Source organism: Shewanella sp. GD04112, from assembly GCF_029835735.1.
Lineage (GTDB): Bacteria > Pseudomonadota > Gammaproteobacteria > Enterobacterales > Shewanellaceae > Shewanella.
This window is the reverse complement of record NZ_JAOEAL010000001.1, coordinates 4,552,973-4,668,315: the sequence shown is the minus strand read 5'-3', so window position 1 is coordinate 4,668,315 and position 115,343 is coordinate 4,552,973. Positions and strand designations below refer to the sequence as shown.

General features: G+C 49.0%; 95 protein-coding genes, 3 rRNA genes, 1 other RNA gene and 1 pseudogene (2 of these 100 running past the window's edge). 50 read left to right on the top strand and 50 right to left on the bottom strand.

Annotated elements, in window-relative coordinates; translation table 11 throughout:
• The 5 genes from menE to N7386_RS20465 all read right to left on the bottom strand — a co-directional run.
• Nucleotides 1–1,027 carry the 5' portion of an o-succinylbenzoate--CoA ligase gene (menE, locus tag N7386_RS20485; RefSeq protein WP_279770715.1) on the bottom strand. 437 nt of this gene lie to the left of the window's left edge, so only the first 1,027 of its 1,464 coding nucleotides appear in the window; the start codon lies at nucleotides 1,025–1,027; its stop codon lies off the left edge, out of view.
• A gap of 6 nt (nucleotides 1,028–1,033) precedes the next feature.
• A complete protein-coding gene (gene menC, locus N7386_RS20480) occupies nucleotides 1,034–2,083 on the bottom strand; it encodes an o-succinylbenzoate synthase (protein ID WP_279770713.1) in 1,050 nt (349 codons plus the stop codon).
• Nucleotides 2,084–2,105: 22 nt separating this feature from the next.
• Nucleotides 2,106–2,909: a 2-succinyl-6-hydroxy-2,4-cyclohexadiene-1-carboxylate synthase gene (menH, locus tag N7386_RS20475; RefSeq protein ID WP_279770711.1), complete on the bottom strand. Its 804-nt coding sequence runs from the start codon at nucleotides 2,907–2,909 to the stop codon at nucleotides 2,106–2,108.
• Nucleotides 2,909–4,630: a 2-succinyl-5-enolpyruvyl-6-hydroxy-3-cyclohexene-1-carboxylic-acid synthase gene (gene menD, locus N7386_RS20470; RefSeq protein ID WP_279770709.1), complete on the bottom strand. Its 1,722-nt coding sequence runs from the start codon at nucleotides 4,628–4,630 to the stop codon at nucleotides 2,909–2,911. The genes menH and menD overlap by 1 nt, the downstream gene beginning before the upstream one ends.
• Nucleotides 4,631–4,804: 174 nt before the next feature.
• The gene (locus N7386_RS20465; protein WP_011718683.1) at nucleotides 4,805–5,773 is read right to left on the bottom strand and encodes a LysR family transcriptional regulator; all 969 of its coding nucleotides are present in this window, start codon (nucleotides 5,771–5,773) and stop codon (nucleotides 4,805–4,807) included.
• Between the two features lie 414 nt (nucleotides 5,774–6,187).
• Between N7386_RS20465 and N7386_RS20460 the strand changes: the two genes are divergently transcribed.
• The 4 genes from N7386_RS20460 to nrfD all read left to right on the top strand — a co-directional run bounded on the left by N7386_RS20460 (nucleotide 6,188) and on the right by nrfD (nucleotide 8,832).
• Entirely contained in the window at nucleotides 6,188–6,661 is a 474-nt protein-coding gene (locus N7386_RS20460) for a DUF2726 domain-containing protein (protein WP_011624486.1), read from the top strand.
• A gap of 77 nt (nucleotides 6,662–6,738) precedes the next feature.
• A complete protein-coding gene (locus N7386_RS20455) occupies nucleotides 6,739–7,203 on the top strand; it encodes a nitrite reductase (protein WP_011624485.1) in 465 nt (154 codons plus the stop codon).
• Nucleotides 7,204–7,207: 4 nt separating this feature from the next.
• On the top strand, nucleotides 7,208–7,894 hold the full coding sequence (locus tag N7386_RS20450; protein ID WP_011624484.1) for a 4Fe-4S dicluster domain-containing protein: 687 nt from the start codon (nucleotides 7,208–7,210) through the stop codon (nucleotides 7,892–7,894).
• Complete coding sequence (gene nrfD, locus N7386_RS20445; RefSeq protein WP_109286742.1) at nucleotides 7,891–8,832, top strand: cytochrome c nitrite reductase subunit NrfD; 942 nt, start codon at nucleotides 7,891–7,893, stop codon at nucleotides 8,830–8,832. Before N7386_RS20450 ends, nrfD begins: the two co-directional genes overlap by 4 nt.
• A 265-nt stretch (nucleotides 8,833–9,097) precedes the next feature.
• Here the strand turns inward: nrfD and N7386_RS20440 are convergent, their stop codons facing one another.
• Complete coding sequence (locus N7386_RS20440) at nucleotides 9,098–9,529, bottom strand: Lrp/AsnC family transcriptional regulator (RefSeq protein WP_011624482.1); 432 nt, start codon at nucleotides 9,527–9,529, stop codon at nucleotides 9,098–9,100.
• A gap of 227 nt (nucleotides 9,530–9,756) precedes the next feature.
• Between N7386_RS20440 and yjeH the strand changes: the two genes are divergently transcribed.
• Nucleotides 9,757–11,025 carry an L-methionine/branched-chain amino acid transporter gene (gene yjeH / locus N7386_RS20435; RefSeq protein ID WP_279770703.1) on the top strand — a complete coding sequence of 423 codons (1,269 nt, stop codon included), beginning with the start codon at nucleotides 9,757–9,759 and terminating at the stop codon, nucleotides 11,023–11,025.
• 72 nt (nucleotides 11,026–11,097) lie between these two features.
• Here the strand turns inward: yjeH and N7386_RS20430 are convergent, their stop codons facing one another.
• On the bottom strand, nucleotides 11,098–11,709 hold the full coding sequence (locus tag N7386_RS20430) for an energy transducer TonB (RefSeq protein ID WP_279770701.1): 612 nt from the start codon (nucleotides 11,707–11,709) through the stop codon (nucleotides 11,098–11,100).
• Between the two features lie 295 nt (nucleotides 11,710–12,004).
• Between N7386_RS20430 and N7386_RS20425 the strand changes: the two are divergent.
• Nucleotides 12,005–12,828, top strand: a pseudogene (locus N7386_RS20425) (HDOD domain-containing protein).
• Between the two features lie 88 nt (nucleotides 12,829–12,916).
• Here the strand turns inward: N7386_RS20425 and N7386_RS20420 are convergent.
• Entirely contained in the window at nucleotides 12,917–13,378 is a 462-nt protein-coding gene (locus N7386_RS20420) for a TerB family tellurite resistance protein (RefSeq protein WP_279770700.1), read from the bottom strand.
• Between the two features lie 96 nt (nucleotides 13,379–13,474).
• Nucleotides 13,475–14,002, bottom strand: coding sequence for a DUF2780 domain-containing protein (locus N7386_RS20415; protein WP_011624477.1), 528 nt, complete (start codon nucleotides 14,000–14,002; stop codon nucleotides 13,475–13,477).
• A gap of 190 nt (nucleotides 14,003–14,192) precedes the next feature.
• Here N7386_RS20415 and N7386_RS20410 point away from each other — a divergent pair, with 190 nt between their 5' ends.
• Both N7386_RS20410 and N7386_RS20405 read left to right on the top strand, forming a co-directional pair.
• A complete protein-coding gene (locus N7386_RS20410; RefSeq protein WP_011624476.1) occupies nucleotides 14,193–14,900 on the top strand; it encodes a hypothetical protein in 708 nt (235 codons plus the stop codon).
• 36 nt (nucleotides 14,901–14,936) lie between these two features.
• Nucleotides 14,937–16,394 (top strand): DUF4145 domain-containing protein, encoded by a 1,458-nt coding sequence (locus N7386_RS20405; protein WP_279770697.1) that lies wholly within the window; start codon nucleotides 14,937–14,939, stop codon nucleotides 16,392–16,394.
• 259 nt (nucleotides 16,395–16,653) lie between these two features.
• On the opposite strand, the gene N7386_RS20400 is transcribed toward N7386_RS20405, so the two are convergent.
• Nucleotides 16,654–16,989, bottom strand: coding sequence for a hypothetical protein (locus N7386_RS20400; RefSeq protein WP_279770695.1), 336 nt, complete (start codon nucleotides 16,987–16,989; stop codon nucleotides 16,654–16,656).
• 444 nt (nucleotides 16,990–17,433) lie between these two features.
• On the opposite strand from N7386_RS20400, the gene N7386_RS20395 reads away from it, so the two are divergent.
• On the top strand, nucleotides 17,434–19,305 hold the full coding sequence (locus tag N7386_RS20395) for a methyl-accepting chemotaxis protein (protein WP_279770692.1): 1,872 nt from the start codon (nucleotides 17,434–17,436) through the stop codon (nucleotides 19,303–19,305).
• Nucleotides 19,306–19,368: 63 nt separating this feature from the next.
• On the opposite strand, the gene N7386_RS20390 is transcribed toward N7386_RS20395, so the two are convergent.
• Entirely contained in the window at nucleotides 19,369–20,328 is a 960-nt protein-coding gene (locus tag N7386_RS20390) for a LysR family transcriptional regulator (protein WP_279770690.1), read from the bottom strand.
• A gap of 115 nt (nucleotides 20,329–20,443) precedes the next feature.
• Between N7386_RS20390 and N7386_RS20385 the strand changes: the two genes are divergently transcribed.
• A complete protein-coding gene (locus N7386_RS20385; protein WP_279770687.1) occupies nucleotides 20,444–21,652 on the top strand; it encodes a multidrug effflux MFS transporter in 1,209 nt (402 codons plus the stop codon).
• Between the two features lie 125 nt (nucleotides 21,653–21,777).
• Nucleotides 21,778–22,380, top strand: coding sequence for a DTW domain-containing protein (locus N7386_RS20380; protein WP_279770686.1), 603 nt, complete (start codon nucleotides 21,778–21,780; stop codon nucleotides 22,378–22,380).
• A gap of 267 nt (nucleotides 22,381–22,647) precedes the next feature.
• On the opposite strand, the gene N7386_RS20375 is transcribed toward N7386_RS20380, so the two are convergent.
• Nucleotides 22,648–24,768, bottom strand: coding sequence for an EAL domain-containing protein (locus N7386_RS20375; protein WP_279770684.1), 2,121 nt, complete (start codon nucleotides 24,766–24,768; stop codon nucleotides 22,648–22,650).
• Nucleotides 24,769–25,061: 293 nt separating this feature from the next.
• Here N7386_RS20375 and N7386_RS20370 point away from each other — a divergent pair, with 293 nt between their 5' ends.
• The gene (locus N7386_RS20370; protein WP_279770682.1) at nucleotides 25,062–25,415 is read left to right on the top strand and encodes a hypothetical protein; all 354 of its coding nucleotides are present in this window, start codon (nucleotides 25,062–25,064) and stop codon (nucleotides 25,413–25,415) included.
• Nucleotides 25,416–25,473: 58 nt separating this feature from the next.
• Nucleotides 25,474–26,112: a class I SAM-dependent methyltransferase gene (locus N7386_RS20365; protein WP_279770680.1), complete on the top strand. Its 639-nt coding sequence runs from the start codon at nucleotides 25,474–25,476 to the stop codon at nucleotides 26,110–26,112.
• On the opposite strand, the gene ftsZ is transcribed toward N7386_RS20365, so the two are convergent.
• The gene (gene ftsZ / locus N7386_RS20360) at nucleotides 26,109–27,245 is read right to left on the bottom strand and encodes a cell division protein FtsZ (RefSeq protein WP_279770678.1); all 1,137 of its coding nucleotides are present in this window, start codon (nucleotides 27,243–27,245) and stop codon (nucleotides 26,109–26,111) included. The genes N7386_RS20365 and ftsZ overlap by 4 nt on opposite strands.
• Before the next feature lie 82 nt (nucleotides 27,246–27,327).
• A complete protein-coding gene (locus N7386_RS20355; protein ID WP_279770677.1) occupies nucleotides 27,328–28,323 on the bottom strand; it encodes a WYL domain-containing protein in 996 nt (331 codons plus the stop codon).
• Between the two features lie 319 nt (nucleotides 28,324–28,642).
• Here N7386_RS20355 and N7386_RS20350 point away from each other — a divergent pair, with 319 nt between their 5' ends.
• From N7386_RS20350 to N7386_RS20340, 3 genes are all read left to right on the top strand, one after another.
• Nucleotides 28,643–30,055: an amidohydrolase gene (locus N7386_RS20350; RefSeq protein ID WP_279770673.1), complete on the top strand. Its 1,413-nt coding sequence runs from the start codon at nucleotides 28,643–28,645 to the stop codon at nucleotides 30,053–30,055.
• A 136-nt stretch (nucleotides 30,056–30,191) separates the two neighbouring features.
• Entirely contained in the window at nucleotides 30,192–31,523 is a 1,332-nt protein-coding gene (locus N7386_RS20345; RefSeq protein WP_037423533.1) for a pitrilysin family protein, read from the top strand.
• Nucleotides 31,520–32,998, top strand: a complete 1,479-nt coding sequence (locus N7386_RS20340; RefSeq protein WP_055647311.1) for a pitrilysin family protein — start codon at nucleotides 31,520–31,522, stop codon at nucleotides 32,996–32,998. Before N7386_RS20345 ends, N7386_RS20340 begins: the two co-directional genes overlap by 4 nt.
• A gap of 164 nt (nucleotides 32,999–33,162) precedes the next feature.
• Here the strand turns inward: N7386_RS20340 and N7386_RS20335 are convergent, their stop codons facing one another.
• Nucleotides 33,163–35,190 carry a S9 family peptidase gene (locus N7386_RS20335; RefSeq protein ID WP_099457268.1) on the bottom strand — a complete coding sequence of 676 codons (2,028 nt, stop codon included), beginning with the start codon at nucleotides 35,188–35,190 and terminating at the stop codon, nucleotides 33,163–33,165.
• Between the two features lie 244 nt (nucleotides 35,191–35,434).
• Here N7386_RS20335 and N7386_RS20330 point away from each other — a divergent pair, with 244 nt between their 5' ends.
• Nucleotides 35,435–35,989, top strand: a complete 555-nt coding sequence (locus N7386_RS20330; RefSeq protein WP_099457269.1) for a hypothetical protein — start codon at nucleotides 35,435–35,437, stop codon at nucleotides 35,987–35,989.
• A 987-nt stretch (nucleotides 35,990–36,976) separates the two neighbouring features.
• Here N7386_RS20330 and trmL read toward each other — a convergent pair.
• Entirely contained in the window at nucleotides 36,977–37,441 is a 465-nt protein-coding gene (gene trmL, locus N7386_RS20325; protein WP_099457270.1) for a tRNA (uridine(34)/cytosine(34)/5-carboxymethylaminomethyluridine(34)-2'-O)-methyltransferase TrmL, read from the bottom strand.
• Between the two features lie 196 nt (nucleotides 37,442–37,637).
• On the opposite strand from trmL, the gene N7386_RS20320 reads away from it, so the two are divergent.
• Together N7386_RS20320 and N7386_RS20315 are read left to right on the top strand one after the other, a co-directional pair.
• Nucleotides 37,638–38,492, top strand: coding sequence for an EamA family transporter (locus N7386_RS20320; protein ID WP_279770671.1), 855 nt, complete (start codon nucleotides 37,638–37,640; stop codon nucleotides 38,490–38,492).
• A complete protein-coding gene (locus N7386_RS20315; RefSeq protein WP_279770670.1) occupies nucleotides 38,493–39,428 on the top strand; it encodes a LysR family transcriptional regulator in 936 nt (311 codons plus the stop codon).
• On the opposite strand, the gene N7386_RS20310 is transcribed toward N7386_RS20315, so the two are convergent.
• The gene (locus N7386_RS20310; protein WP_279770669.1) at nucleotides 39,421–40,293 is read right to left on the bottom strand and encodes a patatin family protein; all 873 of its coding nucleotides are present in this window, start codon (nucleotides 40,291–40,293) and stop codon (nucleotides 39,421–39,423) included. The two genes, N7386_RS20315 and N7386_RS20310, sit on opposite strands and share 8 nt — an antisense overlap.
• Before the next feature lie 79 nt (nucleotides 40,294–40,372).
• On the bottom strand, nucleotides 40,373–41,335 hold the full coding sequence (locus N7386_RS20305) for a LysR family transcriptional regulator (protein ID WP_279770668.1): 963 nt from the start codon (nucleotides 41,333–41,335) through the stop codon (nucleotides 40,373–40,375).
• 121 nt (nucleotides 41,336–41,456) lie between these two features.
• Here N7386_RS20305 and N7386_RS20300 point away from each other — a divergent pair, with 121 nt between their 5' ends.
• Complete coding sequence (locus N7386_RS20300) at nucleotides 41,457–43,448, top strand: ligand-gated channel protein (protein WP_278892527.1); 1,992 nt, start codon at nucleotides 41,457–41,459, stop codon at nucleotides 43,446–43,448.
• Nucleotides 43,449–43,505: 57 nt separating this feature from the next.
• On the opposite strand, the gene N7386_RS20295 is transcribed toward N7386_RS20300, so the two are convergent.
• The 3 genes from N7386_RS20295 to N7386_RS20285 form a co-directional block, all read right to left on the bottom strand.
• The gene (locus N7386_RS20295) at nucleotides 43,506–44,444 is read right to left on the bottom strand and encodes a DUF4424 domain-containing protein (RefSeq protein ID WP_279770665.1); all 939 of its coding nucleotides are present in this window, start codon (nucleotides 44,442–44,444) and stop codon (nucleotides 43,506–43,508) included.
• A 28-nt stretch (nucleotides 44,445–44,472) separates the two neighbouring features.
• On the bottom strand, nucleotides 44,473–44,706 hold the full coding sequence (locus N7386_RS20290) for a hypothetical protein (RefSeq protein ID WP_086903564.1): 234 nt from the start codon (nucleotides 44,704–44,706) through the stop codon (nucleotides 44,473–44,475).
• Between the two features lie 115 nt (nucleotides 44,707–44,821).
• On the bottom strand, nucleotides 44,822–46,159 hold the full coding sequence (locus N7386_RS20285; RefSeq protein WP_011718647.1) for a coproporphyrinogen III oxidase family protein: 1,338 nt from the start codon (nucleotides 46,157–46,159) through the stop codon (nucleotides 44,822–44,824).
• Between the two features lie 386 nt (nucleotides 46,160–46,545).
• On the opposite strand from N7386_RS20285, the gene N7386_RS20280 reads away from it, so the two are divergent.
• Nucleotides 46,546–47,475: a bile acid:sodium symporter family protein gene (locus N7386_RS20280; RefSeq protein WP_011718646.1), complete on the top strand. Its 930-nt coding sequence runs from the start codon at nucleotides 46,546–46,548 to the stop codon at nucleotides 47,473–47,475.
• 99 nt (nucleotides 47,476–47,574) lie between these two features.
• Here N7386_RS20280 and N7386_RS20275 read toward each other — a convergent pair whose 3' ends face one another.
• Nucleotides 47,575–49,158 (bottom strand): methyl-accepting chemotaxis protein, encoded by a 1,584-nt coding sequence (locus tag N7386_RS20275; protein ID WP_011718645.1) that lies wholly within the window; start codon nucleotides 49,156–49,158, stop codon nucleotides 47,575–47,577.
• A 335-nt stretch (nucleotides 49,159–49,493) separates the two neighbouring features.
• Nucleotides 49,494–49,742, bottom strand: a complete 249-nt coding sequence (locus tag N7386_RS20270) for a hypothetical protein (RefSeq protein ID WP_041412850.1) — start codon at nucleotides 49,740–49,742, stop codon at nucleotides 49,494–49,496.
• 43 nt (nucleotides 49,743–49,785) lie between these two features.
• Here N7386_RS20270 and N7386_RS20265 point away from each other — a divergent pair, with 43 nt between their 5' ends.
• Nucleotides 49,786–51,843: a TonB-dependent receptor gene (locus N7386_RS20265; RefSeq protein WP_011718644.1), complete on the top strand. Its 2,058-nt coding sequence runs from the start codon at nucleotides 49,786–49,788 to the stop codon at nucleotides 51,841–51,843.
• Between the two features lie 80 nt (nucleotides 51,844–51,923).
• Here N7386_RS20265 and N7386_RS20260 read toward each other — a convergent pair whose 3' ends face one another.
• The 12 genes from N7386_RS20260 to N7386_RS20205 form a co-directional block, all read right to left on the bottom strand.
• A complete protein-coding gene (locus N7386_RS20260; RefSeq protein ID WP_011624447.1) occupies nucleotides 51,924–52,907 on the bottom strand; it encodes a formate dehydrogenase subunit gamma in 984 nt (327 codons plus the stop codon).
• A 76-nt stretch (nucleotides 52,908–52,983) separates the two neighbouring features.
• Nucleotides 52,984–53,553 carry a formate dehydrogenase FDH3 subunit beta gene (fdh3B, locus tag N7386_RS20255; protein WP_011627524.1) on the bottom strand — a complete coding sequence of 190 codons (570 nt, stop codon included), beginning with the start codon at nucleotides 53,551–53,553 and terminating at the stop codon, nucleotides 52,984–52,986.
• A 29-nt stretch (nucleotides 53,554–53,582) separates the two neighbouring features.
• Complete coding sequence (locus N7386_RS20250; RefSeq protein ID WP_011718643.1) at nucleotides 53,583–56,435, bottom strand: molybdopterin-dependent oxidoreductase; 2,853 nt, start codon at nucleotides 56,433–56,435, stop codon at nucleotides 53,583–53,585.
• 17 nt (nucleotides 56,436–56,452) lie between these two features.
• A complete protein-coding gene (locus N7386_RS20245) occupies nucleotides 56,453–56,653 on the bottom strand; it encodes a twin-arginine translocation signal domain-containing protein (protein WP_011624444.1) in 201 nt (66 codons plus the stop codon).
• Nucleotides 56,654–57,033: 380 nt separating this feature from the next.
• Nucleotides 57,034–58,062 carry a formate dehydrogenase subunit gamma gene (locus N7386_RS20240; RefSeq protein ID WP_011624443.1) on the bottom strand — a complete coding sequence of 343 codons (1,029 nt, stop codon included), beginning with the start codon at nucleotides 58,060–58,062 and terminating at the stop codon, nucleotides 57,034–57,036.
• Nucleotides 58,063–58,111: 49 nt separating this feature from the next.
• Nucleotides 58,112–58,708, bottom strand: coding sequence for a formate dehydrogenase FDH3 subunit beta (gene fdh3B, locus N7386_RS20235; RefSeq protein ID WP_007651894.1), 597 nt, complete (start codon nucleotides 58,706–58,708; stop codon nucleotides 58,112–58,114).
• A 26-nt stretch (nucleotides 58,709–58,734) separates the two neighbouring features.
• Complete coding sequence (locus N7386_RS20230) at nucleotides 58,735–61,587, bottom strand: molybdopterin-dependent oxidoreductase (protein WP_279771085.1); 2,853 nt, start codon at nucleotides 61,585–61,587, stop codon at nucleotides 58,735–58,737.
• Nucleotides 61,588–61,604: 17 nt separating this feature from the next.
• Nucleotides 61,605–61,802, bottom strand: coding sequence for a twin-arginine translocation signal domain-containing protein (locus N7386_RS20225; protein WP_011074127.1), 198 nt, complete (start codon nucleotides 61,800–61,802; stop codon nucleotides 61,605–61,607).
• Nucleotides 61,803–61,969: 167 nt separating this feature from the next.
• On the bottom strand, nucleotides 61,970–62,647 hold the full coding sequence (locus N7386_RS20220) for a molecular chaperone TorD family protein (protein WP_011718641.1): 678 nt from the start codon (nucleotides 62,645–62,647) through the stop codon (nucleotides 61,970–61,972).
• Nucleotides 62,648–62,657: 10 nt separating this feature from the next.
• The gene (locus N7386_RS20215; RefSeq protein WP_279771083.1) at nucleotides 62,658–64,319 is read right to left on the bottom strand and encodes a 4Fe-4S binding protein; all 1,662 of its coding nucleotides are present in this window, start codon (nucleotides 64,317–64,319) and stop codon (nucleotides 62,658–62,660) included.
• A gap of 186 nt (nucleotides 64,320–64,505) precedes the next feature.
• The gene (locus N7386_RS20210; protein ID WP_279770653.1) at nucleotides 64,506–65,174 is read right to left on the bottom strand and encodes a DUF3306 domain-containing protein; all 669 of its coding nucleotides are present in this window, start codon (nucleotides 65,172–65,174) and stop codon (nucleotides 64,506–64,508) included.
• Entirely contained in the window at nucleotides 65,174–65,638 is a 465-nt protein-coding gene (locus tag N7386_RS20205; protein ID WP_011718638.1) for a DUF3305 domain-containing protein, read from the bottom strand. Before N7386_RS20205 ends, N7386_RS20210 begins: the two co-directional genes overlap by 1 nt.
• 296 nt (nucleotides 65,639–65,934) lie before the next feature.
• On the opposite strand from N7386_RS20205, the gene N7386_RS20200 reads away from it, so the two are divergent.
• The 6 genes from N7386_RS20200 to N7386_RS20175 all read left to right on the top strand — a co-directional run bounded on the left by N7386_RS20200 (nucleotide 65,935) and on the right by N7386_RS20175 (nucleotide 75,026).
• Entirely contained in the window at nucleotides 65,935–66,831 is an 897-nt protein-coding gene (locus N7386_RS20200; RefSeq protein WP_279770650.1) for a formate dehydrogenase accessory sulfurtransferase FdhD, read from the top strand.
• A 56-nt stretch (nucleotides 66,832–66,887) separates the two neighbouring features.
• Nucleotides 66,888–67,793, top strand: a complete 906-nt coding sequence (locus tag N7386_RS20195) for a helix-turn-helix transcriptional regulator (RefSeq protein WP_279770648.1) — start codon at nucleotides 66,888–66,890, stop codon at nucleotides 67,791–67,793.
• 711 nt (nucleotides 67,794–68,504) lie between these two features.
• Nucleotides 68,505–70,047, top strand: a 16S ribosomal RNA gene (locus tag N7386_RS20190).
• A 306-nt stretch (nucleotides 70,048–70,353) separates the two neighbouring features.
• Nucleotides 70,354–73,246: ribosomal RNA gene (locus N7386_RS20185) — 23S ribosomal RNA — on the top strand.
• 129 nt (nucleotides 73,247–73,375) lie between these two features.
• Nucleotides 73,376–73,491, top strand: a 5S ribosomal RNA gene (gene rrf / locus N7386_RS20180).
• The 16S, 23S and 5S rRNA genes sit together here, the layout of an rRNA operon.
• A 260-nt stretch (nucleotides 73,492–73,751) precedes the next feature.
• Nucleotides 73,752–75,026, top strand: a complete 1,275-nt coding sequence (locus N7386_RS20175; protein WP_041416675.1) for a CinA family nicotinamide mononucleotide deamidase-related protein — start codon at nucleotides 73,752–73,754, stop codon at nucleotides 75,024–75,026.
• Nucleotides 75,027–75,124: 98 nt separating this feature from the next.
• Here N7386_RS20175 and N7386_RS20170 read toward each other — a convergent pair whose 3' ends face one another.
• Entirely contained in the window at nucleotides 75,125–75,670 is a 546-nt protein-coding gene (locus tag N7386_RS20170; protein WP_279770644.1) for a DUF1439 domain-containing protein, read from the bottom strand.
• Nucleotides 75,670–78,339, bottom strand: a complete 2,670-nt coding sequence (gene ppc / locus N7386_RS20165) for a phosphoenolpyruvate carboxylase (protein ID WP_086904084.1) — start codon at nucleotides 78,337–78,339, stop codon at nucleotides 75,670–75,672. Before ppc ends, N7386_RS20170 begins: the two co-directional genes overlap by 1 nt.
• Nucleotides 78,340–79,004: 665 nt before the next feature.
• On the opposite strand from ppc, the gene argC reads away from it, so the two are divergent.
• From argC to argH, 5 genes are all read left to right on the top strand, one after another.
• Nucleotides 79,005–79,985, top strand: a complete 981-nt coding sequence (gene argC / locus N7386_RS20160; protein ID WP_011624431.1) for an N-acetyl-gamma-glutamyl-phosphate reductase — start codon at nucleotides 79,005–79,007, stop codon at nucleotides 79,983–79,985.
• A gap of 31 nt (nucleotides 79,986–80,016) precedes the next feature.
• Nucleotides 80,017–80,799, top strand: a complete 783-nt coding sequence (gene argB / locus N7386_RS20155) for an acetylglutamate kinase (RefSeq protein WP_037424139.1) — start codon at nucleotides 80,017–80,019, stop codon at nucleotides 80,797–80,799.
• 12 nt (nucleotides 80,800–80,811) lie between these two features.
• Entirely contained in the window at nucleotides 80,812–81,717 is a 906-nt protein-coding gene (locus tag N7386_RS20150) for an ornithine carbamoyltransferase (protein WP_011624429.1), read from the top strand.
• A gap of 60 nt (nucleotides 81,718–81,777) precedes the next feature.
• The gene (locus N7386_RS20145) at nucleotides 81,778–83,001 is read left to right on the top strand and encodes an argininosuccinate synthase (RefSeq protein ID WP_086904085.1); all 1,224 of its coding nucleotides are present in this window, start codon (nucleotides 81,778–81,780) and stop codon (nucleotides 82,999–83,001) included.
• 83 nt (nucleotides 83,002–83,084) lie between these two features.
• On the top strand, nucleotides 83,085–84,452 hold the full coding sequence (gene argH, locus N7386_RS20140) for an argininosuccinate lyase (protein ID WP_086904086.1): 1,368 nt from the start codon (nucleotides 83,085–83,087) through the stop codon (nucleotides 84,450–84,452).
• Nucleotides 84,453–84,513: 61 nt separating this feature from the next.
• Here the strand turns inward: argH and N7386_RS20135 are convergent, their stop codons facing one another.
• Nucleotides 84,514–87,033 (bottom strand): PBP1A family penicillin-binding protein, encoded by a 2,520-nt coding sequence (locus N7386_RS20135; protein ID WP_086904087.1) that lies wholly within the window; start codon nucleotides 87,031–87,033, stop codon nucleotides 84,514–84,516.
• 191 nt (nucleotides 87,034–87,224) lie between these two features.
• Between N7386_RS20135 and N7386_RS20130 the strand changes: the two genes are divergently transcribed.
• The 9 genes from N7386_RS20130 to N7386_RS20090 all read left to right on the top strand — a co-directional run bounded on the left by N7386_RS20130 (nucleotide 87,225) and on the right by N7386_RS20090 (nucleotide 96,232).
• Entirely contained in the window at nucleotides 87,225–88,304 is a 1,080-nt protein-coding gene (locus tag N7386_RS20130) for a pilus assembly protein PilM (RefSeq protein WP_086904088.1), read from the top strand.
• On the top strand, nucleotides 88,292–88,876 hold the full coding sequence (locus N7386_RS20125; RefSeq protein ID WP_086904089.1) for a PilN domain-containing protein: 585 nt from the start codon (nucleotides 88,292–88,294) through the stop codon (nucleotides 88,874–88,876). Before N7386_RS20130 ends, N7386_RS20125 begins: the two co-directional genes overlap by 13 nt.
• Complete coding sequence (locus N7386_RS20120) at nucleotides 88,873–89,499, top strand: type 4a pilus biogenesis protein PilO (RefSeq protein WP_086904090.1); 627 nt, start codon at nucleotides 88,873–88,875, stop codon at nucleotides 89,497–89,499. Before N7386_RS20125 ends, N7386_RS20120 begins: the two co-directional genes overlap by 4 nt.
• Nucleotides 89,499–90,014, top strand: coding sequence for a pilus assembly protein PilP (locus tag N7386_RS20115; protein WP_011718625.1), 516 nt, complete (start codon nucleotides 89,499–89,501; stop codon nucleotides 90,012–90,014). The genes N7386_RS20120 and N7386_RS20115 overlap by 1 nt, the downstream gene beginning before the upstream one ends.
• Nucleotides 90,015–90,035: 21 nt before the next feature.
• Nucleotides 90,036–92,090 (top strand): type IV pilus secretin PilQ family protein, encoded by a 2,055-nt coding sequence (locus N7386_RS20110; RefSeq protein WP_086904091.1) that lies wholly within the window; start codon nucleotides 90,036–90,038, stop codon nucleotides 92,088–92,090.
• A 219-nt stretch (nucleotides 92,091–92,309) separates the two neighbouring features.
• Entirely contained in the window at nucleotides 92,310–92,825 is a 516-nt protein-coding gene (gene aroK / locus N7386_RS20105) for a shikimate kinase AroK (protein WP_011718623.1), read from the top strand.
• A gap of 5 nt (nucleotides 92,826–92,830) precedes the next feature.
• Nucleotides 92,831–93,910 (top strand): 3-dehydroquinate synthase, encoded by a 1,080-nt coding sequence (gene aroB / locus N7386_RS20100; RefSeq protein ID WP_086904092.1) that lies wholly within the window; start codon nucleotides 92,831–92,833, stop codon nucleotides 93,908–93,910.
• An 18-nt stretch (nucleotides 93,911–93,928) separates the two neighbouring features.
• On the top strand, nucleotides 93,929–95,344 hold the full coding sequence (locus N7386_RS20095) for an AAA family ATPase (protein WP_279770632.1): 1,416 nt from the start codon (nucleotides 93,929–93,931) through the stop codon (nucleotides 95,342–95,344).
• Nucleotides 95,345–95,392: 48 nt separating this feature from the next.
• A complete protein-coding gene (locus tag N7386_RS20090) occupies nucleotides 95,393–96,232 on the top strand; it encodes a Dam family site-specific DNA-(adenine-N6)-methyltransferase (protein WP_279770631.1) in 840 nt (279 codons plus the stop codon).
• 26 nt (nucleotides 96,233–96,258) lie between these two features.
• On the opposite strand, the gene N7386_RS20085 is transcribed toward N7386_RS20090, so the two are convergent.
• Entirely contained in the window at nucleotides 96,259–96,444 is a 186-nt protein-coding gene (locus N7386_RS20085; protein WP_011624416.1) for a DUF2970 domain-containing protein, read from the bottom strand.
• Entirely contained in the window at nucleotides 96,444–96,809 is a 366-nt protein-coding gene (locus N7386_RS20080) for a hypothetical protein (RefSeq protein ID WP_011624415.1), read from the bottom strand. The genes N7386_RS20085 and N7386_RS20080 overlap by 1 nt, the downstream gene beginning before the upstream one ends.
• 262 nt (nucleotides 96,810–97,071) lie before the next feature.
• On the opposite strand from N7386_RS20080, the gene rpe reads away from it, so the two are divergent.
• The 3 genes from rpe to trpS are packed head-to-tail and all read left to right on the top strand — an operon-like array spanning nucleotide 97,072 to nucleotide 99,467.
• Nucleotides 97,072–97,749 (top strand): ribulose-phosphate 3-epimerase, encoded by a 678-nt coding sequence (rpe, locus tag N7386_RS20075; RefSeq protein WP_279770630.1) that lies wholly within the window; start codon nucleotides 97,072–97,074, stop codon nucleotides 97,747–97,749.
• Entirely contained in the window at nucleotides 97,749–98,432 is a 684-nt protein-coding gene (locus N7386_RS20070) for a phosphoglycolate phosphatase (protein ID WP_279770628.1), read from the top strand. Before rpe ends, N7386_RS20070 begins: the two co-directional genes overlap by 1 nt.
• A gap of 36 nt (nucleotides 98,433–98,468) precedes the next feature.
• Nucleotides 98,469–99,467: a tryptophan--tRNA ligase gene (trpS, locus tag N7386_RS20065; RefSeq protein WP_011718615.1), complete on the top strand. Its 999-nt coding sequence runs from the start codon at nucleotides 98,469–98,471 to the stop codon at nucleotides 99,465–99,467.
• 97 nt (nucleotides 99,468–99,564) lie between these two features.
• Here the strand turns inward: trpS and N7386_RS20060 are convergent, their stop codons facing one another.
• On the bottom strand, nucleotides 99,565–100,437 hold the full coding sequence (locus N7386_RS20060) for a LysR substrate-binding domain-containing protein (protein ID WP_279770626.1): 873 nt from the start codon (nucleotides 100,435–100,437) through the stop codon (nucleotides 99,565–99,567).
• 120 nt (nucleotides 100,438–100,557) lie between these two features.
• On the opposite strand from N7386_RS20060, the gene N7386_RS20055 reads away from it, so the two are divergent.
• On the top strand, nucleotides 100,558–101,478 hold the full coding sequence (locus N7386_RS20055) for a DMT family transporter (RefSeq protein WP_279770624.1): 921 nt from the start codon (nucleotides 100,558–100,560) through the stop codon (nucleotides 101,476–101,478).
• Nucleotides 101,479–101,496: 18 nt separating this feature from the next.
• Here the strand turns inward: N7386_RS20055 and dolP are convergent, their stop codons facing one another.
• The 4 genes from dolP to N7386_RS20035 form a co-directional block, all read right to left on the bottom strand.
• Complete coding sequence (gene dolP, locus N7386_RS20050) at nucleotides 101,497–102,063, bottom strand: division/outer membrane stress-associated lipid-binding lipoprotein (RefSeq protein WP_011624409.1); 567 nt, start codon at nucleotides 102,061–102,063, stop codon at nucleotides 101,497–101,499.
• A complete protein-coding gene (locus N7386_RS20045; RefSeq protein WP_011070670.1) occupies nucleotides 102,060–102,653 on the bottom strand; it encodes a phosphoheptose isomerase in 594 nt (197 codons plus the stop codon). The genes dolP and N7386_RS20045 overlap by 4 nt, the downstream gene beginning before the upstream one ends.
• 106 nt (nucleotides 102,654–102,759) lie before the next feature.
• The gene (locus N7386_RS20040) at nucleotides 102,760–103,086 is read right to left on the bottom strand and encodes a YraN family protein (RefSeq protein WP_279770622.1); all 327 of its coding nucleotides are present in this window, start codon (nucleotides 103,084–103,086) and stop codon (nucleotides 102,760–102,762) included.
• On the bottom strand, nucleotides 103,083–104,969 hold the full coding sequence (locus tag N7386_RS20035) for a penicillin-binding protein activator (RefSeq protein WP_279770620.1): 1,887 nt from the start codon (nucleotides 104,967–104,969) through the stop codon (nucleotides 103,083–103,085). The genes N7386_RS20040 and N7386_RS20035 overlap by 4 nt, the downstream gene beginning before the upstream one ends.
• Nucleotides 104,970–105,057: 88 nt before the next feature.
• Here N7386_RS20035 and rsmI point away from each other — a divergent pair, with 88 nt between their 5' ends.
• Together rsmI and rnpB are read left to right on the top strand one after the other, a co-directional pair.
• The gene (rsmI, locus tag N7386_RS20030; RefSeq protein WP_126512126.1) at nucleotides 105,058–105,903 is read left to right on the top strand and encodes a 16S rRNA (cytidine(1402)-2'-O)-methyltransferase; all 846 of its coding nucleotides are present in this window, start codon (nucleotides 105,058–105,060) and stop codon (nucleotides 105,901–105,903) included.
• A gap of 64 nt (nucleotides 105,904–105,967) precedes the next feature.
• Nucleotides 105,968–106,321: RNase P RNA component class A (gene rnpB, locus N7386_RS20025), an RNA gene on the top strand.
• A 138-nt stretch (nucleotides 106,322–106,459) separates the two neighbouring features.
• Here the strand turns inward: rnpB and N7386_RS20020 are convergent.
• The 3 genes from N7386_RS20020 to N7386_RS20010 form a co-directional block, all read right to left on the bottom strand.
• Nucleotides 106,460–106,945 (bottom strand): hypothetical protein, encoded by a 486-nt coding sequence (locus N7386_RS20020; RefSeq protein WP_279770619.1) that lies wholly within the window; start codon nucleotides 106,943–106,945, stop codon nucleotides 106,460–106,462.
• 132 nt (nucleotides 106,946–107,077) lie between these two features.
• Nucleotides 107,078–108,718 carry a hypothetical protein gene (locus tag N7386_RS20015; protein ID WP_279770617.1) on the bottom strand — a complete coding sequence of 547 codons (1,641 nt, stop codon included), beginning with the start codon at nucleotides 108,716–108,718 and terminating at the stop codon, nucleotides 107,078–107,080.
• Between the two features lie 173 nt (nucleotides 108,719–108,891).
• Entirely contained in the window at nucleotides 108,892–110,112 is a 1,221-nt protein-coding gene (locus tag N7386_RS20010) for a threonine/serine exporter family protein (RefSeq protein WP_011624395.1), read from the bottom strand.
• Nucleotides 110,113–110,267: 155 nt separating this feature from the next.
• Here N7386_RS20010 and N7386_RS20005 point away from each other — a divergent pair, with 155 nt between their 5' ends.
• Nucleotides 110,268–110,666: an MAPEG family protein gene (locus tag N7386_RS20005; RefSeq protein WP_011624394.1), complete on the top strand. Its 399-nt coding sequence runs from the start codon at nucleotides 110,268–110,270 to the stop codon at nucleotides 110,664–110,666.
• Nucleotides 110,667–110,878: 212 nt separating this feature from the next.
• Complete coding sequence (locus N7386_RS20000; protein WP_279770613.1) at nucleotides 110,879–113,224, top strand: YgiQ family radical SAM protein; 2,346 nt, start codon at nucleotides 110,879–110,881, stop codon at nucleotides 113,222–113,224.
• 203 nt (nucleotides 113,225–113,427) lie between these two features.
• Here N7386_RS20000 and N7386_RS19995 read toward each other — a convergent pair whose 3' ends face one another.
• Both N7386_RS19995 and potE read right to left on the bottom strand, forming a co-directional pair.
• A complete protein-coding gene (locus N7386_RS19995) occupies nucleotides 113,428–114,582 on the bottom strand; it encodes a porin (protein ID WP_099457124.1) in 1,155 nt (384 codons plus the stop codon).
• Between the two features lie 124 nt (nucleotides 114,583–114,706).
• Nucleotides 114,707–115,343: the end of a putrescine-ornithine antiporter gene (gene potE / locus N7386_RS19990; protein WP_023265992.1), read on the bottom strand. 683 nt of this gene lie beyond the right edge of the window; 637 of the gene's 1,320 nt are visible here — the last part of the coding sequence; its start codon lies off the right edge, out of view; the stop codon is at nucleotides 114,707–114,709.

The following is a 115,343-nucleotide window of genomic DNA, read 5'->3' as shown; positions in this document are numbered from 1 at the left end:
TATCCGTGAGATAGCCCATAAATAAGCAATCTCCCCGCACCCAAATCACCCCATCGACAATTTTGAGCTCACGCCCTGGGAGTAATTTGCCACTGGTGCCATCGCTTAGCGCTGGGCCTGTGGTAATTTGCGAGCCCATTTCCGTCATGCCGTAACTGGTAAAGCTGGCAATATGCCGCTGTTCGAGCTGTTTAAGCAAATCGACAGAAATTGCGCCGCCGCCGAGTAGCAGGGCTTTAATGCTCTTGAGTGAAGCCTGTTTGTCGGCGAGTAGATTGAGTAACTGTGTCGGCACTAGGGAAGCATGGGTTAAGCCGTCGCGCTCGATTTGCGCCTGCAGTGGGAGAGTGGTATCCGGCAGCACTACCGTCGCCGCCACTAAGGCGCAGCGGTTGAGAATGGCGAGGCCACCAATATGAAATAGTGGTAAGGATAGTAACCAAGCATCACCTGTGACCAGCGGGATCAGGCTGCGAGCGCCCTCGGCATTGGCAATGTGATTCGCAAGATGGTGCACGGCCGCCTTAGGAAAACCGCTGGAGCCAGAGGTTAAAATCACATTGCTCGGGCGATAAATATCAAAGGCTGTCGCGGCTAGGTCGGCGCTAGGAGCCGCATCGAGACTAAAATCCAGCGTGAGTTGATGACTGCCTAATAAGGCCGGCGCCGCTTCGCTCCAATAGAAAGGAATGTGGTGGCTATCGATAAGCTCTTGAACTTGCGCCAGCGGAAAACGTGGCGAGATAGGAAAGAAGATTGCGCCAATATCCACGCAGGCCCAATACAGGCAAATCATCTCTAGATTATTGCGGCTGATACATGCCAGTGGTTGCCCTTGGCCTACGCCAATACGGGTGAGCTGTTCACCCAAGGCCTGCACCATATGGCTTAAGCGGGCGTAGCTGATGTCTTGCCCATTACACTTAACTGCCGTTTGTGTGGGTGAGGTGAGCGCCGCGCGATGTAATGGCGAGATACCTTGTTGTGCAATGGATTGGGATGGTGCCAATGTTTGAGATTCGGACATTGGCGATTAATCCTGCTGCGTACTGGCGACAAGTTTAAGTTGATGAAGCTTTAAGCATTGGGGCTTACCGCTTGGTACGCTTAAGTCTTGGCTGAAGGCGCTCAAAGTATCGAGCCCTGGGATTTCATCGGGCGTCAGTATGGCGGCTAAATGGGCCAAGTCATTGATGCCTAAGCTGGTCTCAAGGCTTGAGCTTATGATACAGCGCACGCCATGGCTGTGGGCCTCGTCGATAAGGCGCTGAAGTTTTTCAATACTGCCAAGTAGCATGGGTTTGATGATGAGTGCCGTGAGTCCCTCGTGCATCACAAATTGATAATCCGGCTCATTGAGGGATTCATCTAAGGCGTAGGGCAGAGGAATAGCGCGATACAGGGTTTGATTATCCTGCGGATGCTGGCAAGGTTCCTCAATATATTCAATGCTCTCTAGCGGTAAACAGGCAGCAAAATCGAGAGCCTGTTCTAAGCTAAAGCCGCGATTAGCATCTAAGCGCAGCTTGAGATCGGGCCTCTGGCCTAAGATGCCATAAATCAAGCTTAATTCATCTTCCACTGAGGTTTGCGCAACCTTCACTTTGACTGAGCGGGCGCCGCTATCAAGACTCGCAATGTTAGCAATCAATTCAGTTTTAGGCGCATCCACTGGCTGATAAATCAACGGCACAGTGGCGGTAACTGGGCGCACCGACTCGAGTTTTCCGCTGAGTTTGGCGTGCAATAGGCTTAAGCCAAAGGCCATGGACGGATAGGGGCTCGCTTCGGCCTGCTCGAGCAAGTAATCGATAGGCTGATTTTGCAGCTCGGGCAATAGCGCCACTAAGGCCTGTTGTACTTCGTCTAGGCTCTCGCGGCTAAAACCGGACAATGGCTGCTGGTCGATATCAACCCCTGAGAGCGGCGCGATTTCAACCTGTTGCTCGCTTTCTTCGCCCTCTGCTTGTGCCTTTGCCTGCAACACTAAGCCTACTCTGTGGTCGATGCGTTGTTTCCCCACGGGTAAAAAGCGGTCTAAGGGTAGGCGATATAAGTACAAGCTGAGCGAAGTTAAGATCATATTTTCCCTAAATTTATCTGTTTCAAGTCATCGATTTTTTAAGCTTTAGTGCGCTTAAGCAGGCGACTAATGCCGTGGGATTGGCCTGATGTATGTTATGCCCAGCCTGTTCAATCTGATGCAAGATGATGGGTTGTTGTGCTTGCCAATCCTTTGCTATGGCAGTGAATTTAGCATCTTGGCTGCCAGCAAAAAAATGGCATTCATAGCCAAGGCTTTCAGGTACATCCCAGAGAGAGGCTTGGCGAGCCAGCGATGTGGCCAAAAAGATCTGTTTTAGTGTCTGCTTGGGATGTTGGTCGAGCAGCGACGCACGTTTTGCTACCAAGGCATGCCGTGCCTTGTCGGACATATCGGCAAACACCGCTTGCTGGTACCAAAGCTGTAAAAAATCCCTACTGCTTAAGCTGAGTAAGCGTTTGGCCCACAAGTTGTCGTTTTTACTGCGTGCGGCTTGCTCTGCGGTATCGGTTAGCCCGGGATGACAGGACTCTAGCCATAAGCTCAAAACGCGCTGCGGATACGCCTTTGCAAGGTGCAGAGCGATGCGGCCGCCGAGGGAATAACCGTAGAGATAAAAGGATTCAATACCAAGGCGATCGAGGCGGCTGATAATGTCTTGAACACAATGCTCAAAACCATTGGCGAGCGTCGATGGCAGCTCATGCTGATTATCGCCGTGTCCGGGTAAATCGAGGCAGATACAGTGAAAATGCTGGCTCAGTGCGGGGATAAGCGGCAGCCAATCGGCCTTAGTCCCTAAAAAGCCGTGAAGCAGGACTAAGTTTGGCTGCGAGACTTCCCCGTAACGGGCCACGGTTGGCATTAGCTTTGTTTCACCCATAAATTCAGCGCGGCGATCTGCTCGCTGGCTTGGTGTTGGCTTACACTGACTTCGATCACTGAGGCGCCCTGATAATCCAGCGCTTCGTGATAACAGCTTTGGAAGTCGGCTAAATTATCCACTTGATTATATGGCAGATTAAACATGGCAGCGGCGTAACCAAACTCTAGGCCATGGCTTAAGCGGTAGTAATCACTGCGCAGCTCCTCGTTAGGAACGGGCAAGAGATTAAAGATATTGCCGCCGTCGTTGTTGAGAATAATGATCACCAGAGGGCTGGTTAAGCTGCGGGCAATGGCAAAAGAGTTGAGATCATGCAACTGGGATAAGTCCCCAATAATCAAGCTCGTGGGTTTACCTTGATGCGCGGCAATGCCGCAGGCGGTGGCCAGTAAGCCGTCGATCCCCGATGCACCACGGTTGGTGTAAGTGGTGGCCGTGCAGCAACTCACTGGGGCGTACATATCGTATAACCGCACGGGCAGACTATTGCCAATAAACAATTGCTGCTCTAACGGCCGCGTATTGGCAATGGCGCGGATAATCTGCGCCTCACCAAACTCACCTTGATCGATATTACGTACAAATAAACTATGTAATTCATCGTTGTAGGTGACTAAGGTGTTGGCCCAATTGGCCGAAGAGGAACGATACCAATTAAGTTGAGCAAATTGCGCTGCGTTGGCGTGCCAAATGTGTTTGGCATTATGGCTTGGGTCGAGCCTGTCCTGTTGTGGCAGCACTTGCCAGTAACTGTGCCAGTTTTGCTCGGCAAGGTAAGCAATCAAACGCTTAGACAATAAGCGCCCACCAAACACCAGCACGCGGTCCGCCTCTTGCAACAGATTGCGCGCCTTAGGGTGTTGCAGTAGTTGGTCAATATTGCCTATCGCCGCAGGATGTTGCCGAAGTTGTGACTGTGCATCAGTCAGCAATGGCCAACCAATCTTTTGTGAGAGGGCGATGAGTTGCTGTGGATCTTGCTCCGGCGTGAGTGTACCCGCGATGATGACGCCCTTACCGTGGACGAAACGCATAATGGCATCATCGCTCGGGCTGCTGAGTTGTTCACTCTTACCGTATTGAGTGTAGGGTTTGGCGTGTTGCAGCCAAGTTTGCAGTGGCCTCAGATAAGGCGATTCGCTATCGAGAATGGTGCCACTCATCTCACTCGGATATAGAGGTTCCCGGTACATACAGTTGATATGCACAGGGCGTGTTTGGTTTGCCACCGCCTCATCGAGGGTTGTGAGTAACATCTGCGGCGCAATGTGCGCATCTGGCGTGGGCAGGTTTACCTGCTGGGCATAATTGGCAAAAATCGCCGGCTGCACTATGGCTTGGTTGGCGCCGCAACCGAGTAACTCTGGCGGCCTGTCACCGCTTAAGACAATCAAGGGCACATGGGTCAACCAAGCTTCGACTATCGCAGGATAAAGGTTGGCGACGGCCGTGCCTGAGGTGGTGATAATCGCCACGGGGGCGCAGCTGGCTTTGGCTAATCCGAGTGCCATAAAACCTAAGCCACGCTCATCGAAATGCAAGTGACGTTTAAGCTTGGTTTGCTGAGCCGCGGCTAAGGTTAGCGGTGTCGAGCGTGAGCCCGGCGCCATGCAGACATGCTGCACACCAAGACGTGCTAATTCTTCCAGAATAAGTGCGCCCCACATCAGGTTCAGTGTGGCTGTGTTTTCGGTTCGCATAGCAAGATCTATCAGGATAAAGATGGGCTTAGTGTAACGTGTTTGGCGGGCAAGATGTATGCCTGGCTTAACAAAACTTGGGTCGACATTGTGGGGGATGAGGTGGAGCCTAAGCTAAGGCAGAGTATGCCTATCACCTCGTATTACAAGATGAAAATTCTGGTTCAGGAGCCGCTAAATAATATGGTCGACAATTTTCTTTATCTGTCCGCTTAGCCAGAGCAAGTCCTCATTCACCTTATTCGGTTGGTTTTTTTGCACGAGGAAAATCGTTGGCGCTTCGGTGTGGGCGTACAAACGTTCGGCCTCCAGTTGCGACAGCTGACAAGTGTGTAACTCGGGAATATCGCTCACCATCTCGTAGACCACTCGATAGGGCAGTAATGAAATTGTCTGGCTCTCGCCGAGATATTCAAACAGGCTAGAAATACTGGTAATGGTAATTTCAGTATTGAGTTTTATGCCATTTTTAATACAGAACTCCTGATATGGGCTGAGGCGAGTGCTGGGGTTGCCAAGATCTGTATTGACATAGGGATACTCGGCGATGCTCTCAAGCGTGATTTCGCGTTTAAAAATCGGATGGTTACGGCTGGCGATGAGGTAAACCTTGTCCATGCGTTGCAGCGTCGTGGTTTGCAACTTATCACCAAAGGCCGCCACATCGGCGGTGCTCTTATTACAGCAAATGCCTAAGGCCACATCGCCATTGATGATGTCCTGTGTCGTGTGCAGCGACCAAGGGGTGATATTAATCTGCATCGGCTTTTGTTCTTCCTTAATGGCCTGCATTAAGGCTTTAGGAAACGCATAGGCAATGAGGCCCGGCGCTGCAATTTCAACATGGGTTTTGACTTGGCTTGCATTTGCCGCGCGCACCTTTTGAAATTTATCCGAGCATTCTATGGTTTGTTTCGCAATAGGATATAAATGAGTTACAAACTCATTTGGAAATAAACCGTATTTTTTACGAATGAAAAGTTCATCGCCAAATGTTTCCCGCAGATTTTTTAGGCTGCGACTTATTTTGGGGGCTGGGATATCTAACGCCTTTGATACATAGGTTGCGGATTTGTTCTCATATAATGAAACCAATATTTTTAAACTCAAAATATCGAGGTTGTCCATGTTATTAATATGCATTTTTTATATTCCTTAATATTGGGCAAGCACTAGATAAGCAAGGAATTATTATGATGTTGGTAATTAAAATTAATGTGAAACTAGTCTCAAGTCTAGCACCTTTTTTCTATCTATGTGTAACAGGAAGTTTAGATTTGAATTTTTTATTTTTCAAAAAACATCTTTAATTTAATTTGAAATTTTAGTTTGTGATATTTGACTATTTGAATTTCAATTTATTAATTAACCATTATCAATATGTGCATTTTAGATTTATGTTAAACGGTAATGTGTTCTGTATCTTAACTTGTTGTTTATGTGTAATTTTGTATTTTTAAATGTGATCTATGTCAAAAAAATAAATGGGATTAACAATAATACTGAAGCTGCTTTAAAGGAGAAAACAAAAATATAATTGTGTTATTGGAGGCGTATATGAACACTTCAGTCATTCTCAGCTATGCGTTTATGTACTTTGTACTATTCGTCGCAGTTCCATTCGTGTTTGTAATGTTTGTCATGACTTGCATTAAGTTTTTTAGAGCAGATCCTGATGACGCTCATCATGAAATGAAACTCAAACCAGTGTTATTTGATGAAGAAAGCTTCAGCTTTTTTAAATCACTCAAAACTGTCGTAGAAGGTAAATATGATGTCTGCTGCAATGTGCCGTTAGACACTGTATTTGATATGGACCAGCATGATGCTGATTTAAATCACGAATGCCGTCTCGACTATGTGTTGATTGACCATGACTCTTCTGAAGTCAAAATGGTGATCAGCGACGCTGGTAAGCAAATTAACTCACCCATGAAAAAGCTGTTCAGTAAATTCAATATTGGCTTTATTGAAATGAACCAGCATAAACAGTGGGATACCCAAAGCCTTAAGCAAGCTTTAGCCGTCTGACCACGACTGTCGGGTTCGGAGCCTTCCGAACCCTGACTTCCTCTGTATTTCCCCATCTATCAATATGAGGACTCGCTATGTCTACACGACAATGGCTGTGGTCATTACGCTTGGGTGTCGTTGCTGTATTGCTCAGTTTTTCTGCTACGAGTGCTGAGCCTGCTAGGCAAATCAACAGTGATGCTTGCATGAAGTGTCATAAGCGTAATGGTCAAATGTTAGGGCATCACGGCCAGGATGCCATGAAAATGACCTGTTCCAGTTGTCACGGTGAAAAGGGTGATCACCCTAAAAAACCAAATGATTTAGTGGTTTTTGGATTAAATGAGGCATCCGAAACCACAGTGCAATTACAAGCATGCCAAAAATGCCACAGGCCCGCCAAACTCAGTTCCCAAGAGTGGACGCATAATGTGCATGCGCAAAAAGTGGCGTGTGCCGCTTGCCATAAATTACATAGCCCAACTGAACCTATGGCCGACATGACGCCTAAGGTTCGCAGTGAGCTGTGCCGTAACTGTCATACAGGCCAGCAGGAGTAAGGTTATGGAAAATTCAAAAAGAAGATTTCTCAAAGGGACATGCGCCCTGTTGGCCGGCGCTTCGGGAGCGACCCTACTCGCGACTGTTAGTGCTTCGAATGAGGCAAAGGCCGAACCCAGCGTGAAGTATGCGCTGATCCACGATGAGACTAAGTGCATAGGTTGCAAAGCCTGTGAGGTTGCATGCCGTGAAACCAACCAGGTGCCCGAGGGCGTGGCACGGCTGAAGATAGAACAAACCGGACCTTACGGAGAATATCCAAACCAGTTTTATCACTTTAGCCGTAAGTCTTGCCAGCACTGTGAAGATGCACCCTGTGTCAATGTCTGCCCGACCGGTGCCGCTTTTATCGATAAAGAGACGGGAATCGTGTCGGTGGATGCGTGGAAGTGTGTGGGCTGTCAGTATTGTATTGCGGCTTGTCCCTACAAAATTCGCTTTATCAATCCCGTTACCCATGCCGCGGACAAGTGTGATTTTTGCCGTGAGACTAATCTGGCCCAAGGTAAACAGCCCGCCTGCGTCGCGGCTTGTCCAACTAAGGCCTTAGTGTTTGGCAACTTAAAGGATCCGAGTTCACAGGTGGTACAAGTGCTGAAGGCTAACCCAACCCAAAGGGCTAAGGTTGACCTAGGAACGCGGCCAAAACTGTTCCGCATTGTGGCCAAATCAGGGGAGGTAGCAATATGAGCGCCCTACATTTTGATACGCTAGTGTGGCATTGGCCGATCGCGATTTACCTGTTTTTAGCCGGCGCATCGGCCGGCGCTATGTTCTTTGCGGTGTTACTCAAACATTTTGTGTTAAAGCATAACGCCTACCAGTCTGGCTTTGTACAAGCGGCCTGTATTGTGGCGCCCGTGGCGGTGATGGCGGGTTTGGGCATTTTAGTCTTGGACTTAACTAAGCCCTTCGATTTTTGGAAGATCTTAGTCTTCTATAATCCCAAGTCAGTGATGTCGATGGGGGTGTTGATTCTGCTGATTTACCAAGTCTTTATGTTTATGTGGATTGGCTTGTTATTCCGTAAACCTATCGATGCTTGGTGTGAGAGTCGCTTCCCCATAGTGCTGAAGTTCACCGCCTGGCTGAGTCGCTTCGAGGCAACTATTACTGGTTTGTTGGTGATCTTCTCCCTCGCACTTGGGGCTTATACCGGCTTTTTGCTGTCGGCCTTACCCGGCTATCCGATGTTGAAAAACCCCGTGTTGCCGCTGCTGTTTTTGGCTTCGGGGCTTTCATCGGGCGCCGCATCTTCCCTCTTGGGTGGCGTGTTGCTTAACGCCAACCCCAATGCCAAGGAAGTACACTTTATCCATAAAGTTGAGATTCCATTGATTTTGGTGGAGATAGTGTTGATCTTCACCTTCTTTATGGGGCTTGTCTTGTCGGGAGGTCAGAGTAAGTTTGCCGCCTTCAATGCGATAGGTTATGGCTTCTGGGGATGGGTCTTCTGGATTGGCATAGTTGGGCTGGGATTATCGGGACCACTGGCAATGAACCTGTTTATGACGGCCACTTCCAAACGTAAGTGGGCCTATGTTGCTGGAACCGCGTGCTTAAGTCTCATTGGTGTACTACTGCTGCGTAACTTTATTCTCTACACGGGGCAAATGACGGTCGTTTAATGGGGCATGGTTCGCCCAAGGTTATAGATAATAAGGAATTACAGTGAATGGCGAAGCGGTGTCTAAGGAATGCACTGTGAGTTAACCCCCTTTAATTACACTGGCTGAAGTAGTTAAAGGTGGGTTGCCTTGTCGCGATTTGCTGTCACAGGGAGGTTATTGGGAAGGGAAGCCATATTTTTGATATTGTTTGCCCTGCCTCCACAAGGGCCTCGCCACCTTTATTCCTTAGGGGTGGCGTTTCTTGTTTGAGGACAAAGCACGCCTATTCACCCGCGTTATTTATCCACTCGCTCATCACCACATGGGTTTTGATTTTAATGATGTCTGTGTGGGTATCGATATATTCACGAATTTCATGCAAGCGGCGCATCGACGGGGCGTGCACATACACCAACAAATCCATATCGCCAGAGATACCGCGGCAAGTGATCACCTCGGGGATGGCGTGGAACACATGCACCACATCGGCGCAGCGCGGGCATTTATGCTGGATTTCGAAATAGGCCGACACGCCTTCCTTTTGCGATTCGCTCAGCAAAACCTGATAGCCGCGGATCACCCCAGTTTGCTCGAGTTTTTTAATCCGCTCGGCAACCGCACTACGGGAAAGGTTAACCTGCTCAGCGATACTGGAGACACTCTGGCGTGCATCTTGTCGCAGGCTGTGGATGATGGCGGTATCAAACTTATCCAACTTGAGCTCCGATAAAAACGGGTTGTAAAAAAGCGCGAGGCAAATCGCCAAGGCAGGCTAATATCAGTTAAGCACCCTGCGCTGGGGCTGCGCCGTCATTTTGCCGGAAATATGCATTTTTGCCGTCATTTTGCCGGTATTTGCCATGAAGAACACTGAGATTGACGGCAGATTGCGGCGTAAAATCTCACTATACTGACGGCTTCAAAACCACTGAATTTTAACAGATGAACTCACATAGCGGAACTATAGGACGTTGGCAAGGCGCAGGCTTGATGGCCACCACTTTGCTGGGCACAGGGGTGTTTATTCTCCCGCAAATGACAATCGACAAAGCCCAAGCTGGCGCGCTTATCGCGTGGTCACTCCTGACCTTAGCCATTATTCCGGTGGCACTGATTTTTGGTCGATTGGCGAGTGTCTTTCCCCATGCTGCGGGTCCCGCTTATTTTGTCGAAAAGGCCTTTGGCCGCACCGCTGGCCGTACTATTGGGCTGATTTTTTTGCTGGTAGTGCCCATGGGCGCGCCGGCCGCGATTTTGATGACCTTCCAATTTGTTAATGCACTCATCCCCTTAGATGGTTGGTCTAAGGTTGGCGCTGAGGTATTAGTGATTTTTGGCTTGTTCCTACTTAATCTGCGTGGCATTCAAGTCTCGGCCAAACTGCAATTTGGCTTAACCCTTTGTATTGTGTCGATTGTGGTGCTGTTATTCGGGGCGAGTAGTGTGCAACCTGGGCACTTAACCTCATTAGCGAGCTATGGCACGCCAGAAATCCCCACCATTATGATTGCCGCAGGTATCGCCTTTTGGAGTTTCCTTGGGATTGAGGCCATGACTCACCTCGCCGATGATTTTCGTCGCCCGCAGCAGGATATGATCCCAGCGATGATGATGGGTACTGTGCTGGTGGGCATAATTTATGTGGCCTGCACCTTGATTTTGCTGTTAGTACCGACCGATAACAGCGTGGCCATGATTGGCGTGTTCGATGCGCTTTTGGGTGGCTATGGCGCACAAGTGATAGGTGTATTGGGGATTGCCAGTGGTCTTGCTACGGTTAACGTGTATGCCGCCAGTGCCGCACGCCTTATCTGGAGCTTTAGTAATGAAGGCATTTTGCCGCGCTGCTTTGCGGTAAAAAATCGTCACGGTGTGCCAATCCGTGCCTTGGCGGCGTTACTCAGCGTGATGGCGAGTGTGATAGTGCTGACCCACACCACGGGCCAAGAACTCGAGCATTTGATTGCCTGGAGTAATGGGGTGTTCGTGGTGATCTATTTGATGGCGATGTTAGCCGCGGCGAAGTTATTGCCCCGCAGCAACTTACCCTTAGTGGTATTAGGTTGTGGTTTCTGTTTGGCTTTAGGTATCGCGCTTGGGGCAAGCATGGCCTATGTGCTGGTGTTGATTTTGTTCGTGGCACCATTCCTGTGGTGGCAGAAGACGCATATCAGTCGCAAACAGAGCTTAGCGGTAAATAAAGCGTCTTAGTGGCCAAAGTGCTGAGGTATCACTGAATGACGGACCAGAACGCCAACCATCATGCGTTCTGGTCTCTTGGTCTTAAATCTTCTGATCCAGTTTAAAGTCGAGCTGCACCTGTTGATTCAGCTGTGGCACGGCCTTGCCCGAATCAAACTTAGGTTTGTATTTCCAGTTTTGCACCGCTGACAGCGCCGCCTTATCAAACACTCGCTTCGGATTAGCATCGAGCACGCGCACATTGCTAACACTACCATCTGCCGTAATATCAAATCCCACGACCACATAACCTTCCTTGCCATTTTGCGCCGCATCAATGGGATAGCGAGGGGACACTTGCACCACAGGTAAGGCTTCGGCCGTCATTGCCGATTGGGTAAAGAGTGTGGTTTGGGTTGGCATTTCGGGGGTAAAAGTCTGAGTGTTGAAATCGACGAGCTGATTACTTTCGCCCGGAGCTGTGACGCGCTCCCTTGCCGGAATGGGTTTTGGTGGTTCGGGTTTGCGACTTTCCTTCGGCGGAATGGGTGTTCGCTCGCTCATCAAAATATTGATTTGTGGCGCATCGCTCGCTTGTCCGCTCAATGGCTGCGGATTATGGATAAGTTGCGCCATAAACACGAACAAACCTAAGGTGATCAGTGCGCTAACAAGGATAATACCTGTGCGATTAACTAGTACATGTTGGCCCATAGTGCTTCCTTACAATGGATGAACAAGATTTAATCTATATCACCTATCACTAAATTTTAGAAATATTTATTTACAAATAAGCATAATTGTTGAGCAATTTTTGACGGGCTGGAATGGCATAAAGCATGAGCCAATCGCGCTTTCCGAGCGGATTTGTGGCAATCACTGCCTGCTTTCAATATCGTTTGAAGTAAAACAAAAGTGCCGGACGCCATTGATATACGGCGATATCTTTGCAAGCGAGGCTAAATTCTGTGTTCTATATTTTGATCATTCATGTCGAAGGAGAATAAATATGGATTCTGCTGCGCTACTGAGTCGAGTCGATGACTTACCCCGTTTACCTAAAGCCATTAGTGAGCTGCTTGAAGTAGTTAACGATGATAATGCCACGGTCAAAAATATTGCGACTAAGGTGTCCCATGATCCCTTGATCAGCGCTAAGGTGCTGAGGCTGGCAAATTGCGCCCACTATGGTCACAGCCGCGAGGTGGGCAGTATTGACGAAGCCGTAGTGCGCCTTGGCATGCAGACGCTGCGGACGTTAGTCCTAGCGTCGGCGGTGATGGGCTCTGTGCCTAAATGCCAAGGGGTCGATCTCGCGCAGTTTTGGGGCAGACCTTTGAAATTGCACTCTATTGCCAAGAGATGGCTAAACGATGTTGGGTGCAGCCCGATGAGGCCTTTACCTGTGGGATCCTCCACCGGATTGGAGACTTACTGATTGCGGCGATTTCCCCCGAAGATGCCGAGAAGATTACCGAAGCCGTCGCTCAGGGCAAAGATAAGCATACGTTTGAGCGTGAACTGCTCGGCTATGATTCGCCCGATATAGGCGCCTTGTTGGCCCAAAACTGGAAATTTACCCCCGCGCTGGTGCAGGGCATTCTGTATCAGGATCACCCCAAGGATTCGAATCCGTTTTCTAAATTGGCCGCCTTGTTGTGCCTCGCCTATAAAGTGCTGGAGGAGTGGGACAGCATAGATGATGACGATAAAACCAGTTGGTTATCGCAATTAGCGACCAAGAAGGGCTTAAAGATGGAAATGGGGGGATTGCGAGTCAAGTTAACAGAACTGAGAGGCGCAGGATTCGAAATAGGTAAGGCCCTTGCTTAAGAATGTTTAACCCGCAAACGGCAATTTAAAACGTTAAACTCAAAGCATGAATGGCAGCACTGCGATTCATGCTTTTTTATGGGTGCTTTTAGTGTGCCGTTTGGGTCGCTTCGATAGCCTGATTACGCATCTGGATCAGTTCGCTGTGCTTGAGGTACAGCAAATCGGCGGTGCGGCGAATAATTTGATCTTCGTACTGGGAGAGTTGTCCATCGGCATAGGCTAATTGCCACATAGCTAACAGCAACTGTTGTTTTTGCTCCAAGCTAAATTCGGCATTGATGGTATTGGTAAACTCAAACAGCGAGGTGGCATTACCTTGGGCTTTTTTCGCTTCTTCAATCAGTTCATTGGCTTCCTGCGCTGGCATCGACAATGTTTCTGTCAGCAAGGTCGGCAGTAACGCCATTTCTTCCACAGCCAAGGTTTCATCGGCAAATACCACTTCGAGCAACATGCTCGCGGCCGCCAACTTGAGCTGGTGGGCTTTCTCCTCGGGGGAGATGGCCTGAGTGTGGGATTGAAGGAATCGTTTCAGCTTAGCAATCATAAAAGGGCACTGCTCTGGCAAGAAGGGATAACTAAATAGAGTGATTTACGGCGCTAAAGTTCACCCTAAGCCATGTGCTTAGGGTGAAAGCGAAGATTACAGCAGAGAGTTTAGGCCCTTCATCAGAAGATCTGAGCTGCCTTCTGCACCATTTGTCTCAAGGTAAGACTTGGCGATATTGATCATCGGCATAGCGAGATCTTTAGAAATACCCAATTTTTCAAAAGCATCTAACACCATTGCGCTGCCTTGAAGGGAAGATCCAATATTACCCGCCTTAGACAATAGGCCTGAAACGCCCGAGTTAGCGTCAAGCTTTGGCGCTGCGGCTAATAGGCTGTCGGCATTAGGAATGCTGGCGGCTAATTTGGTGTAATCATTCGAACCTAGGCTAGACTGGGCTAGGCCTAACAGGCTGCCTAAACCGCCTTCGGCTTGGTTTTGGCTTAAACCGAGTTGCGACATCACACTACCGACTAACTCGTTGGATTGAGTCGCGGTACCTGTGGCCACTTTTTCTGTTTTTGCTTGTGTTCCTGCGAGGTTATCTAACCAGCCTGCACTGGCGGGAGCCGCTAAAAGCGTGGCGCTGATCAGGATTGAGAGAGTGAGAGTGTGTTTCATGAGTGGCATCCTTTGAGGGTTTGCGCGCAATAAAGGCCCACAGTGTAACGGCTTTGCGACTTTTGTTGCAGTCCTTTTCTGTGATTTACGGTTCACTCAAGTGATTTGTGTTGTGCATTAGGCAGGGATTTTGGGTATCCTTAGCGGCAATTCACGGTGTTAATTTACTTCAATTATTTTGGAAAGGCGCATGTCACTGTCCGCAATTTTGACCGAAGCTTATAACTTTTTCCGTAATCATCTCACTCAGCTTGCCATGCTGACAGTGCCATTACTGTTAGTGCAGGTGGGGATCCAGCTGTGGCTAGGTACAGAGATGAGCAAAGTCGATCTGGAAAACCCACAGTTTGGCGCGCCACATATGATCGCCATGATGCTACTGTTATTGATTTTTTCGGTGCTGATCGCCGCATTAACGCTATTTTTAGAGCTGAGATCCCAGGGACATAATCCCCCGACGGGAATGGTATTGAAGGCAAGCTTACCCTTTGTACCGCCCCTGCTGTTGGCGGGTGTGTTTTCGGGACTGGCGATTTTAGCGCCTGTGATGCTATTTGCTGCGTTCGGTCCTCTGTGGTTAGTCGGCCTCGTCATCAGTTTCTATCTGTTTGCGCGACTCGCCTATGTGAACTTTATGGTGGTGGTTGAACGTCTCACACCGCTAGAAGCCATTAAGGCAAGCTTTAGCTTTAGCGGTCCTATCGTACTGAAAACTATCGCCTTATTGATGCTTTATCTGCCGCTTTCTGTCGTGGGTGCTCAGCTCTCTGGCGCGGCTTCTCTGGGCGGCCTGCCAGTGCAAATGTTGGCGGATACCTTGATGGCATTTATCGGTCTATTCGTGAACTTAGCGCTGTTCCGCCTGTATATGGTGACGAAAAAGCCTACTGCGGAATAATATCAACTGAGTACATTTGAACTGAGGTAAGGATTTATGGGGACAGGGGCTGAGTTACTGGATAGCGAATTTATCCAAGGGTTTTCGGCCTCTCTCCTCGATGATTACCTCAACGCCAAAAACTATGTGCAGGATGTACCCACCCAGTCACTGCTACATATCCGCAGTTTTACCCACAGGCTGACCGAACTACTCGGTCAGGATAAAGCCGTCTCCTTCACCAGTCCCAACCTCTATGATCGTATCGAGCTGTTAAACCAAAAGCGGCTGATTGATGTGAAGACGACCAGAGCCTTGCATCGCCTGCGTGGCGATGGTAACCGTGGTGCCCACCCTGAAAAATACCATTTAACCCAAGAACAATTGCTCGCCTTGGCCCAAAAGGCCATCAAGGATGTGTTGGCCTTAATTGAGCACTTGTATCCTAAGGTGACTGGGCGTGCGGCTCCCGCGTACCAGTACCAAGCCAGCGATGCTGTTACCATTAAAGATCTTTGTTACCGTGCGGTGATGGAAGACGACCCTAAGGCCCAATATCTAGTAGGGATCTCTTTTAAAACCAAAGCATTAATGCTGAAAGAGCAAGAACTTGCCTTGGCTGACCAATCCTATGGTAATGAAGATGAAAATGGTCCAGCGGTAAAGGAAGTGGCGCAAAAAGCCAGTGATACCTTTGCCAAAGCTGCCTATTGGTTTGCCCTTGCGGCGCCAAAACATTCGGATGCCCTCTATGAACATGGGGTGGGGCTTATCCATGGCTATCAAGGGCAGGCCGATGCCATTCAGGGCGAAGCGGCAATTGCCAAGGCCGCTCAGGCGGGTGTCGTCAATGCGATGGCGTTACTGGGGTATTTTTATCTGGTGGGCAGTGAGTCATTTAAGCCGGATTTAGTGCAGGCGAAGCACTATTTACAACTGGCGGCCGAGGGCGAGCAGACCGAAGCCATGGCGAATTTAGGCGTGCTTTACTATCAGGCGAAAGATCTGACCCAAGCCTATCATTTTATTAATAAAGCGGCGCAAGCGGGTTATCCCCATGCCCAGTACCATTTAGCCTTAATGCTCGCCAATGGTGATGGTTGTAAGCGCGATCCTATTGTGAGTGAATATTGGATGGCCGAAGCGGCGGAACAAGGCCAACTCGATGCCATGCTTACCCGCGCACAACACATGCTAAACGATGAAAGTGGTTTGGGTGGCGATGTGAGTCAGGCGGAGCGTTACCTGCGTGAAGTGATTAAATACGGTCACAGCGTGCCAGCCATGATTGAGCTGAGCATGGCACTCGCAGACGGTATTTTAGGGCGCATCGATGTGGTGGGCTCTGCGGCGCTGCTCAACCTCGCGCGCCGTCATGCTAATACCAAAGAGGCCGAGATCATCGAGCCTCTCTGGCAATCACTCGCGCTGCAAATTGATACTGTGCTGGAGATGACTCAAGATCCCGCTGAGATTCAAACCCTTAAGCGCGCAAAGACATTACTAAGCGCCTAGGGCGTGTTGACGTTTCGAGATTAGATTTTGTTCGTTCTGGCATGATGGGTCGTTATTCTACTCAAATGACGAGCGGCTCTTATGACAGAAAGTAAGAGCAAGGGCTTGCCAGATGAACCCTCCGGGCAGCATTTGGCTGGCATTTCTGCTGCGTTATCGTCTGTTTATGTAGAATGACTACACCGCACGGACTTTGCCTTGCATAAAAGCCTGCCAAACTGCTGCAAAAATAATCCTGAAACGTCAACACGCCCTAGTATTATTTCTCATCCTGTTGATGCTCGAAGGTGCGGCCACGATAGTGCTCTGCATGGGGTTCGCGTACCACATTCGCCGAGCGATAAAAGTCCGATGCTTGGCTTGCCGCCTCCTGTGCTTGTGCTTGGGCGCGATTAAACTTACTCATTTGGCGTGCGACATAAAAACGGCTAAATAGCACAACACAGCCGAGCGCAATGGCGCCGAATAAAAGAGCAAAAGGTAATAAAAACAGAGACAAGCAGATTAGGCTGACGCTGATCGCCATGGCTAACCAAGCCCGAGCTCCTGAAATGCGTGGCTGAAATGGGCTCTGTTGAAATTGTTGATAGATCATAAGAACTCCTAATCAAAATGGGCGAGGCGGAAAACGAGTAAAGCCATATTGTAGAGTGGATGTCACCAAGCTGGCGCTGACGATGGGCCTCTTTCCCAATGCTATGGAGGGTCAGTGTGCAATAAATAATCGGATTGGGTCACGTTAATTTGGGTTAATTTACGTTGTTTTACGTCTATGAAGCCGAAATTGTTGTGCCTTTTGTTTGGCTGTGATCTTTGTGTTTGTCTGAGGTTTGTTTTTGGCGTTATTTAGTTATCTTAATGTTTTTGCTTAATTATTTGTTATTCCGACTGTAACGTATTCTTTGTTTGTTGTGCAATATGTGCGAAAATTTAGCCGATATTTTGATTGGTTTTGGCTAAAACTGTAAATTTACGACGTTAACTGCCTGCCTCTCATCATTACCTTCCTTCAGTGCTGTGTAAAACCGTAGATACCAAAATGAACTCATATTCGCTTAAACAAAAGATCCTGATTTCGGTCGTGATCGCGCTTTCCCTCGTCATCGGCTCACTGTCATGGCAAAGCTACTCCAGTCAAAAATCATTGTTGCTGCAAAATAGCCTAGAGCAGGTGCAACGCTTGGGTGAACAACAAGCCGAGCGCATTCAAGAATGGCTCGCAGGACGCCAAGATATCGTAGGCGCATTGGCCTCTAAGGTTGAAGGTAATAGTTTAAGTGCATTACAGCAGGCGCAGGCCTCTGGACGATTCCAGCTGACCTATTTTGGTACCGAGACCGGGCAGATGTTGGATTCAGATCCAAGTATCGACCGCACGGGTTACGATCCGAGAACGCGCCCTTGGTATAAACAGGCGATGAATGAGCGCGGTCTTATCCTGACAAAACCCTATGTTGACGTGGCCTATAACGTGTTAGTGGTCACTATGGCACAGGCAACCTCGCAAGGTGTGGTGGGGGGCGATCTCTCGATTGCGAGCCTAGTCGAGAGTGTGAATCGTATGACGCTCCCCGCCAATGGCTATGCAATCATGATGCACAAAGACGGCACTGTGATTGCTTACAAAGATGCTTCAAAGGCCATGAAGCCTGTCGGCCAAATCGACAACGATCTGAATCATGATTTACCGCAGCAGAGCCGCCAAGCGGGAGCCTTGCTGCCCATGTATTTTGAAAATGAGGGCCGCGACAAGTTAGTCTGGGGCGTCGATATTCCCAATACCGACTGGGAATTGGTGATAGTGCTGGATAAGGAGACCTTAGAGGCGCCGTTAACCAATCTTTTGCTGACGCAATTTGGACTTTCCGCCGTGGTGTTATTGCTGAGCGTGTTGGCGATTTCCTGGTTGGTGAATCTATTGCTAGGTCCACTTGGACGTGTGTCTCAGGCGCTGGCACGCATTGCCGACGGCAATGGCGATTTAACTCAACGCATCGAGGTCGACACTCAGGATGAGGTGGGCGTGTTGGCCGATAGCTTTAACCGTTTTGTCGGCAGCCAGCACCAACTGATCAGCCATATTCGTCAGTTAGCCAGTGAGCTAGATGCGGATGCCGAGCGCAGTCTTAAAACCAACCATATTGCCGTGTCAGAGTTGCAACGTCAGCAGCAGGAAGTGGCTATGGTGGCAACGGCGGTGACCGAAATGGCAAGCGCGACCAATGAAATTGCCGCCAATGCGGAAAACACTGCGACAGCGGCGCAGCAGTCGGCCGCGAGCAGTTTCCAAGGCAAAGAGCTGGTCAACAAAACCCGCAGTTCGATCAATTCCCTAGCCGATGAAGTCGCTCAGGCAACAGACGTGATTGAAGATTTAAGTCGCCATGCTCAGTCGATTTCTAGCATTTTAGCGACTATTCAAGGGATTGCGGAGCAGACTAACCTATTAGCGCTCAACGCTGCGATTGAAGCTGCCCGCGCGGGTGAGCAGGGCCGTGGTTTTGCCGTGGTCGCCGATGAGGTACGGGTATTGTCGCGTCGGACTCAAGATTCGACCCAAGAAGTACATGCGACCATTGAAACCCTGCAACGCACCACAGCAAAAGCCGTGAGTTTGATGGAAAGCAGTCAAATGCTTGCAGGCAACAGCGTGGAAGATGCGAATGCCGCCGCAAAGGCATTGGAGGAGATCACCCAAGCCGTGAATGTGATTTCGGATATGGCGGGCCAAATTGCCACTGCCGCCGAAGAGCAAACCCAGGTAACGGGGGAAATCACCCAAAATACCGTAGCGATCAAGGACGTGACCGACGAAATCACCGAGGCCGCGAAATCGGATCTGACTCAAGCCCAAGGATTAAAGGCGCGTGCGAACGATCTTAATGCTCAGGTAGCGACTTTTATTCTGTAAGTGTGTTGAGTTCAATAAGCCCAGGATACGCTTGTGCCCTGGGCTTTTTTTATGGCTTTTATCCTAAGGTTGCATAAGCTTTTCAACACTTTGGCAGATGGTATCACGCATCCATTTATGGCCTTGGTCTTCATCGTTGCGCTGATGCCAGAGCAGCACATAGGCCATAGGGATAAATTCAAAGGGCAGAGGCAATAGCCTTAGTGGATACAGCTTGCATGCGTGCAGTGCAAAGCTCGACGGCAAAGTGAAAATTAAATCACTGTGGGCACAGATGCTGGCCGCGCCATAAAAATCGGGCACAGTCGTGCTAATTTTGCGCCTGTGGCCAAGGTCGGCCAGAAAGTAATCCAGCGCCCACCAATCACTCCCTTCACAGCGAACCTGCACATGCGCCATATCCAAGTACATGGATAAATCCCATTGGGGCGAGGTGAGTGCGGTCATCAAAGGATGATCTTGGCGCACCAAACACACTTGCCTGTCGGTAAACAGGGTTTGGCAGCTGATGCCATCTGGGAGCCTGTCCGTTTGCGAGTCTGACAGTGGGTGTAGATCCCGCCCCGAGATCCCAAAGTCAATTTGCCCCTGCTGCAAATCGTGCATCGATTTCTCGGTCCACACATAGGAGTCGAGCTTCAGATTCGGTGCAGTGCTTAACAATGGGCCGATAAAATAGGGAATTAAGGTTTCGTAGGCGCTTTCAACCATGGCAAAGGAAAACTGCCTGTTACTGCTGGCCGGCGTAAACGTCGGTGGCTGAGTGAGTTGATATAAGTCCTGCAAAATATTCGACAATTTAAGCCCAATATTGAGCGCATGTGCCGTGGGTTTTAGGCCGTGGGCAGTGCGCTGGAATAGGGGATCATCTAGAGTTTCTCGCAGGCGATTCAAGCTCTTGCTCAATGCCGACTGGCTAATATGTAATCGACTCGCTGCGCGGGTAACGCTCTGCTCTTCGAGCAAAACCTTCAATATCACCAGTAGGTTGAGGTCGATTCTGGCTAAGTTATCGAGATTCATAGATATTCCTCAGGGGAAATTCACTTTGGAAATTATACCATTTCTGTTCATACCTTGAGTTCTTTAAAATAGCGCCCACTGAAATACTTTTTACTGTTTAACCGAGATAAGTTTTATGCGGCGCAATCTGTTACCTATTTTGATGTCTTTGGTGCTACTCAGCCCTCTGGCAATTGATATTTACCTCCCTTCTATGCCCACTATGGCGGCAGAGTTCGCCGTGTCTGCCAGCGAAGTGCAGTCCACCTTAGTGCTGTTTTTATTTGCTATGGGTGTGGGCCAAATTTTGATTGGTCCCTTAGCTGACCGTTATGGACGTCGCCCCGTGGCACTCTTTGGTGTACTACTTTATGGTGCGAGCAGCTTGCTCGCCGCTGCTGCGATTGAATTTCACTGGTTACAACTTGCTCGCGTGCTGCAAGGTTTAGCGGCGTGTTCAACCTCGATTGTGGTCTTTAGCGCTGTGCGTGACTGTTATTCGCCGAAGGAAGGCGCTCGCATTTACAGCTACTTAAATGGTGCTATCTGCGTGATTCCCGCGCTGGCGCCAACCCTTGGTGGCCTGTTAGCCATGCAATTTGGCTGGCGTTCGACCTTTGTGTTTATGACGCTATACGCGATTTTGATGATGCTATTGGTGGGCTATCGTTTACCCGAAACCCGTCCAGCCAATACCGTTAGTACAGGCCCATTGTACCGCTGGAGCCGCTATAAGCCTGTGCTGAGCAATACCCATTTCTTATTCTATGCCTTTGCCTGTATGTCGGCGATGGCGGCAATTTTAAGTTATGTGTCTTACTCTCCCGTGTGGCTTATCGGCCATTTAGGGGTGTCTGAGTTGGCATTTAGCGGTTTGTTCGGTTTGAACGCTGTAGTCAATATTGTGGCCTGTTTTGCCGCGCCGGTGGTGATCCGCAAGTTAGGCAACCGTCCAACCGCCATCCTTGCCTTAGTGCTACTGGTGCTCTCGGCGGTATTGATTATCGCGGCGCAAGCCTTTGGTCCGAGTGTGGGTATGGCTGCCGCCTTTGCCTTTATGCTACCTATGATGTTGTTGTGTATCGGTTTTGCTTTCTTATTAGGCCCTGCGACCAGTATGGCACTGTCAGCCTTTGGTGAGCGTGCAGGAACAGCAACGGCGATGTTAGGTTTTATTCAGATGAGTGGTGCATCGGTGATTGCTGGATTGGTACAGCAAACAAACCTGACCGCCCCCTATGCAGTGGCCTTAGTAATGGGAGTATTTTCTGTCGGATTACTTTCAATGATGGCGCTCAGCCGCTTCGACCACTGGCACCAAGAGCAATTAGCCGCAGAGCATTAATTCGCCCTAAACGGCTAACCCAAAACACCCTTTGCCCGTAGCTTATTTGACCATAACTACGGGCATTTTTTATGGGTAATGCGAGCTGTTATACTGCAGGATAAACGTTTTATAGAGAGTTTGCTTTGAGCCGCCACTATTGTCCTATTTGCTGTTATCCGATGAATGCGTGCCTCTGTGCCCATGTGCAGCCGATACAGCCGCAATCGCAGCTAGTGATATTGCAGCATCCCTCCGAAGTCGAGCATAAAAAGAATAGCGTCAAGGTATTAAGCCTAGTGATACCCAACACCCAAGTGTATGTGGGGGAGACGGAAGCGGATTTTGCATTATTGCGAGAGCAGTTGATTGGCGGCGGGCGTCCTATCTATCTTGTGTATCCCTCAGAACTGAGTGTAAGTGTTGAAAGCCAGACGATTCCTGCCGATTCTGTGCTGTTATTGATCGATGGCACCTGGCGCAAAGCCTTTAAAATTTTGCAACTCAATCCATGGTTAGCTCAATTGCCAGCGGTCCATTTGGCCGAAGGTTATGCCTCGAGATACAAGATCCGCAAATCGAGCCGCAGTGATAGTTTGTCAACCTTAGAAGCGAGTGCTTATATGCTAAAAGCCCTCGAACCGGATTTAGATGTGTCGCCTTTACTGAATGCCTTCGATGCTATGGTGGAGATGCGCATTCGTTCCATGCCACTTGAGGTGAGGCTGCGTTATCAGGGCGCGGGGTAAGTGTTTTTAAATTCTTACGTTTTTGAGACTCCGTACGAATTAAAATAGTTAAAATCTTATTCAGATCACGCTAACGTAACGTAAAACAAGGTTTAATAGCGGTGATTCATTTGCATTGCAAATGATGAGATAGCTTTGCCAGCCAATTGCTTTGCAGGGGAGTGATTCCATTCTTAATGGTGTGCTGGCAGGGCTATCGACCCAATGAGTCAATTCGTAAAAATCCACCCATAAACCAGTCAATTATCACCGCGTTGCAGCTCAACCTTAAGCGATACACCTTTCGGCTAAAAAGGCTTGAGTAAACTGTTCAACCGAGCTGGGATAACCAAACAAAAAGCCTTGCGCAAAACCTTGCCCCATATGGGTAATGATATCTTTTTGCTGCTGCGTTTCAATGCCTTCTGCCACAAAGTGAATGTCGAGAGCCTGCGCTAATTGCACTATCGCATGGCAAAGCTTTTTTCCCGAAGCATCATGTAAACGCAGGGCAAATTCAGCATCAATTTTGACACTGTCTATCGGTAAGGTTCCTAAACGGCTGAGTGATGAGAGACCTGTGCCAAAGTCGTCAATCGCGATGCCTACACCTAAGGCCTTGATGCGCTCAAGGGTTTGGCGGGCTTGTTCGGGTTGGCGTAAAAGCGCAGACTCGGTGATTTCTAAAATCAGCGCTTCGGCGGGCAGAGCGACCATTTCTAGGGCGCTAATTACTTGACCGACAAAATCCACATGCTCCAGCTGCAAGGGAGACACATTGACCGATACTTTAAAATCAGGCTGATAACTTGCGCGCCATATGGCGGCCTGTTTACAGGCTTGCTCAAGTGCCCATTGCCCAATGGTGATGATGAGCCCGGTTTCCTCGAGTAAAGGGACGAACTCCGCCGCTTCATAATGCTCACTTGGGGATTTTTGCCAGCGCAACAGCGCCTCGGCACCTATGGGCTTATTGGTGTGCAAATCCACAATCGCTTGATAGGCAAGATTGAACTGTTTGAGACTATGGGCATGCCTTAGATTATTGATAAGTTTTAATTTAAGCTCGGCAGCTTGGCTCATCGCTTTATCATAAAAGACTAAGTGTGGCTGGTTTTTCTTAGCGCTGTACATAGCGGTATCGGCCAAGCTAATCAGCTGCCCGGCTTGACCGCTGTGGGTTGGGAACAGCGCGATACCAATACTGGTACCGAGGAAGAACTTTTGCCCTTCGATTTCAAATGGACTGTCGAATAGACTCAGTATTTGCTCGGCAAATAATTGAATTTCTTCCTTACAGCTGCATTCCTGTAGCACTAAGGTAAACTCATCGCCCCCCATACGGGCGATATCGGCCTTCTCTATGCAGCCGGCTTCTAAACGCGCGGCCACCAGTTGCAATACCCTGTCACCCATGGAATGACCAAAGCTGTCATTGATGTTCTTAAAACCATTGAGATCTAAAAACATCAGTGCGCCGAGGGCGGAAGGATCATCCTTCAGTTTGTCGAGGGCGCTATTGAGTATTTGCTTGAGATGATAACGGTTCGGCAGCCCCGTTAGCGTGTCGTACATGGCGCGGGTAGTGAGCTGCGTTTCGAGCAGCTTTTTGGTGCTGATATCGCTGAAAATATTCACATGATACAGGGCATTATCATCGGTTTCTATGCGGCGACTGCTCTGCCATGCGGGAAAGTGACTCCCGTCGGATCGTTGTTTAAGTGTCTCACCGTGCCAAAATCCGCGAAGTTTCATGGCGGCTTGGCAATCGGTTTCTTGCCCTGACGGCAGGATTTTGGCCTCTAAAAACTCAGGGGTTTTACCGATTAATTGTTCGGCACTGTAACCACAGATACGGCACATTGCCTTGTTCACAGCCAAGATGCGATTGTCAGCATCTGTGATGTACACGGCCTCAGCACTCTCTTCGAGCGTGGTCGCCATTATTTCCCGTGGGATATGGGCAAAGCCGTCGGAGATCGACGGTCGAACTTGAGTGCGACGGTTGAGGGCTTGTAGCTCAACGAGTACCACGGCTTGTTGCTGCAAATAACAAGGGTAGAGTCTTACCTTGGTGGGGAGTTCTTTACCCTGTTGGCTTAGGTGAAGCCAGCTAAATTCGACATGATTCCCCGATGCCGCCTCAAGAATCATTTCCCGAGCAAATTCAACGCTATTACGCCCGGAGGATTGGATCCTCGGTGAAAAGTCATAGGGCGTGGTATTCACTAAGGCATCGTATTCTGTGCCAAAGTAATCGAGGGTGGCGTTATTTGCGCTAATAAAGCTAAAGCCTTGGATCAGGGCGAGGGGAGTCTGGTGTGGATCGGCTTGCCAGCATGACAGCTTATCTTGCAATACAGGGTCATCTGTACTGAGTTTATTGAGCAAGTGTTGCCATCTGATCATTTAGGATACTCCCTTGTGACGCAAATTAAGGTCACATCCTACAGCCTAGGTACTTCGTTTATAACGAAATTAATTCAAATAGTACATCATTCCATTGAGGTTAAAAATAAACCTAATCGAGGTTTTGTTTAAATCACAACTAAAAACTGACAGTTTAAGATAGATGATTTTCAGTGTTATACACGAAAATCCTCCTAACTCATCACTACAAAATACGGTTTTATGCTATGTTTTGCCCTGAATGCTCAGTTTGCCGTGCCAATCAGCCGAGGAAGGACTCTAAGGAACATAGGATGCAAAAACTTATCCCCACTATCGTATTAAGTGTCGTTGTCGGTCTGGTATTTCCTACCGCGCAAGCGGCTGAACAACCAAAGCCGCGGCTGACCTTAGAGCAAAGGGCCGATAAGGCGCGCATCGATTCAGAAAGAATCGAGCAAGCGCAGCTTGAAAAGGCCCGCCGAGCCGCCCAAGAGACCTCTGTGCGGGAAGAGAAAATCAGGCAACAGTCCAATCCGCAAGATTGGGAAACCCAGCAAAAGCTCAAGGCTCAAAAGCAGTTCGATGAACGGGAAAGCCGCGAGCAAAAATATCTGCAAGAAGCCAAGGAAGCGGCCGCCAAAGAGCGTAAAATTCCCAAACCTTAATCTTTTTAGTTAAAGGCAATATCCGTCGTTTGCCTTACGATGTCTCTAGGAACCGTCGTTGAACACTTGTCCCCTTTGCCACAGTGCCGATTTAGTGACCTACCACCAAGATAAACGCCGTCGTTACCAACAGTGCCAGCAGTGTGCCCTGGTGAGTGTACCTACCGAATTTTATCTAAGCCCTGAAGCCGAAAAGGCCGAATACGATAAACACGAAAATCACCCGCAGGATCTCGGTTATCAGCAGTTTCTAGACAGAACCCTCGCTCCTTTGTTGGCTCGCGTTTTCCCTTCGGCTGCAGGGCTCGATTTTGGCTGTGGCGAGGGTAAGGCATTAAGTCTGATGGCACAAACACGTGGGTATCGAGTCGAGAACTACGATCTCTATTACGCCAATCACCCCGAATTACTCACGCGGCAATATGATTTCATTACCCTGACAGAGGTCATTGAGCATGTGAGTGATGCCGATGCGTTACTGACCTTATTAAACACCTTGCTCAAGCCCAAGGGTATTTTAGCCGTGATGACCAAGCGAGTGCTCAATCCCACGGCCTTTAGCACTTGGCATTATAAAAATGATCCCACTCATATTAACTTTTACTCCGAAGCTACCTTTCAATGGCTCGCCGAGCATTACGGCTGGCAGCTGGAAATCATCGACAAAGACGTCGTGTTTTTGCATAAAGCCCACTAATGCGCTTGGGGCTTTTGCTGCCGCAGATAAGTTGGGATCTGTAAGTTATCTAAATCGAACTTGGATGGTGCGGGGTCGGCGATTGGTATCGCCTGACACTTAATAAAATCATGCACATTGATATAGTTGTCATTAACTGCTTGGATAGGATCTTGAATTTCCGGCTGCGCGAATCCAATCCCCGTTGCTATCACCATGATTTCGAGCTCCGATTCGAGGTCAGGGTCGATAGTGAGCCCAATAATCACTAGAGCATCCCGCGGTAATTGCTCGTGTACAGTTGCACCGATTTGGTTGTATTGACTGAGCTCTATCGTGTCTTTTGCGACAACACTGACAATTGCCGCTTGTGCTTGATTGAGTTCAATATTATCGAGCAAAGGATGTTGCATGGCGCGTTTAACCGCCGAGATAAGATCCTCATCGCCCTGAAGGCAACTTACGCCCATTGCGGCGCGACCTTGGCGGCTGATGACGGAAATAAAGTCATTTAAATCAATATTGATAAGTCCAGCTTGGCTGATGGTATTGGCGAGCCCCAGTAACACATCCTGTAAAATTTTATTGCTCTCTTTGAAGGCATTGAGCAGGGTCACTTTGGCCCCGAGCACCTCGGCAAGCTTATCGTTGGGGAGAACGATAACGGCATTGGCGCTCTCCAATAATTCCTGCAATCCGGCTTCGGCATTGGCTTTTCTGTGCTGGCCTTCAAAGCTAAAAGGCATGGTCACAACGGCGATAACGGGTTTGGTTAACTCTCGAGCGAGCTTTGCCACCTGCGGTAGCGCGCCCGTACCTGTACCACCGCCTAATCCAGCCGTGAGAAACACTATATCGCTATGCTGCATTTGTTCAGTCAATGCCTGTGCCGATTCAATCGCTGCCGCGCAGCCGACATCGGGCTTGGCGCCTGCGCCTAAGCCTTTCGTCGTTTGTGGACCAATTTGAATACTGTAATGGCTGCTGGTGGCGGCCATTGCTTGGGCATCGGTATTGACGGAAATTAATTCTACGCTGGATGGCAGATTGACTTGGCTGAGTTGATTAATGGTATTACAACCACAACCTCCGACGCCGAATACCGTTAATTTAGGCATGGCGCCAGTGGCGGTTTCATGAATAAGTTCAAACATAGCGACTCTCACTGTTAGCAATGGTAAAGCAAGACTAACCTTGAGTTGCGACTCAGCTTGTCGCATCAATGCGATAAACGGTTTAACGGTATTTCGCCGCCATTTTTTGGCTGAGTGCGGCAAAGTGCTCCCGCAGTTTTACCGGTGCTAGCACTTCCACGGTATCGGCCATTTCCCACAATGCAGCGCGCAGTTTTGGGGAATCAGTGACCTCTGCTACCACATAAAAGCGGCCATCCTCGCGTAATTGCATGGTCTGGTTATCGCTAAACTTGGCTTCGCGCATGATAAAACTCGCCTTATCGGAGAGCAGCAGTTCGAGACGCATCTTCTCGCCACGCGAGCCCTGCGCGGTTTTATTTATATCAAAATCGGCACTCTTAACCGCCGCGCTGGGCAATAGCTGTGCGTTACGCAGTAAGCCTATCGGTTTGTGGTGGCGGCGCTTATCAAAGCTGCCAATGGTAAAGGCGAGTAGCGCCACCCCATCGCGAATTAAAATTCCTTGTGGATTAATGGGGTTGTAATGCAGCCAATGCATTCTGCCATTGATCCATTTTTTGATATCGCAGCGAATTTGTTTCTTATCCAAAATAGCTTGCTGTATGACTTCTAAAGATTGAGGTTGGTGCTGGGGTAGGATAAAGGGGTAAGGCTCGGGAAGCTGTGCGACTCTGCACGCCCAATAGAGCCAAGGATTTTCGGGATCGCTAGCCAGCACCTGATCGGCCCTGTCGAAGTAGGGCTGTAGTTGCTGCAAGCTTTGTGGTGGCATCAACTGACTCGCACTTCGCTTTAAGGTGGTTAATGCCAGCGCCATATGTTGGTCCATAAGCTCTAGGTTCAACCCGCGCCAGCAGGATTCAATCGACCAACCATAGGGCTTATTTCTATCATCGAGGCGTAAGCCAAAGGTGCCCATTTCATACATGGCCTTTAAATCCCTTTGCACTGAACGCTTACTGATATCTTGCGTACGGTTTGCCAGCCGTTCGACTAATTCGTTCACCGAGATTTTACGTGGCGCCCGCGGGATTAAACTCAGTAGTGTCACTTGGCGTTGAAAGTTAGGCTGCATAGTGGATTTTTCGATGTTTAGCGGAATAACAGTATATTAATCAAAGGCTGCGACAAAAGCTGTCGCAGGTTTTGTATGGTGTGTGAAAATCTATCAAAATCCCGACCGACTCACTTTATGCGAGTAATCGCTTTGCCTCGTCTTTTGACTTCAGAAGGCCATCAACAATGGGTTTTCGGCATGTTTTGCAAGCCGCGTGATTTACACTGAGTGCACTAAAACATCCTTGCGCAATGTCTCCTTACTATTAAATCTATTAACAATTTCTCAATGTCCGTGTAGTTTAGATAGCTTATAAAAACAACAATAGGTTATCGCTATGACTGTATCCTCGGTATCGCGCGCTTTATCAACATCCTCTGTAGCCACATCCTTTGCACCTTATGTGAGTTCATTCGGTGTGAGTTCATCAAGATTCACCAAGAGCTTAATCGCCTCAGCTCTAACTTTGAGCTTGCTGGGGGCGGGGTTAAGTTCTGCCTATGCGGCGCAGCTCGATGCGGCTAAGTTAGCGGCGGGTGTGGAGCAAAAGGTGATCGACTGGCGCCGTGATTTGCACCAGCATCCTGAGTTATCTAATCGCGAGTTTCGCACCAGCAAGATTATCGAAAAGCATCTGAAATCCCTCGGGTTAGAAGTACAAACGGGCATCGCTCATACAGGCGTTGTTGCTATCTTGAAAGGCGGAAAGTTAAAGGGCGGTAAACCCGGCCCTTTGATTGCGATCCGCGCGGATATGGATGCTTTGCCCGTGACCGAAGTGGTCGATGTGCCCTTTGCCTCCAAAGCGACGGATACCTATCGCGGTCAAACCGTTGGAGTGATGCATGCCTGCGGTCACGATACCCATGTGGCTATGTTAATGGGCGTGGCCGAGAATTTAGTGAAAGTGAAAGATAGTCTTGCCGGCGATGTGATGTTTATCTTCCAGCCCGCCGAAGAAGGTGCGCCCGATGGCGAAGAGGGCGGCGCGGAATTAATGCTAAAACAAGGGCTGTTTGCCAAGCGTAAACCCGACCAAGTGTTTGGCATGCATGTGACCTCGAGTATGCCAAGCGGCATGATTGGGGTGCGTAGCGGCCCAGCCATGGCGAGTGAAGATTCCTTTACGATCAAAGTGAAAGGCCGCCAAACCCATGGTTCGCGCCCTTGGAATGGCGTCGACCCTATCGTCGCCGCGGCGCAAATTATTACCAATGTGCAAACTATTGTCAGTCGTCAGGTGGATATTACCAAAGCGCCGGCTGTAGTGAGTTTTGGCGCGATAAATGGCGGTATTCGCTCGAATATTATTCCTGATGAAGTCGAGTTGATTGGCACCATCCGCACCTTTGACCAGCCTATGCGTGCCGATATTAAGGTGCGCTTGGCCGAAATCGCCGAATTATCGGCAAAAACCTTAGGCGCCACCGCGACAACCGAAATCCATCAAGGTTATCCCGTAGTGGTGAACAATCCTGAATTGGTCGCCAGTATGCGCCCCGTGCTTGCCAGCGTGGTCGGCGATAAGATGCTGATTGAGCCAGGATTAATCACAGGTGCCGAGGACTTTTCCTTCTATGCCCTAGAGTCTCCTGGGATGTTTTTCTTCCTTGGGGTAACGCCAAAGGGAACAGATCCTGAAACGGCGGCCAGTAACCATTCGCCCGCATTTTATGTGGATGAAAGCGCGTTAAAAGTTGGTGTTGAGGCCATGACTAAGGTTGCCCTTACGGCACTGAAGGCGCAATAAACCGCTTAAGCCTTATTCCGTCAGCTTTTCGGTATAACTTGAGCTTACAAAAAATTGGGCGGGAAGATCTTTTCGCCCTTGATTTGTTAATCAATATGCCCTCTTATGTGAATTTTTACAGCAAGGAGCGAACAAGATGAAGCGCACGCTATCGGCGCTGGTATTGGCGATGGGACTCTTTAATCCCCTAAGCCAAGCACAGGCCACCACGGCAGAAGATATTAAGAGTTTCACGCTAGATAACGGCATGAAAATCATGGTGCTAGAGGACTCTTCTATTCCCAATGCCAACATGTATCTATTTTGGAAAGTCGGTTCCCGTAACGAAGTCCCGGGGATTACCGGTATTTCACACTTTTTCGAACATATGATGTTTAATGGCTCGAAAAAATACGGCCCGAAGATGTTCGACCGCACTATGGAAGCCGCGGGCGGGGCTAACAATGCCTACACCACAGAGGATATGACGGTTTATACCGACTGGTTCCCAGCCAATGCGCTGGAAACCATGTTCGACCTTGAGGCTGACCGTATCGCCAACTTAGATATCAATCCCGCTATGGTGGAAAGCGAACGTGGCGTAGTGCAGTCGGAGCGTTCAACTGGGCTTGAAAACTCTAACTGGAATACCCTTGAAGGCGAAGTTAAAGGCGTGGCCTTTTTAGCGCATCCCTATTCTTGGTCTGTGATTGGTCATGAATCGGATATCGCCGCTTGGACCTTGGAAGATTTAGTGCAATACCATAAGACCTATTACGCGCCAAACAATGCGGTCGTGGTGATTGCGGGTGATGTGAAGCTTGCCCAAGTAAAAGCCTTGGCCGACAAGTACTTTGCGCCTATTCCTGCGCAAACACCGCCAAAGGCCGTGCGTACCGTGGAGCCTGAGCAAAAGGGTGAGCGCCGTACCTTTGTTCAAAAAGCCTCGGTCAGTACGCCTAATGTGATGCTGGCTTACCATATTCCGGCAGCGACTCACGCAGATTTTTATGCGCTGGATTTATTAAGTTCGATTTTAAGCCAAGGCAATAGCTCGCGTTTATATCAAGCGCTGGTGGATAAACAAGTGGCCTTAGAAGCGCAAACCTATATGCCGATGTCGGTCGATCCCAATCTCTTTTACGTCATGGGTGTAGCTACGCCAGAGGTGAAAGCATCGACGCTAGAGCGGGCGCTGATTGAACAAATCGATGCCATTGCGACCCATGGCGTTAGCCAGCAAGAGCTAGATAAAGTTAAAAATATCAAGTTGATGGATTTTTACCGCGCGATGGAAACCATTAATGGTAAGGCCAACACTATCGGCACCTATGAAATGTATTTTGGCAGTTACGACAAGTTATTTAATGCGCCAGAGGCCTATAACAAGGTAACGCCTGCGGATATCCAACGTGTTGCCCAAACCTATTTACGCAAATCGAATCGCACGGTCGCGGTATTGGCGGCAAACGAGGAGAACTCTCAATGAAATCGATAGCAATGAAACTCTCCTTTGTAAAATCATCCTTTGTCAAATCATCTTGGCAACCGACGAAGTTAGTGGTCGCATTGGCCCTAGGCACTAGCTTAGCCTTATCCGGCTGCGCCTCCACCACTGCATCCAAACGCGTCGATACCGGCAGCTTTGCCATGCCAAGTTACGACAAGTTAGTGCTAGATAACGGCCTTACCGTGTATTTAATGCCACAGCGCGAAGTGCCGTTAATCACCCTAAACGCGGTCGTGCGTGCCGGGGCGGTTAACGACACCACAGCAGGTATCGCTCAAATGACCGCTCAAGGTTTACTCCTTGGCGCGGCGGGTAAATCCAAGGCCGAGATTGAGCAACAAGTGGATTTTCTCGGCGCTAGCTTAGGGGCAGAAGCCGATAAAGAAGGCAGTTATCTGGCCGCCGATTTTATGGCGAAAGATACCGATGTGATGCTCGGCCTATTCAGCGCCGCGTTATTAAGCCCCGACTTTGATTCGGCCGAGTTCGATAAGCTTAAACAGCGCGCCATTGCGGGTTTACAGCAGGATAAAGAAAGCCCGCGCGCCGTGATTGGTCGCTACTTCGATAAACTGGTGTTCGGTGCTCATCCTTACGGTAATGCCTCATCGGGTAATCGCGAGTCTCTTGAGCAAGTCACAGTGTCGCAGCTGCGCGCCTTCCATAAGAGCTACTATCAGCCCACCAATACTGCATTAACTGTGGTGGGGGATTTTGATGTGGCGGCGATGAAGGCCAAGCTAACCCAGACTTTTGGCCAGTGGAAAGGCAGCGAAAAACTCGTTCAGCCCGACTTAAACCAAGGTTTACCTAAGTTAACTGAGGCCAAAGTGCTGCTGGTGGATAAGCCAGATGCGATGGAAACTACCTTTGTTATCGGTGGTTTAGGCATTAGCCGTGATAACCCTGACTATGTGGGGCTAACGGTAGTGAATACTATTTTAGGTGGTCGCTTTACCTCTTGGCTGAACGATGAGCTGCGGGTGAATGCGGGGCTAACCTATGGCGCGCGCTCCGGCTTTAGTCCTTATACCGACTCGGGCGTGTTTACCATTAGCACCTTCACTAAGACGGAAACCACTCAACAGGCGATTGATTTAGCCCTGAAAACCTATGCTCGTTTATGGGAAAAAGGCGTCGACCAAGCGACTCTGGATTCGGCTAAAGCCTATGTTAAAGGTCAGTTCCCGCCTAAGTTCGAAACCTCGGGCCAATTGGCAGGACTCTTATCTGGCATGTATCTGTACGGCTTCGATGATAAGTTTATCAATGAGTTCCAAGCTAAAGTGGACGGTTTAACCTTAGAAGAGACTCAAAGGTTAGTGAAAACTTACTTCCCGCAAAAGGACTTACAGTTTGTGCTGATCGGCAACGCCAGCAAGATTGCGCCGATAGCTGCCAAGTATGGCCAAGTACAAACCGTCGATATTAATGCGGTGGGTTTTGGTCAATAACTACTGGCGTTAGTTATTTTGCCCAATAAAAAGGTCTGCAGAGTGCAGACCTTTTGTTTTTCTGTTCTAGGTTCTAGGTTCTAGGTTCTAGGTTCTAGGTTCTAGGTTCTAGGTTCTAGGTTCTAGGTTCTAGGTTCTAGGTTCTAGGTTCTAGGTTCTAGGCGTTATTGCGCACCTGGCTTAGCGTAGTGAGCCATCCAATCTTTCACTTGGTTATACCAATAGATGGAGTTGTTAGGCTTCATAATCCAATGGTTTTCATCGGGGAAATAAATCATCCGCGATTCAACATTACGGGTTTGTAGAGTACGGAATAGCTCAAAACCTTGGCCGACAGGCACACGGTAATCGAGCTGACCATGGCTGACTAAGGTTGGGGTGTTAAAGTTGGCGGCAAAGTAATGGGGTGAAATCGCTTTATACAGCTCAGGATTATCCCAGTAGTTACCAAAGCGGGTGCTGTGGACGGCAAAGTCCGCCGACATTTGTGAATACATGTCGTATACCGCGGCATGGATCAGCAGCGCTTTAAAGGGATGTGGCTGGCCTAAAATAATCGAGGTTAAGTAGCCCCCATAACTGGCGCCGCCGGCGACCATACGATCGCTATCGATCCAGCTTTGTTGCTTAAACCAGTCTGCCGCTTTGAGTACGTCTTCGAGGGATTTGTTTTTCCAATCTGGGTTAATGGCATCGGCAAACTCTTGTCCAAAGCCGCTAGAGCCATGGAAGTTTGGCCACGCGGTAACATAACCCCAAGAGGCAAAGGTTTGCGCATTCCAGCGGTAGTGGAAACCATCGCTAATGGCGTTGTGCGGACCGCCGTGGATTAACATAAACAGCGGATACTTTTTGCTGCGGTCGAACCCGGGAGGATAGTGCACCCACATTTGAATGTCTTGGCCTTGGTAACCTTTGTAGGTGACCGACTCATAGGTGCCTAAATCGACATCCTTTAAAATATCATCGTTAAACTGTTCTAAACGCTCGGTTTTACCATTGCGAGGATTGATGCTGACTAAACGCGCTGGATACAAAAAGCTTTGATTGGTCGCAATCAACTGGCCATCTTTAGCGATAGCAGGTTGGCTAAAGTCGGTAGCTTGGGTGATGGCCTTGGCCTTACCGCTCTTGGCATCGATATGGTAAATACGGTTAGTGGCGGCATCATCAATGCTGGCATAGAACCCCTTGCTGTCGGGTGTCCAGTTGAAGTCAGACACTGAGCGATCCCAATCCGCGGTGAGCGTGGTGAGTTTGCGACTGCTTACATCCAGCAGCATTAGCCTTGCGGTATCGGCATAAAATCCGGTAATTTTTTGGCGAGTAAAGGCCAAGGTTTTACCGTTAGGACTAAAGGATGGATTGAGATCCGGCGCGGGGTTTTCTGGAGTGATGTTTTCAGCCTTGCTGCCGCCTATAGTGGCGAGGAACAAATCTAACTTAGGATCAACCCGATTATCCGAACCATAGGCGCTAAAGGCGATTAAGCTCTCATCGGGGGAGATATCATAGCTTGAACTGCTTTGGCTTGAGCGTGGCAGTTCATGGCCTAAAGGCTGAGTCACGGCTTCAACCGCGCCGCCTGTGGCTGGGATCCTAAATACATGGGCCTGACGGCGCTCATCTAACCAATGATCGAACTGCGAATAGGGCAGTGCATTCCACTGGCGGGCGGAGACTTTATTATCTTTATCTGTCTTGAGCTGGGCCTTCATTTGCTCCCAATTCTGTTCAGGAAAGATATTGCTAATAAAATACAAATGCTTGCCAACCCACTTGATGCCATTGACGCCGGTGGGAATGTCCGTGAGCTTGCTGGCTTCTCCCGGACCATCCATAGGTAGTAGGTAAATTTGGCCCGCGTCATCATCGTTACGTTCGCTGATAAAAGCCAAGGTTTTACCATCTGGCGAAAACACCGGCTCGCTGACTTTTAAGCCTTTGGCGGTAATCGCACGGTTATTTTTACCTTCACCGTCGAAGCGCCACAGTTGGGTTGAACCCTTGTCTTCCTTAAGGTCGTATTCAGTCACAGGCGCAATAATATGCTCGCCCGTGGAGGACACCACTGGGTTACCTATGCGTTTGAGTTGCCAAAGTAATTCGACTGAGAGTGGTTTGCTTGCTTCTGCAAATGCCGTGCTGAAAGGCATGAGTAAGCTAAGCAGTAAAATGCCTGCCTTCTTCACTAGATGTCTCCTTATCATTCAGAGTGTTATCGTTATTTTTCCCGTAAAACATCACAGTATAGAAACTGAGCATGAAATCAAACTGAGTCTATCGGTGGCAAGAGTGACTTTTATGTAAGTAACTGTAACCACTGAGGACATTTTGATGGCAAGGTATGTTGGGTATGGCGCAAAGTGTTATGGCGTATTTGTGGCTAAGGTGTTTTAACGCTAATGTATTGGGAGATCGAAATAGGACTTGAATATGGCGTTAATCATCCCGCAAAAACTGGGCAAGCTATTGATCAAAAATGTATTGATACTCGCCTTGGGCAGCTTGGCTATCTTTCCTGCGCAAGCCGCTAAGGTCAGTTTTAAAGCTTTTTGCCCGCAAATGGTGGGGCAGTGGCAGGGCAATGCTGCTAAGGCAAGTGACACCCCTAGACAAGTGACGGTCAATGGATTTTGTTCCCATGATCAGCGGCAGTTGATCCTCTCCGTAAGTGTAGGAACGCACGCTCCCTACAGCGAGACATGGTGGTTTAGGGAGCAAGGCGAGCAAGTGCTGTTAACCTACTACGACGGTGTCTCGCAGGAAAAGCAGCAAGTCTTTAGTTTATATCAACAAAATGGCGATTATTCCCTGCTGGGCGAGGGAGTCGTGAATGCGCGCGCCGCCTTAATCCAACTGTTATTCGAAGCTAAATCGCCCCAAGGGGCATGGCAGTGGACGCAAAATATCCAATATTTAGACGATGATATAGACCGCTATCAGCTCTTTCGTGGGATAGAAATGACGCCTGTCGCGCCATCTTATTAAGCCGACTAATTTATACCCGAACGGGCAGTTTTGAGTATGTTGTATGATCTTGGCTGGATACCCATAAAATTCACTTCTGAGCGTAGGAGTGACATTCAAAGACAAGTATTTTTAGTTAGTACTTGTTATAAATAATTTTCAGCTTTTCCTTAAGCTCTTTGGCTGGCCGACTTCTGTTGAGCACAAAAATACTAATAAGCAAACTCGGGACATACAAAAATAGAACGGCCCCTGCGAATGCGTTTTTAGCTTCAGGAGATATTGCTACGATAACTAATGTTACTGATAACAAAATACAGCACCACACCATCCTAGAGATGAACCCCTCTACAGTGCGAATGATCTTTGAACTACGTGAATAACAATACAGAGAAAAGCAAAAAATACTCAAAAGTATTAATGCCTTATCTATATTTCCTTCAATAAGACAATAAAGAATAAAACCTGGCATCAATACTGGTATGAAAGTGATTAAGATATAATTTCTCTCAAACGCTCGATTACTCAAATAATACCTCGATGGAAATTAAATCTAGCCACCCATTTTAAATCAACAACATAATGCACTTTCAGTTTGCCTACAACTTGTACGATTTAAAATGGCTTAAACAAGAACCATAAATCGCCGCATGGACAGCATAGGGGTAATAAATTGCGCTAGTTCCTTCTAAAATGGGGTATTTCAAACGAGGTATATCGTCCCATAGTGATTGGGAGTTGCTGAGATAAGACTACTTTCGGAGTGATGTAAGCCGTTGTCAGTTGCAGTGAAATTGCTGGCATATTGTCACAAAGTGTGGTCGTCGAGCCTATAGGGACAACTCTGTTAAATACAACTGCGGCGTGTTACGGGAGAAACAATGACAACTCACACCTAGTGGCAAAGGTATCTGGCTTGGTGTGAATTGAGTTAAAGCAATCTTTCTGCGTGGATGGCTGTGTGATTGGAAAATTGGCTGGTGAAGTCCAGCCTAATCCTCCTGCGTATTAAATTGCGCCTTCAAATCCGAGCTGACGCCAAGCTTCGTAGCTGATAATCGCCACGGCATTGGAGAGATTGAGGCTGCGGCTGGTGGCCGCCATGGGGATGCGTAATCGCTGCTCGGTCGGGATCGACTCGATAATCGACATAGGTAAACCGCGGGTTTCAGGGCCAAATAGCAGCACGTCATCCTTAGCAAAACTGAGTTCAGTATGCGGGCGGCTGCCCTTAGTAGTACAGGCCATAATGCGTTTGCCAGCCATGGCCTCGAGGAAGGCCTCAAAGTTTTTATGGCGAGTCACATTGGTTAAATCGGCATAGTCTAGGCCCGCGCGGCGCAGTTTTTTCTCTTCAAAATCAAATCCAAGTGGCTCAATTAGATGAAGTTGGCTGCCGTTGTTTGCGCAAAGGCGAATTATATTACCCGTGTTGGGTGCGATTTCTGGCTCATAGAGTGCGATATGGAACATGCTTGCCCGCCTATAAAAAATGACGCCCGATTATACGGCAAACAAGGCTTAAGCACAGCTCTGCGTGCGCATATCTACAGCGGCATAAACGCTAGTCCCTTTTCTTTTCTCCCTATTAACCTTATCTCAGCACTTGCCTGTTTTATTCTCTCAAAGTAATATATCTCAATATCAAGATACTTTTTAAGAAGTCATTATGCCGTTTGTGATTGCGTTACTCGCCCCAGTGTTTTGGGGGACTACCTATGCATTGGTGAGTCTTTACTTACAGGATATGTCGCCCTACTGGGTGGCGGTTTGGCGCGCGCTGCCTGCGGGCATATTGCTGTTGATGCTGCGCCCACGTTTGCCGACGCTGGCATGGTCTAAATTAAGCTTGCTGGCGTTTTGTAATATTGGCGCCTTCTTTGCGCTGCTGTTTATTGGCGCCTATCGGCTACCCGGCGCCGTCGCGGGTACGCTGGGGGCGACTTTGCCATTAATCTTTTTGATCCTCGCTTGGCTGATCGATAAAAAACGTCCGGGGATGAAGTGGTTACTGCTCGGTTTGATGGGCCTTGCAGGAGTGATTTTATTGCTTAATCCCTCGGCGGATCTCGACCCGATTGGTGTCCTGTGTATGTTGAGTGCGACGACTCTGATTGCCTTTTCTTCCCGTTGGATGCAGCGCTGGGATGTGGGCGATTTTTTAGTGCTGACCGCTTGGCAATTACTCTTGGGGGGATTGATGTTGATCCCGTTGGCTTGGTTTATGGCGGGGCCGCCACAGATACCGAATATGGATGTGGTTCCCTCGTTAATCTGGTTGGCTACCGCCAATACCGCGGTGGCTTATTGGGCTTGGCTGTGGTCAATGCGAAATTTAGGACCAGAAATCATGGGGATGGTGGCTTTAGTCAATCCCGTGGTTGCCGTATCATTAGGCGTATTGATTGTGGGTGAAGCCTTAGATATGCGCCAGTGGGCAGGGATTTTAGTGATTTTACTGTCGCTACTGCTGATGAAGTTGCCGCAAAAATTGAGGTGGAATCCCTTAAAAGCGAGGGGTTAGATGCTAAAACACTTAGACTTAAACTTACTGCCCGTACTGGAAATTCTCCTCGAGGAGCAGAGTGTCACGGCTGCGGCGGCGCGGCTGCATTTAAGTCAGTCGGCGGTGAGCAAGCAATTGACCCGCCTGCGCGAAGTGTTTGATGATCCCTTATTCGAGCGCACCGCCTACGGCCTCAAGCCGACGCCCAAGGCGCTGTCGCTGGCGCCCGACTTGCGCCAATGTTTACAGCAATTAGCGCAATTTACTCGGCCAGACAGTTTTGAACCCGCCTTAAGTCAGCGCCAGTTTCGAATGCATCTGGTCGAAACGACCTACTCGCTGACCTTCCCACACTTTATGCCTTCGCTCTTAGCGCAGGCGCCCGGTGTGAGCATTAATTGCCAAACCTGGCGGCTGGATACCATGGACAGACTGCTGCGCTGCGATATCGATCTTGCCATAGGTTGCCGCGAATGGGATGAACGTTCGCCCATGCATGTAAACCATATTCCGGATGATATCCATTATGTTGAATTGGTTCAGGATTACACAGTTTGCCTGATGCGCCGTGACCATCCTGCACTTTCGCAGGAATGGGATCTCGATACCTTTTTAAGCTATCGCCAGTTACAGGTCGCCTTTGGTGGCTTGGAATATTGGTTGTTAGACGATGTGCTGCAAATCCAAGGGCGTAAACGGGATATTGCGGTCAATATGACGGACTTTCAGAGTGCGCTGGCCCTGTGTGAGCAGAGTGATTTGATCCTCTGCGCCCCTTCCCGTTATGCCTTAGCTGTGATGAAGTCGTTTGATCTTAAGTATTTACCCTCGCCGATTAAACTGATCCCCGGTGCCTATCTGTTGATGTGGCATAAGCACTTCGAGCACGATCTCAGCCATAAATGGCTGCGGGAACTGATTATTAACAAAGTCCGCACCTCGCTCCCTAACTAACTTCTGCCCCAGTGTTTAGCCAAGCCCGCAGCTTAGGCAAAATCGCCTGTCCATCGGCTAGGCCTTGGTGATACACGGCGGTCACTTTATCGATATTGCGGTCAAGCCGCGAGAGATTAAGCGGCGCAGCAGGGCGGATCACAAAGGTATGGCCGCTGACTACACTCTGGGCGAGTTCCTTGAGGGATTGGTTATAACGTTGGTGACGCACTTTGAGTGCAGCGGCTACCGCCGGATAAGCTTGATAACGCTTGCGCGCTAACCAATTGAACTTCATTGGCGATTTTCGATAGTTTGCGTCCTGAGTCAGGATCACCACTTGGCGCGAGTAGCCCTCTTGCTGCGCTTGCGCGACCGGAATAGGCGCGGCGATGCCGCCGTCGAGGTAGGTTTGGTGGTTTATCCGATAGGGATTGGCCATAAAAGGCAGGCTAGAGGAGGCGATAAGCACGTCGAGCAATTTGTCGTGCTCCTGAAAATCGGCCATGCCAAAGTAATCGGTTTGTCCTGTCTGGCAGTTAAATGCCCCGACCTTAAACTCGGTTCCGCTACCTAAAAAGGTTTTAAAATCAAAAGGCAGTAACTCATAGGCCATGCGCTTATAGGTAAAGTCGGTGTTGACATAATTGCCCGTGGCTAACCAGTGGCGTAGCCCCATGTAGCGCTTATCCCGCAGATATTGCTGCTGAATTTGTAAATTGCGGCCAAATTGGCGTGAGACGTAAGAAGCGGGATAAATCGCCCCCGCCGATACGCCTATCACATAGGGGAAGTGCAATTGTTGCTGCAAAAAGGCATCTAACACGCCGGCGGTATAAATTGCCCTCAGGCCGCCGCCCTCTAACACTAAGGCCACATCTTGCATTGAGTTACTACTGTTTAATCGAATGGATAGAACAGCATACTCTAACTCACCTGATAAATGAAACGCGTGTCTACAAGGGTTAGGCGGGTATGGCTAATCTTGGCGTGAGCTCGCAGGCGCTGGGTTGAGTCAGTAATGCTGGGTTCGGACTAAAATCCATCTGGCTAAAATATTGGCTGAGCGCCGCAATGGCTTCTTTCACTTTGGCGGGCTGTTTATCCCGCGCCGAGGTCACGCTGTAAACGCTGTAGGTGCGCAGCGACCAGTCGGGCAAAAGTGTCACCAGTTGGCCAGATGCAAGATATTGATGCACTTCGGGCTCTGGCAATACGGCAAAGCCTAATCCATCGAGGGTGAGTTGGATAAGCGTCTGCATATTGTTGACGTTGATGCGCTGGGCAGGGAGTTCGACTCGCGCTTGAGTCTGTGAATGGGTTAAGAACTCGGGCTTAGCATAGCTGTGGCTAATACGGTTGAACCCTTGTAACTCGTCAGGATGCTGTAGGTGTTGATGCTGGGGAATATAGTTAGGGGCGACGCACAACAACATGCGCCAATCTGCCAAGGGGCGAGCGATAAGGTTCGAATCCGATAGAGGGCCGATGCAAATTGCCAGATCGATTCCTTCGTTAACTATATCGATTGGACCGTCCTGTAATTGCAGATTGAGGCTGATCTGCGGATGAGCCGCCAACAGGTTCGCTAATGGTTGGCTGAGTAAACCGCTACCAAAGCCGACCGGCGCGGCAATTTTTAGCTCCCCCGAAGGTGTGCCCTTTAATGCATGCAGCTGATGTTCGGCACTTTCTACTATTTTTATGATTTTAATGCAGTTTTCATAAAATAATGTGCCCGCCTCTGTGAGTGTCAGGTGGCGGGTATTACGGTGAAACAGACTAATTCCCATATCCATTTCAAGCTTTGCGACTTGTTGGCTCACCGCCGATGAACTCAGATTAAGCTGCGTTGCCGCAGCACTCATCGAGCCTTTTTCCGCGATGGCGGCAAACACGATCATGCCCTTGACCATATTTCTATTCATTCTTAAGCAACTCTTACAAGTGATTACTCAAAGTCTAACTTGAGCCGATTGTAACATAGGGATACATTGCCGTATTGAAAATTATTATCATTTACAAAGGGTCAAGGGAGATTCGTTGGTTATGTTGTTACGTCGTAAAAAGATCCTCGCACAGCTAGTTTCTGCCGCATTATTGCTACCCGCCACTCAAGTTTTGGCGGATGCCGCACCCGATCAAGACAAGATGATGGAAAGAATCGTCGTCACCGCATCGGGTTTCGAGCAGCAAGTGCGTGACGCGCCCGCTTCTATCAGCGTGATCACCCGTGAGGATCTCGATACACGTTTTTACCGTGACTTAACCGATGCTATGTTAGAAGTGCCCGGCGTGGTGGTGACTGGCGGTGCCGACCGTCGGGACATTAGTCTGCGGGGCATGGGCAGCCAATACACGCTGATCCTCGTCGATGGTAAACGCCAGTCTTCCCGCGAGACCCGCACCAACAGCGACGGTCCTGGTGTTGAAGGCGCTTGGACGCCGCCGCTCGCCGCAATCGATAGGATTGAAATTGTCCGCGGACCCATGTCATCCCTTTATGGCTCCGATGCCATAGGTGGGGTGATCAACATCATCACCCGTAAAGTGCCCAATGAGTGGCAGGGGGAGCTGCGCCTCGACACTACGCTGCAGGAAAAGTCGGACTCAGGCAATGTGTATCAGGGCAACTTTTTTGTGAACGGTGGCTTGATTAAAGATCTGCTCGGCGTGCAGTTATACGGCCAATACACTCAACGTGAAGAAGATAGTATCTACGGCGGTTACCGAGGTCGCGATGCGGATAATCTCACCGCCAGATTTGCCCTCACGCCTAACCAAGACCATGACATCATGTTGGAAGTCGGCATCGCCAACCAAGAGTTGGATAGCACCTTAGGGAAAACCGTTGCGCCATTGGCGCCGGGCGCCAGTTGTGGCCGCAGTGGTTGCCCTGCTTCGTCGTCAACCGAGTATGAAAACAGCACCATTTCCCTATCGCACACCGGGCGTTGGGACTTTGGTACCTCGGATACTTATATCAAGCACGAAGTATTTGATAACAAGTCCCGCAAGATGAAGATCAAGAATACCGATGCTCAAACTAGCCTGATCGCAACCTTAGGGGAAAGCCATACCGCCACCTTCGGCGCTGCCTTCAATAAGCAAGATCTTACCGATGAAACCGGCAATCAGGTCAGTGACTTAACCGATATTAGTCGCCGCCAATGGTCGGTGTTCTCAGAGGATGAATGGCGTATCGTCGATAATTTTGCCTTAACCTTGGGCCTGCGTTTAGACGATGATGAAAACTTTGGCGACCACCTCAGCCCACGGATTTACGGCGTATGGGGGCTGACCGAACACACTACCTTAAAAGGCGGTGTGTCGACCGGCTTTAGGGCGCCGAGCCTGAGGCAAACTGTGCCCGATTGGGGGCAGGTAAGCCGAGGCGGCAATATGTACGGTAACCCCGATTTACAACCCGAAACCTCAGTAAACTATGAGCTAGGCATTTACACCGATCTCACCGACTCCATCACCACCAGTGCAGGCGTGTTCTATAACGAGTTTGAGGACAAGATCACCCGTGTCGCTTGCCCTGCGACTCAATGTACCGATGGGCCGAATCAGTTTGGCTCCGACCCGACCACCTATGTGAATATCGATGAGGCGGTCACCCAAGGGGTTGAGTTTAGTATCGACTATAAAATCCTCAGCAACTTGGCATTGACGGGCAACTACACTTATACCGACTCGGAGCAAAAGACGGGCGCCTATAAAGGTAGTCCATTGAATCAGTTACCTAAACATCTGGTGCAATTGTCGGTTAACTATGAGCCGATAGATAAGTTAAGCACTTGGCTGCGGGTTAACTATCGTGGTGAAGAGAGCCAGCCAACCACTGGGCCTTCCTCGAGCAGCTTGATTGCGCCTTCCTATACGCTGTTAGATTTAGGTGCCAACTATCGCGTTAATGACAGCATTAAGTTCAGCGCGGGTATTTATAACGCCTTCGATAAGGACATCACGGAAGAAGAGTACGGTTATATCGAAGACGGCCGTCGTTACTGGTTAGGCATGACCTATAGCTTTTAATCGTGTTTAAAATTAGTCGCTTAATACAAAAAGCCAGCATTTAGCTGGCTTTTTTGATTATTCAAAATCCGGTTTACGGATAAATAGAATGCTGAGATCCTGCGTTGGCGTGAACTGCTTTTGCTGGAACTCAAAGGTGAGTGGATCGGTTTTTTTAAGCTCGCCATCAAAACACAGGCTAATGAGATCTGTGGGCTGGGATTTTTTAATAGTGAGTTTGAAGTCCTTAATCGCCCCTTGCCAGTTATTGGCCGTGACCAAAATATAGCTAAGGTGGCTCCATTCCACGCCATATTCAACATCTTCGCCGTCTTGTTTAACGATAAGGTTTCGCTTTCGAATACCTTGCTTAGCGCTTTCATCTAAACAGGCAAGTTCAGTGTAAGTATCGATAATACTATTGGCAGTATCGGGGATGCCCGTTGAAATACTCGGTGTATAACTGTGGCTGATGGAGACAGATTGGCCCGCGGGAAAGGTTTGTTCCCACACAAAGTAATCGCTTAGGGTAAAGGCGATTTGTTGCTCTTCATCTAACCATTCCTTGGGGAGCGCGGGTTTGCCCTTGGGAACTTCGCCGTACTCGGCAAAATAGGCGACTTCCTCTACGCCCCAGCCGAGATTTTTAAGCTCTAGTGAAATATCCGTCTTATCGGCAAGTTGGGCGACGAGCCTGTGCTCGGTTGGTTGGGTTTTGCCATTTACTTTGAGTGTGAAGTTATCGATGCTGCTGTGATCGGCTGAGCCAAAAAACATCGGCGGCATAGGGAAGGCGATGGGGACGGTAAGATCCTGCGAGCTGCTGTTGGTAAACAGATAATCGACCCTGACTTCGGCCTCGCTAATAAAGAGCGACTCCTTGTCCATACTGATATGCGGCTGATATTTAAGGGTGATAGAACCATTAGCATCACCAAAACTGCTGTCATTGGCGAAGGCTGCCGTGCTCAGCAGCGCGAGTAAACCGCCCATTAGGGCGCGAATATGGATTGACATAAACATCTCAAAAGATAGCAATAAAGGATTAGGCGCGGCGGGCAAGCGCAATGGCTGCGGCGATGGCGTTGCGAGCCTGTGGGCTGTTTTTCCAACAAGTGGTGCGTAGCATGCTAGCGACGAGGTTGGCGATATCTTCGACCTCATGCTCGGCTAACTGGGCGAGTGAGCTAATACCGATTTCTTCAAAGCGTTTAATAACAGTCGGGCCAACACCTTTAACGGCGAGTAGTGCTTGTTTTTCTTGCTCATTAAAACCCATAACGAATACTCCTTTATTACTGGGCGACAGACTCATGCGTGAGTGGTGGCAAGCGTAGCCTGAAATGGCGCTAACAAAAAGGCCCATCATGGGCCTTTTGTGGTTCAACCGATATTTACATATCGCAGGGCTTGAGTGGCTTACGCAATTGGGCGCGCACGTTATCCATGCCGGCGTAAAACTCTTTCATCATTAACAGGCCCATCATCTTACCGTTATCTGTGATGATCAGATTATCTGGATCGGTTGGGTCGTTCTTGATGGCGCCAATCAGTTTCATCGAGGTCATTTCCTTAAACAGGGCTGTGTCTAAGTTAACGCCGAAGGTTTCGCGGAAGTATTTGCGCGATAGGCGACCAGAGAACATCCCCAGCAGGAAGCGATACTGCATCACGTCCTTTTTGCTGTAGTTTTTCTGTTGCTCGACGCCCATCTTGCCGGCGGCGATCCGCTCTTGGTATTTACGCAGCGAGAAAGTGTTGACGTATAAAGTGTCGTTCAGGAAGCTAAATGAGCCTGAACCCACCCCTAAATACTCATCGTAGTCGATAACATATTCGTCGAAGCCTTCGTCATTCGCCTTACCAAAGGCCCATGCAGACAACTGATTATATTGACCATTTAAACGGTTTAAGATCTGGCGATATTGGTTGGCCATATCCGCCTGTGGCGCTGCCAGTTTACCTTTAACACTCTTACGCGTTTGGTGCGTGATCATCAGCGGATAGGTGGTGATCTGTCTTGGGTCGAGGCGCGATGCCATGTCTAAGTCGTGCTGGATCACTTCATCGGTTTGACCGCGAAAGCCAAAAATCAGGTCGACGTTGATAATAGGGAACAGCTCTTTGGCCGCCATGATCTTGTCGAAGGTTTGCTGACCTGTGCCGAATTTTTCGAGGCGATCGGTCATTTTTAAAATGTCGTCGTTAAAGCTTTGGACGCCGATGGACATGCGATCCACTAAGCCCTTGAGTTGCTTAAAGCCTGGGCTGTCTAAATGCTGTGGATCCGACTCGCAAGACACTTCTTTAATGCTTGGGAATAGGGTCTTGGCATGCTCAATAGTACGGGCGAGTTCGTCTTCTAATACTGTGGTGGTGCCGCCGCCAATGTACATAGATTCAAAGTCATAGCCTAAGGCTTTGACCATCTCCATCTCTTTACGCAGAGAGATAAAGTAAGCGCGCGCCTTGTCTTCCTTAAACATAAAACGGTGGAAGGTACAGTAAGAACACAAGGTATGGCAGAAGGGCACATGGGCATAAAGCATGTACTTTTTACCTTCGACCGGGGCGGGCATGATGTCGGCGGAGAGCGTATCGAGGCGAAGATTCTTATCGACATAATACTGCATGACTCGTTCCATCGAGCTGAGCATCCAGTTAGGGACGGTAATATTCGCTTGATAAGGCGTTGCGATCGCGCGATTGAGCGTTTGAATAACTGAAGACATAACGATTCCTATCTGAGAGTGCTAACCGTAAACACCGAAATTGCTTTAGGTAATTCACGACCACCTAGCGCAATTAGACTACCTCGTATGGAGTAAGCAAAACGTGAACTGGTTATAAGTTACGGTTTCCTAACAAGGAAATCACTGGCTTTTTGTTAAGCAGATCATGTTTTAGTAAACATAGATGCATATTTACTGAGGTTTTTGGCTGTTTGTTATTGAATTTGAGCGATTAACTTTAGTGCTCAATCGAAAGACTGAAATGATAAAAAGTTGAGCTTCTTACTTGTGGGCATTTTGACTTGTACTGAGGGTATCTGGCTGTCATTATCCCTGCGGACATGGCTTAATCTCCCCAAACCGCCTGAAATCTTGGAGGATCCCCATTGGTTAATATCAACCGCTTTTTTCCGCTATTTGCCTTACTCGGGGCGGGTACGGCGTATTTGATGCCCGCATGGTTTAGCGGATTGAAAACCAGCATAGTGCCGTTGCTGGTGGTGATTATGTTATCTATGGGACTGACCTTAGATGTGCGGGATTTTGCCTATGCATTCAAACAGAAACGTGCCGTTATCACTGGCTTAATCTTGCAATTTACCCTGATGCCCTTAAGCGCCTTAGCCATTAGTTTACTATTAGGGTTCAATCGGGAATTGACCATAGGCATGGTGTTGGTGGGGAGTGTGGCGGGTGGCACTGCATCGAACGTGATTTGCTATTTGGCCAAGGGCGATGTCGCCTTATCTATCACTATGACTGCGCTATCCACCTTAGCGGGTGTGGTGCTCACTCCCTTGATTATTGAGCTATTAATCGGTGAGATGGTCGCCATTCCTTTAATGGATATGCTAGTCAGTCTCGTTAAAATCGTGCTTATCCCTGTGACTGTGGGTGTGGTGTTGAATCACTTCTTTAAACCGCAAGTGGCTAAACTTGCCCCCGCATTGCCCATCATTTCTATCGTGGCGATTGTACTGGCCATCAGCATTATTGTGGCCCTAAATGCAGGGCAATTTTCGCAGGTGGGGCCTGTGATTTTACTCGCGGTGTTTCTACATAATGGTTTGGGACTCGCCTTGGGTTATACCTGCTGCCGCTTGCTCGGCTTTAACCATACAGTATGTAAAACCATTTCGATTGAGGTGGGGTTGCAAAACTCAGGCCTTGCGACCGCATTATGCATCAAGTTTTTTAGCCCGCTCTCCGCCGTCCCCAGCGCGATTTTCTCGATTTGGCATAACCTTTCAGGTGCGATGTTGGCAGGATATTGGGCGAGCTTAGAGCAGAAGAAACAGAGCGATGGATTGGAATAAACCATTAGATGTTTATTTAAGGCTTTATGCATTGCTCTAAAAAAGTTCGGCCTAACATCTTGCGATATTAGGCCATTGTAACGACTTAGCTGACTCGAATTAGAGTCTAAAATGCGAGACTACGCCTGTTAGCTGTTCTTTCGTGGCGGCCAAGGAGGTCGCGCTATTGAGGGTCGCTTTACCACTTTGATTTAATTCTTCAACCATTTCGCGAATGGTATTCAAGTTACGATTAATCTCTTCACTGACGGCGCTTTGTTCTTCGGCGGCGGTGGCGATTTGATTGCTCAATCCATTAATATCAAATACATAAGTGGTCAAGGTTTCCAAGCTTTCAGTCACCAACGTGGTGGTGTCCGCTGCATCTTGGCAACTCTGTTTAGTCTCATCCATCGCATTAACGGCGCTGTTAGCACCCGTGCGCAGGCGTTCTAGCATTTGATTGATCTCGGCCGTGCTCGCTTGGGTGCGAGCGGCAAGGGCGCGTACTTCGTCGGCGACGACGGCAAAGCCTCGACCTTGTTCACCGGCGCGGGCGGCTTCGATGGCGGCGTTAAGGGCGAGTAAGTTGGTTTGGTCGGCGATATCTCCAATCACATCTAAGATGGTGGCGATATGGCGGGTGTTTTCATTCATTTCCGCGATGGTGTGAGCGGCGGTATCGACCTTACCAACTAAGGCGACGACAGTATTTGCCGCCTGTTCGACAGCCTTTTTCGACTTATCAGCCTGTTCATTTGCCTGCTGGGTAAAGCGTGCGGCAGAGGCGGCATCACCGGCAACGTTATGGGCAGTTGCACTCATTTCGGTCATGGCCGTCACCACTTGGTCGGTTTCTACCGCGTGGGTTTGCAATGCATGGGTATTGGCATTGGACTGCACATTCAACTGACCAATTTGATCCGACATATGTTCAGAGGCCTGGGCAATATCGGAAATCATATGGCGCAAGTGGTCAATCACTCGATCAAGATCGGCGCCGAGCGCACAGAGTTCGTTTTGCCCACTGATTTGAGTCTTCTGGGTGAGATCGCCATCGGCAAGGTGTTCTACAACCCGCTTGATTTGATGAACGATATTGACTAAACGTCTGCTCATAAACAGGGCGCTTAGCAGGGACGCGACAATGGCAACTAGGATTAGGCCAAGGAGCAGCGCTTCGGTGGCATTGACTTTGTCTTCTGCCTGTTTGCCTAGTTCATGGTTGCGTTGGGTGATCAATTTGACTAATTGATTGATCTCATTACTGACTTTTGGCCCAAGAGCGCCGCGTTCTGACGTGAGTTCAGGTTCGGTGCCCGTTTGTTTGGCGAAGGCTAACTCCTGCTGATAGAGACGCACATATTGCTCGATTTGCGGCAATAGTGTGCGGATCGTTCTGGCATCTTGCCCCATAAAATCGGTGTTAAATTCTGCGAGTTGCTCGACAAGTTGCCGAACATTGCGTTGCTGCAAGCTGATGGCGTCGCTGTTATGGACTAGTGTGGCTAAGCGCAACTCGAAGAACGCTTCACGCACATTGGTGAAGGTTTCGGCGAGTTTGGTATTGTTGACGAGTCGACTGCTGGTGTTATTGAGTTCGGCAAAACCCCGATAGGAGGAAATGCCGATAATGATCAATAAAATACTCGCAAACACTGAGGGCAGCGCCGTCAATGTGCTGGTTTTTGCATTGTTAAACATGGTGGCCTACTGGGGTATCAATCAAGAAGGGGTGTAATTAAATTACACATTGAGGCCATTTTAACGCTTGGATTTCACTCGTCGCAAGGCGATATTTTGAACGTAATATCTATAACGCTATGTTTTTAAATACGTTGTTTTTAGTGTGTTAACCGTGGATGGCGTACTGGTTGCTAGGTGTTATGTAAGTTAAATTCATTGCATTTGCAGGCGATTGATTTTATTGTGAAAATTGTTTTGCGAGCGAGTGCTCTTCTACAGTGCATTAACAGGCAAAAAAGCGATTGTGAGGCAGATCGCAAAACTTACAAATGTTTATAAGTGTATCCATGGTGCTATCGCACGTTGGGGCTGAACAACCAAACGCCACGTGCTTTCGCTCGAATCAAAGCCCGCCAAATCTCTGCAAAAAACTGAGGCGTCAATGCGTCCTCGTCTGTCAAAGCGAGTGACAATTGTTCCTTGCTCAATTGTTTATCTCTCATTCCTACGAATTTGCGTTCGGTCACAAAGTCATAAGTAGAATGTAAATGATATTGGTTATCATCTGGATTTAAGGTTGTTTTAATGTAGATTGTCGGCATTTCAAGCTAACACCGTTTATCAATGAGTGCCGTCGAGGTTTTTATGGAATGCAGGGCGTTTAAGAAAAGTGCAATTGCAGTAATGGTTTCGAGTTTAGTGATGTCCTCAGCTTACGCTGCTGTGGACGCAGAATCTTCTGAACCGATTGAAAAGATAACTGTTTATGGTGAGAAAATCGAGCGTAGCCTTAAGGATACGACTTCCTCTATTTCGGTTATCGATAAAGACGCGCTCGACAGCGGTCAATATCAATCTACCTCGAGTGCCTTATCTGAAGTGCCTAACGTGGTGGTGCTTACGGGATCTGTGCCGGATATCCGTGGGGTTTCTGGTAATGGTTCTGCCTCTGGATTTAACTCTTTTACCGGCGGTGCTCGGGCGCGGGTATCCACCTTAGTCGATGGAGTTGCCGAACCTTTTGTGGCCGATCTTACTGGTGATACTGGTCTGTGGGATATCCAACAAATTGAGGTGTACCGCGGTCCGCAATCGACAATTAACGGTCGTAACAGCATTGGCGGCACAGTGTTTATTAAAACGGAAGACCCCACCTTCGATTGGCAAGGTGCGGCTCGTGTCGGTTATCGCAATCAAGATAACTTTATCGATAGCGCCGTTATGCTCTCAGGCCCGATTCTCGATGATGAGTTGGCGTTTAGGGTGAGCGGACAAAATGTGACAGGGAATACCTTCAATAAAGGCTTGGAATATGAGACAAATCCAGCCCCATTCGACCTCAATGAACTGATCACCAATCGCTGGCGCGGTAAATTCCTGTGGCAGCCGAGTGCGATTGAAGATCTCAAAGTGCTCTATAGCTTTTCATACAATGATGAGAAAGGTGACTCTGGGCGCAACTATTTTACCGGCGATGATCCTTGGGCGTTTAAGCCTATTTTCCAACGTTATATCGAGACTAAATCCACGACTCACTCAGTGAAAGTCGATTATGACCTCGGTGAAGGCCGCGCCTTCGATCTCATCGTCGCTTATATGGATTATGACTGGGGCTTTGAATCCTATGAGGCTCTCGCCACGGCGCAGCAATATGTTGATATGAATGACCAGAGTTACACCGTCGATGGTAAGTACAGCTTTGGTCTAAAAGATAAAGATTTCAACGGCTTTGTGGGTTTAGCCTATTTTAAACGCGATCAAGATTTTGGTAGTACTGGCAGCTCTGTTTACAGTGGGGATGACAGCACTGAATCCACCTCCATTTATGGTGAGATGACCTATGGCCTTGCCGAATCTCTCTGGGTCACATTCGGTGGCCGCGTGATGCGTGAGGAGCAATTGCGTAACTTCAATATGCTCTATCAAGGCAGCCAATTGCGGGAAAAACTCGATAATGCCAATACCGTTACCCTGCCGAAGTTAGTGCTGCAATATGCGCTGAATGACAGCACAACTTTAGCGGCCAGCGTGCGTCGCGGTTATAACTCGGGTGGCGGTGCGTTGTCGTTAGCCGAAAGTGAGTATTACTACTACGACGAAGAGTACGTTAATACCTATGAAATCAGCAGTCGCAGCGCGTTTATGGATGGCGATGTTAACTTTAGTGCCAACCTGTTCTACAACGATTTCGACGGTTACCAAGCCTCTAACAGCGCCCGCAAAATTACCAATATCGATAAAGCGGTCAGCTACGGTATTGAGGCTGAATTCAGCGCTATGCTCACCGAAAACCTGCAGTTTATTTCGGGCGTAGGTTTACTCGATAGTGAGACCAAGCAAGCGGATCCTAGTTATGGCGACATTATCGGCAATCAGCTGAACTCGGCGCCGCATGTGACCGCCAATGCGGGCTTAAAATATTGGTTGGGCGATGCGTTTTCTTTCGGTTTTTCAGGTAACTACGTAGGTGAGTATTATGCGGATATCAATAATACTGAATCACGGGTGGCTGGCGATTATGTTGTTGCCCGCTTAAGCCTCGATTATCAAACCGATAGCTGGAGAATCAGCGGCTTTGTAAACAACCTGTTTGATGAGCAAGCGTTGACGGTAAATGAACCCGCTAGCCGCAGTTATCCCGATGGTTATGCGGCGATTATCGACCCTAGAAATCTCGGTGTATCTGTGATGTACCGCTTCTAAGCGCTCGATTTGACGCACTTATTTTACCGATAAAAAAACCTCCACAGCATGCTGTGGAGGTTTTTTGTTTTCAGCGACTTTTACTCTTTATATTTCAAAGTGCCGTTGGCTTTGATTTCGTCGTACCACAGGTTGTGGTGTTGGGTTGCCCAGTTTTCATCACAATAGCCAGACACCATACACTCCATACCGCCTTCTGACATTACCGTTGCCATAAAGATGTGCACGATAGAGAAGGCGCAGATCACGATGGCGCTCACTGAGTGCAATACCAGCGCGATTAAGCTTAAGGTACGGCTTGGTTCGAAAAGATTTGGGAACAGTAACAACATGCCTGAGGCAGAAATCACTAATCCAAACAGGGCGAAGGCCCAGAACCACATTTTTTCACCGGCGTTAGCAAAACCAGCATCAGGGTGCTTACCTTTGAAGGGACCAAAGTTGATGTAACCACCAACAACGAGGAACCATTTCACGTCGTACATTTTTGGCAGCTGGTTCTTCGCCCATAACACTGTCATCAATGCCCAGCCGATCATGAACGGAATCGCCATCACATCGTGGATTTGCTTCGCGCCATAGACTATGGCTTCCCAGATGCCTTCGCCCAACCAAGGTTGGAAGAAGAAACGACCCGCTAACAAAGTTAAGCCCGTTAGAATCAACATTAAGCACGGGATCGCACCGAGCCAGTGGATTGAAACGTCGAACTTTGACCAGCGATGCACTAGCTTGCCCGAAAAACCATGGTGTAGCTTGGAGATGCCGTTCACCTTGATAAATAAGACAAAGATAATGATCATGCCGAATAACGCCGCCATTAAGGCCGGCGCTAACCAGTCGCTACGCAGCTCCAGTACACGCAGATCATAGGTATTGATCGGTTGTGCGTGGAACTCGCTTTGGGAGGTAGTGTATCCCGTGGCGCCGTCCTTCAGCTGTGCCCAAATTTGGGCATCAGAGGCTTGAGGTTGGAGCGCTTGTTCATCACCACCATTGGCTAGACACACGGCACTAAACAGCAGTGCTATGGCTAAACCTATGTGTTTGAACCATTTGTTCATCATACATCCTCTCTCGCTTAGTGGCGCCTGCTAGCAGGCGCCAAGCTAAGTCTGTGGACAGATCCTGTGACCTGAATTAATTCCAAGCCGCGTTTTTAGCGCCACGGTAAGCCACACGCTCACGGAAGATGCTAGAAACCACTTCTGCATCACCCGCTAACAGGGCCTTAGTCGCACATAGTTCTGCGCACATTGGCAGTTTACCTTCGGCAATACGGTTTGAGCCGTACTTCTGGCGCTCTGCCTCTGAGTGGTTTTCTTCTGGGCCGCCGGCACAGAAGGTACATTTATCCATCTTACCGCGGCTACCAAAGGCACCTTTTTTCGGGAACTGTGGTGCGCCAAATGGACAGGCGTACAAGCAGTAACCGCAACCAATACAGGCATCTTTGTTGTGTAGCACAATGCCGTCTTCGGTTCTGTAGAAGCAGTTTGCTGGGCAAACCGCCATACATGGCGCGTCTGAGCAATGCATACAGGCGACAGAGATTGAAGCTTCACCGGGTTGACCATCGTTGATAGTCACGACGCGGCGGCGTTGGATACCCCACTCGAGAGCGGAATCGTTTTCGTTTTTACATGCGGTGACACAGCCGTTACATTCGATGCAGCGCTTGGTGTCACACAAAAATTTCATTGTAGCCATAGTGGCAATTCTCCTAGCTTAAGCTGCACTTACGCTTTAACGATCTGACAGAGCGACGCTTTGGTTTCCTGCATTTGAGTCACAGGGTCATAACCATAGGTCAGTGCCGTGTTAGCGGATTCACCGATAACGTAAGGCACAGTGCCCTCAGGGTAGTTAGGCGCTAAGCTTTCACCGTGCATCACACCCGCAAAGTGGTATGGCATAAAGGTCACACCTGGTTTAACGCGTGGCGTTACCAGAGCTTGTACTTTAATGCGGCCACCTTCGGCGCCCTCTAACCACACAAACTCACCGTTGCGGATACCGCGGTCGGCTGCGTCGCCTGGGTTGATTTCAACAAACATTTCCTGTTGAAGCTCAGCCAGCCATGGGTTAGAACGAGATTCTTCACCACCACCTTCGTATTCCACTAAACGACCAGAGGTCAGTACCAGTGGGTACTTGCCACTGAAGTCTTTCTCTTGGATTGACTTGTACAGTGTTGGCAGACGATGAACTTGCATATCGTCGTAGGTTGGGTATTTAGCCACTAAGTCACGGCGTGCTGTGTATAACGGCTCGCGGTGAACTGGCACTTGGTCTGGGAAAGTCCAAACAATACAACGGGCTTTAGCGTTACCAAATGGAATACAACCATGCTTGATTGCCACGCGCACGATACCGCCTGATAAGTCGGTCTTCCAGTTACGACCTTCGGCTTCGGCTTTTTCTTCCGCAGTCAGGTCATCCCACCAACCGAGTTGCTTCAGCAGCTTATCGGTAAATTCTGGGTAACCGTCTTGGATCTCGGCACCTTTAGAGAAAGAGCCTTCAGCCAGCAGGTTTTTACCATTGTATTCAACGCCGTAACGAGCACGGAAGTTACCGCCGCCGTCTTTAACGTGTTTAGATTGGTTATACAGAATTTGGGTACCAGGGTGTTTAGCTTCTGGTGTGCCCCAACATGGCCAAGGTAAACCGTAGGTTTCGCCTTTAGCTGGGCCGCCGGCGGCTTCGAGCGTCTTGTTGCTGAAAGTGCCCCAGTTTTGGGTGTGCAGCTTGATACGCTCAGGGCTTTGACCTGTCATACCGATGGTCCACATGCCGCGGTTGATTTCGCGGGTGATTTCTTCGATAACCGGTAAGCCGTTTTCTTTGGCGATGCGTTTAGTGTATTGCTCGGCGATACCGAGTTTTTGCGCTAAACGGTACATGATTTCGATGTCGGTTTTTGACTCGAATAAAGGTTGGATAACCTGCTCACGCCATTGGATAGAACGGCCTGAGTTAGACACTGAACCTTGAGTTTCAAACTGAGTCGCAGCAGGTAACAGATACACGCCATTCTTACGACGGTGCATAACACCCGCCATGGTTGGGAATGGGTCGACAACCACGACTGTGTCCATCTTGTCTAAGGCATCACGCACTTCACGTTGACGGGTTTCAGTGTTGACCGATTGACCCCAGAAGAAGGCCATACGGATATTGTCTTTCTGTGCCAGCTTGCTCTTATCTTCTAACACGCCATCGTGCCAGCGAGAACAAGGAATACCTGGGGTGGTCATTGGATCTTTGCCTAAGTAGGCGTTTTGATCGAAGCGGCTCTTCACCCACTCCATATCCAGATCCCACACATGGGTCCAGTGAGTCCAAGCGGCTGAGGTTAAACCGTAGTAGCCAGGCAGGTTGTCGAACAGCAGACCTAAGTCAGTCGCGCCCTGTACGTTGTCGTGGCCACGGAAAATGTTAGTGCCGCCGCCAGAAACGCCCATGTTGCCTAAGGCTAATTGCAGAATACAGTAAGCACGAGTGTTAGCGTTACCGACGTGGTGCTGAGTACCACCCATACACCAAATCACAGTACCCGGACGGTTTTCTGCCATCAGTTTTGCGGCTTGATAAACCACTTCTTCGCTCACGCCAGTGATATCCGCCACTTCTTTAGGTGGGAACTTTTTCACTTCTTCGCGGATGGTTTCCATCTCGAATACGCGTTGTTGGATAAAGGTTTTATCTTCCCAACCGTTTTCGAAAATGTGCCATAACATACCGTAGATAAACGGAATATCAGTACCAGGACGAATTGCACAGTGCAGATCTGAGTGCGCCGCTGTGCGAGAGAAACGTGGGTCAACAACGATGATTTTCGCGTTGTTTTTCTCTTTGGCGATCAGAATGTGTTGCATTGAAACCGGATGCGCTTCTGCTGGGTTTGCCCCGATCAGGAAGATGGCATTGGCATTCTGAATGTCGTTGAAAGAGTTAGTTTGCGCACCGTAACCCCAAGTGTTAGCAACACCGGCTACCGTGGTAGAGTGACAAATACGAGCAGAGTGGTCGACGTTGTTTGTGCCCCACATGGCCGCCAGTTTGCGGTACATATAGCAGCCTTCGTTAGAGAACTTAGCGCTACCCATGAAGTACACAGAGTCTGGGCCAGATTCTTTACGAATGTTGAGCATTTGGTCGCCCACTTCGTTAATCGCATCTTCCCAAGAGATTTTTTTCCACTTGCCATCAACCAATTTCATTGGGTATTTCAGGCGTTTTTCACCGTGGCCATGCTCACGCAGTGCAGCACCTTTCGCGCAGTGACCGCCGGCATTGAATGGGTGATCGAACGCGGGTTCTTGACCTGTCCACACGCCATTTTGCACTTCGGCATACAGACCACAACCCACAGCACAGGCACTACAAATCGTACGTTTAACTTCGATCGGCGCGTCGTGTGGCACATCTTTGGCTTCTGCGCGGCGCATCATGCCTGTACCCATCAGAGAAGCGGCTGCGATACCACCAGTAGTAATACCTGCTTGCTTCATAAATTGACGACGGCTAATGCCTAACGTCGGTTTGTCGGCCACTTGGGCGACATCGGACTTGCGAGTTAACTTCATCGCTGACTTCTCCTAGATTAGCTACGCAGGCTATCGTAATAGCTGATAATGTGCGCAGTTTCGTGGTAACCCTTAGGCTCTTTAGTTGTTACCTTGCTGCTCTCGCTGGCTTGGGCTGCGCTCATGCCGGTAGCGGCAATTGCGGCGCCGGCAACGCTGCCAACGGTGAGTGCTTTAAGCAAAGAACGGCGAGATAAATCGCTAGGTTGTTGCTTCATGCTGACTCCTGAATGAGGGGTTATGGTTCTTGGATGGCGCGACTTTTCGAGGGATTAAACTTGTTATCAAAAAGTGAAGATTAGAGGTGGAAAAGATAATGAAATCATCTTGCTTGCCGTTAATCATCGCGCGTGAGGGCAATATAGTAGGAAAAGATTGAGTAGGATTTGATCTAGAACAGTTTGCAGCCGGACAGGCAGGCGTGCTGATGCAAAAGCGTTAACTCGCTCATGGTTTCAGCACTTGTGTGAACACGCAAAAATGGGTCGGTTTTCGGATAAAAATGAAACGCTTGTTAATGAGTTGTTGTTTGGAGTCTAGGTAAAAAAACACCCCGCACTGCGAGGTGTTTTTATTGGGGTAAAGCTTCAGGCTTTAGTTAGTCTTTATAACGCAGACTGCCGTTAGCTTTGATTTCGTCATACCATAAATTGTGGTGCTGGATAGCCCAGTTCTCATCACAATAGCCTGACTTCATGCACTCCATACCGCCTTCACTGAGTACGGTCGCCATCCAGATATGCACTATGGTAAAGGCAATCAGGATAACGGCACTGATCGAGTGGATCAGCAGCGCGCCCATCGAGGCTTCACGGGGTAGATCTAAGCCGGGTAATACCAACATGATGCCAGACACACTGATAAACAGTCCGAAGAGGGTCAGTGTCCAGAACCACATTTTTTCACCGGCGTTAGCAAAACCACTGTCAGGGTGTTTGCCTTTGAATGGGCCAAAGTTGATATAGCCACCGACCACTAAGAACCATTTAAGATCGTACATCTTAAAGGTTTGTAGCGGCATCCATTTCACCACGCAGACAATCCACGCCATGATAAAGATGGGACCAGCCCAGTCGTGCACGGTTTTACTGCCGTAGATCAGCGGTGCCCAGATGTCTGGCCCTAGCAGCTCTTGCACAACATGCTTACCGAGCATAATGGTTAAGCCGGTAAACATCAGCGTGAGACAGCTAATTGCCATGATCCAGTGGATCCACAGATCCGCCTTAGACCAACGAGCCACCATCTTGCCTGAAAAGCCGTGGCTGAGTCTTGAAGGACCATTCACCAAGTAAAACAGTAAGAAAGCACCAAACACACCCGTTACAGCCAAGGCCATAATCGGGGTGATGTATTGGTTTCTCAGTTCTTTACCTTGGTTACCGGCAACGTTAATCAACACCCCAGTTTCGACCCCTTTGGCTGTGGTATAGCCAGTTTCACCCGACTTTACCGCGCGCCACAGATCGGCTTCGCTGGTTTGCGCTTTCGCCTGTTGTTGACTCGATTGCTGATCACTTGCTTGTACTGGGCTTGCGCTCATTACTGAACCTAGGCCCAATCCCATCACGAGTACCATCAGAGCAAACAGACTGCGCAGTGATTTGTTTAACTGTTTGTTTAACATTTTCACTCCTTGCCAGAGGTTAGGGATGACTCCCTAACCTTCACTCTGCTTAGTTAATCTCACCGGTCTTTGGGTTGTAGCCCCAAATCACGTTAGGATTGCCTCGAGAGGCCATACGTTGACGGTAGATGTTTGATACTACTTCCGCATCACCCGCAAGCAGCGCTTTGGTTGAACAAAGCTCAGCACACATAGGTAGCTTGCCTTCAGCAATACGGTTTGCACCGTATTTCTTGTGCTCGGCTTCGGAGAAGGTTTCTTCTGGGCCACCGGCACAGAAAGTACACTTGTCCATTTTACCGCGGCTACCGAAGGCGGTTTTCTTCGGAAATTGTGGTGCACCAAACGGACAGGCATAGAAGCAGTAGCCACAACCGATACAGGTATCTTTGTTGTGTAGCACAATGCCATCGTCAGTACGGTAGAAACAATCTGCCGGACATACGGCCATGCAAGGAGCGTCGGTACAGTGCATACATGCTACTGAAATCGATGCTTCACCCGGTTGACCATCGTTAATCGTCACCACGCGGCGACGTTGAATACCCCACTCAAGTGCGGAGTCGTTTTCGTTTTTACATGCTGTGACGCAGCCGTTACACTCGATGCAGCGTTTGGTGTCACACAAAAATTTCATGACTGCCATAATGGCTTATCTCCTCATCAAGTAGGTTAGGCTTTGCTAACTTGGCAAAGGCTGGACTTAGTTTCTTGCATCTGAGTCACAACGTCATAGCCGTAAGTTAAAATGGTGTTTGCCGATTCACCTTGTACATAAGGTACTGTACCTTCTGGGTAATTCTTCGCGAGGTTTTCACCTTCGAAGATACCGGCGAAGTGGTATGGCATAAAACATTCACCCGGAACAACCCGTGGTGTCACCATTGCCTTCACTGTGATCTTGGCGCCTTCAGGACTATGAACAAAGACATTGTCACCGTCACGGATACCACGGTCAGCAGCGTCTGCCGGGTTCATTTCGATAAACATTTCTTGTTGTAGCTCGGCCAACCAAGGGTTAGAACGAGATTCTTCACCACCACCTTCGTATTCCACTAAACGACCAGAGGTCAGTGTCAGTGGGAAGCCTTGGGTAAAGTCCTTATCCTGAATTGACTTATACAGAGTCGGTAGACGCGCAACCATAAGGTCTTCGTAGGTTGGGTATTTAGCGACTAAGTCACGACGAGGAGTGTAGAGTGGCTCGCGGTGCAGTGGGATATCATCTGGGAAAGTCCACACGATACAACGTGCTTTCGCGTTACCGAAAGGAATACAGCCGTGCTTGATAGCAACACGTTGGATACCGCCAGACAGGTCTGTCTTCCAGTTTTTGCCTTCGGCCAGTTTCTTCTCGTCTTCGGTTAAGTCATCCCACCAACCCAATTGCTTGAGCATGTCGGCGGTAAACTCAGGATAACCATCTTGAATTTCACTGCCTTTAGAGAATGAACCGTCGGCAAGAATGCTAACGCCATTGTGTTCAACACCGTAACGGGCACGGAAAGTACCGCCGCCGTCTTTCACTTCTTTAGATTGATCGTAAAGAATTTGGGTACCAGGGTGTTTCATTTCTGGCGTACCCCAACATGGCCAAGGTAAGCCGTAGACTTCGCCTTTAGCTGGGCCGCCCGGTGCGGTCAGGCTATTCACATCGAAAGTGCCCCAGTTTTCTTGGTGCATTTTCAAACGTTCTGGGCTTTGACCTGTGTAACCGACGGTCCACATACCTTTGTTGAACTCGCGAGTCACATCTTCAATTAATGGCTCTTCGCCATTGACTTGGATGTGCTTACAGAATTCTTTTTCGATACCCAGCTTTTTCGCCAGTTTGTACATGATCACGTGGTCAGGCAGTGACTCAAACAATGGCTCAATCACTTTAGAGCGCCATTGAATTGAACGGTTAGTGGCTGACACTGAACCGTAGGTTTCAAACTGCGTGGCTGCGGGTAGCAGATATACCCCGTCTTTACGTTGGTGCATCACACCAGCCATGGTTGGGATTGGGTCAACAACGACCACAGTATCTAACTTGTTCAGCGCTTCACGCACTTCACGGCCACGGGTTTCGGTGTTAACTGATTGACCCCAGAAGAACGCCAGACGGATATTGTCCTTCTGCGCGATCTTGGTTTTATCTTCGAGTACACCATCGTGCCAGCGAGAGCAGGGGATACCCGTTGAGGTTTGTGGGGTTTGACCTAAGTATTCGCCTTGGTCGAAACGGCCTGCAACCCATTTTGGATCTAAGTCCCAAACGCCAGACCAGTGAGCCCAAGCGCCTGAGGTTAAGCCGTAGTAACCGGGTAAGTTGTCGAATAACAGACCAAAGTCTGTTGCACCTTGCACGTTATCGTGACCGCGGAAAATGTTGGTACCGCCGCCAGACACGCCCATGTTGCCCAGCGCTAACTGTAAAATACAGTATGAACGGGTGTTGGCGTTACCGACGTGGTGCTGAGTACCGCCCATACACCATACGATAGTGCCTGGTTTGGTCTCTGCTAACATTTTTGCGATACGGTACATTTGAGCCTTAGGCACGCCTGCAACGTTTTCGACTTCTTCAGGGGTATATTTTTTCACTTCATCGCGAATACGTTCCATGCCGTAAACACGTTGATTGATGAACTCTTTATCTTCCCAGCCGTTTTCAAAAATGTGCCATAACAGGCCATAGATGAAGGGGATATCGGTACCTGGGCGGATATGCACGTACTCGTCAGACTTGGCTGCAGTACGGGTGAAACGTGGGTCAACAACGATGATCTTAGCGCCGCGCTCTTTTGCCACCAGAATGTGTTGCATGGCGACAGGGTGTGCTTCACTTGGGTTTGAACCCACGAACATGATGCACTTAGAGTTGCGGATATCATTTAACGAGTTGGTTTGCGCACCGTAGCCCCAAGTGTTAGCAACACCGGCTACCGTGGTAGAGTGACAAATACGGGCTGAGTGGTCGACGTTGTTTGTGCCCCACAGTGCCGCGAGTTTGCGATATAAATAAGCCTGTTCGTTAGAGAACTTAGCACTACCCATAAAGTAGATAGAGTCTGGACCCGATTCTTGACGAATCGCCGTCATTTTATCGCCCACTTCATTGATAGCTTGTTCCCAAGAGATCTTCTTCCACTTACCGCCTTCTAACTTCATTGGGTATTTCAGGCGTTTTTCACCGTGGCCGTGTTCACGCAGTGCAGCCCCTTTCGCGCAGTGGCCGCCTTGGTTAAATGGATGATCGAACGCGGGTTCTTGACCTGTCCACACACCGTTTTGCACTTCAGCATAGATACCACAACCCACTGCGCAGTGAGAGCAAATGGTACGTTTGACTTCAGTCGGTGCATTATGGGGGATATGTTCCTGCGCCTGTGCTTTACGCATCATACCTGTGCCAAGCATAGACGCGGCGGCGATACCACCAGTGGCAAGACCTGCAGATTTTAAGAATTGGCGACGATTAAGACCGAGGGCGGGCACTTTTGGCTCGACGACTTGGTCTGTTTTGCGGGTTAATCGCATCACACACACTCCTCTGGTTAGTTGTTCAACGACGCATAGTAGTTACGGATATGGTCGGTTTCGCGATAGTTGTCACTCTTAGGTTCGCTTGGGGCAACTGTTGGGGTGGCAGCCAGAGCTTGGCTACTGACAGTCGCAACCGCGCCAGCCGCACTGCCGAGTGCCAATGCTTTGAGCAATTGACGACGGCCCATGTCGGAAGCTTGCTTCTTCATAGTGTCTCCTTGTGTTACTGGATGAGGTGATGCATACCACGATCACCTCGGTTACTGTGGAAGCCTAAGCTTCCTTTTTGTGGCAAAGGTGAACCTTAAGTCCACCTTTGCCTATCAAACTAAAACGCGATAGGCACTGAATCTGCGTATCGCCAACCGTTTTAAGTTTAGTTCATTAATTCCACTTGTTTTTCTAAATCGCTGGCGGCGGGTTGTAGCTCCGCACTGCCGGGGCAATTGACGGGAATGTCTAAGCTCAGTTGTTCAAATTCGGTGGCTTCCATCTCGAAAAACGCCTTCGCAAGATGGGCGACCGTGGCATAAAACGCCGCGCTTGGGGCTTTGCTGACGGCGTCACAGAAGCGCTGAATCCAACTACCGATGTGGCGTTGATAGAATGCCAATTGACGGTAGCCTGGCGCTTCAAGGATCAAGATGCCCATAACTTCGCACAGCGCGGCCACATGATCCTCGGGTTCTTTGACGTTTTCTTCACGTTCAAAACCGAGTTGCATTAAGTCTTGGCGCAGCAGAGCTAAAGGCTTATCCATCAGTGAGCCCGTCATAAACCAGCTGCCATAGGGCAGGATTTCGCCACAACCCACACCGAGGAACAGGGCAAAATACTCATCTTCTAATTGTTCACTGCTGAACTGCTGGGCGGCCAATTGCAGGGATAACCAAGCCTTGGTCATCTCATTGTCTTCATTGGCATCGATTTCAAGATTGGCCAAAAATTGCAGCAGTTCAGGGCTTGGATGGCGACGCAACAGGGCGGCCAACAGTTGATAGATATCGGCTCTCAACTGATCGTTTTCTGATACTTGTCTTACTGATTCGGTCATAGCGGATCTCTTATCGCAGTTGCTTTTCAGGATCTTGAAGAATGTCTTCAAACATGTCTTTTACCCGGCAATCGCCACACATTTTCAGTCGTTCAATATTGGCTGAGAATGCGCTGTGCGCGCCGACCATATCCAGCATCCGATGCACCATAGATTGGGTCGCAAAAGGAGAGCCGCAGCGAATACATTCGAATGGGGCTTCTTCTTTCAGGGTTTGTAATTGCTGACGAGCAGCTTTATCAAAGTTAATTTGTGGCGTCAGGCTGATGACCTTTTCAGGGCACGCCGCCTCACATAAGCCACATTGAACACAGTTTTGCTCAATAAAGTGTAGTGCAGGTTTGTCGCCACCATCTTGCAATGCCATGGTGGGGCAAATCGCCACGCAGGACATACACAGGGTACATTTCTCGACATTGACGCTGACTTTGCCGTAGGGGACGTTGTTGATACTTAAACTACTGTTGATTTCACCTGCCTGGCTGTTCAGATGGTCAATCGCGTCAAACAAGGTGTTACGTTTAGTGGTCGATGCAAAAGCGCCCGGCACAATCACTGGCCAGTCGAGGCTGATATCGAGCAGCGGCTCTAAATTCGCCAGCATGCTTGGGTCGATAAGGCTCAGGCGCTGCGGTTGGCCGATTTCATCTAACATGCTGTTGGCTAAAGCGAGTTCACCTTTCAACATTTGCGTGAGCGTGGGAGCTGTCGCCTCGGTATTGAGGATTAACACTTGGCGTGCGCCCCAAGCCAGAGCTGCTAACCAATGGTCAATGCTGGCAACGGTGATTTCTTCGAGGGCGACAGGTAATACATCCCCGGCTAAGTCGTCCCCTATCAAGTTTGCGCCAACCGCGTTGTCATGGAACAGGATCACGGGCGCGGTTTGGGCTTGTTCACGGTAACGGTTGATAATCTTATTCAGGTAAGAATGCAGTGCCTGTGGCGTTGGTAAGTCATAACCAATCGCACCCGTCGGGCAGGCACTCGCACAGCTACCTGCGCCGTGGCAGAGGTAAGGGTCGACCTCAATTTTCTTCGCAACACTGCTAATCGCATCGGCGGGGCAGAAGTTGAGGCAGCGGTTACAGCCGTTGATGCCATTACGGTCATGGGCGCATAAGTCGGCATTGATTTTAACGTAACGGGGTTTATCAAACTGGCCCACCAATTCAGGGAGTTGCTCCAGCGCATCGGCCAGTTTGGCTTCGTCTTGACCGACATAGAAATAGCCCGGCGGCAGCATTTCTAAATTCAAGCAAGGGGTGCTGCTTAAATCGAGGATCAAATCGAAATGAGCTTTACGAATGGCGACAACACTCAATTCCGCCGCGCCATTTTGATGCTCGACGCTGACTTGGAATTGACCTAAAAATCCTTTAATGCCAATGAGTTTGTTATAGTAGCTTTCGACATCCGTCGCCGCAGCCATCACCTGTTCAAGGTGGGTTTCATCTTGGCTGGTAATCGCTTCGTTAGCCAAAATCACACGGCTCGCCATAGTGGACAATTTGTCCGCCGCGAGGCGTGCCAGATCCTCTGGGCCAATAATTAGCACTGTGCCTTCAGTGGTGTAGCTCACTGTTGGCGGGATCAGATTCTGTAAAATCTGCGTTTGGGCTAACACATTTTGCCGCGCTTGTTTTAGCGCAAGCTGGGTTTGATTGGTCATCAAATGAGTGCTCACATTGCGTTCCTGAACAGTACTTTGGCTGCTCTTTTATAGCTGTTTTGCTGCAGATTTAGGCGGTAATTTGAGACTAAGTCCTTGCCTTTTCTGCTTTTATCTAAGTTTTTATCCCTTAGTACAGCAATTCACATACCAAAGTTATGGACATAAAAATTAGCTAAACTGACATTAAACAACTGGCTTTTGCATCTGAGCGGCAGGCTCTGGTGCATTTTGGGGTAGGTCATCAGTCTCCCCATCCAAATTGTCCGTGATCTGAGTGTTTGCTAATTCGGTTTCGACATCACTGTTTTTTGATTCCATTGCATTTTCTGTATTCACCACCGCATCGCTGGGGATTGAGGTCGGATCTTCGTCTGACTCTTCACTCTCTTTGGTGATAAAACGGAATACTTTTTGGGCTAGCTCGGCGGACACCTCTGGCGTCAGCTTTGGCTGATTGCTGTAGTCGAGCGCATATTCCAAAAGACCATCTATCTCATTGAAATGGGGCTGTTTCCACAATGCGCGTAGCGCTGCCGTTTTCGCCGCTGGGTCAACATTGGCTCCCATAAACTTAGCAAAGCTGCCGCCAATCTCAATTTCTTCGGGATTGGGCAACTCTTCCGCGGTGAGGAGGCGGTTGGGATCCTCATCGGTTTGTGGGAGGGCATCCTGAGGTTCAGAAGTCGGCGTGGCTGCCGCAATCACAGTTGGCTCAACAGGAGGATTTAAGTTTGCTTCCGCGGTTTTTTCGGCCGTTTGAGCTGCAAGTGCGGCTTCTTCGGCGGCGACTTGCTCACGGCGCTGGCTCCAACGGCTAAAAAAGCCGTTAGCCTTTGGGGTTGAGTCAGCCATTAGTCCCTCCGCAATGGGTCGCGGCTAGGGCCTTGGTTTTTACGGTGGTCGACATGCTTGCGACGATAAGCGGCGATTTCAACTTCGCCGTATTGGGTGATAAAGGCTTCAATCCAGCAGGCGATCGCCTCTGGCATTAGCATGTTGATAACGGGGGTGTTGCCTTCAAGGCAGCCTGCCGCCACGTTTTGATCTGCCGAGAGTAACGCGGGTACCCAAGTGCCGTCAGCCATTTCATCGCAGACCAAGTACAGCATGGCATTGTCCATGTCGAGGTTGATGCGATAACTGGCGCGTTCATCTTTGTGCAGTTCGAGCAGAACTAAGGTTGCACCTTCGGGGGCTTCGTGGGTGGCGGGCAGTAGATGATCGATTTCCCATTGTACCGAGGTCCAACGACCCATTTGTTTCTCTACTTTTTTGAGCGAAACGTACATTGGCCAAACACTAGTGGTATGTTGCATTGTCTCTCCGTTTCAGCCGAAAGGGGCGAACCTGAGCGAACGGTTCTCTTTCCCCTACTGATTGCGATAAAAGGTCACTGCAATATTAATGCCATTAAACATGGGGTATTTGTTTGAGGTGGATCATCAAAACAAGGGTAAATTTAGGACATTTTGTCTAATGAGTCATTTTGTCTGGGACATTTACGCCCACTGGAATATTCATAATTGCGACGGATCACGCATTTAGCCCAGAGTTTCATACCTAGGTATAAATATTGCTATGCTGATGCCATCACACGTAAAGCGGTAACATTATGATTTCTGATAATAGTTCTAATATTGCTCAGCAAGCACAGCCCAATGACCCTTCATCGTCAGCGAAACCAGCCTTCACTTTTGTGAAAACCCAGGCTGAAGTGCCGTTAACGATTGCCGTCAAGGCCGTAGACGAATCGGGCGAAGTGATTGATAAGCATGTTGCCTGTGAACGACCTTTAACGGTTTACCTGAACTGGCGTCCGATTGTGACCCTGATGACCTTAGGGGCTAAACCCGAGTCGCTAGCGTTAGGTTATCTTAAAAATCAAGGCTTTATTTCAGATGTTAGTCAGTTGGACTCTGTGATTGTCGACTGGGATGTAAACTCCGCCGCCGTGTTAACCCGTGAACAAACCGCCGATATCGAGCAAAAGTTATCGGAAAAAACCGTGACCTCAGGCTGTGGCCAAGGAACGGTTTATGGCAGTTTTATGCAGGACTTAGATGATATCCAGCTGCCCACACCAAGCCTCAAGCAAAGTACGCTCTACAGTTTGCTTAAAAATATCAATGAATATAATGACACTTATAAGAATGCCGGCGCCGTTCATGGCTGTGGTGTTTGCGAGAACGACCAAATTCTTGCCTTCGTAGAAGATGTAGGGCGTCACAATGCTGTGGACACCTTAGCGGGCGATATGTGGTTGGCTCAGGATCGGGGCGATAACAAGATTTTCTATACCACGGGGCGACTCACCTCGGAGATGGTGATCAAGGTTGCCAAAATGGGGATACCCGTATTGCTATCGCGCAGTGGCGTGACGCAAATGGGGCTAGAGCTTGCGCAGCAGCTGGGCATCACCATTATTGCCCGGGCGAAAGGGCGCCACTTTTTGATCTATCACGGTAGTGAAAATATCGAATTTGATGCGAATACTAGTGCAGGCAAATAAGCTGCTAATGATGGTATCGGTTGAATTTAGAAGAGATAGGACGACAAGGATATAAGATGACATCCGCCAGTGAATTGATTTACATGAGCGCGAAGCAGGTTGCTGAGTATTTAGATCTAAACGAGAAGAAAGTCTACGCTATGGCGAATGACCGAATTCTGCCAGCAACGAAAATCACCGGTAAATGGTTATTCCCTAAGGTGTTAATTGACCGTTGGGTGATGGACTCCTGCCACAGCGGCATGTTAACCGACCGACTCTTGATCACTGGCAGCGATGATCCCCTGCTTTCTATGTTAGTGGCGCGCTTGATGGCACAGGTGGGGAGCCGCGAACTGATCAGTTACAGCGCAACGGGCTCGCGTCTTGGGTTAGAGCTATTAGCAAAGGGCTATGCCGACGTTTGTACTCTGCACTGGGGTAGCATGGAGGATAGGAATATCCGTCATCCAGCCTTACTTAAAGGTTATCAGAACCACCAACAATGGATCATGGTGCATGGTTATTCCCGTCAGCAAGGCTTGATCATGCGTACCGATATGCACCACAGATGCCAAGAAGAGGATAAGGTACTCACCTTACCCTGGCGTTGGGTCAGCCGCCAAGGTGGCGCTGGTAGCCAGCAACATTTAGAACAATGGCTATTAAAGCAAGGGGCGCGTTTAGAACAACTCAATGTGGTGCTAACGGCCTATAGCGAACGTGAGCTCGCAGGATATATAGCACGGGGGGATGCCGACATAGGTTTCGGTTGCCAATCCGTTGCCCTAGAGAGCGGCTTAAGCTTCGTGCCTCTCGTCAAAGAGTCCTTCGACTTTGTGATGCCGCAAAGCATTTACTTCCGCAGACAACTGCAACAGCTCTTTACTATGTTAAGTAGCGGACACACGCGCCAAATGGCCTCGTTATTAGGTGGGTACGATCTTACCGATTGCGGCCAGTTACTGTGGAGTGCAAACTAACACCACAAGTGAGCGCGCGTTGCACGACCTTATACTTTTATATAGCTATATAAGTATAAGGTCGCGGCTTCCTCTATTTACCTTTTCTATCCTCATTGCCGAATTGCATCTTTATTCCTCCTTTAATATTGCAACCACGCGTCTGTATTGAGTGATAAATCGTTTTACTTAGCGATGTTGAGCGGCACTCAGCGGTGATAAATACAGCGATTGTGGATAACTCTGGGAATAACTCGTGGGTAGCTTGTGCCTAGATTGGGTGTAAAAAGCGATTTGAAAAATAATGCAAAAAACCTGAAAAAAGCCCTTGCGTAAAAAGTTCTGCTGCCTATAATGCGCATCCACTGACACGGCAGACAGCGAAAGCAACCGCAGTGACAGTGCGAATCGAATGCAAAATGTGCAGTTGATTCGAAAGCCTCAAGAAGTTTGCAAAAACGCCTTGACGCGACAAGGGAAATGCGTAGAATACGCAGCCCTGACCCGCTGAGCGGTAACGCGAAGTGAATGGTCAAATGCTCTTTAACAATCTAAACAAGAAATCTGTGTGGACACTCACAGGTGTTGAGTTAATCGAAATTACTCTGCCGTTTGGCGAGTAATCAAAATTTAAATCAATGAATGAGTGTTCATAGCAATATGTACAACGACTTATTAAGCTAAGTCGATTCAGAATTCATTGAGCCGTTTCTTCGGAAACAAAAAAACTTTTAATTGAAGAGTTTGATCATGGCTCAGATTGAACGCTGGCGGCAGGCCTAACACATGCAAGTCGAGCGGCAGCACAAGGGAGTTTACTCCTGAGGTGGCGAGCGGCGGACGGGTGAGTAATGCCTAGGGATCTGCCCAGTCGAGGGGGATAACAGTTGGAAACGACTGCTAATACCGCATACGCCCTACGGGGGAAAGAGGGGGACTTTCGGGCCTCTCGCGATTGGATGAACCTAGGTGGGATTAGCTAGTTGGTGAGGTAATGGCTCACCAAGGCGACGATCCCTAGCTGTTCTGAGAGGATGATCAGCCACACTGGGACTGAGACACGGCCCAGACTCCTACGGGAGGCAGCAGTGGGGAATATTGCACAATGGGGGAAACCCTGATGCAGCCATGCCGCGTGTGTGAAGAAGGCCTTCGGGTTGTAAAGCACTTTCAGTAGGGAGGAAAGGTTGTAAGTTAATACCTTGCAGCTGTGACGTTACCTACAGAAGAAGGACCGGCTAACTCCGTGCCAGCAGCCGCGGTAATACGGAGGGTCCAAGCGTTAATCGGAATTACTGGGCGTAAAGCGTGCGCAGGCGGTTTGTTAAGCGAGATGTGAAAGCCCCGGGCTCAACCTGGGAATTGCATTTCGAACTGGCAAACTAGAGTCTTGTAGAGGGGGGTAGAATTCCAGGTGTAGCGGTGAAATGCGTAGAGATCTGGAGGAATACCGGTGGCGAAGGCGGCCCCCTGGACAAAGACTGACGCTCAGGCACGAAAGCGTGGGGAGCAAACAGGATTAGATACCCTGGTAGTCCACGCCGTAAACGATGTCTACTCGGAGTTTGGTGTCTTGAACACTGGGCTCTCAAGCTAACGCATTAAGTAGACCGCCTGGGGAGTACGGCCGCAAGGTTAAAACTCAAATGAATTGACGGGGGCCCGCACAAGCGGTGGAGCATGTGGTTTAATTCGATGCAACGCGAAGAACCTTACCTACTCTTGACATCCAGAGAATTCGCTAGAGATAGCTTAGTGCCTTCGGGAACTCTGAGACAGGTGCTGCATGGCTGTCGTCAGCTCGTGTTGTGAAATGTTGGGTTAAGTCCCGCAACGAGCGCAACCCCTATCCTTATTTGCCAGCGCGTAATGGCGGGAACTCTAGGGAGACTGCCGGTGATAAACCGGAGGAAGGTGGGGACGACGTCAAGTCATCATGGCCCTTACGAGTAGGGCTACACACGTGCTACAATGGCGAGTACAGAGGGTTGCAAAGCCGCGAGGTGGAGCTAATCTCACAAAGCTCGTCGTAGTCCGGATTGGAGTCTGCAACTCGACTCCATGAAGTCGGAATCGCTAGTAATCGTGGATCAGAATGCCACGGTGAATACGTTCCCGGGCCTTGTACACACCGCCCGTCACACCATGGGAGTGGGCTGCAAAAGAAGTGGGTAGCTTAACCTTCGGGAGGGCGCTCACCACTTTGTGGTTCATGACTGGGGTGAAGTCGTAACAAGGTAGCCCTAGGGGAACCTGGGGCTGGATCACCTCCTTACCTATACGACTAACTTGATGTTTGTTGAGTGTTCACACAGATGGCTTGTTGAACTTCTCGAAAGAGGAGGGAGAGCGAAATGCACCGCATGCCGGTAAGCATTGTTCTTTAACAATTTGGAAAGCTGATAGTAATTAATACAATGATGTCTGTCGTTGTGTTAATACGAAAAAAATTGAGTTCTTAAAACACTTTTTAAGTGTCTTGAATATTCAAGTCTAAGGCGAGTCCATCTTCTTGGTCGAAGATGAGACAAGTAAAACCAGCTGGTCGCAACAATTCAAGTGAAACTCATTTGGGTTGTATGGTTAAGCGACTAAGCGTATACGGTGGATGCCTTGGCAGTCAGAGGCGATGAAGGACGTAGTAACTTGCGAAAAGCGTTGGCGAGCTAGTAACAAGCATTTGAGCTAACGATGTCCGAATGGGGGAACCCAGCAGCATAAGCTGTTATCACTGCATGAATACATAGTGTAGTGAGGCAAACGAGGGGAACTGAAACATCTAAGTACCCTTAGGAAAAGAAATCAACCGAGATTCCCCTAGTAGCGGCGAGCGAACGGGGATTAGCCCTTAAGTCAGAGGGGTGTTAGTGGAATGGTCTGGAAAGTCCAGCGGCACAGGGTGATAGCCCCGTACACGAAAACTAACCTTTGATGAAAACGAGTAAGGCGGGACACGTGATATCCTGTTTGAATATGGGGGGACCATCCTCCAAGGCTAAATACTCCTGACTGACCGATAGTGAACCAGTACCGTGAGGGAAAGGCGAAAAGAACCCCTGTGAGGGGAGTGAAATAGAACCTGAAACCGTATACGTACAAGCAGTGGGAGCGGTTCTTGAGACCGTGACTGCGTACCTTTTGTATAATGGGTCAGCGACTTACGTTTTGTAGCGAGGTTAAGCGAATAGCGGAGCCGTAGGGAAACCGAGTGTTAACTGCGCGTTTAGTTGCAAGGCGTAGACCCGAAACCCGGTGATCTAGCCATGGGCAGGTTGAAGGTTGAGTAACATCAACTGGAGGACCGAACCGACTAATGTTGAAAAATTAGCGGATGACTTGTGGCTGGGGGTGAAAGGCCAATCAAACCGGGAGATATCTGGTTCTCCTCGAAAGCTATTTAGGTAGCGCCTCGGACGAACACCTTTGGGGGTAGAGCACTGTTAAGGCTAGGGGGTCATCCCGACTTACCAACCCTTTGCAAACTCCGAATACCAAAGAGTGCTATCCGGGAGACAGACGGCGGGTGCTAACGTCCGTCGTCAAAAGGGAAACAACCCAGACCGTCAGCTAAGGTCCCAAAGTGTATGTTAAGTGGGAAACGATGTGGGAAGGCTTAGACAGCTAGGATGTTGGCTTAGAAGCAGCCATCATTTAAAGAAAGCGTAATAGCTCACTAGTCGAGTCGGCCTGCGCGGAAGATGTAACGGGGCTAAACATACCACCGAAGCTACGGGTGCAATCCATTAGGGTTGCGCGGTAGAGGAGCGTTCTGTAAGCCGTTGAAGGTGAAGGGGTAACCCACGCTGGAGGTATCAGAAGTGCGAATGCTGACATGAGTAACGATAAAGGGGGTGAAAAACCCCCTCGCCGAAAGACCAAGGGTTCCTGTCCAACGTTAATCGGGGCAGGGTGAGTCGACCCCTAAGGCGAGGCCGAAAGGCGTAGTCGATGGGAAACAGATTAATATTTCTGTACTTCCGCTAACTGCGATGGAGAGACGGAGAAGGCTAGGCTAGCGCGGCGTTGGTAGTCCGCGTTTAAGGTGGTAGGTGGGTGACTTAGGCAAATCCGGGTCACTATACACTGAGAGCTGATGACGAGTCCCCAAGGGGATGAAGTAGTTGATGCCATGCTTCCAGGAAAATCTTCTAAGCTTCAGGTTAGCGGGAATCGTACCCCAAACCGACACAGGTGGTCGGGTAGAGAATACCAAGGCGCTTGAGAGAACTCGGCTGAAGGAACTAGGCAAAATGGTACCGTAACTTCGGGAGAAGGTACGCTGCTGTTGGTGATGGGACTTGCTCCCTAAGCTGACGGCAGTCGCAGATACCAGGTGGCTGCAACTGTTTATCAAAAACACAGCACTGTGCAAAATCGCAAGATGACGTATACGGTGTGACGCCTGCCCGGTGCCGGAAGGTTAATTGATTGGGTTATCGCAAGAGAAGCTCATGATCGAAGCCCCGGTAAACGGCGGCCGTAACTATAACGGTCCTAAGGTAGCGAAATTCCTTGTCGGGTAAGTTCCGACCTGCACGAATGGCGTAATGATGGCCACGCTGTCTCCAGCCGAGACTCAGTGAAGTTGAAATTGCGGTGAAGATGCCGTATACCCGCGGCTAGACGGAAAGACCCCGTGAACCTTTACTATAGCTTGGCACTGAACATTGACCCTACATGTGTAGGATAGGTGGGAGACTTTGAAGCGGGAACGCTAGTTCTCGTGGAGTCGTCCTTGAAATACCACCCTTGTAGTGTTGATGTTCTAACTTGGGCCCCTAATCGGGGTTAAGGACAGTGCCTGGTGGGTAGTTTGACTGGGGCGGTCTCCTCCCAAAGAGTAACGGAGGAGCACGAAGGTTGGCTAAGTACGGTCGGACATCGTACGGTTAGTGCAATGGCATAAGCCAGCTTAACTGCGAGACAGACACGTCGAGCAGGTACGAAAGTAGGTCATAGTGATCCGGTGGTTCTGAATGGAAGGGCCATCGCTCAACGGATAAAAGGTACTCCGGGGATAACAGGCTGATACCGCCCAAGAGTTCATATCGACGGCGGTGTTTGGCACCTCGATGTCGGCTCATCACATCCTGGGGCTGAAGTCGGTCCCAAGGGTATGGCTGTTCGCCATTTAAAGTGGTACGCGAGCTGGGTTCAGAACGTCGTGAGACAGTTCGGTCCCTATCTGCCGTGGGCGTTGGATGATTGAGGGGAGTTGCTCCTAGTACGAGAGGACCGGAGTGAACGAACCGCTGGTGTTCGGGTTGTCATGCCAATGGCATTGCCCGGTAGCTATGTTCGGAATCGATAACCGCTGAAAGCATCTAAGCGGGAAGCGAGCCCCAAGATGAGTCATCCCTTGGACTTTAAGTCCACTAAAGAGCCGTTCGAGACTAGGACGTTGATAGGTCAGGTGTGTAAGCGTTGTGAGGCGTTGAGCTAACTGATACTAATGACTCGAGAGGCTTAACCATACAACCCAGATGGGTTTTACTAAGTGATACTTAGACGAATACAAACACTTAAGAAGTGGTACTCAAACAGCTTTCCGAATTCATTTACTGCCTGCGTGAGATAAGACGGGTAAGTAAATACCAAATTTGCTTGGTGACAATAGCATTGTGGTCCCACCTGATCCCATCCCGAACTCAGAAGTGAAACGCAATCGCGCCGATGGTAGTGTGGGGTCTCCCCATGTGAGAGTAGGTCATCGCCAAGCGCCTAAATAAACAACGAAGCCAGCTGAATAAGCTGGCTTTTTTGCATTTGGCGTTTGCCATTTTTAGATTGTTATTTTGAAATCATTCATTCCAATTTTCAGCCTCTTTCACTCGCACACCCCTGATGCGCGCTAAATAGCGACTTGTTGCCTTATTTTCTTCACGTTACTGAGCCATACTTGCCGATGGCAACTCTTGCTATTACTTCAGAGGTTACTTACCTTATGCAGTAATTTATTGGGGTAGCTAAGGATCTATGATGAAGTTAGAGATGATTTGCACTGGGGAAGAGGTGCTGTCGGGTCAGATTGTTGATACTAACGCGGCCTGGTTTGCCAGCACTATGATGGAGCATGGCATTGAGATCCAACGACGAGTGACTGTGGGGGATCGCCTCGAGGACTTAATTGCGGTTTTCCAAGAGCGTAGCTTGCATGCCGATGTCATCTTAGTGAATGGCGGCTTGGGGCCGACCAGTGATGATATGTCTGCCGAAGCAATGGCTAAGGCAAAGGGAGAGTCTCTGGTTGAGAATCGCGAATGGCGTCAGCATTTAGAAGATTGGTTTACGCGTAATAACCGTGAGATGCCAGTCAGTAATTTGAAGCAGGCGATGCTGCCTGAGTCTGCAGTGATGGTGGATAACCCCGTCGGTACGGCCTGTGGATTTAGAGTGAAGTTGAATCGAGCTTGGTTATTCTTCACCCCAGGTGTGCCATTTGAACTCAAGCATATGGTGAAGGAACAATTTATTCCTTTTATCCGTGAAGAGTTTGACCTCGATGCTAAGGTGGCGCTGAAGAAGTTGCTGACCATAGGTCATGGTGAGTCTTCCCTTGCCGACAAAATTGAGCCATTGGAGTTGCCTGAGGGGATTACCATTGGTTATCGCTCCTCAATGCCACATATTGAGATTAAGATCTTTGCCCGCGGTGAGAAGGCTATTGCTTTGCTGCCACGGGTGACTGGGCACATCAAAATGGTGCTGGGTACTGCGGTTGTCGCCGAAGATAAAGCGACGCTTGCCGAGGAAATCCATGCGAAGTTACTGAATTCTGGCTTGACCTTGAGTGTTGCCGAGTCTTGCACGGGTGGGATGATAACCAGTCAGTTAGTGGATTTCCCGGGCAGTTCTTCCTATTTACAACACGGTCTGGTGACTTATAGTAACGAGTCTAAGGTGCGAGTGTTAGGTGTTAATCCGGCGACGTTAGACGATCACGGCGCAGTGTCTATTCCCACGGTCGAAGAAATGGCTAAGGGCGCGCGTGCTATCTTAGACAGTGATTTTGCCTTAGCGACCAGTGGAATAGCGGGACCAGATGGCGGAACCGAAGAGAAGCCCGTCGGTACAGTAGCAATTGCCTTGGCTACCCGCAGTGGCGTCTACAGCCAAATGATAAAACTGCCGCGACGTTCACGGGATTTAGTGCGTAGCTTAAGTGCGGCAGTGGCCTACGATATGTTAAGACGTGAATTACTCACAGAAGCTGTGATTGTGGATTATCAATCGATAGGGCGTTTCAGCAAGTAACTCTTTGAATACTGAAGGGTTTTAGTCAGTCTAGCTGGATTAACAAAAATGCTCCCGAGGGAGCATTTTTTATGGCGAATGGTTTGCAACACGAGCCGCTATTTAGTGAACTTAAGGACTAATTTGCCAGGGACAACTTGAATGCTCTCGGTCATCTTGGCCATCAGCGCTTGGTTACTGTCCTTCGTATCGAGCACATAAACGGGCTGATTCTCGAGGAAATGCCTTAAGTAGCCCATAACCTGTGGCGTCGCGCTACTGATGGCTTTCTCGATATCCTTAGGAGTTGATTCTACTTTCACCAATTCAAGCTGGCGCAGGTAGACGCTGTGGGTGGCACTGTCATACCAAGGCTTGGCCTCAAAGGTGGTTGAAAGCTGCGCCTTCAACGGAAAAATAGGATTAGTGATGGACACTTGAGTGGCCGCACTGACGCTCATAGTGTCAGGCTTTTCGCCGAGTCTGACACTGATGTCGTTAATGCGCACTTGCGCGCCCACGAGTTGATTACCTTGTTTCACCTCAAAATGGATCTCTTTGCTGAGATACTGCTCCATTTCATGCTCGCTGATACTGTACTGCGTGACGCAGCCGTCAAGCAGTACAGATAATCCCAAGCAAAGGCTAAGCGTGAGTTTTTTCATTAACCTGTGTTTCTCATGCCCGCCGCGACACCGGCAATCGTCAGCATTAAGGCGAGTTGCACGTGTTCGGAAGCGGGAGCTTCGGTTGTTTCCTTGCGAGTACGAGCTAATAACTCGGTCTGCAGGAAGTTTAATGGATCGATATAGGGATTGCGCAGTTTGACTGATTCGCGATTCCACGGTGTATGCGCCATTAAGGTATCCGATTTAGTCAGCTCCAGCACCACTTTAATACCGAGATCTAAACGCTGGCGTAAAGTTTCGCCTAAGTGGTGAAGATTGGGCGGTACTAAGCAGGTTTCGTAGTAGCGCGCTAAGTTAGGTTCCGCCTTGGCGTACACCATCTCCAGCATGGAAATCCGCGTGCTAAAGAAGGGCCATTCGCGCTCCATATCCTGTAGCAAGCCTATTTCGCCACGTTGGCAGGCCGCCTGTAATGCTTCACCGGCGCCTAGCCATGCTGGCAACATTAAGCGGTTTTGAGACCAAGCAAAAATCCAAGGAATGGCACGTAAGCTCTCGATACCGCCATCGACACGGCGTTTTGCCGGGCGGCTGCCTAATGGTAGTTTGCCCAGTTCAACCTCCGGAGTGGCTGCGCGGAAATAAGGCACAAAATCCGGCTCTTCACGGACAATACCGCGGTAAGCACTCACTGACTCCTCAGCAATTCGCTCCACACAATTGCGCCATTCCTGCTTAGGCTCGGGAGGCGGAAGCAAGGTCGCTTCTAACACCGCTGAGGTGTATAGGGCTAAGCTTTGCACCGCCAATTTAGGCAGGCCGAACTTAAAGCGGATCATCTCACCTTGCTCGGTGACGCGAATACGACCGTCAACTGAGCCGGGCGGTTGCGACAGAATCGCTTTGTGAGCTGGGCCGCCGCCACGACCAATACTGCCACCACGACCATGGAACAGCGTCAGCTTAACGCCAGCCTGTTTACAGACGGCGACTAACTGCTCCTGTGCGCGATATTGCGCCCAAGCGGCGGCCATTACACCCGCGTCTTTGGCTGAGTCTGAATAACCGATCATCACCTCTTGCATGCCTTTGGTGTAACCACGGTACCAGTCGATATCGAGCAGTGCGGTAATACACTCGGCGGCGTTATTTAAGTCGCTTAAGGTTTCAAATAGCGGCACAACGCGCATCGGATGAGTGCAGCCGGTTTCTTTGAGCAGTAATAATACGGTTAATACATCTGAAGGCTTGCTCGCCATCGAGATCACATAGGAGCCCAACGCCTTAGCAGGATGTTTTGCAATTAAGCGGCAAGTGTTAAGCACTTCGGCCACGTCGGCAGAAGGTTGCCAGTTGCTTGGGATCAGCGGGCGACGGTTACTGAGTTCACGCAGCAAGAAGGCTTGTTTTTCGGTTTCATCCCAATGATTAAAGTCCCCCATACCTAGATAGCGGGTTAACTCTGCAAGAACATCGCAGTGACGGCCTGCATCTTGACGGATGTCGAGCCTTAACATATGGATGCCAAAACAAGCGAGACGGCGCAGAATGTCGAGGAGTAAACCGTTAGCAATCAAACGCATGCCGCAGTCACATAAACTCTTATACAGCATCTCTAGCGGCGCTTTAAGATCGCTTTCTTGCCAAATCAGCGTCGATTTATCGACTTCTGGGTTATGGCCTTCGATGCGGGCGTTTAAGTAGTCGATGGTGTCGCGCAGTTTTTGTCTTAATGAACGCAGCACAAAACGATAGGGTTCGCAGCTATTGTTGGTATACGCCATCAGTTCGCTGTTGGCTTCTTCCATCGATAACTCGCCAACCAGCAACACTATATCCTTGAGGAATAAACGGGCGGCGGCATGGCGATTACGATCTAACACTTCTTGGGTGACTTTAGCGGTCACAAAAGGGTTGCCGTCGCGATCGCCACCCATCCAGCTTGAGAAACGCACCGGTGCGATATCGATAGGCAATTGCTGGCCTGTGCGATCTTGTACTTGATCGTTGAGCTGCCTTAAAAAGTCGGGGACAGCATGCCAGAGGGATTCTTCAATGGTGGATAATCCCCAGCGGGCTTCATCCACTGGCGTTGGGCGTTCACGGCGAATTTCATTGGTGTGCCAGATTTGGGCGATTAACTGGCGCAGACGCAGATTAATTTGGCGGCGCTCTCTGTCCGACAGTTGATTGTTTTCTTGCTCGGCGAGGCAATCCACAATTGCAGCATATTTTTGGATCAGTGTGCGGCGAGAGATTTCCGTTGGATGCGCGGTGAGGACTAAGTCGATATCCAGCGTTTTTAAGCAATCCAACATCTTGGTTTGATCGATACGGCCATTAAGCATGCGGCCAAGCAACTGTTCGACCGGATCCGGTACGCAAACCAGCTCATCGCAGTTACGGCTAATAGTATGAAATTGTTCGGATAAGTTTGCTAAGTTGAGGAATTGGTTAAAGGCTTTGGCAAAAGGCACTAACTCTTCATCGGGGAGTGCGGTGAGCAGTTCTAGCATTTGCTCACGTGCCGCTTCGTCGCCACGGCGGGAATCTTTTGCGAGTTTACGAATTTGCTCAACCTTCTCGAGGAAAGAATCACCGAGGTGGGTGCGCATCGTATCGCCCAAGATTTGCCCTAACATACTCACGTTCGATCTTAACGACGCATACATGTCGGTCACATTGTCTGCCACATTACCTGCCATAGTTACTCCGAATTGAAAAATATAAAAATCCGCAATATACCCAAACAACCTGTAGGTGATGAGAGTCTTCAGGTCGCTTGGGTATATAGCCCGCTAGCACAATACCCACCACTGAGGGCAATGGTCAACAGCAGAACTTATAACTTATACGACTGGCTTATCTTATATGCAACTAATCACGATAATTGTTGAAGAATATTCAATATAAATGCGAGCTAACGCAATATTTTATTATGTTTAGGGGAAGTGAATATGAACTGCATCATTTTCGGCTTTGCGGGTATGTGTATTCGGTGTTAATAAAAAGGACTGATTTTTCCGTCTTTCATCCATAGATAACTGAGTTATTAAGCAGTTAGTGAAGTATTGTGTTATTTGCTAAGCGTGCTTGAACGCAGATAAAAGATAAAATTTAATAAAAATATATATTCACATATATTGCATAAATAGATCTTTGTGGTAGTCTAGCCAGCAGTTGAGATGAGTCACCCCTTGTGACCTCTAGAGTAAATATCATGATGTATAGCGTTAAGCCGTCAGTGAATAAAATAACGACCCATTACGATTTCCTACGACGATAGTCTTGTCATCATAGATATACGCTGGTGCGTGTACGCTATTCATCTATTCTTTAAGTCTCTTTGATTCGGTTTATAAAAATACATATGAAAAACATCGCCATTATCGGTGCCAGTGGTTACACAGGCGCACAACTAACAGCTTTAGTCCATGCGGAGTCTGAATTATCGATTCAAGGTCTGTATGTCTCTGAAAATAGTTTAGATAAAGGTAGAGCTTTAGCAGATTTGTACCCTGTCTATAGCCACATTGATTTAGCTCTGTCACCACTGACCGAAGAAGCTAAGGCGAAGATCGTCGCCGAGGCAGATGCCGTGGTGTTAGCGACCGAACATTCGGTGAGTTTGCATTTAGCGGCGTGGTTCTATAACCAAGGTTTAGCCGTGTTTGACTTAAGCGGTGCCTATCGTTTCAGCGATGTGGCGCAGTACCCTAAGTGGTACGGTTTTGAGCACGAATATCCTGAAGTGTTGGCCAAGGCCGTCTATGGTCTAGCCGAGTGGAATGCCAAAGAAGTCGCTGCGACTAAGATGATTGCTGTGCCAGGTTGTTACCCAACAGCATCATTAACTGCATTGAAACCATTAAAGAATTTACTGACCTCAGCCTATCCAGTGATCAATGCGGTCAGCGGTGTGACGGGCGCGGGTCGTAAGGCACAGCTGCATACCAGTTTTTGCGAAGTGAGCCTCACACCCTACGGCGTATTAGGCCATAGACATCAACCCGAGATTGCCACTCAACTGGGGCAAGAGGTGATCTTCACGCCGCACCTAGGCAACTTCAAGCGCGGCATTTTAGCGACCATCACGGTACAGCTAAAACCAGGCACTACCACTGCCGATGTGGCTGCGGCATACAGTGTGTATGACCAAGCTCCGCTGGTGACAGTGAAACAGAACCAGTTCCCGAAAGTGGATGATGTGGTGCTGACTCCGAATTGCCACTTAGGTTGGAAGTTTGATGAGAACAGTGGCTACTTAGTGGTTGCCAGTGCGATCGACAATTTGATGAAAGGCGCGGCAAGCCAAGCCCTGCAATGCATAAAGATTCACTTTAACCTTTAACCGTTCATCCTTATTTAAGAGAGTCGTCAAGATGTCTACCAACAACTCAGTATTAGTTCTTAAAGTCGGCGGCGCCCTGCTGCAGTGTGAAATGGGGATGGCGCGTTTAATGGATACCGCGGCAGCAATGATCGCTAATGGTCAGCAAGTGCTGATGGTGCATGGCGGCGGCTGTTTGGTCGATGAGCAATTAGCCGCAAATGGCATGGAAACCGTCAAGTTAGAAGGCCTGCGGGTGACCCCGCCGGAGCAAATGCCGATTATTGCCGGTGCACTGGCCGGAACATCAAACAAGATCCTCCAAGGTGCAGCGACAAAGGCTGGAATAGTGAGTGTGGGCATGAGCTTAGCCGATGGCAACACAGTATCGGCCAAGATCAAAGATGAGCGTTTAGGGTTAGTGGGCGAGGTTTCTCCTAAGGACGCCACTTACCTCAAGTTTATTCTGTCCCAAGGTTGGATGCCGATTTGTAGCTCGATTGCGATGATGGACGATGGCCAAATGCTGAACGTGAACGCTGACCAAGCGGCGACGGTATTAGCTAAGTTGGTCGGTGGCAAGTTGGTGCTGTTATCGGATGTGTCTGGCGTGCTCGATGGTAAAGGTCAATTAATCCCTTCACTGAATGGTAAGCAGATTGCCGAGTTGGTGAAGCAAGGCGTGATCGAAAAGGGAATGAAAGTAAAAGTAGAAGCTGCGCTCGAAGTGGCGCAGTGGATGGGGCAGGCGGTTCAAGTTGCCTCATGGCGTGATGCAAGCCAATTAGTCGCATTAGCAAAAGGTGAGGCCGTGGGCACACAAATCCAACCATAAGCGGAGTAGGTTATGAAGCATTTACTATCGATAAAAGAGTTAACCCAGCAACAGTTGCTGGATCTGATTACGTTAGCCAAGACGATTAAAGCGAATCCCGCTGAGTATCGTCATGCGCTGGACGGTAAGAGTGTGGTGATGTTATTTGAAAAGCCATCCCTGCGTACTCGTGTTAGCTTCGATATCGGTATTAACAAGCTCGGCGGCCACTGTTTATACCTAGACCAACAAAATGGTGCCTTAGGTAAGCGGGAATCGGTCGCTGACTTTGCTTCTAACCTGTCCTGTTGGGCCGATGCTATTGTGGCGAGAACTTTCTCCCACAAGACCATCGAACAATTGGCCGAGTTTGGCACTGTGCCTGTGATAAATGCGCTTTCGGATTTATATCATCCCTGCCAAGCGCTGGCCGATTTCTTAACTTTGGCCGAGCATTTTGAAAATATCAGTGATGTTAAGTTAGCGTACGTAGGTGACGGTAATAACGTGACGAATTCATTGATGTATTGCGCGGCTATTCTCGGTGCCACCATGACAGTGATCTGCCCTGCGGGTCACTTTCCTGATGGCTACGTCGTGGCCGAAGTACAAGAACTTGCCAGCCGATATGGCGGCAAGGTTGTACTGACTTCAGATATTGGTGCTATCGAAGGTCACGATGCTATCTATACTGATACCTGGATTTCCATGGGTGATCCAACACCGTTAGCGGAAATTAAGGATAAGTTTGCACCTTATCAGGTCAATAAGGGCTTGATGGCGAAAGCGGGTGCTCACTTCTTTATGCATTGCTTACCCGCTCACCGCGGTGTTGAAGTGACCGATGAGGTAATGGATGGCGAAGGCTCCTTGATCCTGCAACAAGCAGAGAATCGGATGCACGCCCAAAACGCAGTACTGGTAACCCTATTTAGTTAATTTAACCCTGTTTAGCAGCCTACTTTCTCCAAGGTGAGAAACGAGTTATAGGAATTTAAGATGTCTATCGAGAACAAAAACACTGGCGTGAAAAAAGTCGTTTTAGCCTATTCGGGTGGTCTAGATACTTCGGCCATTATTCCTTGGTTAAAAGAAACCTACGACAACTGTGAAATCATCGCCTTTTGCGCTGATGTAGGTCAGGGTGAAGAAGAATTAGTGGGTCTGACTGAAAAGGCATTAGCTTCTGGCGCATCAGAGTGCCATATCGTCGATCTGAAAGAAGAATTCGTTAAAGATTACATCTACCCAACCATGGCAACGGGTGCAATCTATGAAGGTACTTACTTGTTAGGTACTTCAATGGCGCGTCCAATCATCGCTAAGGCGCAGGTTGAAGTGGCTCGTAAAGTGGGGGCCGATGCCCTGTGCCACGGTTGTACCGGTAAGGGTAACGACCAAGTGCGTTTTGAAGGTTGCTTTGCGGCATTAGCACCTGATTTAAAAGTGATTGCACCATGGCGTGAATGGACCATGCAGAGCCGTGAAGATCTGCTGGCTTACTTAGCTGAGCGTAATATCAAGACGTCGGCTTCTGCGACTAAGATCTACAGCCGTGATGCTAACGCATTCCACATTTCCCACGAAGGTGGCGAGTTGGAAGATCCATGGAACGAGCCAAGCAAAGGTGTGTGGACGCTGACTGCCGATCCAGAAGATGCCCCAAACCAAGCAGAATATGTGTCACTCGAAGTTGAACATGGCCGTGTGACTAAAGTAAACGGTGAGCTATTAACTCCTTACGCTGCACTGATGAAGCTGAATGCCATCGCTGCACCACATGGCGTGGGTCGTATCGATATCACCGAAAACCGTTTAGTGGGCATGAAGTCTCGTGGTTGCTACGAAACTCCAGGCGGCACTGTGATGTTTGCTGCGCTGCGCGCGATTGAAGAGTTAGTGCTGGATAAAACCAGCCGTACTTGGCGTGAGCAAGTGGGTGCCCAAATGGCACACTTAGTGTACGACGGTCGTTGGTTTACACCTCTGTGTAAGTCGCTGCTGGCGGCATCTGAGTCATTAGCCGAGTCTGTTAACGGTGAAGTTGTGGTTAAACTCTACAAAGGTCACGCTATTGCCGTTAAGAAGCGTTCGCCAAACAGCTTGTATTCTGAAGCGTTTGCCACCTTCGGTGAAGATCAGGTGTATGACCAAAAACACGCTGAAGGCTTTATCCGTCTGTACTCGTTAGCAAGCCGCATTCGCGCGCTCAACGCTAAGTAATAGGCAGACTCAAAGGGCGCCTAGCGCCCTTTTTTATATCTTAAGTTTTAACGTATTCAAAGCAGTGAGCGAGGGGATTGAGCATGGCTTTATGGGGTGGAAGATTTCAGGGCGAAACCAGCGCGCTATTTAAATTATTCAACGATTCACTGCCTGTGGATTACCGTTTGTTTGAGCAGGATGTTGTCGGCTCTATCGCTTGGGCCGATGCGATTGCCAGTGTCGGCATTATCACTGCTACTGAATGCAGCGACTTGAAGAAAGCACTGAACGAGCTGCTGGTGGAAGTGAAGGGCGATCCTGCGATTATTCTTGCATCGGGCGCGGAAGATATTCACAGCTTCGTGGAGTCGGCGTTGATCGCTAAAGTCGGCGATCTAGGTAAGAAACTCCATACGGGCCGTAGCCGTAACGACCAAGTCGCTACCGATTTAAAGCTCTGGTGCCAATCCGAAGGTGCGGCATTAGTGGCTCGCCTGCAAACCTTACGCAGCGAACTTATCGCGCTTGCTGAGCGTGAATTCGACGCTGTCATGCCGGGGTATACTCACCTGCAACGTGCTCAACCAGTCACGTTTGGCCACTGGTGCTTAGCCTATGTGGAGATGATTGAGCGCGATCTTAGCCGCTTAACCGATGCCTTAAAGCGCGCCAATACCTGTCCGCTCGGTTCGGGCGCCTTGGCGGGCACAGCCTATCAAATGGATAGACATGTGCTGGCAGCGGCACTGAACTTTGCATCGCCAACCTTAAACAGTTTGGACAGCGTGTCGGACCGCGACCATGTAGTTGAGCTATGTTCTACGGCTTCAATCAGCATGATGCACTTAAGCCGTATGGCCGAAGATTTGATTTTCTTCAACTCGGGTGAAGCGGGTTTTATCTCATTAAGTGATGAAGTGACCTCGGGTTCATCGTTAATGCCACAAAAGAAAAACCCTGATGCGCTGGAGCTTATTCGCGGTAAAACGGGCCGTGTGTACGGCAGTTTAGTGGGTATTCTCACCACGATGAAGGCATTGCCTCTGGCCTACAATAAAGACATGCAGGAAGACAAAGAAGGCTTGTTCGATGTGGTCGACAGCTGGGCAATCTGCTTGGATATGGCGGCATTAGTGTTATCTGGCTTAGTCGTTAACCGCCCGAATGCGCTGTTAGCCGCGCAGCAAGGTTATGCCAACGCGACCGAATTGGCGGATTATCTGGTGTCTAAAGGCATGCCATTCCGCGAAGCGCACCATGTGGTCGGTGTGGCTGTCGTTGCCGCGATCGCTAAGAAGATCCCGTTAGAAGCCTTCTCTCTCGCTGAGTTTAAAACTTTTGCCGATATCATCGAGGCGGATGTGTATCCCAACCTCACTATCGAAGCCTGTTTGGCAAAACGTGATGTCCTCGGTGGTACGGCGCTAACTCAGGTGAAGCAAGCCATCGCTGCGAAGAAAGTTGTTTAAAGCTTTAATCGAGTAATAAAAAACGCGACTCTAGGGTCGCGTTTTTTTATGGTGATTTATTCTATTGGAATAAATCGTCTGTCGGCGCATCGATGAATAGGTTGTTTTCATCTTGGCTTTCACTGATATATTCCTTAGGTTCAGTGCCCGAGATAAAGTATTCAAATGCGCTAGTGTAGTCAGTCTTACGAGTCAACTTGCCGGTCGCCAGATCGATCCGCACCGAGACAATCCCTTCTGGCGGAATCGCTGTGGTTTCGGGTACGCCCTTCAGCACGTTATTCATAAACTCGTTCCAGCCTGGGCCTGCGGTCTTAGCGCCCGCCTCGGTACCCGTGATTTGATCCTTCTCACCGTTGGAGTTCCATGCGGTTCTGCCTAACTGACGACCATGGTCATCAAACCCAACCCAGAAGGTGCTGGTCAGTGTCGGACCAAAACCACTGAACCAAGTATCGCGTGATTCGTTGGTTGTACCCGTTTTACCTGCAATATCATGACGCTTGATTAGCTGCGCAGCACGCCAAGCTGTACCTTGCCAGCCTGTGCCTTTACTCCAATCGCCACCACCCCAGATCACGCTCTTCAGCGCTTCGGTGATCAGGAATGCCGTTTGTTCAGAGATAATTTGCGGAGCATAACGGCCTGTTTGCTCGAAGCAATGGGCGACAGGCTCATCGGTTGGAGTGGTTGGCTCACCAAAACTCATTGGATCGCTGCTAGGCTGCACAGAGCTGTTGTTAGGCTTACAGGCCAAAGTCGGATTTGCCTTCTCAATTACATTACCGAAGGAGTCTTCTACTCGTTCGATATAGTAAGGTTCAACCAAGAAGCCACCGTTTGCGAACACGTTGAAAGCGGTTGCCACTTGCAGTGGGGTGACCGAAGGAGAACCTAAGGCTAACGACTCGTTACGAGGTAAGTCGTTAGGATCAAAGCCAAACTTAGTCAATTCGGCGATGGCTGCATCTAAACCAATATGGCGCATGGCACGAACCGACATTACGTTGATCGATTGCGCTAAGCCCACACGCAGGCGGGTCGGACCGCCATAGATATCGGGCGAGTTTTTAGGACGCCACGCAGTACCTTGGCTAATATCGGGTTTGTTAATCGGTGCGTTGTTAATCAGAGTCGCGAGCGTAAAGCCTTTCTCTAATGCCGCAGCATAGATGAAAGGTTTAATATTCGAACCTAATTGACGTTTCGCTTGGGTTACGCGGTTGTATTGGCTTTGGCTGAAGCTGTAACCACCTACTAAGGTACGGATAGCACCATTTGTAGGATCGAGTGCAACAGTGGCACTGGCCACTTCTGGCACTTGCGATAATTGTAAGTATTGACCGTTATCGCGGATCCAAATGCGCTCACCGACTTTTAGCATATCCGAAGCCGATTTGGGCACCGAGCCTTGGCGTTTATCGGTGATAAATTTACGCGCCCATTTTAGGCCATCCCACTTAATGACTTTGGTTTCGCCCTTGGCGGTTAACACGCTGGCTTGCTGACCATCGATGTTTAATACCGCAGCAGGTTGCAACTCTTGTACAGGCGTAATTTTTGCGAGCTCGGCTTTGATTTGTGCATCATCCGGCTTTGCATCGGTCCAAAGAACCGCCGCGGGACCACGGTAACCGTGGCGCTCATCATAGGCATAGACGTTATTGCGTAATGCTTGCTGTGCTAGCAGTTGCTGCTCTGATGAAATTGTGGTGTAGACGTTATAGCCATTCGTGTAGGCCTCTTCTTCACCGTATTTTTGCACCATGTAATCTCGAGCCATTTCAGAGATATAAGGGGCGTAAAGATCAATTTCAGCGCCATGGTATTTGGCGACGAGCGGCTCTTGCACTGCTGATTGGTATTCAGCTTTGCTGATGTAACCCACTTCGTTCATTCGCATCAATACAACGTTGCGGCGTGCGAGTGCGCGTGAAGGGGAGGTAATAGGGTTTAGGGTCGACGGTGCTTTAGGGAGGCCCGCGATCATACTCATTTCGGAAAGCGTCAGATCTTGAACGTTTTTACCAAAATACACTTGAGCAGCTGCGCCGACACCATAGGCTCTCTGACCTAAATAAATACGGTTAACGTAGAGTTCTAAAATCTCATCTTTAGTTAACAATTGCTCGATGTGGTAGGAAATAAAAATTTCTTTCACTTTACGAATAATGGTCTTGTCGCGTGTCAGGAAGAAGTTACGCGCCACCTGCATGGTGATAGTACTCGCGCCTTGCTTCTTTTCGCCAGTGGTGAGCATGACGATTGCGGCACGCATCACCCCAACAGGATCGATACCGCCGTGCTCATAAAAGCGTGCATCCTCGGTGGCAAGGAAGGCTTGGAGGAGCGGTTTAGGCACTTCTTCGAGTTTCAGCGGAATGCGACGCTTCTCACCAAACTGAGAGATGAGCTTGCCATCGCTACTGTAAATGCGCAAAGGTGTTTGTAATTGCACATTTTTTAGTGTCGATACATCCGGCAGATCCGGCAAAACATAAAAGTATGCTGCAACAATGGCGCCCACGCCCAAAAGGGCTAGACTGAATAGAGCTATAACAATACGTTTTAACCACTTCACCTAAATTGATCCTAATGTTCAGTTAAGTGCGACAGTATATAAGGCGCGCACGTTTGGGTGAAGCAAAAACGTGACGTCCCTAAAATGGCGTTTGTAAAATCTTGAAACATTCTATACAAATACGTATAACGGGTTGATTTTGTGCTAATCTCTTTTACTACTGAATACAAATAATAAAGTGACAACGGACTATGCTTTCAAATTTATGGAAGCGTCAGGCTCCGCAAATGGTCGGGATTGATATTGGTTCCCATGAAGTAAAGGCTATTCTGCTGAGTAAGACTGCTGATGGATATAAAATACTAAGTCATGCAGCGGTTCCCGTAAAAAAGGGGGCTATTAACGATCATGATATTCGTGATGCCGATGCCGTTGTTGAATGTCTCAAACAGATTAAGCGTATTTTGCCTAAGTCGGTTAAATATGCAGCGGTTGCGGTCTCAGGTTCTGCGGTGATGACTAAGGTTATCTACATGGATGCCTCGCTGAGCGAGGAGGAAATGGAAGCGCAAATTGAGATTGAAGCCGATAACCTGATCCCATACTCCCTCGATGAAGTTAGCATTGATTTTGAAACCTTAAATGTCAACAGCACCGATCCTTCTAAGGTTGATGTGCTGCTTAGTGCGTGCCGCACTGACAATATTGATGCAAGAGTCGATGCGCTCGATGAAGTCGAGCTCGAAACCAAAGTTGTTGATGTGGAAGGTTATGCTCTGGGCAGAGCCGTTGAGTTGGTGCTAGGACAGTTACCCGAAGGCGCTCGGCAGAAGGCGGTGGCCATGGTCGATATTGGCGCCAACATGACGACCTTCAGTGTGGTGGAGTCGGGCGAAACGACCTTTATTCGTGAGCAAGCCTTTGGCGGTGAGTTATTTACTCAGTCGATTCTGTCTTTTTATGGCATGTCCTACGAACAAGCTGAGAAAGCCAAAATTGAAGGCGATTTACCACGTAATTATATGTTCGAAGTGCTATCTCCCTTCCAAACGCAATTACTGCAACAAATTAAACGAACCCTGCAAATTTATTGTACGTCGAGTGGTAAAGATAAAGTCGATTATCTCGTATTATGCGGTGGAACATCTAAACTGGAAGGCATGGCTAACTTATTAACGAATGAGTTAGGCGTCCACACGATTATTGCTGATCCTTTCCAAGGGTGTCTGCACGCGGATGAATCCGTTAAAAATATACTGCAACCTAGCATTAGCAAATATATGGTTGCTTGTGGCTTAGCGCTGAGGAGCTACGGTCAATGGCGAACATAAACCTGCTTCCTTGGCGTGAAGAAGCAAGAGAAAAGCAGAAGCGCGATTATATTGGAATATTAGCGGCGGTATTTTTAGGCTCAGCAGTTTTAGTCTATGTTGCCTTGTCTTTACTCGACATGATGACCGATGAACAGCGCGGACGGAATGCTTATTTACAGTCCGAAATTCAACAACTCGATGCGCAAATCGCCGAGATTAAAAAGATCACCGAGCGTAAAAAAGATATTGAGCGTCGTACCGAGATCATTTTGAACCTTCAGCAATCCCGTAATTTGCCGACACACGTATTAGATGAGCTGGTGCGTATCGTGCCGCCCGGAATATATCTATCTAGTCTAGAGAAAAAAGGCAGTTTATTACTGATTGAAGGCCGCAGTGAATCGAACAACAACGTGGCCAACATGATGCGTAAGGTGAAGGCATCCGAATGGTTAACCGATCCCAATATGCAATCTATCGTGTCTCAAGATGATGAGCTAAGACAATTACAACGCTTTAGCTTAAGAGTGAGTATTAAAGGTGCCATGGCTGATGAGCCTATTAAAACGGCAAAAGGAGCGAGTAAATGAAGCTCGATCTAAGTCAGTTTAATGATATCGATTTTGAGAACATCGGCGGTTGGCCAAATCAAGTTAAAGTATTTTTCGCTGTGCTATTGGCGCTTTGCGTTTTCGCTGCGGGTTATTTTCTCGTGGTTTCGGATGCTATCGATGTGTATAACGCGGAGCAAACAAAGGAAGAGCAGCTGAGAGAAGATTTTAAAACCAAATATCAGCTTGCCGCTAACCTTAAATTGTACCGTGAACAGTTAGCTGTGATGGAGGAGCAATTTGCCGAGCTACTCAAAATGCTGCCCTCTGAGAATGAAATGCCAGGGCTGCTCGATGACTTAACTTTTGTGGCCACTGACGCCGGATTACGGATTAATAGCTTGAATTGGGAACCTGAAATTCAACGGGATTTCTATATTGAGTTCCCGATAAAAATGTCTGTCACAGGTGATTATCACCAAATCGGCAATATGGTCAGCGGCGTGGCTAAACTGCCTCGTATTGTCAGCTTGCACGATTTTACGATAAAGCGTGACGAGAGCGGTAATCTGGCCATGGATATCTTGGCCAAAACCTATCGCTTTAAAGAGGGAGCAGAATTACCTCCCGAAAATGCAGCCAATAACAAGGGGAAGAAATAATGAAACTCTTACCTCTGTTAGCATTAAGTCTTTTTTTAATGGGTTGTGTTGGCGATCGTAGTGATTTAGAGCTATTTGTTACTACTACCAAGGCACAGCATGTGGCGCATATTCCACCCTTAAAAGAGCCACCTAAGTTTGAGCATTTTGCGTATCAAGCCGAATTAATGCGTAGCCCTTTTGTCCCACCTTCTCGAGAGTTAACGGAAGAAGTGGTTGATACCAGCAAAAACTGCTTACAGCCGGATTTAAAACGTCGTAAAGGCCGTTTAGAAACCTATGCTTTAGACAATCTAAAAATGCGCGGCACCTTAAGCGAAGGAAATTCGATTTGGGCGCTTATTGAGACCAATGATGGCAGTGTATATCGGATGGGCGTAGGTGAATATCTTGGATTGTTTAATGGACATATAGCGAAAGTGACTTCTCAAAATGTGGAAGTTGTAGAATTAATTCCGGATGGTTCTGGTTGTTGGTCTGAACGTACAAACAACATCGAACTTTCTGGAAAATAACAAGCGAAGGATGAGGGAATAATGAAATCTTCTGCCGCGATAAAAATCCCGTTATCGTTTTTATCTTCAGGCTTAGCCAAGTCTGTTATTGGGATCGCATTAGTATTTGGATTTTTGCCATCGAGTTTTGCGGCAAATAGGTTGATGGATGTCAAATACCATGCTCTTGTCGATCATCAATTAGAAGTCGAGTTAGTATTTGAGGGGGCGATTAGCGCACCCACAATTGACTCTAATGCTTCTCCTGCTCAGTTGGTATTAACCTTCGATGACAGTATTTCAGGCCTGTCTAAGGATCGTCTGCCGATTAACCAAGTCGGTGTGAAGGACATAGTGACGGCGCAGCAAGATACCCATTTAATGGTGACGTTGGGTTTATCTAAGGTTAAGCCATATCAAGGTAGTGTCGTTGGTAATTCTTATCGTTTAACGATTAACGATGAAGTTGCAGGCTCACAAGCTGCTAATAATCCGTTCGTTAATAGCGTTAAAAATATCGATTTTCGTCGCAATGCAAATGGCGGTGGTGATTTATTAGTCTATTTAAATAATCGCTCGGTTGCCGCGAACGTTGAACAAATTGGTGCCAAGCTTGAGGTTCAGCTTTACAACACAGATATTAACAGTGACTTGTTATATGTGATGGACGTGCAGGATTTCTCCACACCGGTAAAGCATTTTGAAACTTTTAAGGACGATTTAACGACTCGGATTTTAGTCGATGTCTCGGGTAACTATGAGTTCAATTACAAACAGGAAGACAATCTCTTTAGGCTCTCAATTAACAAAGTAGAGCGCGCTGCGGCGACCAAAGAGGTAAAGAAATATAACGGTAAAACCCTTTCGTTAAATTTCCAGAATATTTCAGTCCGTACTGTGCTGCAGATTATTGCCGACTACAACAACTTCAACTTAGTCACCAGTGACACGGTTGAGGGTGATATCACCTTAAGACTCGATGATGTGCCTTGGGATCAAGCATTGGATTTGATCCTGCAAACCAAAGGACTCGATAAGCGGATCGAAGGTAATATTTTGATGGTGGCGCCAAGTGAAGAACTGGCGATTCGCGAAAGCCAAAACCTCAAGAATAAGCAGGAAGTAAAAGAGCTTGCGCCACTCTACTCTGAGTATTTGCAAATCAATTATGCCAAGGCGACTGATATCGCCGAGTTACTCAAAGGGGCAGATTCTAGTTTATTGTCGCCACGTGGTTCAGTGGCCGTCGATGAGCGTACCAACACAGTGTTAGTGAAAGATACCGCTGAAATCATCGAGAATATCCATCGTTTGGTTGAAGTGCTCGATATTCCTATCCGCCAAGTGTTGATTGAATCTCGCATGGTCACTGTAAAAGACGACGTGTCTGAAGATTTAGGTATCCGTTGGGGCGTGACTGATCAGCAGGGTAGCAAAGGGACGTCAGGAACCCTTGAAGGCGCAGGCAGCATTGCCAATGGTACTGTGCCAACACTGGATAACCGTTTGAACGTGAATTTACCTGCGGCGGTGACAAACCCTACCAGCATTGCTTTCCATGTGGCAAAGCTTGCCGATGGCACCATCTTAGATTTAGAGCTGAGTGCGCTTGAGCAGGAAAACAAAGGTGAGATTATCGCGAGCCCTCGCATTACCACCTCTAACCAAAAAGCGGCGTATATCGAGCAGGGTGTGGAAATCCCTTATGTACAATCCACTTCCAGTGGCGCGACGTCGGTGACCTTTAAGAAGGCGGTATTGTCATTAAGAGTGACACCACAAATTACCCCTGATAACCGCGTGATTCTGGATCTTGAAATCACTCAAGACTCTCAGGGTAAAACGGTGGATACTCCCACAGGTCCGGCAGTCGCTATCGATACTCAACGTATTGGTACGCAAGTGTTAGTGGATAATGGGGAAACCATTGTACTCGGTGGTATTTATCAGCAGAATTTAATCAGCCGCGTGAGCAAGGTGCCTATCTTGGGTGACATTCCTTTAGTTGGCTTCTTATTCCGTAACACTACTGACAAGAATGAGCGCCAAGAGCTGTTGATTTTCGTGACGCCTAAAATTGTGAACGAGAAGCTCTAATCGTTTGTTACGAGTCGAATAAAGCCAGCATACATTGCTGGCTTTATTGTGTCTGAAATACAATTCTTATCATAAATAGCGTGCATCACTTGCCAGACTAGACATGAAACTGAGATAATCCTCGGTCAAGTCTCATTAGAGCAAGGTAACATACAGTAGGTCGGCTTGTTCATGAGTCGACATAGGCATACTTTTCATTAAGATTCAGACGTACAAGAAATGGCTGAAAAACGTAATATTTTTCTGGTAGGCCCAATGGGCGCAGGTAAAAGCACAATTGGTCGCCATCTGGCGCAAATGCTGCATTTAGAATTCCACGATTCAGATCAAGAGATTGAGCAACGCACAGGCGCCGATATTGCTTGGGTGTTTGACGTTGAAGGCGAAGAAGGTTTCCGCCGTCGCGAAGCTCAGGTTATTGCTGATCTGTCTGAAAAACAAGGTATTGTCCTTGCCACTGGCGGTGGTTCAGTTCAGAGCAAAGATATCCGTAATCATTTATCTGCTCGCGGTATCGTGGTGTATCTCGAAACCACTATCGACAAACAGGTTGCGCGCACTCAAAGAGACAAGCGTCGCCCATTACTGCAAGTAGATGATCCGCGAGAAGTATTAGAAAACCTCGCAGAAATCCGTAACCCTCTGTACGAAGAAATTGCTGATGTGATCGTTAAGACCGACGATCAAAGTGCAAAGGTTGTTGCGAATCAAATCATTGAGCAATTAGGTTTCTAGGCAGAATGACAAAACAAATTCAGGTTGATTTAGGTGAACGTAGTTATCCCATTTATATTGGCCAGAGTTTGATGAGTGATGGCGAGACATTGTCTCGCTACCTGCTGAAAAAACGTATCCTTATCGTCACCAATGAAACTGTCGCGCCCTTGTATCTTAAGCAGATCCAAGACACGATGGCTTCGTTTGGTGAGGTAACCAGCGTCATCCTTCCTGATGGCGAACTATTCAAAGATTTAACCTATTTAGATTCCATTTTTACGGCTTTGCTGCAACGCAATTATGGCCGTGATTCAGTGCTGGTGGCTCTCGGTGGTGGAGTTATTGGTGACATGACGGGTTTTGCCGCAGCCTGTTACCAACGTGGGGTCGATTTTATTCAAATTCCTACCACGCTGTTATCACAAGTAGATTCCTCTGTTGGTGGGAAAACCGCAGTTAATCATCCGCTTGGCAAAAATATGATCGGGGCTTTTTATCAGCCACAGATCGTCATTATCGATACTGAATGCTTACAGACCTTGCCCGCGCGTGAATTCGCTGCGGGGATGGCAGAAGTCATTAAGTATGGCATCATGTGGGATGCTGAGTTTTTTCAATGGCTTGAGAACAATGTCCAGGCATTGAAAAGTCTAGATACTCAAGCTTTGGTCTATGCGATTTCTCGCTGCTGTGAGATTAAAGCCGATGTCGTGAGCCAGGATGAGACCGAGCAGGGCGTCCGCGCGCTATTAAACCTTGGGCATACCTTTGGGCATGCGATTGAAGCCGAGATGGGCTATGGTAACTGGCTGCATGGTGAGGCGGTTGCGGCTGGCACAGTCCTTGCTGCACAAACAGCTAAGTCCATGGGATTGATTGATGAGTCAATTGTTCGTCGTATTGTGCAATTGTTCCACGCTTTCGAGCTGCCTGTAACAGCGCCGGAATCGATGGATTTCGACAGTTTTATTAAACATATGCGTCGCGATAAGAAAGTCTTAGGTGGTCAGATCCGGCTGGTACTCCCGACGGCCATTGGTCGAGCTGATGTCTTTAGCCAAGTTCCGGAATCTACCCTAGAACAGGTTATCTGCTGCGCATAAACCTTGTGTGGTGGATGAGTGACGTTTCAGGGGCAAGTCTTGCTTCCTTCACAGGAAGCCCTCGTAGAAAGATTGCATCATGTGGCCAGTTATAGCGACCAGCTACTGGTGCTTGTGGGTGCGCACGGTTCGGGGAAGACGACACTACTCACGGCGCTAGCCACAGATTTTGATGAGTCGAATGCCGCGTTAGTCATTTGTCCTATGCATGCCGACAATGCTGAAATTCGTCGCAAGATTTTAGTGCAATTGGTGTCATCCCCGATTTTTGATGACGAAATCTCCCTCGCTGAAACCATACTGCGTGTCGCGTCGAAACAAAGTAAGCCGCTGCACATCATTATCGATGATGCTCATTTACTCTCTAAAGAATTGTGGGCCGAGTGCATCATACTCAATCAAGTGCAATGCGCGGGTCAGCGCATCGCCGTGACGTTAGCGGTACCGCCTACATTTTTAGCCGACTTACTCCCTCAGCTGCCAGAGTCGTTAAGACGACAAATTCTGCCAGTCAGCATTGATCCCTTAAGCCTGCCGGAGCGCGAGGCGCTGTATCAAACCTTGCTGCGATATAGTGACCAAAATCCGTTTACGCCAAGGGATATAGTGCGTGCTCAGCTCGAGAAGCAAACGGGCACTCCTCAGGAGGTGGTGTCCTTGCTGGAGCTGGCTCTACATGGTCAGGGTGAGAAAAAATCAGTATGGACACAATACAAAGTCGCGCTAATTGGGCTCGCCAGTGTGCTGATTTCCATAGTAATTTGGCTTGGTCTGGCTAAACCCTTTTCCAGTGAGCCAATTCCTGAGATCGTGACTTATCCTGCTGTGGATTCCGCAGAGTTTCTTGCCCATGGCAAACAGATACTAGCGCCGTATTTTAGGCAGCGATCCGAGTCGTTAGCGCAGGCATTATTAGCGGAAGCGGTGGAACAAGCGGACCCATTGGCTAAGTTCCATGGGGAAGAGCCTCAAGTGGAAGGAGAGACTGGCATAGCGCCACCAGTCGATGAAGCGACAAGTAAGGGCGACAGAACCGTCACCGAGGTTGATGAGGCAGAGCCTGCGCCAGCTCCTACAGAGCACGCGAAAGGTGACTCAGCTGCTCAGGTGGTGCATGCAACTCCTGAGCCTGCATCACTCGTATCGGTGCGGCCGAAAACCGGCTATGCGATCCAAATTGCGACCGTCTCCCAGCGTGAAACTGTACAGTCACTCCTTAAGAAACTGCATAATGTGCCAGAGGTGCGAGTCGCCAAGTACAAACAGTTTTGGGTGGTGTTAGTAGGGCAGTTTAACAACAGTCAATCGGCACAGCAGGCGGCCGCAGAATTGGTCAAAGAGTATCATCTTAGCCAACCCCTGATAAAAAAATGGGCAGAACTCGGCGGTTATCAACTACAAGAAACGCGCTCAAGCGGTGAAATTTCAGAATAAACAGAGTACAATCATGGCCTTTATTTTTGTCGGCATTCATCAAGTTAAATGATCAAAAAACATAGAGCCTTCCTGAAATGGGCCGGCGGAAAATTTAAATTGGTGGATGAGCTCGCGAACTACTTACCGACAGGTGAGCGTTTAGTTGAGCCCTTTGTCGGCGCAGGTTCAGTCTTTTTAAATACTGACTATCCCAGCTATTTACTCTGCGACATCAATCAAGATCTGATTAATCTCTACAACATAGTGAAAGAAAGGCCTGTCGAATACATTGAGGCGGCCAGGAAGCTATTCGTCGATGAGATGAATCAAAAGGATGCCTACTACCGCGTGCGTACAGACTTTAATAAATCCCGCGATCCTTTTTTGCGCTCGGTTTATTTTTTGTACTTGAATCGCCATGGTTTTAATGGCCTTTGCCGTTATAACCGCAAAGGGGGCTTTAATGTGCCCTTTGGCTCCTACAAGAAACCGTATTTCCCTGAGAAGGAAATTCTAGCCTTTTCAAAGAAAGCTCAGCGTGCCGAGTTTAAGTGCATCGGCTATGAAAAAGCCTTCGAGCAAATCCGTACTGGCGATGTGATCTATTGCGATCCACCCTATGCGCCACTCTCGACCACTGCGAGTTTTACCACCTATGTCGGTGCGGGTTTTAGCCTAGATGATCAGGCGCTGCTGGCGCGTTATTCGCGCCATATGGCGTTAGAGCAACGCATTCCTGTCGTGATCAGTAACCATGATATTCCGCTGACACGTGAGTTGTATCGCGGAGCCCACCTTGCCAAGATCCAAGTGCAGCGCAACATTAGCCAAAATGGCAGTGGTCGTAACAAAGTCGACGAGCTGATTGCGTTGTACGATGAGAATTATGATCCGCAGGATGATTGATACTGGGTTGTGTAGTATCGAGTGGCTTAACCAACAACTTGGCTAACAAGTAGAATCAGGCTGGCGACTAAGGCAATTGCTAACACTATCCCCATCAATATGTACGGTAATGGTGAGTTGGTCTGGAAGTCTTTTTGACGATTTCTATCTGACTGCACCCCAAAGAAGGCGGCTATTGTACTGTGAAAGACTTGCCAGATCCGGCTGAGCATCAATAGGACTGTTGTGAATTAGCGGGCTTTAGGTCATCGATAGGTTTGTCTTGATGACCATGGAGTAATTCAAGCAAGTCGACAAAATGGAACTGGCTAGAGCGATTTTTGCCAGTGAGCCAAGTCTTCCAGCTTAAGGTTTGCGCCTGTTCGGCACAGCGGTTATTTGGATGGCTGCTAGGTAAGCTGTTGTTGTAACGAGTATCGCTGCTGCAAGCACAGGCGGAGGTATCGTTACTTGCGGTGAGTTTTTCCACGCCAAAGGCTAAGGAGGCGACTACCACTGCGGTAAATGCCAACATCATCGATGACTTAAAGGTCACCGAGCCTAAAATGTGTGAAAACTGTGTTAACCGCCCCTTCATGATACTTCCTTTGCAACCACTAAATGATCCACGACAGCGACCCGAGTATAACAAACTCGCTTAGTTTATGAACAATAATTTATCAATCTTCACTAAAAACTTTCTAACGCTTCAGCATCTCCTTGAGTTTACCGTACGTTATGAGTACTCCAATTGTGTTTCTATTGGGTTTAAATCGCGATAAATGTGGCATTTGCTATAGAGGCATTACCTAGCTAAGGGTAAAATAAGGCACTTTTTGTTCAATAGCAGCGAGTGTCCTATGCGCCCATTTTTAATTGCTCCATCGATTTTATCCGCCGACTTCGCCCGTTTAGGGGATGACGTTAAAGCCGTGTTAGATGCAGGGGCTGACGTAGTACATTTTGATGTGATGGATAACCACTATGTGCCCAATTTAACCATTGGCCCTATGGTGTGCAAAGCGTTACGTGACTATGGCATCACGGCCGATATCGATGTGCATTTAATGGTTAAGCCTGTTGATCGTATCGTGCCTGATTTTGCCAAGGCGGGTGCGTCTATTATTACTTTCCATCCCGAGGCCTCTGAGCATATCGACCGCACTCTGCAACTGATTAAAGAGTCGGGCTGTAAAGCGGGTTTAGTGTTTAACCCAGCAACACCACTGCACTATCTTGACCATGTAATGGATAAGCTAGACGTGATTTTGCTGATGTCGGTCAACCCAGGTTTTGGTGGGCAATCCTTTATTCCTTCGACCTTAGATAAATTACGCCAAGTGCGTGAGCGTATCGAGGCCAGCGGTTTCGATATTCGCTTAGAGGTCGATGGTGGCGTTAAAGTGGATAACATTGCCGAAATCGCCGCCGCAGGCGCCGATATGTTTGTCGCAGGTTCTGCCATTTTCGGTAAGCCAGACTATAAAGCCGTCGTCGACGAGATGCGCGCCGAGTTGGCGAAAGTTGAGGTCAAATAATGCAGGAACAGATTAAAGCGATTGCCTTTGATCTCGACGGCACACTGATTGACAGTGTGCCCGATCTTGCGGTCGCGACCCAGGCGGCACTCGCCGAATTAGGTTTAGCTACGTGTACCGAGGCACAGGTGAGAACTTGGGTGGGCAATGGCGCTGAAATGCTGATGCGCCGCGCCATGAGCCACGCTTTAGGTACAGACGTTGAGCAAACGGCATTGGATGCGGCTATGCCTATCTTTATGCATCACTATCAAGAAAATCTTGAGAAGCACAGTGCACTCTATGCCGATGTGCATCAAGTGCTGCAAATCCTGTTTGATGCGGGATTTAAGCTGGCGGTGGTGACCAATAAGCCTTATCGCTTTACCTTGCCTTTGCTTGAAGCCTTTAAGATTAATGATTTCTTTAGCTTGGTACTTGGCGGTGATTCGCTGGCGAAGATGAAGCCCGATCCATTACCGCTCGAGCATCTATTAGCCGAATGGCAACTCGATAAAACTGAGTTGTTGATGGTGGGCGATTCTAAAAATGACATTTTAGCGGCGAAAGCGGCAGGTGTTGCATCAATCGGCTTGACCTATGGCTACAACTACGGTGAAGATATTGGGCTCACTGGCCCTGACGCTGTATGTGAGCAGTTTGTCGAGATCCTGCGCTGGCTAAATCTCGCTCAGCCAGTTTAATCGAATCTTTTTATCTTTATTTGGAGCAATGACGTAATGACCAAACCCATAGTACTCAGCGGTGCACAGCCGTCCGGCGAATTAACCATAGGTAACTACATGGGTGCATTGCGTCAATGGGTTGCCATGCAAGATAGCCACGACTGCCTATATTGCGTGGTGGACTTGCATGCCATTACCGTGCGCCAAGACCCTCAAGCATTGCGTGAAGCCTGCTTAGATACACTTGCACTGTATTTAGCTTGTGGTGTCGATCCAAAGAAAAGCACAGTCTTTATCCAATCCCAAGTGCCACAGCATACCCAACTGGGTTGGGCGTTAAATTGCTATACCCAAATGGGTGAATTGAGCCGTATGACGCAGTTTAAGGATAAGTCACAAAAGCACGCCAACAATATTAACGTCGGTCTGTTTGGTTATCCTGTACTGATGGCGGCGGATATTCTGCTGTATCAAGCAAATGAAATCCCCGTTGGCCAAGATCAGAAACAACATCTTGAATTAACACGTGATATCGCGACTCGCTTTAACAACGCTTACGGCGAGACGTTTACCATTCCTGAGCCTTTTATCCCTGAGCATGGCGCTAAGGTGATGTCGCTACAGGATCCGCTGAAGAAGATGTCTAAGTCGGACGACAACCGTAACAACGTGATTGGCCTGCTTGAAGATCCAAAAGCGGTCATGAAAAAGTTGAAAAAAGCCATGACCGACAGTGATGAGCCGCCAGTCGTGCGTTTCGATATGGAAAACAAGCCAGGCGTGTCTAACCTGCTGAGCTTAATGTCGGGTATCACAGGTCAAAGCATTGCCAGCCTCGAAGCTGAGTTTGAAGGCAAGATGTATGGTCATTTAAAAGGTGCCGCGGGTGAAGCTGTAGTGGGTATGTTAGAGCCGCTGCAGGAGCGTTACCGTGCGCTGCGTGCCGACCGTGCTTACCTCGACCAAGTGATGAGAGCGGGCGCCGAAAATGCCCAGGCTCGCGCCGAAGTGACGCTTAAAAAGGTGTACGAGAAGATTGGTTTGTTAGTGTAATTTGCCCTAAAAAGTCCATTACACAACACGTTATTAAGCCGACCTATTCTTAGGTTGGCTTTTTTTATGTCTGTTACTCATTGGGTTGGTTAAGCGTTTAGGCCTGCGATTTTAGCCAAGAGGAAAAGGCGGCAATCGCGGGTTCAGCCAGACGGCGCTGCTTACAGATAAAACTAAACTCAAAGCCCGTATGAACATCGGGCAGATTAACCGCAACCAGTCTGCCAGTGCTGATATCACCTGCCACCATAAAATCGGGGGCGAGGGCGAGGCCTTGGCCCGCAATTGCCGCCTCAATCGCCATTACGATATGACTAAAAATATGTTGCTGCTCGTTATTCAGCGGGATCTGGTGAGCCGATGACCATTTGTGCCAATCGAGTCCCAGCGGCCCCTCATCCACAATCAGCAGTGCCTGTTGCTGAAAATTGCTTAAGTTAATATCACGCCACTTGGGGTAAAAACTCGGGCTACATACTGGGATGAGCCGCTCCTTATGCAGTAACTGTTGCCAATAGCCGCGCTGATTGAGTTTGCCCGCGATAAAGATATCGGCCGTGCTGGTGCTGAGATCGGGGTCTTGAGTGATCATCTCGAGGCGAATTTTAACGCTGGGATATTGGCGCCTAAAATTTGCTAATCTTGGAATCAACCATTTCACCGCAAAAGAGCTATACACCGCCAAACAGAGTTGTTGGTTTGGGGTGTCGCGGATCTTGAGATTAAGGTCGCTTAACTCATTAAAAATCCTTTCTAACTCAATAAATAAGCTCTGGCCTTTAGGTGTGAGTTGCAATTTTCGTCCCTGACGGTCGAAAAGCTGCTCACCAAAATATTCCTCTAATACACGCACTTGGTGTGAAACCGCGCTTTGGGTAATGCAAAGTTCGGCGGCAGCCTTGGAAAAATGCTGTTGCCTTGCGGCGGTTTCAAAGACTTGTAGTGCGCGTAATGGCGGAAGCTTTCTCATGATTTTCAACGCCTAAAAGATTTAGTATGAATTTAATTCATCTAGCATGAGAAAGCATCATTTCAGCTTAAGTTTTGCGGGGATTATCATGCCAGCATTGAGATTTGCGGATGGTAAAAAATGCAGCGCCCTGTTGTTATCGGTTTGATTTTATTGATAGTGGGTAATCTATTTAGTGCTTTTTACGATGTATCGATCAAATGGCTGCCAGAAGATGCAAATGCGGCCACTTTTCTACTCGTGAGACAAATCACTTCAGTATTGATGTTAATCCCCATTTGGTTGTACTCGCAGCGACCCAAGACGGAACATATTTCGGTCCACCTTTGGCGTGCCAACATAGGCTCGGTTGGCGCGCTTTTTTTAATTATTGGCCTAATGGCTTTGCCGCTCGCGACGGTCAGCTCCCTGTTTTACTCGGCGCCGCTGATGATTATTCTGATGGGCTATTGGTTTTTAAAGGAGCGGATCACCACTGGACAAGTGGTATGCACATTACTCGGGTTTGTTGGGATCTTAATTATTCTCAGACCGAGTGAGATGAACTGGTTTGGATTAGCAGTGTTATTCTCGGCGTTTACCTTTGCCGTCAACCAGTTGACCCTGAAAAAAGTCCCAAATACTGAACATCCAGTATTAACTTTGATGCTGTATAACCTGCTGGGTATTCCTGCGACCTTAACCATCGCTGCTTTTCAAGGGCTTGAGGGGCTGAGCTGGGGATTGTTAGCCGTAGCACTACTCAGTAATGCTTTTTTGCTGATTTATCACTGGTTCTGCGTGCTGGCCTATCGTCGCGCACAGGCGAGCGATATTGCGATTGCCGAATATACCGGCCTGTTATTTATCGTCTTTTTGGGCTGGCTGTTATTCGATGAATGGTTAGATAGCCTAAGTTGGCTGGGCGCGGCGCTGATTGTCTTACCATCACTGTTTTTACCTTGGATTGGCATGTGGATGGCCAAGTCACCCAAGGTGATGGATAACATCCAAGTAGAAGCGTTAGGACTAGAAGCGGTAGAAGGCGAGCCTAAACCCTAAGGGCTTAGGCTCAATCGGTTATTCGATGTATTCGAATACTTTAACGACTTTACGCACGCCCGCGGTGTTGCGCGCGATATCGACCGCCATATCGGCCTGAGAGCGGTGAATGAGTCCGAGTAGGAAGACTTCACCGTTTTCTGTGATGACCTTAATACGGGTGACATCCAACTCTTTCTCGTTGAGCATGCGTCCCTTCACTTTCGTCGTCACCCAAGTGTCATTGCTACGGGTGGTGAAAGAGGTCGGGTTACCGATGCGGATCTGATTGTGGATTTTACCGCCAAGCTTAAGATCTTGTACGACCTTAATCGCCTTATCCCTCAACATTGAGTTAGGGGCCTGGCCAATCATCAGCACATTACCGTTAACCGAAACACCCGTGATATTCGTTTGTTTCTTCAGATCTTCATGCTCCAGCAGGGCACTGGTGATCTTAAAATCGGTATTGGTATCGTCGAGCTGAGTCTTCACCGAACGCTCATCGTTGGCCATCATGGCGCCACTAACTGCGCCCACCATAACGGCACCGGCGCAACCTTGCAGCAGCATGCAAACCATTAACAGTGGGGCAGCATATCTCATTGCTGTTCGTCCTGCGGGAAGAGTGTGCGGTCGATATTGTCACAGAGGCAGTGGATAACCAGTAAGTGTACTTCTTGAATACGTGCAGTCACGTTAGAAGGTACACGGATTTCCACGTCGCCTACGCTCAGTAATCCCGCCATTGCACCACCGTCTTTACCGGTTAAGGCAACGATAGTCATATCGCGGCTCAGGGCGGCTTCCATAGCTTTAATCACGTTGCCTGAATTACCGCTGGTGGAAATCGCCAACAGAATGTCACCAGGTTGACCTAAGGCTAAGATTTGTTTTGAGAAAATCTCATCATAGCTGTAGTCGTTGGCAATCGCTGTGATGGTTGAAGTGTCAGTTGACAGCGCAATCGCGGGCAATGGTGGACGTTCAATTTCGTAGCGGTTTAATAGCTCGGCCGAGAAGTGCTGAGCATCACCGGCACTGCCACCGTTACCGCAGGCAAGAATTTTATTGCCGCCCAAAAGACATTGCACCATCATCTCGGCCGCTTTGGCAATGGATTCTGGCAGTGCTTCGGCTGCATCGATTTTGGTCTGGATAGATTCAGTAAAGCTGTCTTTAATGCGTTCTAACATGGATACATCCTTTCAGGATAAAGTGTGGCTATGATGCCATATTTCCACGGTGGAGTTGAGGCATAAGCGTTAAAAATTATTCGATTAGCTGAGTCGAAGGCCTCGTTTAAAAAGCATCGACTAGCCAGTGGATTTGCGCGTCCTCGATGGCAACAACGTCGAATCGGCACGGCACATCCAGTTTATGCGTCTGTAAATAGTGGCTGGCCGCCATGCGGATCCTGCCGATTTGTGCTTTGCTAAGTGCTTGTATTGCGCCGCCAAATTGATTTGCTGAGCGATATTTTACTTCAACAAATACCCAGTGGTGTTTATAGCGCATGACGAGGTCTATTTCACCAAAGGGATAGCGGACATTGCGCTCGACAAAGGTTAACCCTTGCTGTTCGAGGTAACCTTGAGCGAGCGACTCTGCCTGCTGTCCGAGTGTCATAGTTGACGGAAACTGCCTCTCTGATAGCGTCCCCAGCTTAATTGGCGGTTAATTACGCCGTCAGGATTGACGGATAATACGCCGCTACGTCCATTGAACTGGTAACCCGTGAATGAGCGCATCTGCGCCAGTTTGCTGATCAAATCCATGGCATCATAGCCCATCACGAACAGGCGTTTCTGGCCGTTATTCCAGCCCGACCACAGAGTGTTAACCATCAGGTTTTCTTCACTGTTTTGCATCAGCCAAGGTGCATCGCTCATGGTCAGGTTATTTAAATCCTGCGCCGTTTGGCTCGATTCGTTGTCGATGCGGCTGCGGCTTGAGGTGTACAGCGGCACTGGCTGAGTAAAGACGCTGAAGTTCACATCGATAAAGGCCTTGAGCAAGGTTAAATCCTGTGGCGTCGAGATCATATAGATCGCATCGATATCTTGGCGCGAACGAAAATCGGCCTGTATCGAATTACCGAGCAGCTCTTTTATCCGCGCGATACGCGCTTGGCTATCACGGACACCGAGTGCATCCTGCACTGTGGTTTTCATCTTATCGCCACCATCGTAGTAATAGACTTCGATAGGGGTATCGCTTTTCTTTTTCCAAGCTTGGATAAAGCTTTCTGCCATGCGCTTGCCTGTGGCATCGTTGCTGGCGAGCAGTAATGGCATAGTCACGCCATCTTGATACATACGCGTTGCGGCATCGGCAGCTTCTTGGGCTGGTGACAGCGCAAAGTAGAACTTATTGATATCGGGCACAAACTTATCGGTTTGATTTAAAAACAGCTGCGGGATTGGTGCTGTCGGTGCTGCGGGCGCTGCAGGTGCAGAGCCCGATGGCGTGCTGGTCGCAGGGCTGGTGTTGCTGTTCAGTGCCAGCAATTGATCGATTTCATTTGGCAGCAAGGGGCCAATAATAAACTCGGCGCCCGCGTTCACCGCTTGCTGATAGGCCGCTACGGCATCATTGGCGGTATCGTAAAAATTAACTGCAACCTGCTCATTGGGTTTGGCTAAATAGCTGGCCAAAATCCCTTGGCGAATCGCGTTGGCGGCACCCGCGCGCTGGCCTGTAAGCGGAAGCAGAACGGCGATATTCTTCGGCATAAAAGGCTTGGCATTGAGTGCCCGATCCAAATCGGTCGGTAATTTCGCCGCCGCTGGATGATAAGGATTCTGCTTTTGCCAGTCGCCTAAGTAACGAACCAGTTGATTAGGGTCAACCGCATAATGTTTGGCGATATAGGCGAGCTGCAACCAACCGGCAAATACTGGGTTGTTGGCATCGCGGATAAAGGTTTGCAGGGTTTGCTCATGCATTGGCTGCAACACTTGCCAGATTTGGTTATTGACTTCACTCGCCTCGGCGGGCGGTAAATAGGTGGTCAATAAACTCAGCTCGCGCACTTGTTCGATAGGTTGCTTATTCAGTTGGAATAAATGCGCTCTAAATTGATGATACGCGGCCATTTGCCAGCCGGGTAACACCCAAGTGCTTGGATAGCTCAGAGTCTTGAGCGCCTCGACATAGGTCGATGTATGCTCTAATACCCGCGCCGTCAGGTATTTATGTTCGGCCACCAGAGTAGGAGTCTGAGTCAGGCTTGGCTGCATCGACTTCAGCAGTTTCTGCGCCGCCGCATAGTCATTGGCATTGATATAGGCATGCGCCGCCAGCAGTAGGTTAGTATCGCGCTGCTGCGGATCTTTGCTATTCGCGGCCTGTGCTAAATACACATTGGGCGCCAATGGTGCAGAGGCTAAAGAGGTGGCCACTGTGGGGGCAGTACCGGTTGAGCTGGGCGCTTGGCTGCCGCAACCCGCCAACACTGCGGATAAAATGGCCACGGAAACGAACTTAGTTGTATTCAGGCTTTTTAACACTGGGCTTCACTCTGGTAAGATGCTGCCTCTAGTTTAACCTTCTCTTGCGCTTGACGAAAGTCTTGGCACTGTCATTACCGAGGTATATATGGACCAAAGCGTCGCACTCTACATTGTTCCCACTCCCATTGGTAACTTGGGGGACATGAGCCCACGTGCTATCGAAGTGCTCACTCAGGTCGCATTGATTGCCTGTGAAGATACGCGCCACAGCGGCAAGTTATTGAGTCATTTTGGTATTTCTACCAAAACTATCGCGTTGCATGACCATAACGAGCGCGCTCGCGCCCAATGGATTGTCGAGCAGTTAGCCGCAGGGCAATCGATTGCGCTGATTTCCGATGCGGGCACACCGCTGATTTCTGACCCCGGCTATCACTTAGTTTCCCATGTGCGCCAGTCGGGTTTCAGAGTGATCCCATTGCCCGGCCCTTGCGCGGCGATTACCGCATTAAGCGCGTCGGGTTTACCGTCGGATCGCTTCTCCTTCGAAGGCTTTTTACCTTCTAAAGAGAAGGCGCGCGCCGATAAGTTACTCGAGCTCAAGGAAGACCCTCGCACACTGATTTTTTATGAATCACCGCACCGCATCGAGCATAGCCTGACGACCATGGTCGAAGTGTTAGGCGGCGAGAGGCAAGTGGTGATGGCTCGGGAAGTCACTAAAACCTTCGAGACCTTCCTCTCTGGCCCTGTGGCCGAGGTGTTGGCCACGGTCAGCAGCGATCCTAACCAGCAAAAAGGCGAGATAGTGCTGATGGTGCATGGTCATCGCGCCGCGGAGGATGATGACGCCATTCCGACTGTCGCCATCAACACCTTGAAATTACTCTGTGAAGAATTGCCCCTCAAAAAGGCCGCCGCCATTGCCGCGCAAATTCACGGTCTTAAAAAGAATGCTCTGTACAAGTTTGGTTTAGAGTCTGATTTATAAGCACTGGTGCACATCGGCGGGATTAACTGTGGTACGCGCAGATTGCTTAGGCTATAATCCGCGCCGAGTTGGCCAGACAGTCGCTGCGCTCGCAAGAGCGGGGAGGAAAGTCCGGGCTTCAAAGAGCGGGGTGCCAGGTAACGCCTGGGCGGTGCGAACCGACGACAAGTGCAACAGAGAGGAGACCGCCATCATAGCCTCGGCTAAGGTGGTAAGGGTGAAAGGGTGCGGTAAGAGCGCACCGTGCGGCTAGCAATAGTCCGTAGCAAGGTAAACTCCACCCGAAGCAAGACCAAATAGGGTTCCGTATGGCGTGGCTCGCGTTGGAACCGGGTAGGTCGCTTGAGCCTGTGAGCGATTGCAGGCCTAGATGAATGACTGTCCAAGACAGGACCCGGCTTATCGGCCAACTCATCAAATTCAGTAAAAAGCCCGTTTACCTTTTAGGTTAACGGGCTTTTTATTTGCTGAGTGGTTAGCGGGTTGGATAGCAATAAAATAAGAGTCTTCCCTATAATCTATTTGTTGCTATGGGCTTCATTATTCGGTGTTTGTTCTACTGCTGCCGATAAGTGTTTTTTTCACTCGTAAGCACTTGCGCAATATTAATAAGATTCTGAGCGAGTTCTTTCGCTTTATCCTCGGGGAATTTGGTTGCCAGTGAGGCTTGCAGTTTTTCCTGCAGGTTTGCTAATAGGGTTTGCTTATCGATCTCAGTGACTGTCTGTTTGAGGTTAGTGACTCCGCTGGCGAGGGCCTGCAGCTCTGGGAACAATTGCGCGTTCTTTAACGGGGCTAAGAGTGCTAAGTCCTTTAAATTTGCGTCGTCGACTTTATTGTCTAAGGTGAGGAGCAGATTATCGACCCTGTCGAAGGTTTGTTCGCTGCGACTAATTAAAGGTGCAATGGCGGCGTCTTCTATGAGTCCTGTGAATTTATCGACGGTGGCGTATAACAATCCCGCGACGATAATCAGCGGCAGCATGATCCCCGTGAATAATCCCACCCAAAAGTTGTTAAGCCCAGCGGCGAAGTTTTTCATCTTAGTCCCTTATTCCCGTTAAACGCTTAAGTTACGCTATGCGCTTTGTCGATGGCTGACAAGCGTTTACTGCTAAAACTGCGTGCTCAGCGATAAAACGAGGCGCATATCCTAGGCGCGCTAAACCATGGATTAGAAGCTGCGCTTCACCAGAAAACGCCATTCCCAACTGTTGACCGAATCGCCCCCTGTGTAGGGCACTGAGAGGTCAATATGGGCGACGTTGCCGTAACTGGAGCGAGAGGAATAAATCCGCGCGCCAATACCGACACTGGCAAGCGGACCGCTGACCTCGTTATTGGCCGCTAACGGACCGCCCGAGGCTTGGCCGACATCGGCAAATACCGCCCAGCCGAGTTCGGCCAATTGGTATAAGTTTATATTGGGATAATTACGGATTTCGGCGGTGAGTAACCATTGGTTATCGCCCTGTTGATATTCGTTGGGATAACCGCGAACCCCGGTTTCATCGCCGAGCCCTTCGGTGAGATCGAGGTACGTGTTATTCGACACACTCGCCCACGCTTTGCCATAGGCTATCCATTTAGGATTGATTTGATAGAAGTATTCGGCTTGAACATTGGCTTGATAAGTATCTTTTTGGGTGGTGCCTAAGGTGCTGGTGGCGCCCATTTCGAGTAACCATAAATGCTCATCAAACTTGTAACCGCGGGTGGTTTGCCATTTGAAGTGGTAACCCACTGGGTTATTGTCGCCGATATCATTGGTTTCGATACCCAATTGAATATAGTGGTGCCAACCTAAGTTAAAGTCTTCGTTATTACGAATAAGGTGCACATTATTGAGTACCTGAAAGTCGTCCTGAATAAACTCATAGGCGACCCAAGGATACATAAAGTCCCTGTCCTGCGGTAACTCGGAAGTCGGGTAAACCTCTGAATTGGCAAACTCATGCTTATCTTGGGTAAAACCGGTGATAAAACGCGATAAGTGTTCGTTATTCTTATTGATTAACCAGCCATATTGCAGATTGAGATAGTCGACAGTGTGTTCAAACTCGTTCACCTCATGGCCGTTCTGGCGCAAGATATCGGTGCGGCTATCATCCAAAAACTCCGCCGAGTACATGGTCTCAGTATTCAATGAATAGAAAGGCTTGCTGACATACACATGCTTAGCTTGGCCATCGCTATTATCGTAAAACTCGGCGGCGACAATACCGTGGTCGATAATGCTAATGGGCGCTTCGAAGGCAAACTTATAGCCGGTACGGGATTCATCCGATTGATATTTTAAGCGGGTGCGTATGCCTGTACCGAAGAGGTTGTCTTCTTTCACGCCAAAGGAGTAACGGGTGTCACCGCCCGAGCTACTGAAGCTGGCAGTGGGGAGCAGTGACCAGTTATCCCAGGTCTCGATAACAATCGATTCATCATCTGGGTGGACGTCGGACTCAGGATCCTTCTCGCTGACATAGACTTTTGCATCGCGGATATAGGGTTCGGCGCGCAGTAAACGTTGTGACTCATCGAGGTCTTTTTGGGTAACAGTATCGTTTTCATCAAAGGTCAGCCTATCTCGAACCACATATTCCTTGGTGTTGATATGCAGATAGTTAGCCCAGCGGTGGATAAAAAATGCGTCGGGATCGGACTCATCGAAAATCGGGTTGCTCACCACGACAATCTTGCTGACTTTTTTAGGGGCTTCCTCGGGGGGCGTTTTAGGCAAAGCCTCATCCGCTCTGGCTAGGTTGACTAGACCACAGAGGCAACAAGGTAGAATCGATGCATACAGGGTAAACTTCTGCATAAAACCACTCCCGTAAACTGGATGGCGACAGCTTAAGGTTCTGCTGCGCTTCACAATTTAATAACACACGGGAAGTGGCCATTAGTCAAGGAAACATTTTAATAAGATTATGATTTTACTTAAGGTTGCTTTAAGAATCGGGCTGGAGTTGGCGCCAGCCCTGAGAGGAGATGTTACAGCGTGCGTCTTGGTGGTACCACGACGTTGGCAAAAATCAGTCCGGCGATAAGCGACATAAAGATCAAAAAGATCTGCGACCCAATATGGGATTGGTTAAGCATGGTTTCGCCGGAGATCAGCGCGTTCAGCCCTATGTAGGTTTTACTGCCGGGTACTAAGATCACAATACCTTGCAGCAGTGCAATCGAGGCGGGCGCCTTCATCCAACGGGCATAGAGATTGGAATAAACCCCTACCGCCAAGGCGCCGAAGAAGATCCCGACAGAATCCCCAAAAAAGTGTCCGCCTAACATGGCGGAGAAGAATGCCACTATCCCCGCCAGTACGCCCCAAGGTGAATCTTGCATCCGTGCCTTAAAGATAAACACCAGTGCCATCGACAGGATCGGCACCGCCGACCAAATCGCCCAGCGTGGTAAGCCCTCAGGTTCGATATGAATGGCTTCACCGAAGAAGGCTTTACCAATCGCCATTCCCAGCACTGCGCCAAAGTACAGCTTAAACAACAACATACTAGCGTCCATAATCCGCGCTGTGCCCGAGATCAGGTCGCGTGCCGCCAGTTCTGCCAATCCTAAGGTTAAGGCTAAGCCAGGAATAAAGATGATGATGGAGGAGAGGATCACCACGGGAATATTAATATTGGGGTCAATGCGGGCAATGGCGCAGGCGGCAATGGCGCAAACAATCGTCGCGAAAGGCTCTAACACTTCTGCCATGCGCGTCGAACGCTCGGCGCGGTACACAAAACCATAGACTAGCAAGCCTAACAAGCCTGACCAAAAGACATCGTTCCAACCCGTGCCCATCAACATGGCAAAGGCGGCCGCCGAGGTGCCAAAGGAGAAACAGGTTAATGCTGGGCCGTAGGGGTTGGGTTTGTTGGCAATTTCCTCTAGCCTGTCTAAGGCTTCGGTGAGTGTGCGTTTACCCGAGGTGAGCTCATCTACCAGTTCATCGGTGCGGGCGAGGGAGCCTAAATCCAATTCGCCGGGTTTAACCCGCGCAACATGGTTATATTCTTGATCGGTATCGTGTTGTAATACGAAGGTCATCGAGGTCGGGGAGATTAAAAAATAACCTTCGATTCCGAGTGTCCGTGAGACGGTTTGCAAATGGGTTTCAAGACGGTAAGCGGGTGTGCCAAACTTATGTAAAGCCTTGCCTAGCTTAATGATAAATTTACGCTTTTCGAGAAACTGTTCGTTATCCAATCGGGCTATTCACTGTATAAAAAGTTGTAAGAGATCACGCGCGCATATTAACCTATCTTGTCGCTAAAAGGTTAATGGCTTTTAAGCTTAATACAAATAAATTGCTGAATTTTTGCGGTCTACACCGCGGTGATGTTAATCAAAAGGGAATCGCTATGCCGTTGATGGTAACAGGGTTTTACGCCAGCTTGACTGGGTTGTTGATAATAGCGCTGGCTTATCGAGTGGTGAAATTAAGACGAAGCCAAAAAATCGGTATCGGCGATGGTGGTAACAATGCCTTGGCGCTGGCGGGCAGGGTACATGCGAATTTGATTGAGAATGCGCCCATCGTATTGATTTTAATGCTGGTGGCCGAGGCGGGTGGCTTAGCGCATTTCTATTTGCATTGTTTTGGTACCCTGTGGATTGTGGCGCGCTTGCTCCATGCGATAGGGTTAACTCAGGGGAAAGGCGGTTATCATTTCGGCCGTTTTTGGGGCGTGTTGCTCACTTGGTTAGTGACTATCAGCCTAGCCTTAGTCAACTTAGTGCATTTTGCCCAAAGTCTGTAATGGCTGAGATAGGGTAATGGCCGTCTAAGCCATATCCATAGCCACTTTAGGGGTATTGAGCACATTGGTGCAAATACCCCGAAAAACACCTCGGCTGCTGTTTTTTTAATCGCACTTATCCCTGTTTGCCTGCTATACTCCGCGTCCCTAAATCGGTGCGGCCTGTTTTTGCCTGCACCTTTGTTTGACATTACGCTTTTGGGTCAAAATCGATGCAAGTTGAATCCACACTGTTTAGCCATCCCAAGTATTGGGCCGAGTCCTTCGGCACCGCGCCTTTCTTACCTATGTCTCGCAAGGAGATGGAGAAATTAGGCTGGGACAGCTGTGACATTATTATTGTCACTGGTGACGCCTATGTGGACCACCCGAGCTTTGGCATGGCGGTCATTGGCCGGATGTTAGAGGCCCAAGGCTACCGCGTCGGGATTATTTCTCAGCCCGATTGGTCGAGCAAAGATGCCTTTATGCAGCTTGGTCGCCCGAATCTGTTTTTTGGTGTCACCGCCGGCAATATGGATTCGATGATCAACCGTTACACCGCCGACCGTCGTATCCGCAGCGATGATGCTTATACTCCTGGCGATGTGGGCGGTAAGCGCCCCGATCGTGCAGTGACCGTTTATACCCAACGTTGTAAAGAAGCCTTTAAAGATGTGCCAGTGATCATTGGCGGCATCGAGGCGAGTCTGCGCCGTATTGCGCACTATGATTATTGGTCGGACAAAGTCCGTCGCAGCGTGATTTTCGATGCCAAGGCCGACATCTTGATGTACGGCAACGCCGAGCGTCCGCTGGCCGAAGTGGCGCGTCGTTTAGCCGCGGGTGAAGCCATTGGGGATATTCAGGATGTGCGCGGCACTGCCGTTATCCGTAAAGAGCCTATGCCCGAGTGGCGTGGGATGGATTCTCGCAAGATAGATCAGCTGCATAAGATCGATCCTATCCCGAACCCCTATGGGGCCGACGATGTGGGCTGTGCCAATTTATCTGGCCCATCGGATGTTAAAATTTTCGATAACGATGCACCAAAACCCATCAGTGTGCAGCCACCACGCCCTAAGCCTTGGGATAAAACCTATGTGCTGCTGCCAGCCTTTGAAAAGGTCTCTGAGGACAAATACTTATACGCCCATGCCTCGCGGATTTTGCACCAAGAGCAAAACCCGGGTTGTGCGCGAGCGCTGTTCCAGCCCCACGGTGACCGTGGTGTGTGGGTGAACCCACCGGCTTGGCCGCTCAATACCGACGAGATGGATGCCGTGTTCGATTTACCCTATCAACGGGTGCCGCATCCTGCCTACGGTAAGGACAAAATCCCCGCCTATGACATGATCAAAACCTCGATCAACATCATGCGCGGTTGCTTTGGTGGCTGTTCATTCTGCTCGATTACCGAGCATGAAGGCCGGATTATCCAGAGCCGTTCGCAAGAGTCGATTATCAAAGAAATCAAAGATATTCAGGATAAGGTTCCCGGTTTTACTGGGGTGATTTCCGACTTAGGCGGCCCCACCGCCAACATGTATCGCCTCGGCTGTACCAGCGAAAAAGCGGAGAAAACCTGTCGCCGTTTATCTTGTGTGTATCCATCGATTTGCGGCCATTTAGGCACAGATCATAAACATACTATCGACTTGTACCGCGCCGCTCGTGCCGTGCCCGGCATTAAGAAAATCTTGATTGCTTCGGGCGTGCGTTACGACTTAGCGATTGAAGATCCGGCCTATGTCAAAGAGTTGGTCCAGCACCATGTGGGCGGCTATTTGAAAATTGCCCCTGAGCATACCGAAGAAGGACCGCTCAGCAAGATGATGAAACCCGGCATGGGCGCCTACGATAAGTTTAAAGAGCTGTTCGACAAGTATTCTAAGGAAGCGGGTAAAGAACAGTTCCTGATCCCTTATTTTATTTCGGCGCATCCGGGCACGACCGACGAGGATATGCTCAACCTCGCGCTTTGGTTGAAGGAGCGTAAGTTTAAGCTCGACCAAGTGCAAAACTTCTATCCATCGCCAATGGCAAATGCGACGACCATTTATCACACTGAGTTGAACTCGTTGAAAAACGTGAAGCACACAAGTGAAGTGGTGCCAGTGCCGAAGAAGGGCCGCCAACGCCGCCTGCATAAGGCGCTGCTGCGTTACCATGATCCAGCGGGTTGGCCTATCATCCGCGAAGGTTTGATTGCCATGGGACGTGAAGATTTGATTGGTAACAGTCCGAATCACCTGGTTCCACCTGAGGGGCGCAACGAACGTGGTCCGAAATGGATGAAGGATGCTAACCAAGGGCAAAAAGCTCTGACGCGTTTCTCGGGTAATCAGTTCGATGAGCGTAAGGGCAAAGGCGATGCCAAAGGCAAACCGAGCGCAAGCAAGCCTAAGGGACCTAAGTCTGGTGCGAATGCAGCGCAAAATCAGCAGCCTAAGAGCAGTCGTCCGGGGGCTAAGGCACCTTTTGGTCAGTCGGGCTTTAAGGGAAAATCAGAGCAGGGTAAGGCTGGCCACCAAGGTCGTGGAAACAAAGCCTCTTCAGGCCGTCAGCACGCTAAGTAACGGCGAAAAAAAGCCACTCCAGCAAACCTATTTGGAGTGGCGCAGAGATGATGGTAAACCAGCGGTACCATCCAATGAGTGTGTGGCGAGCGTTTGTAGACGGAACGTGCGCCGCACCTCAGTCTCAAATGGGCCCACGGATATGAGGAACGTGAGCCACTATCCCTCAATGTACGGGAGAGCCTGATGAAGACTTTCCATTCCTAAAAGAAGTAGTTAATCCCTACCGCAAAGCCATTATCTTCCTGCGCTTCGAGTGCTGAATCATCCATGTTGCTGAAATCTAACTTCATTTCGGCAAACATCACAGTGTCGTTACTGTAACGGTAGTGCAGGCCAAGCATGGCGAATTGGCGGGTCCATTTGCCTTGGATGGGTGTGCTGGCATCTGTATCTAGGTCCAAATAGCTGAGGACAATCATAGGCACAAAGCCATTATCGAATTGATAGGCCGTCATCAGCTCAGCGCCAGTAGCGTCGTAGAGTTCGCCGCCGACCAACTCATTGTTCTTACTCTGATGGGCGTTAAAGCCGACGTAGAGACCGCTGGCTTCGCGGTTATCGGCGTAGTGATAGTAATCACCATACATGGCGCCGATACCGACGATTTCGTTAGTTTCATCGACTTGAGTGTTACCTAGATGGCCTTCAAAGTCGCCACGGTTAAAGCCGGCGAGCAGCTTAAATTTATCGGTGAGTGAGTAGGTCAGACTGGCGCCGTAGCTGCTGTCAAAATCGAGCTCAGAGTTAGCCATTTCACTGCCGTCATCGTTTTTTAAGGTGACATTGCCATTGGTTTTGGCGGCGTATTGCAGGGCGATTTGCACTGGGCCAAAGCTATTACGGTAGATAAACGCGGAGTCGGCGCGGCCTGTTCCGGTTAAGCCGCCATCGCTAAAGGCGTAGGCGCCGACACTATATCCGGCGAAGACGTTCGGTAAATCCGTGGTGCCTGCGACATCATAGTAAGCGCCCCATTGCTTACCAAAGCTGAGGCTACCCCATTCATCGTGTGACATACCGACATAACCTAAACGGTTATAGAGGAAGTCTTCGGTTTTTTCGGCGGCTAGTTTGCCACCTTGCATCACTAAACTGTCATCGCTGGACACCATGTTGATGCCCCATTCTGTGGTGGCAAAGGCGGTCCACCCATTTCTCTCGCTGCGTTCAAAGCTAAATCGTACTCGGGAGGAGTCATCAATTACTGAGGTATCGTGGCTGTCGTTGAGTGCCGCGAAGCCTAACCAACCACTTAAATCTAATGAGTTTTTTTGATCGTTATAGAGTTCAACCGCTTGGCTGCTGGTGGCGGCCAACAGCATAGGTAGCATTAGAGCGATGCATGTTTTTTTCATAGTTCCACTGAAATTAGGCAAGTTTTGTCTGGGGACCTTAGGCACTGTGGCTTAAGGTCCCTGAAGACGGATTGGTTTTATGTTTCTTATCTAGTAATGGGTGAGAATCGCAGGGGAGACGTGCTCACGCCGCTTTGATCTCAGCTGTTGGTGTTTTATTAGAAATCACCCCGTAGATGGTCCAACCGAAGAAGGTCGCGATAGCGCCTAACATCACGGCGGTTTCACCAGAGCTATAGAGGGCGTAGAAGCTATACAGGGCGCCGATAACCGCAATCACGTTGGCGACACGGGCCTTGTTCGCGGGCACTTTGAGTTGTTTTTGCATCACGCCTAGGGCTGCCATCGACAGGATGTAAGGCACAATGTTAGTCACTACGGCGAGGTTCACTAGGGCTTCAAACTGTTTGCTCAGTGATGGACTGATGGTCATCAAAGACAGCAAGGTTTGAATCGAAACGATGATAGTCATACCCCAAATTGGAGCATCGGCTTTACTGACCTTAGAGAACACTTTAGGGAAGAAACCTTCATCGGCAGAGGCTTTAAACACTTGCGCGATAGTGAACTGCCAACCCAGCAGTGAGCCGGTACAGGAGATAATGGCGCAGGCCATGACGATTTTACCGACCACAGGGCTAAACATTTGCGCAAAGGCTAAACCGAATGGGGCGTTTGAGCTGGCAAGCTCGGCGTTGGGTACAATACCGGCAATCACGTTGGTTGAAACAATATAGATAAGTGCTGCACCTAAGGTTCCG

Coding starts and splice junctions, on each gene's coding strand:
- N7386_RS20305 (WP_279770668.1), bottom strand. CDS start 41,335: ATGAATAGAAATATGGTCAAGGGCATGATCGTGTTTGCCGCCATCGCG.
- N7386_RS20170 (WP_279770644.1), bottom strand. CDS start 75,670: ATGAAAAAACTCACGCTTAGCCTTTGCTTGGGATTATCTGTACTGCTT.
- N7386_RS20240 (WP_011624443.1), bottom strand. CDS start 58,062: ATGTTAAACAAACAGTTAAACAAATCACTGCGCAGTCTGTTTGCTCTG.
- N7386_RS20040 (WP_279770622.1), bottom strand. CDS start 103,086: ATGACACTCGGACAGCAGGCAGAGTCGCTCGCTCAAGGTTACCTCGAA.
- N7386_RS20390 (WP_279770690.1), bottom strand. CDS start 20,328: ATGAATCTCGATAACTTAGCCAGAATCGACCTCAACCTACTGGTGATA.
- menH (WP_279770711.1), bottom strand. CDS start 2,909: ATGCCAACCGTGGCCCGTTACGGGGAAGTCTCGCAGCCAAACTTAGTC.
- dolP (WP_011624409.1), bottom strand. CDS start 102,063: ATGAGATATGCTGCCCCACTGTTAATGGTTTGCATGCTGCTGCAAGGT.
- N7386_RS20295 (WP_279770665.1), bottom strand. CDS start 44,444: ATGTCAATCCATATTCGCGCCCTAATGGGCGGTTTACTCGCGCTGCTG.
- N7386_RS20090 (WP_279770631.1), top strand. CDS start 95,393: ATGATCAAAAAACATAGAGCCTTCCTGAAATGGGCCGGCGGAAAATTT.
- aroB (WP_086904092.1), top strand. CDS start 92,831: ATGACAAAACAAATTCAGGTTGATTTAGGTGAACGTAGTTATCCCATT.
- N7386_RS20045 (WP_011070670.1), bottom strand. CDS start 102,653: ATGTTAGAACGCATTAAAGACAGCTTTACTGAATCTATCCAGACCAAA.
- N7386_RS20085 (WP_011624416.1), bottom strand. CDS start 96,444: ATGCTCAGCCGGATCTGGCAAGTCTTTCACAGTACAATAGCCGCCTTC.
- nrfD (WP_109286742.1), top strand. CDS start 7,891: ATGAGCGCCCTACATTTTGATACGCTAGTGTGGCATTGGCCGATCGCG.
- argC (WP_011624431.1), top strand. CDS start 79,005: ATGAAAAACATCGCCATTATCGGTGCCAGTGGTTACACAGGCGCACAA.
- N7386_RS20355 (WP_279770677.1), bottom strand. CDS start 28,323: ATGCAGCCTAACTTTCAACGCCAAGTGACACTACTGAGTTTAATCCCG.
- N7386_RS20000 (WP_279770613.1), top strand. CDS start 110,879: ATGCAAGTTGAATCCACACTGTTTAGCCATCCCAAGTATTGGGCCGAG.
- N7386_RS20005 (WP_011624394.1), top strand. CDS start 110,268: ATGCCGTTGATGGTAACAGGGTTTTACGCCAGCTTGACTGGGTTGTTG.
- N7386_RS20430 (WP_279770701.1), bottom strand. CDS start 11,709: ATGGGCCAACATGTACTAGTTAATCGCACAGGTATTATCCTTGTTAGC.
- N7386_RS19995 (WP_099457124.1), bottom strand. CDS start 114,582: ATGAAAAAAACATGCATCGCTCTAATGCTACCTATGCTGTTGGCCGCC.
- N7386_RS20230 (WP_279771085.1), bottom strand. CDS start 61,587: ATGCGATTAACCCGCAAAACAGACCAAGTCGTCGAGCCAAAAGTGCCC.
- N7386_RS20015 (WP_279770617.1), bottom strand. CDS start 108,718: ATGCAGAAGTTTACCCTGTATGCATCGATTCTACCTTGTTGCCTCTGT.
- N7386_RS20410 (WP_011624476.1), top strand. CDS start 14,193: ATGTCACTGTCCGCAATTTTGACCGAAGCTTATAACTTTTTCCGTAAT.
- N7386_RS20070 (WP_279770628.1), top strand. CDS start 97,749: ATGCAGGAACAGATTAAAGCGATTGCCTTTGATCTCGACGGCACACTG.
- N7386_RS20055 (WP_279770624.1), top strand. CDS start 100,558: ATGCAGCGCCCTGTTGTTATCGGTTTGATTTTATTGATAGTGGGTAAT.
- yjeH (WP_279770703.1), top strand. CDS start 9,757: ATGAACTCACATAGCGGAACTATAGGACGTTGGCAAGGCGCAGGCTTG.
- N7386_RS20265 (WP_011718644.1), top strand. CDS start 49,786: ATGGAATGCAGGGCGTTTAAGAAAAGTGCAATTGCAGTAATGGTTTCG.
- N7386_RS20220 (WP_011718641.1), bottom strand. CDS start 62,647: ATGACCGAATCAGTAAGACAAGTATCAGAAAACGATCAGTTGAGAGCC.
- N7386_RS20285 (WP_011718647.1), bottom strand. CDS start 46,159: ATGTCTTCAGTTATTCAAACGCTCAATCGCGCGATCGCAACGCCTTAT.
- N7386_RS20110 (WP_086904091.1), top strand. CDS start 90,036: ATGAAATCTTCTGCCGCGATAAAAATCCCGTTATCGTTTTTATCTTCA.
- N7386_RS20195 (WP_279770648.1), top strand. CDS start 66,888: ATGACATCCGCCAGTGAATTGATTTACATGAGCGCGAAGCAGGTTGCT.
- N7386_RS20270 (WP_041412850.1), bottom strand. CDS start 49,742: ATGCCGACAATCTACATTAAAACAACCTTAAATCCAGATGATAACCAA.
- N7386_RS20330 (WP_099457269.1), top strand. CDS start 35,435: ATGGCGTTAATCATCCCGCAAAAACTGGGCAAGCTATTGATCAAAAAT.
- N7386_RS20375 (WP_279770684.1), bottom strand. CDS start 24,768: ATGATCAGATGGCAACACTTGCTCAATAAACTCAGTACAGATGACCCT.
- aroK (WP_011718623.1), top strand. CDS start 92,310: ATGGCTGAAAAACGTAATATTTTTCTGGTAGGCCCAATGGGCGCAGGT.
- rsmI (WP_126512126.1), top strand. CDS start 105,058: ATGGACCAAAGCGTCGCACTCTACATTGTTCCCACTCCCATTGGTAAC.
- N7386_RS20205 (WP_011718638.1), bottom strand. CDS start 65,638: ATGCAACATACCACTAGTGTTTGGCCAATGTACGTTTCGCTCAAAAAA.
- rpe (WP_279770630.1), top strand. CDS start 97,072: ATGCGCCCATTTTTAATTGCTCCATCGATTTTATCCGCCGACTTCGCC.
- N7386_RS20260 (WP_011624447.1), bottom strand. CDS start 52,907: ATGAACAAATGGTTCAAACACATAGGTTTAGCCATAGCACTGCTGTTT.
- N7386_RS20275 (WP_011718645.1), bottom strand. CDS start 49,158: ATGTTTAACAATGCAAAAACCAGCACATTGACGGCGCTGCCCTCAGTG.
- N7386_RS20370 (WP_279770682.1), top strand. CDS start 25,062: ATGCAAAAACTTATCCCCACTATCGTATTAAGTGTCGTTGTCGGTCTG.
- trmL (WP_099457270.1), bottom strand. CDS start 37,441: ATGTTCCATATCGCACTCTATGAGCCAGAAATCGCACCCAACACGGGT.
- N7386_RS20340 (WP_055647311.1), top strand. CDS start 31,520: ATGAAATCGATAGCAATGAAACTCTCCTTTGTAAAATCATCCTTTGTC.
- N7386_RS20350 (WP_279770673.1), top strand. CDS start 28,643: ATGACTGTATCCTCGGTATCGCGCGCTTTATCAACATCCTCTGTAGCC.
- N7386_RS20320 (WP_279770671.1), top strand. CDS start 37,638: ATGCCGTTTGTGATTGCGTTACTCGCCCCAGTGTTTTGGGGGACTACC.
- N7386_RS20385 (WP_279770687.1), top strand. CDS start 20,444: ATGCGGCGCAATCTGTTACCTATTTTGATGTCTTTGGTGCTACTCAGC.
- N7386_RS20400 (WP_279770695.1), bottom strand. CDS start 16,989: ATGATCTATCAACAATTTCAACAGAGCCCATTTCAGCCACGCATTTCA.
- ppc (WP_086904084.1), bottom strand. CDS start 78,339: ATGGCAGGTAATGTGGCAGACAATGTGACCGACATGTATGCGTCGTTA.
- N7386_RS20455 (WP_011624485.1), top strand. CDS start 6,739: ATGTCTACACGACAATGGCTGTGGTCATTACGCTTGGGTGTCGTTGCT.
- N7386_RS20150 (WP_011624429.1), top strand. CDS start 80,812: ATGAAGCATTTACTATCGATAAAAGAGTTAACCCAGCAACAGTTGCTG.
- N7386_RS20145 (WP_086904085.1), top strand. CDS start 81,778: ATGTCTATCGAGAACAAAAACACTGGCGTGAAAAAAGTCGTTTTAGCC.
- fdh3B (WP_007651894.1), bottom strand. CDS start 58,708: ATGGCAGTCATGAAATTTTTGTGTGACACCAAACGCTGCATCGAGTGT.
- N7386_RS20450 (WP_011624484.1), top strand. CDS start 7,208: ATGGAAAATTCAAAAAGAAGATTTCTCAAAGGGACATGCGCCCTGTTG.
- menC (WP_279770713.1), bottom strand. CDS start 2,083: ATGATCTTAACTTCGCTCAGCTTGTACTTATATCGCCTACCCTTAGAC.
- N7386_RS20460 (WP_011624486.1), top strand. CDS start 6,188: ATGAACACTTCAGTCATTCTCAGCTATGCGTTTATGTACTTTGTACTA.
- N7386_RS20405 (WP_279770697.1), top strand. CDS start 14,937: ATGGGGACAGGGGCTGAGTTACTGGATAGCGAATTTATCCAAGGGTTT.
- N7386_RS20290 (WP_086903564.1), bottom strand. CDS start 44,706: ATGGGTTTTAATGAGCAAGAAAAACAAGCACTACTCGCCGTTAAAGGT.
- N7386_RS20175 (WP_041416675.1), top strand. CDS start 73,752: ATGAAGTTAGAGATGATTTGCACTGGGGAAGAGGTGCTGTCGGGTCAG.
- N7386_RS20250 (WP_011718643.1), bottom strand. CDS start 56,435: ATGAAGTTAACTCGCAAGTCCGATGTCGCCCAAGTGGCCGACAAACCG.
- trpS (WP_011718615.1), top strand. CDS start 98,469: ATGACCAAACCCATAGTACTCAGCGGTGCACAGCCGTCCGGCGAATTA.
- N7386_RS20200 (WP_279770650.1), top strand. CDS start 65,935: ATGATTTCTGATAATAGTTCTAATATTGCTCAGCAAGCACAGCCCAAT.
- N7386_RS20060 (WP_279770626.1), bottom strand. CDS start 100,437: ATGAGAAAGCTTCCGCCATTACGCGCACTACAAGTCTTTGAAACCGCC.
- N7386_RS20115 (WP_011718625.1), top strand. CDS start 89,499: ATGAAACTCTTACCTCTGTTAGCATTAAGTCTTTTTTTAATGGGTTGT.
- argB (WP_037424139.1), top strand. CDS start 80,017: ATGTCTACCAACAACTCAGTATTAGTTCTTAAAGTCGGCGGCGCCCTG.
- N7386_RS20300 (WP_278892527.1), top strand. CDS start 41,457: ATGTTGTTACGTCGTAAAAAGATCCTCGCACAGCTAGTTTCTGCCGCA.
- N7386_RS20310 (WP_279770669.1), bottom strand. CDS start 40,293: ATGCAAGATGTGGCCTTAGTGTTAGAGGGCGGCGGCCTGAGGGCAATT.
- N7386_RS20415 (WP_011624477.1), bottom strand. CDS start 14,002: ATGAAACACACTCTCACTCTCTCAATCCTGATCAGCGCCACGCTTTTA.
- N7386_RS20395 (WP_279770692.1), top strand. CDS start 17,434: ATGAACTCATATTCGCTTAAACAAAAGATCCTGATTTCGGTCGTGATC.
- N7386_RS20125 (WP_086904089.1), top strand. CDS start 88,292: ATGGCGAACATAAACCTGCTTCCTTGGCGTGAAGAAGCAAGAGAAAAG.
- N7386_RS20215 (WP_279771083.1), bottom strand. CDS start 64,319: ATGACCAATCAAACCCAGCTTGCGCTAAAACAAGCGCGGCAAAATGTG.
- N7386_RS20420 (WP_279770700.1), bottom strand. CDS start 13,378: ATGATTGCTAAGCTGAAACGATTCCTTCAATCCCACACTCAGGCCATC.
- N7386_RS20020 (WP_279770619.1), bottom strand. CDS start 106,945: ATGAAAAACTTCGCCGCTGGGCTTAACAACTTTTGGGTGGGATTATTC.
- N7386_RS20120 (WP_086904090.1), top strand. CDS start 88,873: ATGAAGCTCGATCTAAGTCAGTTTAATGATATCGATTTTGAGAACATC.
- argH (WP_086904086.1), top strand. CDS start 83,085: ATGGCTTTATGGGGTGGAAGATTTCAGGGCGAAACCAGCGCGCTATTT.
- menD (WP_279770709.1), bottom strand. CDS start 4,630: ATGCGAACCGAAAACACAGCCACACTGAACCTGATGTGGGGCGCACTT.
- N7386_RS20465 (WP_011718683.1), bottom strand. CDS start 5,773: ATGCATATTAATAACATGGACAACCTCGATATTTTGAGTTTAAAAATA.
- N7386_RS20245 (WP_011624444.1), bottom strand. CDS start 56,653: ATGAAGCAACAACCTAGCGATTTATCTCGCCGTTCTTTGCTTAAAGCA.
- N7386_RS20130 (WP_086904088.1), top strand. CDS start 87,225: ATGCTTTCAAATTTATGGAAGCGTCAGGCTCCGCAAATGGTCGGGATT.
- N7386_RS20345 (WP_037423533.1), top strand. CDS start 30,192: ATGAAGCGCACGCTATCGGCGCTGGTATTGGCGATGGGACTCTTTAAT.
- N7386_RS20315 (WP_279770670.1), top strand. CDS start 38,493: ATGCTAAAACACTTAGACTTAAACTTACTGCCCGTACTGGAAATTCTC.
- N7386_RS20225 (WP_011074127.1), bottom strand. CDS start 61,802: ATGAAGAAGCAAGCTTCCGACATGGGCCGTCGTCAATTGCTCAAAGCA.
- ftsZ (WP_279770678.1), bottom strand. CDS start 27,245: ATGTTTGAACTTATTCATGAAACCGCCACTGGCGCCATGCCTAAATTA.
- N7386_RS20210 (WP_279770653.1), bottom strand. CDS start 65,174: ATGGCTGACTCAACCCCAAAGGCTAACGGCTTTTTTAGCCGTTGGAGC.
- fdh3B (WP_011627524.1), bottom strand. CDS start 53,553: ATGGCTACAATGAAATTTTTGTGTGACACCAAGCGCTGCATCGAATGT.
- N7386_RS20080 (WP_011624415.1), bottom strand. CDS start 96,809: ATGAAGGGGCGGTTAACACAGTTTTCACACATTTTAGGCTCGGTGACC.